Origin of the sequence: Bradyrhizobium sp. SZCCHNS1022, from assembly GCF_032484835.1 — a bacterium.
Classification (GTDB): domain Bacteria; phylum Pseudomonadota; class Alphaproteobacteria; order Rhizobiales; family Xanthobacteraceae; genus Bradyrhizobium.
The window spans coordinates 57035-169084 of record NZ_JAUETT010000002.1 but is presented as its reverse complement, the minus strand read 5'-3'; the positions used below and the strand labels follow the sequence as shown (position 1 = coordinate 169084).

The window sequence follows — 112050 nt, the reverse complement described above, 5'->3', positions numbered from 1 at the left end:
ATGCGTCCGAGCTTTGCCAGTTGATCACCCTCTTCTGAACAGAGGGCGCGGGGAAGGCCGGATGTCGGTTGACACCCGCGGCCCGCCTGCAACAAAGAAAGCAGGCGGCAGTCACCACAGGTTCAACCGGATCATCCGGCCTTCCCTGCGCGGCGGGTTACGGCTTATACGAGCTCTCCCCGGTGTCCGGGCTTGTTAGCCACCGTCGCCGCTCGGATCATCACCCGAGCAACTTAGCGCCAGCGTCGGGGCGCCAGGACCACTCGATTTCGCCGTCCTGCCGATGTTGTTCGTCCGCCGCTGATAGCGCGCTGCAACGCCGACAGGCCACCGCATCCCGCACCCAACGTTCGTGACGATCGCGAAGCGTCCCTCTTATCGAGGCGGGACGCGAGAAGGATTGCACAATTTCTGGAAAAGCGAAACATGAATTTTCATCGCGATGGACGTGGCATCACCGATCGCATTGAAGCAGTTGGCGAAATAAGCCGTTACGCGCAGGCGATCTTGCGCCATCTGAGGCGCCATTGTGAACGCGGATGCGTGGCGATCGAACGCAAGGGCTGGGTGTCGGGCAAATCACGTCGGCGCCGCCGATCGCGCAGTGGCGCGCGGAACCCGCACCGTGCTTCCGGGTTTTCATCGATAGATCGTATTGCGTCATCGTCATCGACGGGCCGAGACAACCTTCGTTGCCGTCTCTCCCGTGTTTTGGCCGCGCCGGCGGAATCCGTTGCGGCTCATGCAGCATTTTTGGACGTCGTATCATGCAGGATTTTTCCGACGCAGCTTTTTCGCCGGAGGTGGTCGCGCTGATGACGCAGGCGCTGGACGCCGCGATCGCGGCCTTGCCGGAGCCAGTCAGTTCGACCCATGTCACGCTGCTCGCGGAAGCGGTGCTGCGCGCCGCCAAGGCCGGCGAGCGCAGCGTGACCGCAATGCAGCGTCTGGCGCTGCTCGAGCTGCAGATCATGCCGCGGGTATAGGCCGACTCTCGGCGGGCGTCTCGCCGAGAGATCCGCTTGTCCGATTCTGCATGTCTCAGGCTGCGGCCGATTGCAGCTCCGGCCAGGGTTCGGCCCAGGCCGGCAGGCGCATCAGCCCGTCGAGCCAGCTGACAATGTTGGGAAACGCCTCGAGCGGCATCTCCGCCTCGCGCCAATCGGTCGCCATCGATGCCAAGGCGAAATCGGCAATGGTGAGCCGATCGCAGGCGACATAAGAGCGCGACTTCAAGTGACCGTCGAGCACGGCTGCAAACGTCTTCAGGTTGGCCACCTTGTCGATCAGCGCCGCGCGGTCGGGCGTGCCGAGGCCGAACGTCCGCTTGACGATGTGCTCAAAGTAGAATGGCCCCACCGCGGGCGCCCAGTGACAATCGTTCCAGGAGAGCCAGCGCAGCACCTCGACCTGCTGCTGCGGATTGCGGGCCGGCCACATGTCGCAGCTTTCCCTGATGCAGAGATGGGCCATGATCGCGTTGGACTCCCATAGCACGAGATCGCCGTCGACCAGCACCGGGGCCTTCATGTTGGGATTGAGCGCAGCAAACTCCGGCGTCTTCAGCCCGCCCCTGATGTCGATGAACTCCGCCTGCACGCCGAGATGCTTGACCAGCGCCAGCACGCGGCGCGGCGCCTGAGCCTTGATCCAGTAGATTTTCATGCCGGTTCTCCATCCGTGATGTCTCCAAGACGAACGGGGGCGGACCGGATCGACAGCCTTCCGGGAAAAATTTTCCGGCGGCCCCATGAGCTGCGCTTCCGCAACGGAACGACGCGAACCGCCCACTCAGCTGGAGCTCGCCTGCGCGGACATCTCCTGCAGAAGATGCAGTGCCTCCTCGGCGCTGGCCTCCGGCACGAACAGATGGTCGTGATGGAAGGCCGAGACGGCGTTGGCGCTGATGCCGGCCTGCGCCAGGCGGGTGGTGACGGCAGCGAGGAATCCCACAGCATCGAGCGCGGAATGCACGTCGAGCGTGATCAGGCGCGAGGCGAACTGCGCGGGCAGCCCTACCCGTTCAGCCTCCTCCCGCAGGACGACCAGGGTGAGACCTTCCCGTTCACGGAACCAGAGCCGTGGTGCCAACGCGCTCGGAATGTCAGCATCGCTCGGAAGCGCGCAGAACACGAAAACGCCGTCCTGCAGCTGCGGCGACATGGTCCGTAGCAGCCTGTCCAGATCACGCTCGCCCGACATTCCATCCTCTTCGCCGGCTTCCGCCTCAGGACCGAGACAGGCGCTCCCGCCCGTGCGGCAAGGTGAAATCCTGCAGCGGCCCGGCCGGCACGATGCCGGTCGGATTGATGCTGCGGTGGCTCTCGTAATAATGCCGCTTGATATGCTCGAAGTTCACGGTGTCAGCGATGCCGGGCCATTGGTAGAGATCGCGCGTGTAGGCCGAAAGATGCGGATAATCGGCGATGCGGCGGAGGTTGCATTTGAAGTGGCCGACATAGACTGCGTCGAAGCGGATCAGGGTCGTGAACAGCCTGATGTCCGCCTCCGTCAATCGGTCGCCGAGCAGGAAGCGCCGGGTCGAGAGCCTGTCCTCCAGCCAGTCGAGCGTGGCGAACAAGGGAGCGATCGCTTCGTCGTAAGCGCCTTGCGTGGTCGCGAAGCCGCATTTGTAGACGCCGTTATTGAGCGTGTCGTAGATTCGCGCGTTGATCGCATCGATCTCGCCGCGCAGGGCCTGCGGGTAGTAGTCGCCCGGCGTGGCCCCGAGGCCGTCGAACGCCGAGTTCAGCATCCGGATGATCTCGGCGGATTCGTTGTTGACGATGGTGCGCCTCTGCTTGTCCCAGAGCACGGGCACCGTGACCCGGCCCGAATAATGCGGATCGGCCGCGGTGTAGACCTGATGCAGGAACTGCGCGTGGTTGATGCTGTCCTGCACGACGCCGGGGCCGTCGGCAAAGGTCCAGCCCTGCTCCGCCATCAGCCAGTTGACCACCGAGACCGAGATCAGCTCGTTGAGCCCCTTCAAGGCGCGCATGATCAGGGTGCGGTGCGCCCACGGACACGCCAGGCTGACATAGAGGTGATAGCGTCCGGCTTCCGCCTTGAAACCGCCTGCGCCGGTTGGGCCGGCGCTGCCGTCCGCGGTGATGAAGTTGCGGAAGATCGAGTCCTTGCGCACGAAACGGCCGCCGGTCGCCCCGGTGTCGTACCAGACATCGTGCCATTGGCCGTCGACGAGCAATCCCATATTCATTCTCCACTGAGCCGCGGCTCACGCTTGGTTACGCCTGGGCGAGCCGCGCCCTGGCCCGCGTCACGGCGTTGATGAAGCCCTCGCGCGCGTCGGAATGGCCCTGCCCACGCGGCTCCAGCACATGGCGCAACAGGAACAGGCCGGTCAGACGGAAACCGTCGCGCAGGTCCTGATCGGTCCAGTCATGCGTCTCCTCGTGCTCGCGCAGGAATGGCGGCAATGGCAGCAGCCGGTCGCGCCAGGGCTCGCCCGCCGCGCGCGACACCGCCCCACCCGACTTCGGCGAGACGTAGATCAGTTCCGTGGTCTCGCCCGTGGCGGCGCAGGTCTCGAGATCGAGACCGAAGCCAAGCTCGGCCAGGATCGCAAGCTCGAACCGGACGATATGGGCCGCAGCGCCGCCGGCATCCTCGAAATCATCCAGGGTGTGCTCGAGCCTGAGATAAATGTCCTGGTGCGGATCGCGCTCGGGCAACAGCCGCGCCAGCGCGGCCAGATGGGTGACGCCGTAGGCACCGTGCGAGGCCGACATCAGGCCGGCGGCGCGCAAGATCAGCCCGTCGATCGCGTACATGCCGAGATGCTCATCGAGCCGGGCCCGCCAGACCGCGCGCACGCTGTTGCCGGGCTGCAGCACGGGGCGCATGCGAGCGCCGCTCGCGCCGCGCACCAGCCCGAGATGGCGGCCGTGCTCGCGCGTCAACAGCTCGACCACGGCGGCGGATTCGCCGTGCCGACGCACGCCCAGCACGATGCCATCATCGGTCCATTCCATCGGGCTCGTCGTCTCCACACACCTTGCGCGTCGCAACTACGAGGATCCACGTACAATCGGCGAGCTTCGTAGGGTGGGCAAAGGCGCGCTCACGACGGCTCCTCCGCCTTGGTCTACGCCGACGCGCCGTGCCCACCGTGAGGGTAGCATGGCGGAAGATGGTGGGCACGCTTCGCTTTGCCCACCCTACCCTCAATCACTCCAGCGCCGTCTCACGCATTGAACCAGCCGCGGGCATCGCCGGTGAAGGAGTAATAGAGCCCGACCGTGGTCAGCGCGCAGGAGATGATCTCGAGGCCGGCATCCAGCGTCATGCCCTTCTCGCCGATGAAGATCACCAGCGAATAGGCCGACAGCAGCAGCGCCGCCAGCAGCACCCAGCGCGGCCAGTTCTTACGCTGCTGCGCCGCCAGATAAACAAAATAGACCATGAGCAGGATGACGGCGCCGTTGAAGATGCTCTGCGCCATGATCATGCCATCGGTGATCTCGGTCGTCGGTGTCCGGTCCTGCACCGCCACCGACAACGCATCCAGCATCAGCGAGATGTACAACAGGATCTCAAACCAGAGCACGTTCCGGGGCAGGTTCATCGTCATTCCTTGGGGAAGTCGAGCCCCATCTCGCGGTAGCGGTCGGGATCGTCGCCCCAATTCTCGCGCACCTTGACGAACAGGAACAGATGCACCGGCACGCCGGTGATGTCGGCGATCTCCTCGCGCGCCTTCGCCCCGATCGACTTGATGGTGGCGCCGCCCTTGCCCAGCACGATCTTGCGCTGACTTTCCCGCTCCACGAAGATCGTCTGCTCGATCCGGATCGAGCCGTCCTTGCGCTCGGTCCAGCTATCGGTCTCGACGGTCGACTGATAGGGCAGCTCCTGATGCAGATGGCTGTAGATCTTCTCGCGCGTGATCTCGGCGGCGAGGTGGCGCATCGGCGCGTCCGACATCTGGTCTTCGGGATAGTGGAATGGCCCGGGCGGCACCATTGCGGCGAGCGTCTGCCGGAGGTCGTCGACGCCATCGCCGGACAGCGCCGAGATCATGAAGGTGCGCGCGAAAGCCAGCCGCTCGTTGGCCGCGGCCGCGAGCGCCAGCAGCTTCTCCCGCGGCACCAGATCGACCTTGTTGAGGACCAGGATCTTCTGATGCGCGACGCCTTCGGCCTTGGCCAGGATCGCCTCGGCCTCGTCGTCGAGGCCCTTCTTGGCGTCGAGCAGCACACAGACGAGATCGGCGTCATGGGCGCCGCTCCAGGCGGTCGTCACCATCGCGCGGTCGAGGCGCCGCTTGGGCGCGAAGATGCCGGGCGTATCGACCAGGATGATCTGCGAACGGCCTTCGATGACGATGCCGCGGATCAGCGCCCGCGTGGTCTGCACCTTGCGCGAGACGATCGTGACCTTGGAGCCGACCAGCGCATTGACCAGGGTCGACTTGCCGACATTGGGAGCGCCGATCAGCGCGACGAAGCCGCAGCGGGTGTCGGCCGGCGGGGCGCCTTCCACCTTCGGATCATCCATCATTGCTGCCGCCGCTGACGCCTTCGCGCGCAATCATCACGGACGCCGCAACCTTCTCGGCGGCGCGCTTCGAGCCGCCGACGCCCTCGGCCGACTCCAGGCCCGGCAGGTCGACGGCGACGCGGAACTGCGGATCGTGATGCGGGCCGGTGCGCTCGACCTCGCGATAGACCGGTGTCGGCAGCCCCTTGCCCTGCGCCCATTCCTGCAGGACGGTCTTGGGATCGCGCAAAGGCCGCCGCGGCTTGTGCATCCGCTCGGTCCAGTTGCGCTCGACGAAAGCCGACGCTGCCGCATAGCCGCCGTCGAGGAAGATCGCGCCGATCACGGCTTCGCAGACGTCGCCCAGCACGGATTTGCGCAAGCGCGCACTGGCGCCGGCGCCGACCGCGCCGAGCTTGATGTCATCGAGCAGGCCGAGCGACTTCGCGACGTCGGCGCAGCTCTCCTTGCGCACGAGATCGGCGAGCCGCTTCGACAGCTCGCCCTCGTCCGCGTTCGGAAAGGCGCGATACAGCATGTCCGACACGATCAGGCCGAGCACGTGATCGCCGAGGAATTCGAGCCGTTGATAGCTGTCGCCGCGCTTCTTGGAGGATTTCAGTGCGGAGACGTGGGTAAAGGCGGTCGCCAGCAGCGAGGCATCCTTGAACTGATGACCGATGCGCGCCTCGATCGCGGCGGCGGCCGCTTTCTCGGTCGCCTTTGCGCCCTTGGTGCCGGCGCGGCTGCGCTTTGCCTTCGGCGCCTCGCGCGCCGTCATGCCCGCAGGACCGGGATCGGACTCGAGGCTTGGCGCTGCGGCCGCTTGTGTTGTCTGGATGTCGGCTTTGTCGTCAATCATCGTACGATTTTGAACAGGCGATTCCAACGCACCGCCAGCGGCCAGCGCCAAAACGCCCAGGCATGTTCGCCTTCAGCAACGGAGAAAAAGATCATCTGGGCGCGACCGACGATGTTCTCGTACGGCACGTAGCCCACCGCCGAGAGCACGCGGCTGTCGGTCGAATTGTCGCGGTTGTCGCCCATCATGAAGAAATGGCCGGGCGGCACGGTATAGACCGCAGTATTGTCGTAAAAACCATTGTCGACGCAATCCAGCGTTTCGTAGCTGACGCCGTTCGGCAAAGTCTCCTTCCAGCGCTTGACCCGCGCCGTCGCGTCGGAGCCGCAGGGATCCTCGCCGATGAAGTCGCTGAGCCGCTCGCGCTGCACCGGCCTGTCGTTGATGTAGAGCAGCCCGTCGCGCATCTGGATGTGGTCGCCGGGCAGCCCGATCACGCGTTTGATGTAGTCGGTGGTGTCGTCCTTCGGCAGCCGAAACACGACAATGTCACCGCGACTGGGCTCGGAGCCGAAGATGCGGCCCGAGAACAGCGGCGGCGACAGCGGAATCGAATAGTGGCTGTAGCCATAGGAATATTTCGAGACGAACAGGTAGTCGCCCACCAGCAACGTCGCCTTCATCGATCCCGAGGGGATGTTGAACGGCTGAAACAGGAAGGTTCTGATGACCAGCGCGATCAGCAGCGCATGAACAACGACGCGAACGGTTTCGCCGAGGCCGCTCTCAGTCTTGGTGCCGGATGTCACGCTCATCGCTCTTTCATTGTCCCTCTGACGAATCGCTTCGTGATTCGCCCGCGCCGCGGCAGAACACCCCGCCGCGAACAGCTGATCGGTTCGCGGCTTTGAGGATTCTGTCCTGATTCTGGTGATTAAGGCCAATTCCGGCCGGAACCTGAATTCGCCCTTGGCTAAGCCTCAAACCTACCCGCTCGATCTGCGCTGGTTTTAGACGTTTGTTCTCGCGCGCGCAATCAATCGCCCGATCAAAACCAACTAAGCCACTGGTAGATATGACATTTTAGTTTTTTGATGAATTTTACCGGAGATTGAGCCGAGCGTGTCAGGATGTGTCGGGACGGTCGGCCGAAATTATGACGAAGGCCTGGGCGAGCGGCCAATCATCGGTGATGGACAGGTCGATTCGCGCCTCATAGCCCTGCGGCGTCAGCGCCTCCAGCCGGGCCAGCGCCCCGCCGGTCAGCTGCATCGTCGGCCGGCCGCCGGGCAGATTGACCACCCCCATATCGCGCCACCAGACCCCACGCCGGATTCCGGTGCCGAGCGCTTTGGAACAAGCCTCCTTGGCCGCGAAGCGCTTGGCGTAGGTTGCAACCACCATTTTTTCGTTCTTGGCGCGCCGCTCGGCCTTGGCGCGCTCGGCTTCGGTGAAGACGCGGTCCAGGAACCGCTCACCATGGCGCTCGATGACCTTGGCGACACGCCTGATATCGATCAGGTCGGAACCGATGCCGATGATCATTGGCTTGCCCCGTTACAGGCCGCGGCCGCGGTCCATGGCCGCCCGCATCGCCCTGACGGTGTCGCCGAGGCCGACGAACAGCGCTTCGCCGATCATGAAGTAGCCGATATTCAGCTCGACGATCTCCGGCAGCGAGGCGATCTTTTCCGCCGTATCGTAATCCAGGCCATGGCCGCCATGGACTTCGAGCCCGGCCGAATAGGCCAAGGCGGCGCCCTTCACGATTCGCTGCCATTCGGCCTCGGCCTTCTCCCGGTTGCCTTCCGCCACCGCATCGCACCAGGTCCCGGTATGGATCTCGATCACCGGTGCGCGCAGTTTCGCCGCCGTCTCGATCTGCTTGGGATCGGCGGCAATGAACAGCGAGACCCGGATGCCGGCGTCGTTCAGGCGGGCGATGGCCGGCGCCAGGGCGTCGTGCTGGCCAACCACGTCGAGGCCCCCCTCAGTGGTCAGCTCCTGGCGCCGCTCCGGCACCAGGCAGCAGGCATGCGGCCGGGTGGCAAGCGCGATTCGCAGCATCTCGTCCGTCGCAGCCATCTCGAAATTGAGCGGCTTGTCGATCTCGGCTTTCAGCCGCGCCATGTCCTCGTCGCGGATGTGCCGGCGATCCTCCCGCAGATGCGCGGTGATGCCGTCCGCACCTGCCTCGATCGCCAGTTTGGCGGCACGCACCGGGTCCGGATTGCTGCCGCCCCTGGCGTTGCGCAAGGTGGCGACGTGGTCGACATTGACGCCGAGACGCAGCTTCGGGGCTTTGGACATGGCGGACTCGCAAGACTTCGAAAGACAACGGCCGAGGCAGCTCTAACCCATCGCGGCGCAGAACGCTGCGCCAAAACCCACAGATCAGCCATTCACCCGGTCGACCCTGGCCACGATGGTCTTGGCGCGCAACTGGTTGATGATGGCGGACAGATGCTTGAGGTCGTAGACCTCGAGATCGATCGTGAGCTCGGTGAAGTCGGGCGAGCGACGGCTCATGCTGATGTTGTCGATGTTGCCGTCGTGCTCGGCGATCACGGTCGCGACCTGGGCGAGGCTGCCGGGTTCGTTGACATTCTCGACCCGGATCCGCGCCGGGAAGCGCCGCGGCGAGGTTTCATCCACGTCCCAGCGCACATCCAGCCAACGCTCCGGCTCTTCCTCGAAATCCTTCAGCGCGGGCGACTGGATCGGGTAGATGGTGATGCCCTCGCCCGGGGTCACGATGCCGACGATTCGGTCGCCGGGCACCGCGCCGCCATTGGGCGCGAACTTGACCGGCAGGCCGGAATTGATGCCGCGAATCGGAATTGCCGAAGGCGCGCGCGCCGGCTCGGCCGCCGGCTTGCCAGTTGGGCCTTTCTTGGCGCCGTAGCGCACCACGCGCTCTTCCTTGTAGTCCGGATACATCGCGCGGGCGACATCGGAGGCCTTGATCTCGCCGCGTCCGACCGCCGCCATCACCTCCTCGATCGAGGCGCGCGCCAGCCGCGGCAGCGCGCCCTTGAGCTTGTCGTCGGCATATTCGAGCTTGGCTCGCTCGAACAGGCGGTCGACGATGCGCCGGCCGAGCCCGGCATATTGGTCGCGCATCGCGGTCCGGGTGGCGCGGCGAATCGCTGCACGGGCCTTGCCGGTGATCGCGAGCGATTCCCAGGCCGACGGCGGCGCCGATTGCGCCTCCGAGGTCAGCACCTCGACCTCGTCGCCGTTCTGCAACTCGGACGAGAGCGGCGCGAACTTGCCGTTGATCTTGCAGCCGACCGCGCTGTTGCCGACATCGGTATGCACGGCATAAGCGAAATCGATCACGTTGGCGTGGCGCGGCAGCGCGATCAGCTTGCCCTTCGGGGTGAAGCAGAACACCTGGTCGTGAAACAGCTCGAGCTTGGTGTGCTCGAGGAACTCCTCCGGATTGGCGCTCTCCGACAAGATACCGATGGTATGGCGCAGCCATGCAAATGCGTTTGATTCGCGCTTCAGGAGTTCGGTCGGCGAACCGATGCCGTCTTTGTAGAAGGCATGTGCGGCGATGCCCAGTTCGGCGATCTGGTCCATCTCCTCGGTGCGAATCTGCAGCTCGACGCGCTGCTTGCCGGGACCGATCACCGTGGTGTGGATGGAGCGGTAATCGTTCTGCTTCGGAGTCGAAATGTAGTCCTTGAAGCGCCCCGGCACGACCGGCCAGGTCGTATGCACGATACCCAGCGCACGATAGCAGGATGCGAGATCGGGCATGACGACGCGGAAGCCGAAAATGTCGGACAGCTGCTCGAAGCCGACCGACTTGCGCTCCATCTTGGTCCAGATCGAGAATGGCTTCTTGCGGCGGCCGATGACCCGCGCCGTCAGCCCGTTCTCGCGGAATTTCTTGGCAAGCTGAGCCTCGATCTCGCCGATCAGGTTGCGGTTGCGGTCGGCCAGCGCGTCCAGCCGTTGCATCACGACATTGTAGGCATCGGGATCGAGGGTGCGGAAGGACAGGTTCTCCAGCTCCTCGCGCATCTCCTGCATACCCATGCGGCCGGCGAGCGGCGCGTAGATGTCGAGCGTTTCCTCGGCGATTCGCCGCCGCGAGGCCTCCGGCACGAATTCCAGGGTGCGCATGTTATGCAACCTGTCAGCGAGTTTTACCAGAAGCACACGCACGTCGTCGGCGATCGCCAGGAGCAGCTTGCGCAGGTTCTCCGCCTGCTTGGCCTCCCGCGAGACCAATTCCAGGCGCTTGAGCTTGGTGAGCCCCTCCACCAGCGCGCCGATCTTGGGGCCGAACAAATGATCGATCTCGGCGCGGGTCGCCTCGGTATCCTCGATGGTGTCGTGCAGCAGCGCAGCGACGATCGTCGCATCGTCGAGCTTGAGGTCGGTCAGGATCGCCGCCACTTCGAGCGGATGGGTGAAATACGGATCGCCGGAGGCGCGGGTCTGCGAGCCGTGCGCCTTCATCGCGTAGACATAGGCGCGGTTCAGCAGATCTTCGTCGGTATCGGGATTATACGACCTGACACGCTCGACAAGGTCATATTGCCGCATCATCCGGGAGCGCGGCTTGTGCGATTTCGGTGCGGCGGCCACGGTCGCCAGCGTGGCCGAATCGGCCGCCGCCTGCATCTGTGGTGGACTCGGGCGCGAAGCCGCCATGGGAGAAACCTTCGACCACGTCGTGGATTGGGAGCTGGGCGGGCGAGCCATCTCGGCGCCCTCGCCACAACATATGGTAACCACGAAAGCACGATCAAATGCAAAGGCCGCAAATGTTAAGGCCCGGACATGGTCCGGGCCTTAACATTCCGAAAAGGTGGTTTACGCATCTGCAGCGTCGCGTGATCTCCGCCCGCGATCGCCTGCCGCGCGGATTTTATTCGTCCTCTTCGGGCTGCTGCTCCGGCGGAGCCAGCCCCTCGAGACCCTTGAGAAGCTCTTCCTCGGTCATCCGCTCGACCGCCACCTCGGTGTCGTCGGCATCGACGCTGGCGCCCGCCGAACCGATCAGCGGCACGGTGTCCGGCTCCGGCTCGTCGACCTCGACGAACTTCTGCAGCGAGTGGACCAGCTCTTCTTTCAAATCCTCGGGGGAAATCGTCGTATCCGCAATCTCCCGGAGTGCGACAACAGGATTCTTGTCATTATCCCGGTCAATCGTAAGTTGTGACCCCGACGAAATCATACGGGCGCGATGCGCCGCGAGCAGGACGAGGTCGAACCGATTGTCCACCTTGTCGATGCAATCTTCCACAGTGACGCGCGCCATCGATTGTCGCTCCGGTCTTTTGTGTGCTTAATGGGCTGATTATCTAGGGCTAGTTATAGAGACTGACCGGTTTCCGCAAGGCCGATCTGGCGTCCAGTCTCCGTATCGAGCTAAAAGTACCGGATTCCGGACCCCTGCCGGGCCTCCGGATCGCTGGAATGCAGCTTTTGGCCAACAAAACGCTTCATTGCCTCGTCAGAAGTGCGGCTTTGTTGCCCTGACTACTCCTATTGCGGGAGCGTCACTACCGGACGGGTCCGCTCGAGCATCGGCAATGCCTTGGAGTAGTGCCTTGGATATGGAATGCGCGGCCTTTCGAGAGCGGCGCCAAGAACAGAAATCTAACTGAACGCGAGAAACTGAATGTCATCTTCGACCAACAAGATTGCGCTCTTCATTGACGGCGCCAACCTTTATGCAACCGCCAAGACGCTCGGTTTCGATATCGACTATAAACGCCTGCTCAAGGAGTTTCAGAGCCGCGGCACGCTGCTGCGCGCCTTCTACTATACCGCCATCATCGAAGATCAGGAGTACTCGTCGATTCGCCCGCTGATCGATTGGCTCGACTACAACGGCTACACCGTCGTCACCAAGGCGACGAAGGAGTTCATCGACGCAAGCGGCCGGCGCAAGGTGAAGGGCAACATGGATATCGAGCTTGCCGTCGATGCCATGGAACTCGCCGAGCACATCGACCAGATGGTGCTGTTTTCCGGCGACGGTGACTTCCGCTCGCTGGTCGAAGCGATGCAGCGCCGCGGCGTTCGGGTCACCGTGATCTCGACCATCTCCAGCCAGCCGCCGATGATCGCCGACGAACTACGCCGTCAGGCCGACGTCTTCACCGATCTCGTCGAATTGCAATCCAAGCTCGGCCGCGACCCCTCCGAGCGCCCCGCTCCGCGCGAGCCTCGCCACCATGCCCCGCAATTCCTGCAGCGGACGAGCCCCGTGGCGCCGCGTAACACGAGCGATGACGATTTCGAGGATTAAGGGCGCGCCCGCAAGCCGCGCCGAGGCCGCACCAGGCGCCCTCCCCCCGAGCAATCCCGACCACGACTGCCCACTCTGCCCGCGCCTTGCGGAATTCCGCAACGCCCAGCGCGCACGAGAGCCGTCCTGGTTCAACGCGCCGGTGCCGTCGTTCGGCGATGCCGACGCGCGGCTCCTGATCGTCGGTCTCGCGCCGGGATTGCTAGGGGCCAACCGCACCGGCCGCCCCTTCACCGGGGATTATGCCGGCGATCTGCTGTACGGCACCCTGCTGCAGTACGGTTTCGCCCGGGGCCACTATCAGGCGCGGCCCGATGACGGATTGACGTTGATCGACTGCCGAATCAGCAATGCCGTGCGCTGCGTGCCGCCGCAGAACAAGCCGCTGCCGGCCGAAATCAATCAGTGCCGGACCTTTCTCAACGCGACGATTGCGACGATGCCGCGCCTGCGCGGTATCGTCGCGCTTGGTCGCATCGCGCATGATACGCTGTTAAAGGCACTCGGCATGCGAGCCGCGGCGGCCCCGTTCGCGCACGGCGCGGTGCATCAGGCCGGTTCCCTCAAGCTCTACGACAGCTATCACTGCTCGCGTTACAACACGAACACCGGCGTGCTCACGACCGAGATGTTTCACGCCGTGTTCGCACGGGTGCGGGCCGATCTGGGCTGATGCACACTGCAGGCGCGCAGGGGGCGCGACGCTGGAGTAAGAATTCCGAACCGGTAGGTTAGACCGGGTTGCCCTTGAGCCAGTCCAGCACATCGGCCGCATTCCGGTCCGGCGGAAAGACCGGATAGAACACGTGGGTGATGCGCGCATCATCCACGATCAAGGCCAGCCGCTTGATCATGGTGAGCCCCGCGATCTCCATCGTCGGCAAGTGCAGCGCCTCGGTCAATTCGAGCTTCTCGTCCGACAGCACCGGAAACGGCAGGTGCAGGCGCGAAGCCATCTCGGTTTGGTAGGCGTTGCTTTGGGTCGAAAGGCCAAATACGGAAGCGGCACCCGCGGCCTTGAGCTCGCCGAACAGATCGCGGAACGCGCAGGCGTGCGGCGTGCAGCCGCGCGCCCCCGGGATCATGTCCCAATCCTCGACCAGCGACACCTTGCCGGGCTCACCGGTGCGCGGATAGGCGAAGATGACGACGCGCCCCGGCAGTTCCGACAGCGTGACCAGGGTGTCGTCGGTCGCGCGCAGGCTGACCGGGGGAATCTGCATTCCCTCAAGGTGGTCAGCGGCCCCATCATCGGTCGGCGCCGGAATCTTGCTCCAGTCGACTTCGAGCAGGTTCTTCTGATTCATAGGACTCCGTCCTGCCGATCGCTTACCCGCGGGCACGCAAGAGACGGCCCTTCTCGCGGCCCCAATCGCGCTTCTTCTCGCTCTCGCGCTTGTCATGCAGCTTCTTGCCCTTGGCCACCGCCAGCAAGAGCTTGGCGCGCCCGCGCTCGTTGAAATAGAGCTTCAGCGGGATCAGCGTCATGCCCTCGCGGTCGACCGCGCCCAGCAGCTTGTTGATCTGCTTGCGATGCAGCAGGAGCTTGCGCGGCCGCTTCGGCTCGTGATTGAAGCGGTTGGCCTGCAGATATTCGGGAATATTGGCATTGATCAGCCAGATCTCGCCGTCACGGCTATCGGCATAGGACTCCGCAATGGTCGACTTCCCGCTGCGGATCGACTTCACCTCGGTGCCGGTCAGCGCAAGCCCCGCTTCGACGGTGTCCTCGATCGCATAATTGAACCGCGCCTTGCGGTTCTCGGCGACGACCTTGATGGCGCGTTCGTTCTTCTCTGCCACGTCAGGCCTTCTTCAGGAGGTCGCGAATTTCGGTCAGCAGCTCGACCTCGCGCGACTGTTTCGGCGCAGCTGCCGGCTGGGTCTCCTGCAGCCGCTTCAACTGATTTATGAAGCGGATCACGATGAACAGCACGAAGGCGATGATGATGAAGTTCAAAGTAAGGGTGATAAAATTGCCGTAAGCCAGCACCGCGCCTTGCTTCTTCGCATCGGCAAGATTGGTGGCGCTGACCGATTTGGAGAGCGGGATGAAGTAGTTCGAGAAGTCGAGACCGCCGGTGACGGCACCGATGATCGGCATGATGACGTCGCCCACCAGCGAACTGACGATGCCCCCGAAGGCCGCGCCGATGATGACGCCGACCGCGAGGTCGACGACATTGCCCTTCATCGCGAAGTCACGGAACTCCTTCAACATGCCGATTCCCCTCGATTTGGCGCCACGCGACGCCACCAACGACCGAGCTCAGTTGATCAGGCCCGCATGCACCATCGCCTCGCGCACCGCGCGGCGGGTCGGCTCGGAGACCGGCACCATGGGGAGCCGCAACTTCTCCTCGATCTTGCCGAGCAGCGACAGCGCATATTTGATCGGCGCCGGGTTGGACTCAATGAAAAGGTTGGTGTGCAACGGCATCAGCTTATCATGGATCTTCAGGGCGGTCGCGATGTCGCCCTTCTGCCAGGCGGCATGGAAGTCCGAGCAAAGGCGGGGGGCCACGTTGGAGGTCACCGAGATGCACCCGTGCCCGCCATGCGCCATATAGCCGAGCACGGTGGCGTCCTCGCCGGAAAGCTGGTTGAACTCCTCGCCCATCGCCGCGCGCTGCTGCGACACCCGCACCATGCTTGCCGTGGCGTCCTTCACGCCGGCGATATTCTTCAGATCAAACAGCCGCTTCATGGTGTCGACCGACATGTCGATGACCGAACGCGGCGGGATGTTGTAGATGATGATCGGAATGCCGATCGCATCGTTGATCGCCTTGAAGTGCTGATAGAGGCCTTCCTGGGTCGGCTTGTTGTAGTAGGGCGTCACCACCAGCACGGCGTCGGCGCCCGCCGTTTCCGCATGCTGGGCGAGCTCGATTGCCTCCTTGGTCGAGTTGGACCCCGCGCCGGCGATGACCGGCACCCGTCCCTTCGCCTCGGCGATGCACCATTCCACCACCTGCTTGTGCTCGTCATGGCTGAGCGTCGGGCTCTCCCCGGTGGTGCCGACCGGCACCAGGCCATGGGTGCCCTCGTCGATCTGCCAGCTCACGAGCTTGCGAAACGCGGCTTCATCGAGGGAACCGTTCTTGAACGGCGTCACCAGCGCGGTGAAAGAGCCCCGGAAATTCGTCTTGGCCGCCATAACACTCCCTCCCCAACGCTGGTTGTGGTCTTCCCACGGAAAAGGCACTCATACCGGGTCCGAGAACGCCGCGGAAGGGCCGCCACCCGCTGAGATGCCTTCTCAACAGGCACCCGCCTTTTCCCGGTCGTGATTTTGCCGTGCTCCTGGCGCAGAGTGCAATTGTGAGCGGTACATTTAGTGTTTGTTCACCTTTTCGATAGACCAAGACCAGTACCGTCGATTTGAAGGTGGTCGCGCGAGGCACAGCCCGCCCCCAGAAATGTCAGGTCGAGACGGTAGGAGTGGGGTCGAAGTCATCCGCCGCAAAGGAACGCCGTGCCCTATTTTGCCCGTGCAGCCGCATTGCGATCGACCGCCCTGGCGACCAGCCTGACGCTTCTGTTCGGCTTGGTTGCCTTCGACGGCGCGTCCGGGGCGAGCGACAAGGCCGCCCTATCCAAAGTTCCCCTGCCAAAGGCACGGCCGATCGCGCCGAGTGCAGCCCCCAAGGCCGCCGCGGCCGGTACTGGAACCAAGGGCAAGACGGAGGCAAAGGCCGAGCCCAAAACGACCACGATCACGAACCACAAGGCGGGAAAGGACGCGCTTTCAGCGTCCGCAAGCATCCCCCCGGCGCCGCGCCAGCACGCCGCCCTGCCCCCGCCGCGCAAGCCGATAACACCCGCTGCCGTGGCCGCGACGTCGTCGACCTCGCAGTCGGACCGGGACGCGCTCGAGAACGTGATCGAGCTGGTCCGCAAGCACAAGCCGGACGATGCGACCCAGCTCGAAGCGGCGATCTCCGATCCGGTCGCGCGCAAGCTCGCCGAATGGATCGTCCTGCGCAGCGACAACAACAACGCCAGCGCCGAGCGCTACCGCGCCTTCATTACGGCCAATCCGAGCTGGCCGTCGCAGACGTTCCTGCGAAGGCGGCTCGAAGCCGCACTGTGGGACGACAAGCGCGAGGACGCCGTCGTCTGGTCCTGGTTCGAGAACGAATCGCCGTTGTCCGCCAAGGGCCGGTTTACGCTGGCGCGTGTGCTGCTCAACCGCGGCGACCGAGCCAATGCGGAGCGGCTGGTGCGCGAGGCCTGGCGCAACGACGCGATGTCGGAGGAAACCGAGAACAACGTGCTCGATCAGTTCGGCGCGCTGTTGTCCGGCGGCGACCACAAGGCGCGGATGGACACGCTGCTCTATGGCAGCGAGCACGAAGCGGCGCTGCGGGCGGCGAAACGGCTCGGCACGGGCTACGTGGCCCTGGCCAAAGCGCGAATCGCAACCTACCGCAAGGCGCCGAACAGTCGCGCTCTGCTCGAGGCGGTGCCGCACGAGCTGCACGGCGATACCGGCTACCTCTTCAGCAAGATCCAGCTCCTGCGCCGCGAAGAGAAATTCGAAGACGCCGCCCAGCTGATGCTGAGCGCACCGAAGGATCCGGGCCGCCTCTATAATCTGGACGAGTGGTGGATCGAACGGCGCCTTCTGGCGCGCAAGATGATCGACGCCGGCGGGTATCGCACCGCCTATCTGATCGCACGCGATGCGGCGCTGCCCACCCGCGACATCTACAAGACCGAGCAGGAGTTCACGGCGGGCTGGATCGCGCTGCGCTTCCTCAACGATCCCGCGACCGCTGCACAGCATTTTGCCCGCATCGGCATCGGCAGCGTCAACCCGACCACGCTCGCCCGTGCCGGCTATTGGCAGGGCCGCGCCGCCGAGGCGATGGGGCGCATGCAGGAGGCGCGCGCGGCTTATGCCGCGGCGGCGGAGCAATCGACCAGCTATTACGGCCAACTCGCGCGGGCCAAACTCGGATTGCCGCAGCTTGCGCTTAATCCTACCCCCAGCGGCCGGGGCCGCGGTATCGAGCGGCTCGAAATCGTGCGCGCCGTGCAGCTGCTCTACGACCTCGACGAGGGCGAGTTCGCCATCCCGATCTTTGCCGATCTGGGCGACAATGGTGATCCCGATGCGCTGGTGGGGCTTGGCGAGATCGCAGCACGGCAAAGCGATGCCCGCGCCATGCTCCTGGTCGGCAAGGCCGCGCTCAATCGCGGGCTGCCGTTCGATCATTACGCCTATCCGGTCAATGGCGTCCCTGCGTTTCGCTCGATCGGCCCCGAAGTTGAGCAGAGCGTGATCTTCTCGATCGCGCGCCAGGAGAGCGCATTCAATCCAGCCGTGGTGTCGCCGGCCCAGGCCTACGGGCTGATGCAGGTGACGCCGGAGGCCGGACGCTATGTCTGCAAGCGCGCCGGCGTCGGCTTCGACCTCACGCGGATGAAGACCGACCCGGTCTACAACGCGCAGCTTGGCGCAGCTGAGCTGGGCGGCCTGCTGGAGGATTATCGCGGCTCCTACATCATGACCTTTGCCGCCTACAATGCCGGTCGCGGCAGCGTGAAGAAGTGGGTCGAACGCTACGGCGATCCACGCGATCCCAAGGTCGACGCGATCGACTGGGTCGAACTGATTCCGTTCTCGGAAACCCGCAACTACGTGCAGCGGGTGATGGAGAACCTGCAGGTCTACCGCGCCCGTTTCGGCGGCGGCTCAAGGCTGCAGATCGAGGCCGACCTGCATCGCGGCGCGATCGTGGAATAAAATAAGCGAATAGCGAATAGCGAATAGCGAATAGCGAATAGCGAATAGCGAATAGCGAATAGCGAATAGGATGACGGAAGATGGGGTTCTTCCGTCAAGCCTATTCGCCACTCCCTACTGGCTACTCGCCTCTAGAAGTTGCGCTGAGCGCGCATCAGGAGCGAGACCGAGTCCTGGTCCTTCAGCTGGTAAACGGCGGCCGGTTTGGCAATCGCGCCAACAGCGGGAGCCGTCGCATTTCCCGTGAACTTCTGATCCAAGCGGGTCCAAGCCACGTCGGCCGAGAAGGTCAGGTTCTTCACCGGCGTCCAGCGGGTGATCACACCCAGCGTGGAGATGTTGAAGTCCGGATTGCAGTTCGCCGGTGTGATGCCCAGCGCGACGATGCCGGCCCCGTTGCAGATCAGTCCCTTGGCGGTGGCGTTATACTTGACGGCACTCCAGGATCCGTAGACCGCCGTATTCCAATAGGGATCCCAGTTGTGGGTGAAGGCGCCGCGGAAGCCATAAGTCGTCGTCAGCTGCTGCTGGGTGCCGACGCCGAACACGGAATCGGACACGCCGGCGAAGCCGAGACTCTGGAAGGCGCCGGCGACGTTGCTGCCGCCGTACATTGCGTAGTTGATCGGCGCCAGGCTCTGGAAATTGTAGCGGCTCGCACCGTTGGTGTAGACGCCTTGAATGTTCAGGGTATCGCCAGGGCCTGTCGGGATGTTCTTGATCGACAGGGCCAATTGACCGGCAAAGCCCCATTTGTCGGCCGGATGGCCCGTGGTCTGATTCGCACCGTAGTAGGCGGCATGATTGTCGTGCGCCGCAACGGACGCCTGGAACAGACCCCAGGCCTGGTCGACGCGGACCGCACCGACGATGTCGGGTGCGACGTTGCCGCCGAAATCGCTGGCACCGTATGCACCGGTCAGGACACCAGCAGCCGTCTGCAGCGAGGTATTCCATATGTTGGACTGCGAATACGCCGTCGCATCCTGGGCCGAGATCGAAGCCGTGATACCCTGCCCGAAGTCCGCCGTATAGGAGAACTGGTTGACGCCGGTGACGGTGCCGCTGCCTCCGGTCAGACCATCGAAGTTGTTGCCGGGATAATTGGTCCAGGGCGCGTCGAACTGCGACACGGCCTTACCCATCGTGAATCCGGCGAACTGAATGAACGCGTAGAAGACTCCGAGCGTGCCGCCTGCGATAGCGCCCGCATTGGCATTGTTCGGCGCAGTGGCGCCAGTAGCGCCGAGCTGCGAATAGACCGTGGCTCCGGGGGTGGTGCCGCTACCGGTGTAGCTGTCCGTCGTCCATTGAAACACGGCATCGAAATAGGTTCGCACCACACCGTATTCGGTGGCGGTGCGGGTGTCGATGTTCAGGTCGGCACGCGAACGAGTCGTATAGTAGTTGCTCAGCCGGTTATTTGCGCCGCCGGGACCGTTGGTCGCGTTCTGAAAGACGGCGTTAGTGCCGAATGCAGCTTCGGCGCGCAGATAGCCGCCGAGCTTGACGCAGGTGTCGGTGCCGGGGATGTAGTAGAAGCCAGCGCCGTACAAAGAGCAGACCTTCACATACTCCACCGGTTTTGCCTTGATCGGCAGATCGGCCGCCTGTGCTCCCCCCACCGCGAGCAACACCGCCGTCGAGCCAAGAATAAGGCTCTTCCCCATATTCATTCCAACCTCCAAACTGCTCTCTTGCTCAGGACCCTTGATCACGATCCGAAGTTTCTCTGCCCACAGTGCCAACCCGATCACCCGGAGACACGGTGACCGCCATTAGAGGTGCAGTCGCAACAATGATGGGGCGCCTTTCGTGTTTTATCGGACCATTATCGTGACGAGCCCCAACGGCGCTCGGGTTGCGCTTCGGACACGCACACGGTCTCGTCCGGCGTGAGACTTCAATAATCCTCGGATTTGTCGCCGTTGATCCCGATCGCCCGCTTTGCGCCAAATAGGTGTGGCCGCGACGAAACAGCGCGTCTCATCCCGCGACGAGCGTGATCGGCCCTTTAAGGCTGCTCGCGGCACGAGGCTCTCGTTGCCGGACATAGTTCAAAGCTGCTGCGACAAGGAGTTGGCGAGCAGAACGCCCCGGCTCGCCGCGGGCGTGACAAAGGTTTGGCCCGCCCCGCCACATGCTGGGCTTGGCTGCCACGAGGTCAACGCGAAAGCAAAATCAGATCAGCACGGACCGTCCACGAGCTCTCCGCAATGTTGGACGATTTGGCAGCGACGCTCTCCAGTGAGATTTCGAGTTCGCTGACCGGAAGAGACAGCGCGCAATCGGAGAGAACAGTGGCCGTCGCTGCGATACCCTCGAAGCGATCAACGCAAACAAAAGCCTCCGGCAGTTTCCTGCCGGAGGCTTCTTGGATCGTTGTCAGGCGACCGGGATTACCAGTTGCGCTGAGCGCGGAGCAGCAAGGAGACCGAGTTCTGGTCCTTCATCTCGTAGAGGGCAGTCGGCTTGGCAGCGGGCGTCACGCCCGGATTTGCGACAAGACCGGCATACTTCTGGTCGAGGTTGGTCCAGGCCAAGTCGGCCGAGAAGGTCAGGTTCTTAACCGGGGTCCAGCGCGTGATCAGACCCAGCGTCGAGATGTTGAAGTCCGGGTTGCAGGTGAAGCTGGCAGTCGCGACCGCCAACATTCCCGGGCTGCCGCAGATCAGACCCTTGGCGGTGGAGCTGTACCGCACAGCAGCCCACGAACCGTAGATCGCCGTGTTCCAGTACGGACTCCAGTTGTGGGTGTAACCACCGCGGAAGCCGTAGGTCGTCGTCAGCTCCATGCCGGTGCCGAGACCGAAGACCGCATCAGAGACGCCCGCGAAAGCGAGGCTCTGATAGGCCAGCGGGTTTCCGGTGCTACCATACATCTGATAGGTGGTCGGAACGAGGCTCTGCGCGTTGTAGCGGCTCGCGCCGTTGGTGTAGACGCCCTGGATGTTGATGGTGTCACCAGGCCCGGTCGGGATGTTCTTGATCGACAGAGCCAGTTGGCCGGCCCAGCCCCACTTGTCGCTCGGATGACCCGTGAGTTCAGTGGCGCCGTAGTAAGCGGCGTGGTTGTCATGCGCAGCCAAGTTCGCCTGGAACAGGCCCCAGGCCTGGTCGACGCGGACCTGACCGACGATGTCCGGGGAACGCGTGCCACCGAACGCGCTGCCACCGTACGCACCGCCGACGACACCGCCAGCCGTCGCGAGAGAGGTGTTCCAGAGATTGGTCTGGTAGTAGCCAGTCTGGTCTTCTGCCGAGATCGAGGCCGTGATGCCCTGACCGAAGTCGGCGGTGTAGGCGAACTGGTTGACACCGGTGACGGTGCCGCCGCCGCCCCACAGACCGTCGATGTTGTTGCCCGGATAGTTGTTCCAAGGCGTGTCGAACTGCGACACGGCCTTACCCATGGTGAAGCCGGCGAACTGGATGAAGGCGTAGTACACGCCAAGCGAACCGCCGGCAATGTTGCCGCCGCCCGCGTTACCCGGTGCGGAAGAGGTCGTACCGGCAATGACGTCGTAACCGGTCGCACCACCCGCCGTGCCGGTAAAGTTGCCGGTCGTCCAGGAGAAGGTCGCATCGAAATAGGTACGGACCACGCCATATTCGGTCGCGGTGCGGGTGTCGATGTTCAGATCTTCACGCGAGCGGGTGTAGTAATAGTTGCTGAGGCGGTTTTTCGCACCAGAAGGAAGCGTGACCGCGTTGTTGTAGATACCGTTCGAAGCAATGCCCGTCTCGACGCGCAGATAGCCGCCGAGCTTGATGCAGGTGTCGGTGCCGGGGATGTAGTAGAAACCCGCACCATACAGGGAGCAAACCTTCACATACTCGACCGCTTTGGCCTTGATCGGAAGGTCGGCCGCCTGAGCCCCACCCATGGCGACCAGGGCCGCCGCTGAGCCGAGGATAAGGCTCTTAACCGTCTTCATGCTAAACCTCCAAGTTGCTCTCTGAGAAAGAACCGGACCAAGATCCCCCAGGACGCTCCGGCCTTTCCCATCCCGAAAAACCGCTCCAGCCGCCTCGCGCCATCGGACACACCCGCATCACGCGAGGGACTTCAGCGAAACATCTGTCGCGGGACGATCGAGTATCCCCCACCGTCGTCAGGAACTATGCCTTCGCTCATTCCGTAATCAAAATAGTTTATGAGATCAGCTAATTGAATGAGCGGATGATGTGTCCTGGCCGCAACACTTGTGGGGCCATGGTGCAGTGCATGGCAGGCCAGCGCGCATCTCCTAGATAAGTGATTTTGTTATGGATTTGTTTAAACTAGGGTCGTGAGGGAAAATTGGATGATTGCGAGCTATGGCGCCCATCAGGAAACCCAAAGGCGAGACGCCAACTACGGCTCTCCTGTCATCTCTCGTAACAGCCGACAAGAATCAGGATGCGGTTCGCCGATTCACCTGGGAGATCGCTTCCATCAGCGTGCATCTGGAGGAGCTTCGCTACTTCTGGGCCAAGGCGCTTGGCGTCAGCGGGCCGCAATGGATGATTCTGATGGCGATCGCTGACCTGGATCAGGGCGACGGTATTCCGGTCAACGGCGTTGCAAAAATGCTGCACGTCGATCCCTCCTTCGTCACCACCCAGTCGAAGCTTCTGGAGAAGAAAGGCTTCATGCGCAGGAAATCGGCGCAGGAAGATGCACGCGTGGTGAGGATGTCGCTCACCGAAAAGACCTACGGGCAACTCGCCGCCCTGGCCGCCCAGCAGGACGAGATCCACAGCTTCATTTTCGAGCAATTCGAAAAGCGCGACCTGGCGGCCTTCACCGACAAGCTCGCTGCTCTCAAGGAGCGAATCGAAAAAGCCTGCATGAAGCTGGCGCTAGGTCTCTAACCGGACCAGCTGACCAGTTCCGCGCAATCAGCTTTGCAGGCGCTTGCAGTCGCGAAGGCGTGCTGCAATCCAGTCGAACGCGAACTCATTGGCCACCGCCGCAAACTCGGCGCTGCCGGACTCGCCGGAGAAGATCTTGAGCGTGACGTCCGGGTGCTCGCGTTTCATCTGCGCGACCAAATCGGTGGCATGATCGGGGCGCAGCCAGCCTCGTTTTGGCAGCGCAATCAGGACAGGACACATAATGTGGCGCGTCACCCTGCTCGCCCCCATACTCAGCGCAATTGCGCTTCCGCCCGGCATACACCGCCGCGTGACAAACGCCCGCTCATGCATGTCCCATAGCCCGGCGTCGCAGACAGCCGCCGCGTAGCGCTGATCCAGCGCGATCCCGCGCGCGACGAAGGAGGATCCCCAATCGTCGGCCAGGATGGCGATCCGCGCGTCGTCAACATCGTCGCGGGAGGTGACATAATCCATCACGCTGCCGACCGCGGATTCGAGATCGCGGCTGCCCACCAGCTCCTCGAACCGACCACCTGGGTCGGCGCCGAGCAGATCGACGACCAGAAGGGAGAGGCCACGATCGATGGCGTAGCCGGCATGCTTCAACAGCGCCGGCTCCTTGCGGCGCCCCGGTTCAACGAAACAGACGACCGTTGCCGCCTTTCCGGATTCCCCTCTCGCCGGAAGAAAATAGCCCTGGAGCGGATAATCCACGCGCCAGGGAATCGTGACGACCGCGCCCTTTGGGTCGCTAGCGCGCAGAAAAGCCTCAGCACAGGCCCGCAAGCGCGCGAGCACCACCTGGTGCCGATCGCTCGAGCCGTCGAAGGGAAAGGCCGCAGCTTCGTAGTAGTTGATTGCGCGGAGCCAGCCGCTACGGGCCGCTTCCCCGCAGCACTCGGCAGAGGTCTCCGCAACCAAACGCGCCTGATCGCCGATCCGCATCCATTCGCGGTACCAGGAATCGTCGTCAGCGATATCGATGCGGCCCGCCGTCGCCATGCATTCGGCGATATCATCGCCACCACCGGGCAGGCTCCCCAAGAGCCGCGCGAACTCGTCGGAAAGATACTCCCTCCCCGGCCAGAGGCTCCACGCACGCCTCAAGATGTTTTCCGTCCTCATCGAAGACCACTTTCCCGCTAGGCGGTTCCCCACGTCATGTTGAGATATTTTGACGCAGAGTGACCGACGGGAGAATTTCCCGTCAAGATAACGGACCGCCCTTTGTTGGTACGATATCAGACAGAAGGCCGCAGAAATCGACGGCTCGAACTGGGCGCTCTCAGCGCGACCGAGCGCTCATATGCAAATGAAATCAAAAACAAGCGCAGGGAACAAACGCTCTCAAGAATGTCAACGAGCTCTCTTGAGAGCAACGCACAATACTGGACGAAGAAACCTCCAGCGGGGCATCGCCGGAGGTTTCGGAGGTCTAACATTAGAGAGGTTATGTCTCTCCAGTTGCCGCTCTTCGGTGAGCCACGATACCACAGCAAATTAGCTTATCAACTCATATGTCTTCAATATCTTTTTTGAAGACGCTGGCACTTTTTTTCGCTTTCTCTCCCACCCGCGACCATCAGGGGGCTGTGGCAGAGAGCCAAGTCACGGCGACAGGCTACGCCCTCACCGTCACTTGGATCAGCTTCACTTCGCGCAGTTTAATCTGGTTCAATCTTGGTGAGACCGCGACTCACTTAGAGCGAGTGCTCGTGCCGGGGCATGTCGGTAAAGAGCCGAAAGCGGTCCCGGACAAAGCGATGACAGTCGCAGCCACATCGCCTCAATCTATCCAGATCCAGGATTCGCAGCGCGCCACGCGTCCGCGCCACAATCCCCTGGGCTTCAAGTTCCGCAAGAGCAACGGAGACGCCCGGCCGCCGGACTCCCAAGGCATCCGCGAGCAAACCGTGGGTCACCGGCAGCACGTCTGTCTCGACCAAATCATGCGCAAGCAGCAGCCATCGCGCGAGCCGCTCGGACAGTTCGTGCTTGGCGTTGCACATCGCGATCTGCGCCTTCAGCGCCATCAGCACCTGCACATATCTCAGCAGATGCTCCTTGATGGACGGTCGCTCCGCCATCACCGCACGGAGAGTCTCGGCCTCGATTCCGAGCGCCAGCCCCGGCACCAGCACGACCGTGCGCTGGATCGCAATCATTGTCCCGAGCACGACCGAGACGCCGATGAAGCCGCAACGTCCGATGCTGGCGACTTCGACCGCGCCATCCTTTGGGCTGCGGATCACCCGCGAGATCAGACCGCTCTCGACGAAATAGACCGCATTCGGACAGCGGAAGGCGTCATACACGACATCGTTGCGCCGCAACGGCACGGCGTAGAGATGAGGACGGAGCAGCGCGAAATCCGGTTCCGGAAGAGTGGCCAGAATCCAGTTCCGAACCTTGTGCGCTGACTGCGATGGCGAAACGGGTGATGTCGCCGGAACCAATTCGAACATCGTCCTCCCAAATCCGCCTGTCTGCAAACACACGCGGCCGCGTTTTTAGACTTCCATCCTGCAAGGCCTTGCGCGCCAGGTAAAGAACAAAAAGCCTGAAACGCCAGTGGTATTGCTTGTCTTCGCCGGCGGACTATTGGTTCGTCGCGCAATGACGCAACAACCAATACAATACAATAAGTTACATTAACCACCTCAACGAGCACGACAGAGTTCAACGGTCGCACATCAGAAAAAAGCCCCCGGCAGTCGCCTGCCGGGGGCTCTTGATCACGTATTTAAAGGATCAGATCAGAAGTTGCGCTGAGCGCGCAGCAGCAGGCTGATCGAGTTCTGGTCCTTCATCTCGTAGAGGCCAGCCGGCTTGGCAACGCCGGTGGCGGTGGCCGCATTGGTGGCCAGACCGGAGTACTTCTGGTCGATGTTGGTCCAGACCAAGTCACCCGAGAAGGTCAGGTTCTTGACCGGGGTCCAGCGGGTGATGATACCCAGCGACGAGATGTTGAAGTCCGGGTTGCAGGCGAAGCCGGGACCGGCGATCGCCAGCATGCCGGGGCTGCTGCAGATCAGACCCTTGGCAGTGGAGCTGTAGCTCACAGCGGCCCACGAACCGTAGATCGCCGTGTTCCAGTACGGGTTCCAGTTGTGGGTGTAGGCGCCACGGAAGCCGTAGGTGGTGGTCAGCTCCTGGCCAGTGCCGACACCGAACACGGAGTCAGCCAGGCCAGCAATACCGAGGCTCTGATAGGCGAGCGCATTGCCGCTGCTGCCGTAAACGGCCATGGCGGTCGGCACGAGGCTCTGAGCGTTGTAACGGCTCGCGCCGTTGGTGTAGACGCCCTGGACGTTGATGGTGTCGCCAGGTCCGGTCGGGATGTTCTTGATCGACAGAGAGAGCTGACCAGCCCAGCCCCACTTGTCGCTGGGATGACCAGTGACCTCGCTCGCGCCGTAATAGCCCGTGTGGTTGTCATGCGCTGCGAACGACGCTTGGAACAGGCCCCAGGCCTGGTCGACACGAACCGAACCGATGATGTCGGGCGAGCGGGTGCCGCCGTACGAATTGCCACCGTACGAACCGCCCAGCACGCCACCGGCCGTCGCGAGAGACGTGTTCCAGAGGTTGGTCTGATAGTAGCCGGTCGGATCCTCCGCCGAGATCGAGGCGGTGATGCCCTGACCGAAGTCAGCGGTGTAGGCGAACTGGTTCACACCGGTGACCGTGCCGCTGCCGCCCCACAGGCCATCGAAGTTATTGCCGGGATAGTTGGTCCAGGGCGCGTCGAACTGCGACACCGCCTTACCCATCGTGAACCCAGCGAACTGGATGAAGGCGTAGTACACGCCAAGCGAACCGCCAGCAACGGTACCGCCGCTCGCGTTACCCGGGGCCGAAGAGGTCGTGCCGGAGATGACGTCGTAACCGGTCGCACCACCGCCCGTGCCGGTGAAGTTACCGGTGGTCCAGGTGAAGGTCGCATCGAAATAGGTACGAACCACGCCATATTCGGTTGCGGTGCGGGTGTCGATGTTCAGGTCTTCACGGGAGCGGGTGTAGTAGTAGTTGCTCAGGCGGTTGTTGGCGCCAGGAGCGCCGGAGAGCGCGCTGTTGTACTCGCCGCCGCTGCGCATGGACACTTCGGCGCGCAGATAGCCGCCGAGCTTGATGCAGGTGTCGGTGCCGGGGATGTAGTAGAAGCCGGCGCCGTAGAGGGAGCAAACCTTCACATACTCGACCGCCTTGGCCTTGATCGGAAGGTCAGCTGCCTGAGCCCCAGCAACGGCAAGCAGAGTCGCCGCCGAGCCCAGGGCAAGGCTCTTGATCACGTTCATAATGTTAAACCTCCAAGTTGCTCAGTCAGGGAAGGTTCCGCCTCCGCTGGGTGTGAGACACCCTTGGATTTCGTACCCCGATCCCCTTCGACCCGTCGCTCAGCCGCATCGCGCACTCGGACACCCGCGTGAACGCGAGGAACTTGAGCGAACGACCTAAACGGGACGACGCAGGGATGCCCCCCTCCGTCGCATCGCCAGAATTACCGAACCCCATTGCACACGCAACAAAGGAACCGCCACAGTGAAGGCAATGCGGCTCGTTTTTGAAATGGTGTTGCACAAATAGCACTCGGCCGTTTCCGCGAGGGCTCCTGACAAGATTTTGTTTTCCTTAGTTTTTCTTTCACTTCGGCAGAGCGACCGAAGTCCTTGTGGCCCGACCGTGCTCTTTGGGTCGATCCGCCACCGCGCGCGTCTCGCCGCTCTCACGTTCCTTTTTTGGCGAGAATCGTCCGCCGCCCGCCACACCTTGGTTGGATTCGAAACCTCGCAGCCAGCGCGCCCGTGCCGCAGCGCAGCAAGACGAGGACCGACGCAAGCTGCGATCAGCGAAGCGCGATCGCACACACCAATTCAGATTTTAGCTAGTCGAGCATCGTCACCGCGCCGACGCGGTCGCGTTTGGCGCTAAGGACTTCTGCTACACTCGTTTTTCCGAATCCTGCCCCGAGCGACAATGGTACGTCGCGGCGGAAGCGATGCAGCTGGGCCGACACCGCCCCTCGTCAACGTCGGAATGGGCGGCGCCTTTCGATCAAGAACGGTCTCGGAGAAAGGCGATCGCGTCGGACAACAACCTGTCGCGCCCGCGCTCCGGCCGGTCGAGATGGACGTAATGGGTCGCTCCCTGCAGCGTTTCCGCCTTCACCGACCGGGCTTGGGTTAGATCGCGCCGGAGATTGTCGAGGTCCTCCGGCCGGCTCCAGAAATCATGGTCGGACCGCAGGACCAGCACCCGCGCGGTGATCGCGGAAGCGCTCCACAGCTTTCGTCCGGACGCGAGTTCGAAGGAATCTGCAATCGCCCCCATTGGCGCGCGGAACGATGGCGGCTCGCGTTGCGCGCTCGTGGGATCGGAGGCGAGCGCAGCAGCCTGATAGGCCCGCAGGACCGCCGGGTCGCGCCACGCCGGCTTGTCGGCAAGCGGAATCGAGGCGTCCCATGACGGTGTGAGAGAGGCCGCCGTGCTGAATCCGAAGGCCCCGACCTTGGTCCCATCAAGGCGCGACGGGTCGGCGGAATCGGTGAGCGGACCGCCCGGCCCCAGCGTCGGGTGGCCGACATGCCCGCCATACAGGCTGTTGAGGATGACGAGGTGACTTACGGCGTCCGGATGAAGGCTTGCGAACATTCCCGCCCAATGGCCGCCCGTCGCCCATCCGAGCAGGGCGACTTGATGCGCGCCGGTTCGCCTTTGAACATCTTGCACGACCGCCGCGATGTCGCGCACGACCTCGCCGGAACGGACGAGAGGCGGCCGGCCGGCCGGATCACCCTCCTGCCCCGTCCGCGTCGAGCCGCCGTAACCACGCACGTCCATAATGAAGACATCCAGCCCTGCGGCGGCAAAATCGGCGGCGAGCGATCCATGCGGCGCGTCCAGATCGAACGAGGCGATGCCGGGCACGCGCGCACCGTGGACGAGGATCAGAGGCGGCCCCGCCGGCGCCGCGTCGGACGATGCGACCTCGCGCACCGCGAGAGTTATCCCGGCATCGCTAGCGACCTTGAAATCGTTTCTTCTCACTTCAATGCCTCCAGCCTCGATTGGACCGGCCGTGCCCAGCGCGCAACAGACGACAGCCAGAAAGCAGATCCGACGCATGCCGCACCTCATCAAACCAATTCCCGACCTAACTGGTCTTCCAAATTGATCCGATCTACATCCTGGATCATATTGTTTGATATGGCAGACATATCGAACGTCGAATTCCGCCACCTTCGCCATTTCATTGCGGTCGCTGAAGAGCTGCATTTCCGGCGTGCCGCGACCCGCCTCGGCATGACCCAGCCGCCCCTGTCGCAATCGATCGCCGGGCTGGAAGCTGCGCTCGGCGTCGAGCTCTTCGATCGCTCGCGCCGCCAGATCAGCCTCACCGAGGCAGGGCACGCATTCCTTGGCGAAGCTCGCCTCATCCTCGATGCGATCGGGCGGGCAGCCGCGAAGGCGCGCGCCGCAGCCGACGGACATTCCGGGATCCTGCGCCTCACCCATGTCGGCACCGCGAGCTATGCCTTGCTGCCGCGCCTGATCGCTTCCTATCGCGCGCTTTTTCCGCGGGTCGCGATCGACATCGCCGAACGCACGACCGCGTCACAGATCGAAGCGCTGTCGCGCGGGGAAGCGGACATCGGCCTGGTGCGGATGCCGGTGCCGGAAGCGCCCGGCCTGCGTTTCGAAATCATCGACAGCGAGCCGTTCCTGGTCGCCCTGCCCGAGCGTCATCCACTCTCGCCGCGCGACGTCATCGGCCTCGGCGAACTGGCAAGCGAACCCTTCGTCATGTTTCCTGCGCGCGAGGCGCCGGCCTTCTACGCCCGGATCATCTCCGCCTGCGAGGAGGAAGGATTCGTGATGAATGTCGCGCAGGAGGCGACCGAGATGCATACGCTCGTCAGCATGGTCGCAGCCCGGCTCGGCATCGCGTTGGTGCCCGCCTCGCTTCGCCATCTGCATCAGCCCGGCGTGGTCTACCGCCGCTGCGATCCCGCCCCCGCCTCACTGCGCGCCGACATGGCCCTGGCCTGGAGGCGCGCAGATCCGTCGTCGGTCGTCACGGCTTTTCTCGAGGTCGCCCGGACGGCGCGTGGCGCTCAAGGCCATCCATGACTAAAGGCCGGAATCGGTCGCCTTCGACCATCCAAAGCGCCAGTGGCAGGGTGATGCAATACCGCGCGATTCAACCGGAACTCGACCTACAGCGGGGGTCAAGAGGACCTTGGTCGGACGGGGAGCTGGCGGAGACGGAGGGATTCGAACCCTCGATAGGGCTTTACAACCCTATAACGGTTTAGCAAACCGCCGCCTTCAGCCACTCGGCCACGTCTCCGGCTGCGGTCGGTATGCCCGACCCCGCGCCGCGCCGCAAGCGGCAGATTGTGGACGAAATCGATTTCCTCGATCTCCCAATCGGTCCGAGCGCGCCGGAGCATGGCCGTCAGGGCGGCGAGCCGCACAACCCGCCGCATGGCAGGTGCAACCAAGAACCGAGGGTCGGAAATCCTCCGGGACGCAGCGCCGCACCGAAACGGAGCCCGATATTCCGTCTACATGCCGACCGTTCGGCGATGACCTTCAAGATAGATGCGCTCCGATGGGCTCGGCCGATCCATGCCCCACATGGCGCGGTGCCAGAATGGATAGAGCGGCCAGGGCCGGCCAGCCGCCTCGATATGCGCCGCCTGGTCCGGCGAAAGCTTAAGGTCGAAGGATGCGAGATTGTCGGCGAGTTGCTCGGCGGTGCGCGCCCCCAGCACGATCGAGTTGACGCCGGAACGGCCGCGCAGCCAGGCCAGCGTCACCTGCGGAATCGAGCGCCCGGTTTCGGCCGCCACCTGCTCGACCACTTTAAGCACACGGGCGAAACGATCCCAGTCGGAGACGAACGGCTCCTTCCAACCCTCTGCCCCCTGGCGCGTGCCTTGCGGCGCCGAGCCGTCCGCCTTCACCTTGCCGCCGAACAGCCCCTGGCCGAGCGGGCTCCAGATCATCGCGCCAATGCCGAGATCTTCACCCGCCGGGATCAATTCATATTCGGCCTCGCGCGCCTCCGGGGTGTAGTAGATCTGATGCGCGACCGGCGGCACGAAGCCCGGCTCTTTCGCGATCATGGCCGTCTTGGCCAGCGCCCAGCCGCTGTAGTTGGAGACACCCCAATAGCGGATCTTGCCAGCCTTCACGAAGCTCGACATCGTCTCGACCGTCTCCTCGATCGGGGTGACGCCGTCCCACTGATGGATGAAATAAAGGTCGAGCCAGTCGGTCTTGAGCCGCGACAGTGATCCATCGAGCTGGCGCGTGAGATGAACGCGTGAGGCGCCGCCGCCATTGGGCCCCTCCTCGACTTCGGAACGGCCCTTGCTGAACAGCAGCACCTTGTCGCGCCGGCCGGTCAAGGCCTCGCCAAGCACCCTTTCGGCATCGCCCTTCGAATAGAGATTGGCGGTATCGAACGCATTGATGCCGGCGTCGAGCGCCATGTCCAACAGGCGCCTCGCGTTCGCAACGTCGACATTGCGCAAGGCTTCGAAGCCATGGGTGCCTGCAAAGGTCAGCGTGCCCAAGATGTAGCGCGAGACCTTCATGCCGGAACGACCGAGGGGAACATAATCCATAGCGAGACCTTCCGCTGCTCGTGTTGACCGGGACATCCAATGCACGAGCGAATGCTGAGTTCGTTGAATTGTCACTCAACGAAAACTTGAGCGCAGGTCAGCCGGCTCAGGTTCCGTGCCTGTCACAGCGGGTCGCTTCCCCATCGCCCGGCGCATGACGTCCCAGACGCGCGGATCGCCGCATTGCGCGACGTTGAAGCGCAGGAAGGCAGCGGCGGTCTGCGACACGCTGAAGACATTGCCGGGCGCAAGCAGCACGTCCTCCGTGAGCGCGGCCTTTGCCAGGGCGGCGGAGTCATATCCATCGGGCAAACGGCACCAGAGGTGGAAACCGCCGCGCGGCGTGAGCCAGGGCTCGATGCCGAACGCGTGCAGCAGGCGCGTGGTCTCACGCTGCGCGCGCGCAAGCTTCCGCCGCAGCTCCTCCATGTGCTTGCGGTAGCCTCCGCCGGCCAGCACATCGGCGACGACGGCCGTTGCGACCGGGCTCGGACCGCCGAAGCTGGTCGCAAGCTGAAGATCGATGAGCCCTTCGATCCAATCGGCCCGCGCGGCGATATAGCCGCACCGCAGCGAGGCAGAGAGCGTCTTGGAGAAGCTGCCGATCCGGATCACCCGGTTCAGCCCATCGAGCGCCGCAAGGCGCGGCGAAGACTCCGGCTCGAAATCCGCGAAGATATCGTCCTCGACGATGGTGAGATCGTGCGCGGCCGCCGCGATCAGAAGCCGATGAGCGGTCGGCAACGATAGCGTTGCGCCGGTCGGGTTATGCAGCGCGGAATTGGTGACGTAGAGCCGTGGCCGCTCTGCGGTGAGGATCGCTTCGAAACGCGCGAGGTCGGGCCCCGATGCCGTGTAGGGCACGCCGACGATCGTCACTTGATGCGCGCGCAACAGCGCCCTGAAATTGAAATAGCAGGGGTCGTCGACCAACACCGTATCGCCCGGACGAAGCAGGAAGCGGCAGATCAGATCGATCGCCTGCGTGCCCGAGCCGGTCAGCAGCAACTGGTTGGCCGAAACGTCGAGCCCCTCTTCAGCGAAGCGGGCCAGCAGCAAGCGGCGGAGCGGAAGCGAGCCACGCGTGCCGCCGTAGTCGAGGAGCAGCGCATCCTCGGCACGCGCGAGGGTGCGAAGGCCTCGGCGCAAGAGCGCACCCGGCATCCACTCTGGCGGCAGCCAGCCGCAGCCGGGCTTGAGAACCGCAGGCTCCGCCTCGAGCGACTGACGCGAGACCCAGAACGGATCGACGGCGCGATCGCGACGCCACTCTGTTTCGGCAAGCTGCAGCGGCAGCGTAGCCGCCGTCGCTGACACGTAGAAGCCGGAGCCGCGGCGGGCGCGGATCAATCCTTCCGCGGCCAGGCGCTCGTAAGCCTCCACTACGGTCGAGGGCGAGACGCCCATGGTCGCGGCGAAGCGGCGGACCGACGGCAGCCGATCGCCGGCCGCCAATGTGCGGCCAGCCACACGCGAGCGGATCACCTCCATCACTTCGAGGGTGCGCGCTCCGCCCCGCCCTCGCCTGTCCATGCTGCTCATCGAAAGTGTATTGGCTTCCATATCAATACAGTTCTGCCAGATTGTACTGAATTGTGGCTGGTCCCGCCACTCATCAGACTCCACGATCGCCTCGGAACGCGCGAGGCGACGACATGACGAGCACGACGGACGGATGGAGGAGCGGTCTCCTTGGAGTGATCATTTTCAGCGGCTCGCTGCCGGCCACTCGCGTGGCCGTCGCCGGCTTTTCTCCGCTGTTCCTGACATCCGCGCGAGCGGTGATCGCGGCGCTGCTGGGCGCGGCGATGCTACACTTGCTGCGCCAGCAGACTCCGGCGAAGCGGGACATCGGCTCGCTCGTGATCGTCGCGCTCGGTGTCGTGATCGGCTTCCCGCTCCTGACCGCGCTGGCGCTTCAACACATCACCTCGGCCCATTCGATCGTCTTCATCGGCCTGTTGCCGCTGGCGACGGCGATCTTCGGCGTCCTGCGCGGCGGTGAGCGGCCGAAAATGCTGTTCTGGCCGTTCTCCATGCTCGGCAGCGCCGTCGTCGTGGGCTTCGCGCTGATCGGCGACGACACGGTCTCCATCACGGGCGACCTCTTGATGGTGGCGGCGGTCGTGCTCTGCGGATTGGGCTACGCCGAAGGCGCCACGCTCGCCCGCCGGCTCGGCGGCTGGCAGGTGATGTGCTGGGCCTTGCTGCTCGCACTGCCGATCATGCTGGTCCTCGCGGCCACGGCGCGGCCTGCCTCATGGCAGGCGATCGGCGGCGGCGCCTGGACCGGGCTCGCCTATGTTTCAGTCTTCTCTTCGCTGATCGGCTTCATGTTCTGGTATCGCGGGCTTGCCGTCGGCGGCACCGCGAGCGTCGGTCAGCTGCAACTGCTGCAGCCCTTCCTCAGCCTCGCGCTCGCAGGTCTCGTGCTCGGCGAGCCGGTGGCCTGGACCATGATCCTGACGACGGGTCTCGTGGTTCTCTGCGTCGCCCTCGCCCGGCGTTACGCGTAGCCGGCCAAATATCCGCGACGAATGGCTCGGCGCGATATCAATCGAACAGGCTGCGGCTCACATTGACGATGAAGGCCGCGGGTACGCCGATCACCGCGCCGATGAAGCCATAGGCCAGCGCGCCCCACCAGGAGGCGATGCCACCCGGCGCCATCACCGCGCCATAGGCGGCGCCGATGGCGCAGCAGATCAGGGTGACCGTCACGAGCCGGCGATCGTTCATCGCCTCGGCCCGCAGCTTACGGCGCTCGCGCGCGTTCTGAATGTACGGACCGCCAGGCTCGGTCGAGCCGCAATGCGGACAGAACGCTGCGGAGAACGAAACCTGCTCCCCGCAATCATGGCAGCCGATCAGCTCCCGACGTTTATTCTGTCCCATCCGCTCGACGTCCGTGGCGCGCTCGCATCGAGCCACAGATAGGTCGTTTGACGGCGGCCGGCGAGAGTGCCGGCGGCGCCAAAGCCGTCAGTGCGCCGTCATCCAGGCGCGCGCTTCGCGCAGGGCCTTGGTGATCTCAGCCGCCGACATCTGCTCGGCGATCTCGCGGCGCATCTCGATCGCATCCTTGCGGCCCTTGAGCGCGGCAAGATTGAACCATTTGTGCGCGGCGACCAGGTCGACCGCCCCCAGCCGGCCGCTCGCATACAGCAAGCCCAGCTCGTACAGCACATCGCCGCTCGCCGCCTGCTCCACGGCCGTCACGTCATCGAGATTGAGTTGTCCTTGAAACATTGTCGCTCTCCATCCTTGGAGGCGTTGCGTCACCGCGCGCGGCCCCCGTCCACTGTTCGTCGTCCCCATGCCGTTTGCCGGCTTATGGAGGCAGGATGACCGATCAAGTTTGAAAGGCAGTTTAAGCATCGTGCTGAACGGAAACTGAACCGTCTTCGCCCGCAGGCGACCGCAGCAGATCAAAGATCTCTGATTCTATTCAGCTTTTCAGAGCCGATCAGGATTGCTTCACCGTGCCGATTGGCGAACCCCTAACCATCGCGGCAAGAGCGCGGCGTGCTCCGCCGATCGCATGAGGCGACCGCGCAGGTCGGGTCGAAGAGAAAAAAGTGAATGGGGGGACAGTCGGGCGACGCCGCAAACGCGTCTTCAAAAAAACAACGAGGGCGTCGGCGAACACGTCAGGACCGGATCTCACCTTGGCAACGAGGCCATCCATGAGATTGCAGACCGAACAACGGATCTGCACCGAACGAAGAAAACTCGTTTCTTCTACCGGACCGGCTTGCCGAAGCGCATAACGCTTCCGAAAGTTCGATCCGGCCGTCGACCTGATGTCTCGCCGACACCCTCTTCGCCAGTTGGGACACCTTGGCCTGAACCACTCATAACGAGCAAACAGGCCGGACGTTCCAACGACGTGCCGGCATCAAGCTGCCGGCTCATCTCGCGAGGCGCGAGAGTTACTTCTTCTTGGCGACCTTCTTGGTCTTCTTCGCAGTCTTCTTGGCCGCGGTCTTCGCGGTCTTCTTCACTGCCTTCTTCGCCTTCTTCGCTTTCTTCGCCATGTTGCCCTCCGATGAGTTTGGCTTAGTCGCTGCGTGCATTCGGGAATCGAGATGCACTCCTTCTCGAATACACCAACGGACGAAAAAAAACAGCTTCCGGCTTAAGGAAGTGTTGACACGCGAACGCGCACGCGCGCGACGCAGTTCGCCGGATGCGCCGACGCGCAACACCGTCGATGATGCGGGCTGCGCATGAATGCCGAACGATCGAACTAATAAAGTGCGCAGGAAAGGCCTTCGCTGCAGGCATTTCCTGCACGCGATCAAAATGCCGAGGCAGCGCGCGCAACACGACGGCGATCGACGGACTCAGACGAACGGAGCGTCGGACGGCCCCCGAGTCGGGATTTTTGGCGGTGAAAAAAAATTTCGTTGATAGCGTCCGCGCGGACGATCCGGGCTTGATCGGAGCGTTGTCAAAGGCGGCTTTTTTGAGAATCGCGCGAAAACGATTCGCGCCGGAGCGGTGCCAAGACCGCGGCGCGCACCGTGCGCACCGCGGGAACGAAGACGGCGTGATCTCGTTTCAGATGCCGAGCTTGCTCTTCAGCAGGTCGTTCACCGCCTGCGGATTGGCCTTGCCGCCGGACGATTTCATCACCTGACCGACGAACCAGCCGACCATCTGCGGCTTCGCCTTGGCTTGCGCGACCTTGTCGGGATTGGCCGCGACGATCTCATCGACCACCTTCTCGATGGCGCCGAGGTCCGTCACCTGCTTCATGCCGCGCTGTTCGACGAGCGCGCGCGGATCGCCGCCTTCGGTCCAGACGATCTCGAACAGGTCCTTGGCGATCTTGCCGGAGATCGTGCCCTCTCCGATCAGGTCGATGATCGCCGCCAGCTGCTCGGCCGACACCGGCGAGGACGCGATGTCGCGGCCTTCCTTGTTGAGACGGCCGAACAGCTCGTTGATCACCCAGTTGGCGGCGAGCTTGCCGTCGCGGGCGCGGTCGGCAAGCTTCGCCAGCACCGCTTCATAGAAGGCGGCACTCTCCCGCTCGGCCACCAGGACGCTTGCGTCATAGGGCGAAAGGCCGAGATCGGCGATGAAGCGCGCCTTCTTCTGGTCCGGTAGTTCCGGCAGGTGCGCTTTCAACTCATCGACAAAGGTCTGGGTGAACTCGAGCGGCAGCAGGTCCGGATCCGGGAAATACCGGTAGTCATGGGCCTCCTCCTTGGAGCGCATCGAGCGGGTCTCGCCCTTGTTGGGGTCGAACAGCCGCGTCTCCTGGTCGATCGTGCCACCATCCTCGATGATCTCGATCTGGCGCCGCGCCTCGTACTCGATCGCCTGGCCGATGAAATTGATCGAGTTCATGTTCTTGATCTCGCAGCGGGTGCCGAGCGGCCCGCCCGGCTTGCGCACGGAAACGTTCACATCGGCGCGCAGGCTGCCCTTCTCCATGTCGCCGTCGCAGGTGCCGAGATAGCGCAGGATCGAGCGCAGCTTGGTCACATAGGCCTTGGCCTGCTCGGAATCGCGGATGTCCGGCTTGGAGACGATCTCCATCAGCGCGACGCCGCAGCGGTTGAGATCGACAAAGGACATCGACGGCGACTGGTCGTGGAGCAACTTGCCGGCGTCCTGCTCCAGATGCAGCCGCTCGATGCCGATCGTCGCAGTCTTGCCGCCGTCGAGCTCGACCGTGATCTCACCCTCGCCGACCACCGGCGACTTGTACTGGCTGATCTGGTAGCCCTGCGGCAGGTCGGGATAGAAATAGTTCTTGCGGTCGAACACCGAGCGCAGGTTGATCTTCGCGTTCAGCCCGAGCCCGGTGCGGACGGCCTGGCGCACGCATTCCTCGTTGATCACAGGCAGCATGCCCGGCATCGCCGCGTCGACCAGCGAGACGTGGCTGTTGGGATCGCCACCGAACGCGGTCGAGGCGCCCGAGAACAGTTTCGACTTCGAGGTGACCTGGGCATGGATCTCCATGCCGATCACGACCTCCCAGTCACCGGTTGCGCCCTTGATCAGCTTGCCGCTGGTTGCCGTCATGGCTCTAAACTCCCAAGCAGTGCGGATGCGATCCGCTCCCATTCCATATCCAGCGCGTCCTTTGCGACCGGCTGGCTGGCCTGCCGGTACCAGTAGGATGCGTTGCCGAGATCGCCTTCGACCCGGTGCAGATGCGCATGCACCCAGGCCGCCTCGCGCGCATCATCGTCCTGGACGATCTTGTGCGCCCGGTCCCAATCGCCCTTCGCCATCCACCACAGGCCGGCGAGCGGAGGCGAGAGCGTCGGCGCGGGTGCATCGCCCGCCAAACTTGCCTTGAATTCGGTGAGGCTCACCACCACCGGACCGGCGTGAAGCGTCCCGCCGCCTGCTCGATCACCTCGCCGAGCGAGAACAGCGTTTCCTCGTCGAACGGGCGGCCGATCAACTGCAGGCCGAGCGGCAAGCCTTGCGCATCCTTGCCCGCGGGCACCGCGATGCCGGGCAGGCCCGCCATGTTCACGGTCACCGTGAAAATGTCGTTGAGATACATCTCGACCGGATCGGCGCCGCCCTTCTCGCCGATGCCGAAGGCGGCCGACGGCGTCGCAGGCGTGAGGATCGCGTTGACGCCCTTGGCGAAGCAGTCCTCGAAATCCTTCTTGATCAGCGTGCGGACCTTCTGCGCCCGCAGATAATAGGCGTCGTAATAGCCCGCCGACAGCACATAGGTGCCGATCATGACGCGGCGGCGCACTTCGTCGCCGAAGCCCTCGGCGCGGGTATTCTCGTACATCTCGCCGATCGAGCGCCCGGGCACGCGCGGGCCGTAGCGCACGCCGTCGTAGCGCGCGAGGTTCGACGACGCCTCCGCCGGCGCCACGATGTAATAGGCCGGCAGAGCGTATTTGGTGTGCGGCAGCGACACCTCCACGAGCTCGGCGCCGGCGGCCTTCAGCCAGGCCGCGCCCTCGCTCCACAGCTTCTCGATCTCCGCCGGCATGCCGTCGAGGCGATACTCCTTGGGGATGCCGATCTTCATTCCCTTCACGGACTTGCCGATCGCCGCCTCGTAGTCCGGCACGGCACGATCGACCGAGGTCGTATCCTTCGGATCGTGCCCGGCCATCGAACGCAACAGGATCGCGGCATCGCGGGTCGAGCGTGCGATCGGCCCCGCCTGATCGAGCGAGGAGGCAAAGGCCACGATGCCCCAGCGCGAGCAGCGGCCGTAAGTCGGCTTGATGCCCACGGTTGCGGTGAAGGCAGCGGGCTGGCGGATCGAGCCGCCGGTATCGGTCGCGGTCGCGCCCATGCAGAGCAGAGCCGCCACCGCCGAGGCCGAGCCGCCGGACGAGCCGCCCGGCACCAGCGTCGTGTTGGAGCCCTCACGGCGCCACGGGTTGCCGACTGGACCGAAGCAGGAGGTCTCGTTCGACGAGCCCATCGCGAACTCGTCATTGTTGAGTTTGCCGAGCAGCACCGCGCCATCGCGCCAAAGCTGGGAGGTGATGGTCGACTCGTAGGTCGGCACGAAATTGCCGAGGATCTTCGAGCAGGCCGTGGTGCGGACGCCCCGGGTCGCGAACAGATCCTTGATGCCGAGCGGGATGCCGGCGAGCGGGCCGCCCTCGCCCTTGGCGATCTTGGCGTCGGCCTCTTGTGCCATGCTGCGCGCCTGGTCCGGCGTTTCCAGCACGAAGGCGTTGAGCGCGCGCGCCTCTTCCATCGCCTTCAGATGGGCGTCGGTGAGTTCGAGCGAGGTGAAAGTCTTGGCCGCAAGACCCTTTCGGGCCTCGGCGAGCGTCAGCGAAGTCAAATCGGTCATTTATTGATCGGGCTGCAGAAGAATGGAGAAAGCGTCTTGTCGTCGGCCGGGTCGTCGGCGAAGAAGTTATTCTTCTTGGCCCGCGCCTTGTCGGCCGCCTGGAGTTCGTCGAGCACCGCATCGACCGCCTTGTCCGGGTCAACATTCTTGCCCTGGCGCTCCATCGCGTCGAGATAATTCATGTAGGCCTGATAGGCCTTTTCGTCGTCGCAGAGCAGGCACATGGCTGGACTCGTCGGTTCCTTACGGCGTTGCGGCTATTCCACCACCTTCGGCACCAGGAAGAAATGGTTTTCGGTCGCCGGCGCATTCTTGACGATGTCGTCGGCGATCTCGCCGTCGGTGACCACGTCCTGCCGCTTCTTCATCTCCATCGGAGTCACCGAGGTCATCGGCTCGACGCCTTCGATGTTGACCTCCGAGAGCTGCTCGACGAACGCCAGCATGGCGTTCAACTCGCCCTGCAGGTGCGGAACCTCTGCCTCGGAGACAGCGATCCGCGCCAGATGGGCGATACGGCGGACGGTGGCGGCATCGACGGACATTATATAAAGCCTCAGGCGGGAATTAGGAACCCGCCGTATAGCAGAGGCCGCTTTCGCGCCGCAACCGCGCCGGCCGGTGCGGCAGGCGAGATCGCGCGCGAGTCGCCCTGGCGTCAGCCCGCGATCCGGCGCATCCGCGCCTGCGCGTCGGCGGCCAATTTGCGCGTCAATTGAGCCGCTGGCAGCTCGCTACCGAGCGGCAGCGCCTGCCCTGCCCAAAGATTGGTGAAATCGACCCGGCCGAGCTTCTCGGCCGCGGCCTTCAGCGGCGCCAATGCAGTCGCTGCATGGGGAAAGGCCGGCGCATCCGGCGAGATCGGTCCCACCTCGCGCATGACGCGATTGGCCACGCCTCGTGCGAGACGGCCGGTCATCACATTGGTGATCACGGTCGTTTCATCGCTCGCCTGAGCCAAGGCCGCACGCGCCAGCACGCTGACTTTGGATTCGGGGCAACGCAGGAAAGCACTGCCGATCTGGACGCCGGCTGCCCCAAGCGCCAAGGCCGCCGCGATGCCGCGTCCATCGGCAACGCCACCCGCCGCGATCACCGGCACCTTCACCGCATCGACCACCTGCGGGACCAGCGCAAATGTGCCGACCTGTTCGGCTAACTTCTCGGTCAGGAACATGCCGCGATGGCCGCCGGCCTCCGCACCCTGCGCGATGATCACGTCGGCGCCGTTCTGCTCCAGCCATACAGCCTCACGCACCACCGTCGCCGAAGCCAGCACCAATGCACCGGCCGCTTTGACGCGCTTGAGCAGCGCGCGCTCGGGCAGACCGAAGTGAAAGCTGACGACTTCCGGCTTCAGCTCCTCCACCACGGCGCACATCGCCGCATCGAAGGGCGCCCTGTTGGCAGCGTTGACAGGCGCAGCCGGATCCACGCCCAACTCATGGTAATATGGCGCGAGCCGCTGCTTCCACCCGCCTTCGCGCGCCGGATCCGCTGCCACCGCCTGGTGGCAGAAGAAGTTCATGTTGATTGGGGCAGAAACGCGCTGGCGGATGATGTTGATCTGCTCGCGCGCTTTCTCGGCCGAGAGCATCGCGCAAGGCAGAGACCCAAGTCCTCCACCCTCGGCGACCGCGATCACCAGCTCGGCATCCATGACGCCGGCCATCGGCGCCAGCACGATCGGATGTTCGATCTTGAGAGGGTCGAGGAGACGGCGGTCGGGCCACATGGTCTGATCCTGCTGCTGAGGTCGCGGCTGGCGGGCACGGCGTGAGACGCCGAAGCACCGAGCCTGCGCTGGACGCCAAGTGTAGGCGGGTTTAGCCTTCTCAATAAATGAATTGTTGAGAACGCTGCCATCACGAAAAGAAAACGAGCGCCATGGAACTGAACGATCTCCTCACTTTCGCGACCGTGGCCCGCACCGGCAGCATCACACGAGCCGCAGAGGCGCTCAACACCGTGCAATCGAACGTAACCCAGCGCGTGAAGGCACTGGAGGCCGAGATCGGCACCGTGCTGTTCGAACGTCACAGCCGCGGCATGACGCTGACCCCAGCCGGACGGCGGCTGCTCCCCTACGCGCAACAGATGGCCGCGCTCGCGCGCGAAGCGCTGCTCGCAGCACGGGACGACGGCACGCCCAAAGGCCCGCTGGCGATCGGCTCGATCGAGACCACCACGGCGGTCCGCCTGCCGACGCTGCTCGCCGCCTTCCATCGCACTTATCCCGAAGTGGCTCTCAGCCTGCGGACGGCCACGACTGCGGACCTCGTCACGGCGGTGATCGAGGGGGCGCTCGACGGCGCCTTTGTCGTGGCTCCGATCGATCATCCCGAGCTCGCCAGCATGACCGCGTTCAGCGAGGAGCTGGTGATGGTGGCACCAAGGCAGTTCGACAGCCTCGCAAGCTTGCGCGCCGGCACACCGGCCTCAGGTCCGACCGCGCTGGTGTTCCGCACCGGCTGCACCTACCGGCAACGGCTGGAGCAGATCTTCAACGATTTCGGTTGGCCAACGGCCGCCCGCTTCGAGCTTGGCACGCTCGACGGCATGATCGGCTGCGTCGCCGCCGGCATGGGCGTGACCCTGCTGCCGCGCGCCGTGGTCGAGCACAGCGAGCTCATCAAAGATATCAGCCTGCACACGTTGAAGCCCGCCTATGCGCGGGTCGAGACATTGTTCATCCGCCGGCGCGCCGCCCATCCGTCGAGTGCGCTTGCGGCCTTCATGGCCGGCCTGGCCAACAGGGATCACGAGATTGCGGCGTGACGCATGCGGCAACGACTTCACATGGAGAATGAGGCTGGCATTCCGCAACGTGAAATGCCGCCGACAGTTTTGTGACGCGCCGATGCGTGTGTCGTGCGGCGTTCCAGCGCAGTGCAACGCACACGCTAAAAACATTTTGGCTCGCGCTCCGACACTACGTTAGGATGCAGCGCTGGCCAGCGCGAACCACAAGCATATGTCCACATCGGGAGGATTAGCGATGCGCAACACGTTGGTGTTGTGCTGTTCGATCGCCTTGTTGGCTGCGGTCGGAACGGCAAACGCGCAAGAGAAAGCACAAGACTGGACCAAGTCGAAATGGGGCGCCGACGACGAAATCGGCGCCGCGAACAACATGACGCCGGACCTCGTCGTCAAGGCGGCCTCGCTGGTGAAAACCGGCAAGACCTACCCACTCGGCATGATCGTCGACACCAAGACGCCGGCCTATCCGCCGCGCAGCTTCAAGATCACGATCGTGCAGCCGGGACAGGCCGGCAGCCCCGGGCTCGGACCGAACAAGGCGACCTATAACGACGACATCATCGACACCTGGGTCGGCATCGGCAGCCAGATCGACGGGCTCGGCCATCTCGGCGTCGAGCACGTCTACTACAATGGCAACAAGCTTGCCGATTTTGCCGACCCGACCGGGCTGAAGAAGCTCGGTGTGGAGAAGATACCGCCGATCGTCACCCGCGGCGTGCTGCTCGACATGGCGGCCTACTACAACACCGACGTCGTCAAGGAAGGCACCGCCTTCAACAGCAAGGAGATCGAGGAGGTCGCGAAGAAGCAAGGCGTCGAGATCCGCCAGGGCGATGTGGTGATCTTCCATACCGGCTGGCTCGGCCTGGTCGGCAAGGACGACAAGCGCTACAGCGCCGGCGAGCCCGGGCTTGGCGTCGACGGCGCCAGATACCTGACCTCCAAGGGCGTGGTGGCGATCGGCGCCGACACCTGGGCGCTGGAAGTGCTGCCGTTCGAATCCCCGAACATCTTCGAGGTACACCAGATCCTGCTCGCCATGAACGGGACCTACATCCTGGAGAACATGGATACCGCCGCGCTTGCCAGGGACAAGGGCTACGAGTTCCTGTTCGTACTGGGCCAGCCGCGCTGGCGCGGCGGCGTGCAGGCCATGATCAACCCAATCGCGATCCGCTGATCCTCTCAATCCCACTTTGCTTGGCGGGCATGGCACATCGCCGTGCCCGCTAGGTCGCGATCGTAAACGTCCAGTCGATCCCGATCGCGGCCAGGAATGCCGGATCGTGGCTGACGACGACGAGTGCGCCGTCAAAGTCGCGCAGCGCCCGCTCGAGAATTTCGATGGACTCAATGTCGAGATGATTGGTCGGCTCGTCCAGCAGGAGCAGCCATGGCGGCCGTTCGCCTGCGAGCACGCAGGCCAATCCCGCCCGCAACCGCTCGCCACCGGACAAGGTGCCGACCGCCTGCAGCGCATCGGCGTTGCGAAAGGCGAACCGCGCGCACGCGGCGTGAGCAGCCTGCGCGTCGAGGGCCGGATTGAGCCGGCGGACGTTGGCGAGAATACTCTGCTGCCCGTCAAGCAGCGCCACGTGCTGATCCAACATCGCTCCTCGTCCCTCGACATGGCGTACCGTCCCGGCTGCGGGGACGATCCGACCCATCGCCAATTTCAGGAATGTGGTCTTCCCGGCACCGTTGGGTCCACTGACCGCGATCCGGTCGGGGCCGGTGATGCTCAACGTCCACGGACCAAAGGTCCGATCGCCGATCGCTACGGTGACTGCCTCCATCGCCAGAACCTCGGTTGATCTGCCAAGACCGGTTGGCGGCATGTCGATGGTCAGTGGCGTCAAGATTTCGATCTTCGCCTGCGCCTGCTCCGCTTTCTCGGCAGCATCCGAGACGATCCGCTCGGCAAGACGCTGCGCACGGCCACCGCTGTTCTCGGCGTGCTCCGCGCGGGCGCCGAGCGCAATGCGCGGCGCCGATCCCCGCGCGGCGGCCGCGCGTCCGGTCCTATCCCGCCTGTCCTTGGCTTCGCGCTGGCGTTGAATTTCCTCCCTGGCATGACGCAGTTGCGTGTCGGCCCGTTCACGTTCGGCGGTGGCACGCGCTCGGGCCGCAGCCCGCGCTTCTGCGAACATCGACCAGCCGCCACCGACGATCCGTACGCCGATCGGCGTCAGCTCGACGATGCGGTCCATCATTTCCAGCAATTCGCGATCGTGGCTTGCGACCAGCACGCCGCCTCGCCAGCTCCGGATCAGCGACTGGATCGCCGCGCGCCCGGCCGCATCGAGATTATTGGTGGGCTCGTCGAGCAGCAGCAGATCCGGCGCCTCCAGCAGCAAGCGAGCGATGCCGATCCGCGTCCGCTCGCCGCCACTCAACGTTCCCATCGCGCGATCGAGAGCGATCGCGGCCAGGCCGACATCGCGCAGCGCGGCCTCGATCCTGGTCGAGAGCATCCAATCCGCCGCATCCAAATCGGCGTCTTGTGCTTGTCCGGCCAGGACGCGCTCGACCACCTTAAGGCTGTCGGCGACGCCGAGCGCCTCGGCAATGGTCCAGCGCTCCTCCCAGCCTTGCGCGAGCGAGCCGATGGTTCCGAAACGGGCGATGTGCCCCGCCGACGGCTCTGCCGATCCGGCGATGATCCGCAGCAGGGTCGACTTGCCGGAGCCGTTGCGGCCGACCAAACCGACGCGTTCGGCGCCGATCGAAAGCGTGAGATGATCGAAGAGAGCTTGCCGGTCAGGGCTGGCGGCGGCGACCGCCTCGAGCGTGAGGAAGGTTGGCATGGATGACCGTGGGTTCGGAACAAACAAGGCGGCTTGCGATGTTGATCCGGATATCCACGGCACCACTCCTCTTCAGGGTTCGACATATAATGTAAGCCGATCCGGATACTGGAGCAACCGGGCGGCGTACAAGCTGGCTCGCCACGCGCCTGCGTGCTAAGCGCATCGTCATGCCCGCTCCCATTCTCCCCCTCGTCGAAGCCGCCGCGCTCTGGCCCGAACGCGGCGCGCTGATCGGTCTCGATCTCGGCACCAAGACCATCGGCGTCGCCGTTTCCGATCCGGATCGCAAGCTCGCCACCGGCGTCGAGACCATTCAGCGCAAGGCCTTCAAGGCCGATGCGGCGCGGCTGCTCGCCCTGGCATCCGAGCGCAAGGTGGTCGGTTTCGTGCTGGGCCTGCCCATCAACATGGATGGCAGCGAGGGCCCGCGCGCGCAATCGACCCGGGCCTTCGCCCGCAACCTCGCTGGCCTCACCGACCTGGCTATCGGGCTCTGGGACGAACGGCTATCGACCGCGGCGGTCGAGCGCGAACTGATCGGCATGGACGTCAGCCGAGCCAAGCGTGCCGAGGTGATCGACACCCATGCGGCGATCTTCATCCTGCAGGGCGCGCTCGACCGCCTCGCAAAGTTGCGGAACTCCGGGCTGTAGGACCGCGGCTCAGCTATGGCCGCTCGCAAGCCACATGGTCTGCACCACGGCGGCGAAGTTGTTGAGCCCATGCAGCCCGATCGTCAGCAAGGTCGAATGGCTCAGGTAGCGCAGATAGCCGAACCACAGGCCGAGGCAGAACACCTCGAAGAAGAAGTACCAATCATACTGCAGATGCAGTGCCGTCCACACCAGCGATGACAGGATGATCGCGCCTGGCACGCGCAGCGCAGAATCCGTCCAGCCGCGATACAGGAATCCGCGCGCGAACAATTCCTCCGAGATCGGCGCGGCGATACAGAAGGCGATCACCAGCAGCCAGACGGTGCCGTCGCCCTGCGCCGTCTTCAGGACGTCCAGCATGAAGCCCGGCGAGACCTCGTGACCCGTGGCGCGCGACATCAGGTCCCAGCCCATCACGATGGCGATCATGCCGGCGATGCCGAGCGCGAGATATTTCCACGAGGTCCGGCGCAGCCCAAGGTAATCGGCGAACCGCGTTCGGGTGTGGCGAACCGCGAGATAAACCGCGAGCAGCACCGCCGGCACGCCCATGATCACCGACAGCGAGATGGTGAGCCCGCGGCTCACGACATGGATCAGCGCACTGCTGTCGACCGGGCCATCCTGCACCAGCAGGAAATAGCCGACGACAGCGACCTGCCCGGCAAACAGCGCGACGAAGATCGCGACGCCCCACAATGCCGTGAGCCAGAAGCCAAGCGTCCGCGGCTGCCGTTCGGCCTGGGCGACGATGGCAGGCTCATTCGAGGGCGTGAGTGAATCCATAACAGCACTTTCGGGCGTGTTCATCACGGCAGCGCACGCTCCAGCAGCGCGCGGATATCGGCGGGATCGAGATCGATGGCGCCGTACATGCTGGGATGGGTGGCGGCAAGGCGGGTTGCGGCGAACAGCTCGGCGTGCCGCGGATTGATGGGGTTCAGCGCGGCGGCGGCCGCCAGCAGAGCGAGCTTCTCCACCGCAAGCCGCGCCACGCGCTCGCTATCGGGCCGCCGGAAAGACTGCGCGATGAAAGCGACGGCCTCCGCAGCGCCGGGAAGGCCATGGGTCTCGCCGGCCAGCGATGTGAGGATCGCAGCGGCAGCCTCAGCCTCGCGCGACAGCGCGCGCAGGACATCGAGGCACATCACATTGCCCGAGCCTTCCCAGATCGCATTGACCGGCGACTCCCGGAAATGACGAGCAAGAATTCCGTCTTCGACATAGCCGTTGCCGCCGAGGCATTCCATCGCTTCGTAGAGAAAGGGAGGCGCGCTCTTGCAGACCCAGTATTTGATCGCCGGCGTCAGCAGCCGCATGTAGGCCGCCTCGGTCGCGTCCGCCGGCGTGCGGTCGAACGCGCGGCACAACCGCATCACCAACGCAACGCTCGCCTCGACATGCAGCGCCATATCCGCCAGCACCGACTGCATCAGCGGCTGATCGGCAAGATGCTTCTGGAATACGCTGCGATGTCGCGCGTGATGCAGCGCATGTGCCAGCCCCGAGCGCATCAAGCCGGCTGAGGAGATCGCACAATCCTGCCGCGTCAGCTGCACCATCTGGATGATGGTCCTGATCCCCTTGCCCGCCTCACCGACCGGCTGCGCATAAGCACCGACGAACTCGACCTCGGAGGAGGCATTGGAGCGGTTGCCGAGCTTGTCCTTCAACCGCTGGAATTGGATCGCGTTCACCGATCCGTCGGGCGCAAAGCGCGGCATGAAGAAGCAGGTCAGCCCCTCCTCCGCCTGAGCGAGCACCAGGAAGGCATCGCACATCGGCGCCGACATGAACCATTTATGCCCGGTGATGCGATAGCCGTCGCCCGCACGTTCGGCCCGCGTCATGTTCGAGCGCACGTCGGTGCCGCCCTGCTTCTCGGTCATGCCCATGCCGAGCGTCATGCCGCGCTTGCCCCACCACGGCGCAAAGCTTGGATCGTAGCTGCGGGTCGCAATCACCGGCATCGCTTTGGCCAGAAGGTCCGGTTGCGAGCCTAGCGCCGCGACCGCGGCGCGGGTCATCGTGATCGGGCAGAGATGGCCGCTCTCGACCTGCGAGGCGATGTAGAACTTGGCCGCGCGGATGACCTCGGACGCGCCGCCCGCCGGCCGGCCCTGTTCCGTCCAGGTCGAATTGTGCAACCCCGCATGCGCCGAATGCGCCATCACCTCGTGATAGGCCGGATGAAACTCGACCACGTCGCGGCGAAAGCCCTTGGAGTCATAGGTGCGCAGCTTCGGCGTATTCTCATTGGCGAGCCGGCCGCGCTCAGCCATCGCAGCCGAACCCCAGTGACGGCCGAAATCCGACAGCTCCTGCTCGGCGCTGATACCGCCATTGGCCCTGACCGCCGCGACGAGCGGCTGGTCGGCAGTATACAAATTCACGTCCTCGAACGGCGGCGACTGGTTGAAGACCTCATGGGTCGCGAAGGGAGACTGGGTCATGGCCGTGTCCTCGATCGGATCAATTGCGGCGTGGCAGACACTCGCAAATGCCTACCAGACCGGACGCGAATGTTGGCGCCGGAACACCGGCATAGTTCACAAAGCCTTGCCGCGCCATCGCGGCCCTCGAGCGTGGTTCGCCGGCGCGGCTTGCGACAGCGTGATACCTTTTGCCGCGGCATGGGCATGCTCGCCCCGGGTCGACCGTCGCCTTTCCGAGCGACTGGGCGTGAGCATGAAGCCGCGCTCGGACCCGCCATCAGGAAGCAACAAGCGAGCCGTCGGGGCCGCGCACGAACCGAACCGGGGATAACTCGGAACCGCGGCTTTCGCCCTTGCCCCATGTGGAAACCGCGCCTATAGCTCTGGCTTTAATGACAGCCTCATCGAAATCCACATTCGTCCTCGGACACCGGCATCTGCTGGGCATCGAGGGCCTTTCCGCTACCGACATCACCGGTCTCCTCGATCTCTCCGAGGAATATGTCGAACTGAACCGCCAGGTCGACAAGAAGCGCACGGTGCTGCGCGGCCGCACCCAGGTCAACCTGTTCTTCGAGGCCTCGACAAGGACCCAGTCCTCGTTCGAGATCGCGGGCAAGCGGCTCGGCGCCGACGTGATGAACATGTCGGTGTCGTCCTCGTCGATGCGCAAGGGCGAGACCTTGATGGACACAGCGGTCACCTTGAACGCGATGCATCCGGATATTCTGGTGGTGCGCCACCACGCCTCCGGCGCGGTGGAACTGCTCGCGCGCAAGGTCGACGGCTCCGTGATCAATGCCGGCGACGGCGCGCATGAGCATCCGACGCAGGCGCTGCTCGACGCGCTCACGATCCGCCGCAACAAGGGCCGGATCGAAGGTCTCGTGGTCGCGATCTGCGGCGACGTGCTGCATTCGCGCGTGGCGAGATCCAACATCCTCTTGCTCAACACGATGGGGGCGCGCGTCCGCGTCGTCGCCCCCTCCACGCTGCTGCCATCCGGCATCGAGCGGATGGGGGTGGAGGTCGCGCGGGACATGCGCGAGGGCCTGAACGGCGCCGATATCGTCATGATGCTGCGGCTGCAGCGTGAGCGGATGAACGGCTCCTTCGTGCCGTCATCATCGGAATATTTCCAGTATTTCGGGCTGGATCAGCGCAAGCTCGCTTACGCCAAGCCCGACGCGCTGGTGATGCATCCCGGTCCCATGAACCGCGGCGTCGAGATCGACTCGATCGTCGCCGACGGCGCGCAATCCCTGATCCGGGAACAAGTGGAAATGGGCGTGGCAGTGCGCATGGCGGTGCTGGAAGCACTCGCCCGCAACCTGCCCAACGCGTAACAGCTCAATCGGACGAAATGCCATGCTGACCGACCGTCGCCCGATCCTGCTCGCCAACGCTCGCGTGATCGATCCATCCCGCGACTTCGATGGTCTTGGCGACGTGCTGATCGCCGACGGCGTGATCCGCGATCTCAAGCGCGGCATCGGCGCGGCCGGCGTTCCCGAAGGGACCGATGTCATCAACTGCTCCGGCAAGATCGTCGCGCCCGGCCTGATCGACATGTGCGCCTTTGTCGGCGAGCCCGGCTATGTGCATCGGGAGACCTTTGCCAGCGCGAGCCAGGCCGCAGCGACCGGCGGCATCACCACGATCATCTGCCAGCCCGGCACCGAACCCGTGATCGACAATTCGGCGACGGTCGACTTCGTGCTGCGCCGCGCCCGCGACACCGCGATCGTCAACATCCAACCGATGGCGGCGCTGACCAAAGGCCTGCACGGCGAGGAGATGACCGAGATCGGCCTGTTGAAGGCGGCCGGCGCAGTCGCCTTCTCCAACGGCGAGACGAGCGTCACCAATGCGCTGGTGATGCGGCGTGCGCTGACCTACGCACGTGATTTCGACGCGCTGATCGTGCACCACACCGAGGATCCGAATCTCGTCGGCGAAGGCGTGATGAACGAAGGCGAATTCGCTTCGCGGCTCGGGCTGTCGGGCATTCCGGCAGCCGCCGAAGCGGTGATCCTGGAGCGCGACGTGCGCCTGGTCGCACTGACGCGCGGCCGCTATCACGCGGCCTCGCTCAGTTCGAGCGACTCGCTCGACGTCCTCAAACGCGCCCGCGATGCCGGGCTTGCCGTCAGCGCCTCGGTCTCGATCAACCACGTCACATTGAACGAGAACGACATCGGCCCCTACCGCACGTTCTTCAAGCTGTCGCCGCCATTGCGCTCCGAAACCGACCGGCGGGCGCTGGTCGAGGCGCTGGCCTCCGGCCTCATCGATGTCATCATGTCGGACCACAATCCGCAGGATGTCGAGGTGAAGCGGCTGCCGTTCGCGGAAGCGGCGAGCGGCGCGATCGGGCTGGAAACCATGCTGCCGGCGGCCTTGCGCCTCGTGCACAATGGCGAACTGACCTGGACCGCGCTGATCCGCGCGATGTCGACCCGGCCGGCGGAACTGTTGGGCCTGCCCGGCGGAACATTGCGGGCGGGGGCGCCTGCCGATATCGTCGTGATCGATCCGGACGTGCCGTGGGTGCTCGATCCCGCCGATCTGAAATCCTCGTGCAAGAATACCCCCTTCGACGAGGCGCGGTTCACGGGACGCGCGGTGCGCACGATCGTCGGCGGCCGCACCGTGTACGAGCATGTCTGACACGAGAGCCTGCACAGGAGCGTTGAACAAGGGAGTGCTGTGTCATGGGAGCTGAGGCGTTTCTCCCCGTTGCCCTGGTCATCGGCTACCTCCTGGGCTCGATCCCGTTCGGGCTGATCCTGACGAGGCTTGCCGGCACGCAAGACCTGCGCAGCATCGGCTCCGGCAATATCGGGGCAACCAACGTGCTGCGCACCGGGCGCAAGGGGCTCGCCGCGGCCACATTGCTCGGCGATGCCCTGAAGGGCACGGCTGCGGTGGTGATCTCGGGCTATCTGGGCGGCCCCAATGCGGCGATGCTCGCCGGTCTCGGCGCCTTCCTCGGCCACCTCTTCCCGGTCTGGCTGAAGTTTCGCGGCGGCAAGGGCGTCGCGGTCTATATCGGCATCCTGCTCGGCCTGTTCTGGCCCGGCGCAATTTTCTTTTGCCTGGTCTGGCTCGCGACCGCCTTCGCGTTTCGCTACTCGTCGCTCGCGGCGTTTGTTGCAAGCCTGCTCACGCCGATCATGCTGTGGGCATTTGGCCACACCGCACTCGCAGCGTTGTTTGCACTTCTGACGCTGCTGTTGATCTATATGCATCGCGAGAACATCAGGCGTCTGCAGGCCGGCACCGAAAGCAAGATCGGCGCAAAGAAATCGTGACCCGCATTGTTACGGGCGACGTACATTTGACCCCGTAAATCACAGCGGCAGCGCAGCAACACCCATAGCAGATCCGGACTCAAATCCGCGCGGGACTCTGGCGGGAATCATCATTGCCTGTCATGATTCACGCATGTGGTTTCGCAAGCCCAATTCCAGCGGTTCATCGGCCACACCCGATCACCGCACAGAGCAGGAGCCGGTGCCGCAGCAGGCGGTGCCCGTGCGCTCCAGCGCCAGCGCGCTTCTCTCGGCCGCCCAGATCTGGTCGACCGGGGACGCCACGAGCCCTGCCGCGCAAGTGACGGAGCCGGCTGCGGCCACCAACGTGCCACCATCATCCCAACCGTCGCAGCCGGAGACCGTGGTCGCCGAAATGATCCTGGCGACGGGTGCGAAGCCTGCGCTCGCGGCTGAACCGAAATCGGCCGCAACGGACGCCAAACCCGCGGCGACGCCGGAAAAATCGCTCGCCGAGACGATCGCAACCCCGGCCCTCTCGCCGGCACCGCGGATCTGGCCGCCGCGCAAGCTCTCGCTGGCGCTGCAGGGCGGCGGCAGCTTGTCGGCATTTGCCTGGGGCGTGCTGGAGCGCCTGTTGGAGGAGCCTGCCTGCGATTTCGACACGATCAGCGGCGCCAGCGCCGGCGCGATCAATGCCGCCCTGCTCGCCAGCGGCCTGGCTGAAGGCGGCCGCGAGAGGGCGCGAGAACTGCTCGCGGCCTTCTGGAATGGCATGGCCAGCGAAGCCTCGTTCCGCTCGGTGATGCTGCTCGGCGGCTTCTCGCCGGCCGGCAGCTCGGTCGCATTCGGCCAGCATCTGCGCGCGGGACGGTTCAATCCGCTCGACATCGAGCCGCTGCACGATCTGCTTGCGGGCATCATCAATTTCGGCGCGCTGCAGAGCGCTGCCGCGCCGCGGCTCATAATTGCGGCGACGCGGGTCCGCGACGGCGGCCAGCAACTGTTCCGCAATGCCGAGATCACGCCGGACGTGCTGCTGGCTTCGACCTGCCCGCCCCAACTTCACTGCGCGATCGACATCGATGGCGACGCCTATTGGGACGGCGGCTACGGGGCCAATCCTCCGGTTGTGAGCGTCGCGCACGAATCCAGCGCCGCCGATCTGCTCGTGGTCCAGGTGACCCCGACGCGCAACAACTATATCCCCGTGACATCAGCCGCGATCGACCGGCGGCTCGACCAGATCACGGCCAATGCCGTGCTCAATGCGGAGCTTGCGGCGCTGGAATGGGCCCGCCATGACGGCCTGCATCCGCCGCGGATTCATCGCTTGGCCGCGGAGGACGAGATCGACGGCCTCGCCCAGCACAGCGCCACCGACCTCGGACACAGCTTCATCGCAATGCTGCATCAGCGCGGTCGCGATGCTTGCGAGCGCTGGCTGCAGCGGGCGCCGGCCGGCACAACGCTCGTTGCGCAAGAGACGCGCCCGGCCTTCCCGTCCGAGGACGCTATCGAGGACGTGCTGGCCTAATTCGCGTGTTGGGATTCGCCTCAAAGGCCGCGCGGCACCCAGCTACCCTCTTCCCCACGCGCTGCGGTTGTTCCATGCTGCACCGAACCGGAGAGCAGGCGTGGACGCAGTCAGCACGACAACCGAACTCAGCGAAGCCGAGCGGCTCGACCGTCTCCGGTTGATCCGCTCCGATAATGTCGGCCCGCGCACCTTCCGCTCGCTGCTGCTCCATTTCGGCAGCGCGCGGGCGGCGCTGCAGCGGCTTCCGGAGCTGGCGCGGCGGGGAGGAGCCGCAGCCTCGGCGCGCATCTGCAATGCGGACGAAGCGCGCGCCGAGCTTCTCGCCTGCCGCAAGCTCGGCATCAGCCTGCGCGCGCCTGAAGAAGCCGGTTACCCGCCACGGCTCGCGATGCTGGACGATGCGCCGCCCCTGCTCGGGATTCACGGCGACAGCGAGGCGTTGATGCGGCCGATCATCGCCATTGTCGGGTCTCGCAACGCTTCGGCCGCCGGGTTGAAATTTGCTGGCCAACTCGCCCGCGAGCTCGGCGAGGCCGGCTTCGTTGTGATCTCCGGCCTTGCCCGCGGCATCGATCAGGCCGCGCATCGCGCCAGCCTGGCGAGCGGCACGGTTGCCGTGCTCGCCGGTGGTCATGACCGGATCTATCCGCCGGAACACGAAGGCCTGCTCACGGCCATCGTCACGGAGCACGGCGCGGCGATCTCGGAAATGCCGCTGGGCCATGAACCTCGCGCCCGCGATTTTCCCCGCCGCAACCGATTGATCTCAGGCAGCGCGCTCGGTGTCGTCGTGGTCGAGGCGGCACACCGCTCCGGCTCGCTCATCACCGCACGCATGGCCGGCGAACAGGGCCGCGAAGTGTTCGCGGTGCCGGGCTCGCCGCTCGACCCGCGCGCGGCCGGCACCAACGATCTGATCAAGCAGGGCGCGACGCTGGTCACCGAGGTCGCCGACATCATCCGCGCGGTCGAACCGATCATGGAGCGGCCGCTGCAGCTTCCCTTGTACGAAGATGATGAGGAGCCATTCGCGCCCGATCCGGAGAGCCACGATCGCGATCAGATCCTCGCTCTGCTCGGGCCCACCCCTGTCTCGATCGACGACCTGATCCGGATCAGCGGCCTCGCGCCCGCCGTGCTGCGCACGGTGCTCCTCGAGCTCGAACTTGCCGGCAGGCTCGAGCGCCACGGCGGCAGCCTGGTGTCGCTCAGCTGAGCCGAACCGAAGCGATCAGTCGCTCCCGCTGCGCAGATCAAATCGCATACGCGCGTCTTCGATCTGGTCGCGGTGCGCAATCGCCCATTCGCCAAGCGCCTTGACCGGCTGCGACAGGCCCCTGCCGAGATCGGTGAGTTCGTAATCGACGCGCGGTGGAATGGTGGGAAACACCGTTCGCGTCACCAGGCCGTCGCGCTCCAAGCCGCGCAGGGTCAAGGTCAGCATTCGCTGCGAAATGCCGCCGACCAGCCGCTTGAGTTCGTTGAAGCGCTTCGGGCCGTCGCCCAGCATCATGATGACGAACACGCTCCATTTGTCCCCGACCCGCGCGAGAATCGAGGCAGCGCCGCGGCAATCATTATGCTCGGGCTGTGGCCGTTGGGCGGCAACTTCCATGTTCTCTGGTTTCACGGATGTGCTCAGGTTTGAAAATTGTGCGTTCTTGTGCGCTGCGCCAGCAGTCACTCATATAGCGTCGGTTACAAACTTAAACCGACACAAGGTGACTGTCATGCCCAAACTCCTCCACTTGGATTCAAGCGTCCTCGGCCCCCACTCCGTCAGCCGGCAGGTCTCTGCAGCCGTCGTCGAACGGCTGCGGCAAACGGCTCCCGGCCTTGAAATCACCTATCGCGACCTCTCGGCTGTGCCCCTGCCCCACCTGTCCGGCGCGCATTTGGCCGCGGCTCAGGGCATTTCGCCGAGCGATCCCGCCATCCAGCAGGACCTTGCGACGGCACAGGCCGTGCTCGAGGAGTTCCTGGCAGCCGATATCGTCGTGATCGGCGCCCCCATGTACAATTTTTCCATCCCGAGCCAGCTCAAGGCCTGGATCGATCGGATCGCGGTCCCGGGCAAGACGTTCAAATACGGCCCGCAGGGCCCGGAAGGGCTCTCCGGAGGCAAGCGCGTGATCGTCGCGATCTCACGCGGCGGCTATTACGGCGCGGACACCCCGATGGCGGCCTTCGAACATCTGGAGACTTATCTGCGCGGGGTCTTCAGCTTCCTCGGCGTGACGGACATCGAATTCATTGCGGCCGAGGGCATCCAGGTCAGCCCCGAGCACCGCGAGCAGGCGGTCAAGAGCGCGCTCGAGGCTGCCAGCAGCTTGCGGGCGGCTTGACAATATCCGGCTGCCGCTTGCCTCGCCGGAGGCGGCAGCCGTTCCGCGACAGTCGATCCGGTCAATCCCAGACCAAGGGCGCGCCGAGCAGCAAAGCGCCCAGCGAGACCAGAAGGCCGAGCGCGCAGAACAACAGAATCGAGAGAAAACTGTCCCAGTCAGATCGTGCGGCTGCCGCCTTGTTTGCAGTCGCCTTGTTGGATGGAGCAGCCGAAACGGGCACTGATGCAGAGACGCGCGCAAGCTTTGTCATCGCAACTCTCCGAATATGAATATGTCAAATGAACTCCGCTCCCCCTTGTCCCCCTTGCTTGTCCTCCCTTGTCCCCCTTGGGGGTCTGCCCGGCCGCGACAAAGGTTCAAGTGAGAAGCAAATTCAGCGGAAAGCTCAGAGTGCCCGCGGACACGCGCACTCTGAGCTGAAGTTCCCTGCGCCCTTCTGCTTAGCTAGCCTCGATAGATCGGCGCGCCGGCCGGCGATGCGCTTGCGCCGCCATCTACAAACAGCTCCTGGCCGTCGGCGATACGACCCTGCGGCCGCGGCATCCAGGCTCGCGCCATCCGAGTTGAAGGCATACCGCGTTCAGGGGAGGCACAGCTCAGGATAAGGTGCGGCGATCGCGACGCCGCCAATGTTCCTCCGCCTCCAAGCGGGCCATGCGCAATATATAATCAAGCATGTCGAGGTCGTGGCGACGTGCCAGCCGCGCCAAGCTCTCCGTCGTTTCCGCAATGAACGCGATCGCCTCGTCCACTCCGATCTCTTCCACGCCTTCATGGGAAGAGCGCCGTCCTGCGCCGGTGGATGACATGTTTCGCTTTCGCGCTGATTTAATCAAATTGATCAAATTACGTGCATCGTTGTAAAAGTACTCCTGGTGCGAGCGTAACTCCAGGGCACCTCTCTGCAACCCTGCTTATACGTCGGTAGCCTTCTCGCCCCGGCTTTCAACACGCTTCGATTTGACAGGAACCGTCTCACCACCCATGTTCGGGTCAACGAGGCCTTTGGCGAATCCGCGAAACTGGCTTCAATCTTTCCCGTAAGCTACTGGAACTGCATGAATATCGTCATCGTGGAGTCGCCGGCGAAAGCCAAGACGATCAATAAATATCTGGGCTCCTCCTATGAGGTTTTGGCCTCTTTCGGCCATGTCCGCGACCTCCCGGCAAAAAATGGATCCGTCGATCCCGACCACAATTTTCGGATGATCTGGGAGGTCGATCCCAAGGCCGCCAGTCGACTGAACGAGATTGCCAAGTCGCTGAAGGGAGCGGAGCGGCTGATTCTCGCCACCGACCCTGATCGCGAGGGCGAGGCGATCTCCTGGCACGTGCTGGAGGTCCTGAAGGAAAAGCGCGCGCTGAAGGATCAGAAGATCGAGCGCGTGGTGTTCAACGCCATCACCAAGCAGGCCGTCTCCGAAGCCATGAAGCATCCGCGCCAGATCGACGGCGCGCTGGTCGACGCCTATATGGCGCGCCGTGCGCTGGATTATCTGGTCGGCTTCACCCTTTCGCCGGTGCTGTGGCGCAAGCTCCCCGGCGCGCGCTCCGCTGGGCGCGTGCAGTCGGTGGCGTTGCGGCTGGTCTGCGACCGCGAGATGGAGATCGAGAAGTTCGTTCCGCGCGAATACTGGTCATTGATCGCGACGCTGGCGACGCCCCGCGGCGAAACCTTCGAGGCGCGTCTGGTCGGGGCCGACGGCAAGAAAATCCAGCGCCTCGATATCGGCACCGGTGCCGAAGCCGAAGACTTCAAGCAGGCGCTGAACGCGGCGACCTTCACCGTCACGTCCGTCGACGCCAAGCCCGCACGGCGCAATCCGCAAGCGCCCTTCACGACTTCGACGTTGCAGCAGGAGGCGAGCCGCAAGCTCGGCTTTGCGCCGGCGCACACCATGCGCATCGCGCAGCGGCTCTATGAGGGCATCGATATCGGCGGCGAGACCACCGGCCTCATTACTTATATGCGAACCGACGGCGTGCAGATCGCACCCGAGGCGATCACGCAGGCGCGCAAGGTGATCGGCGAGATCTACGGCAACGCCTATGTGCCGGACAGCCCGCGCCAGTACCAGACCAAGGCCAAGAACGCGCAGGAAGCGCACGAAGCCATCCGCCCGACGGATCTGTCGCGCCGCCCGGCCGACCTGCGCCGGCGGCTCGACGACGATCAGGCCAAGCTCTATGAGCTGATCTGGACCCGCACCATCGCCAGCCAGATGGAATCGGCGGAGCTCGAGCGCACCACGGTCGACATATCAGCCAAGGCAGGTTCGCGCGCGCTGGAGCTGCGCGCCACCGGCCAGGTGATCAAGTTCGACGGCTTCCTGGCACTGTACCAGGAAGGCCGCGACGACGAGGAGGACGAGGACAGCCGCCGTCTGCCGCAGATGAGCCAGGGCGAGCCGTTGAAGCGGCAGGACCTCTCCGTCACCCAGCATTTCACCGAACCGCCGCCGCGCTTCTCGGAAGCTTCGCTGGTCAAGCGGATGGAGGAGCTCGGCATCGGCCGGCCCTCGACCTATGCCTCGATCCTGCAGGTCCTGAAGGACCGCGGCTATGTGAAGCTGGAGAAGAAGCGTCTGCACGGCGAGGACAAGGGCCGCGTCGTGGTCGCGTTCCTGGAGAACTTCTTCCGCCGCTACGTCGAATACGACTTCACGGCCGATCTCGAGGAGCAGCTCGACCGCATCTCCAACAACGAGATCTCCTGGCAGCAGGTGCTGAAGGATTTCTGGCGCGACTTCATCGGCGCCGTCGACGACATCAAGGATCTGCGCGTCGCGCAGGTCCTGGACTCGCTCGATGAGATGCTGGGTCCGCACATCTATCCGCCGCGCGCCGATGGCGGCGATATCAGGCAATGCCCGACCTGCGGCACCGGACGGCTGAACCTGAAGGCCGGAAAGTTCGGCGCCTTTGTCGGCTGCTCGAACTATCCGGAGTGCCGCTATACACGGCCGCTCGCCGCCGACAGCGAGGCTGCGGCCGATCGCGTGCTCGGGCAGGACCCGGAGTCCGGTCTGGACGTCACGATCAAGGCCGGCCGCTTCGGCCCCTATATCCAGCTCGGCGACCAGAAGGATTATGCGGAAGGCGAGAAGCCCAAGCGCGCGGGCATTCCCAAGGGCACGCAGCCGTCCGACGTCGACCTCGAGCTCGCGCTGAAGCTGCTGTCGCTGCCACGCGAAATCGGCCGGCATCCGGAGACGGGCCTGCCGATCACCGCAGGCATCGGCCGCTTCGGCCCGTTCGTGAAGCACGACAAGACCTATGCGAGCCTGGAAGCGGGCGACGAGGTGTTCGACATCGGCCTCAACCGCGCCGTCACGCTGATCGCCGAGAAGGTCGCCAAGGGTCCAAGCAAGCGCTTCGGCGCCGATCCCGGCAAGGCGCTCGGCGACCATCCCTCGCTCGGCGCTGTTGCCGTGAAGAGCGGGCGTTATGGCGCCTATGTCACGGCCGGCGGCGTCAACGCGACGATCCCCGGCGACAAGGACAAGGATACGATCACGCTGCCCGAGGCCATTGCGTTGCTCGATGAACGGGCCGCGAAGGGTGGCGGCAAGGCTGCGAAAAAGGCCAAGACGCCAGGGAAGACCGCAGCCAAGGCCGCCAAATCCAAGGCCGCCGAGGCCGAAGGAGAGGATGGCGACACGCCAAAGCCTGCGAAGAAGCCAGCCAAGAAAGCAGCGGTGAAGAAGGCCGCAGCCAAATCGAACTCAGAGTCCACCAGCAAGGCGCGCGCGCCGGTCGGCAAGGCCGTCAAGACCTCGGCCAAACCGTCCTCCGGCGCGAAGGCGCCTGCGAAGAAAAGCGCCGGCAAGGCCCGCGGATGAGAAAATGAGCCAAAAGCGCGACATCGGCTTCCCTTCGCGGGAGGCCATCGTCGCCTTCATCCGCGCCAATCCGGGCAAGGTTGGCACCAAGGAAATCGCGCGCGAATTCGGCCTGAAGAATGCCGATCGCGCCGAGCTGAAACGAATTTTGCGCGATCTCGTCGATCAGGGCGCCGTCAAGAAGAGCGGCCGACGAGCGATCACGGAGGCCGCGTCCCTGCCGGCGACGCTCATTGCCGACATCACCGGTCGTGACAGCGACGGCGAACTGATCGCCACCCCGGCCGAATGGGACGAGGCCGAACAATCCGAACCACCGCGCATCCGCATTCACACGCCGCGCCATGCCCGCCCCGGCGCCACCGCCGGGGTCGGCGACCGCGCGTTGTTACGGATCGACTCCAGCGAAACCGCCGAAGGCGTGTCCTATCGGGGCCGCGTCATCAAGGTGCTGGATCATGCCAAGCATCGTGTGCTCGGCATCTTCCGCGCATCGCCCGGCGGCGGCGGCCGGCTGATCCCGGTCGACAAGAAGCAGGCCGGACGCGAGCTCAGCATCGCCCCCGCGGACAGCCGCGAGGCCAAGGACGGCGATCTCGTCAGCGTCGACCTTTTGCGCGGACGCGGTTTCGGTCTGCCCGCCGGCCGCGTCAAGGAGCGCTACGGCTCGATCGCGACGGAAAAGGCGATCAGCCTGATCGCGATCCACGCGCATGAAATCCCGCTCGATTTCTCACCCGCTGCAGTGCAGGAGGCCGAGGACGCCCAGCCTGCAAGCTTGAAGGGACGCGAAGACTGGCGCGAGCTGCCGCTGGTCACCATCGATCCGCCCGACGCCAAGGACCACGACGACGCGGTCCACGCCGAGCCTGATCCCGATCCGAACAACAAGGGCGGCTACATCGTCCATGTCGCCATCGCCGATGTCGCCTATTATGTACGGCCAGGTTCGGCGCTCGACCGCGACGCGCTTCGGCGCGGCAACTCGGTCTATTTCCCCGATCGCGTCGTGCCGATGCTGCCGGAGCGCATCTCCAACAATCTCTGCTCGCTGGTGCCGGGCGAGCCGCGCGGCGCGCTCGCGGTGCGCATTGTGCTCGGCGCCGACGGCCGCAAGCGTTCGCATACTTTCCATCGCGTGTTGATGCGCTCGGCGGCCAAGCTCGCCTATGCACAGGCGCAAGCGGCGATCGACGGCAGGCCGGACGACGTCGCCGGCCCCCTGCTCGAGCCGATCTTGAAGCCCCTTTACGCCGCCTATGAGGTTGCCAAGCGCGGCCGCGACGCCCGCGATCCGCTCGATCTCGATCTTCCCGAACGCAAGATCCTGTTGAAGCCCGATGGCACGGTCGACCGCGTCGTCGTGCCGGAGCGGCTCAATGCGCATCGGCTGATCGAGGAATTCATGATCCTCGCCAACGTCGCAGCGGCGGAAATGCTGGAGAAGAAATCGCTGCCGCTGATCTACCGCGTGCATGACGAGCCCGCGGTCGAGAAGGTCCACGCTCTGCAGGAATTCCTGAAGACGCTCGATGTCCCCTTCGCCAAGTCCGGCGCGCTGCGTCCGTCATTGTTCAACCACGTGCTGACCCTGGTGGCGGGGCAGGACTACGAGCAGCTGGTCAATGAGGTGGTGCTGCGCTCGCAGGCGCAGGCGGAATATTCCGCCGAGAATTACGGGCATTTCGGCCTCAACCTGCGCCGCTATGCGCATTTCACCTCGCCGATCCGCCGCTATGCCGACCTTGTCGTCCATCGTGGATTGATCCGGGCGCTGGGCCTCGGCGATGGCGCCCTGCCCGACAGCGAGACGGGAGATCATCTCGCGGAAGTCGCCGCGCAGATTTCGGTGACCGAGCGCCGTGCCATGAAGGCCGAGCGCGAGACCGCCGACCGTCTCATTGCGCATCACCTCGCCGATCGCGTCGGCGCCACCTTCCAGGGCCGTATCTCCGGCGTCACCCGCGCCGGCCTGTTCGTCAAGCTCAACGACACCGGAGCCGACGGGCTGGTGCCGATCCGCACCCTCGGCACGGAATATTTCGATTACGACGAAACGCGGCACGCGCTGATCGGCCAGCGCAGCGGCGCCATGCACCGGCTGGGTGACGTCGTCGACGTGCGTCTGGTAGAAGCTCAGCCCGTGGCCGGCGCCCTGCGGTTCGAACTATTGACCGAGGCCGACGTGCTGGTCCCGCGCCATCGGCGGCGTGAAGGTCCCAAGGCGCGCGAGAGCGTCAGAGGCAGGCTGAAATCGGAAGCCAAAAAGGGCAAAGAGGCGACATCGAAGCGCGCGAAGGCTGGGACACGGACCAAACGTCAGAAAAACGCGAAGCCGAAGACTAAACGCAAGTCCGGCACATCGAAGAAAGGCAAATCATGGACGCCATGAGCACGACCCCGAAGAGCGTGCGCCCGACGACCTGGACGCGCGACACCGGTCTGGTCGAGACGCGCGACGTCTGGAGCGCGATGAAGCGCGGCTGTCGCGGCCGTTGCCCGCGCTGCGGCGAAGGCAAGCTGTTTCGCGCCTTTCTCAAGGTCGCCGACAGCTGTGACAATTGCGGCCAGGATTTCTCCGGCCATCGCGCCGACGACCTGCCGGCCTATCTCGTGATCGTCATCGTCGGTCACATCGTGGTGCCGCTCGCGCTCTATATCGAAACCAATTATTCGCCCCCGGTCCCGCTGCAGCTGGCGATCTATCTGCCGCTGACGCTGTTCGCCTCGCTGGCGCTGCTGCAACCCGTCAAGGGCACCGTCGTCGGCCTGCAATGGGCCTTGCGCATGCACGGCTTCGACGACAATCCCGCGGAAGGCATCCCGCCGGTGTGAACGGCCAACAAACGAATGGAAATGGGGAGGACATGAGCGAGACGGCACAGACCACGGGAGCGCCGGCGGGCAAGCCCGCCGAGAAGGAGGCCGATCATCATCCCTACACCAAGCCGAGGGACGCGGCGACGCTGATCCTGATCGACCGCAGCGGACATGCGCCGAAGGTGCTGGTGGGCAAACGCCACGACAAGGTGGTGTTCATGCCCGGCAAGTTCGTCTTCCCCGGTGGACGCGTCGACAAGACGGACCATCGCGTGCCCGTGGCGGCTCCTATTCCGCCGGAGCTACAAGCCAATCTGTTCAAGGGACGGCCGCAGACGAGCGTATCGCGCGCGAAGTCGCTCGCCGTCGCCGCCATCCGCGAGGCCTGCGAAGAGACGGGCCTATGCCTGGGGCGGCGGATCGACGGCGCGCTGCCGACACTCGATGGGCCCTGGGCCCCATTTGCTCAAGCGGGCCTGCTGCCCGATCCGTCCAGCCTGTTCCTGATCGCGCGCGCAATCACTCCGCCCGGCCGCATCAAGCGTTTCGATACCCGCTTCTTCACGGCGGACGCCTCCTCGATCACCCATCGCGTCGAGGGTGTGGTGCATCCGGATGCCGAGCTCGTCGAGCTCGTGTGGGTCGAGCTCGGCTCGAAACCCCTCGCCGATCTGCACCCGATGACGAAGAATGTGCTCAACGAACTGGAGCGGCGCCTTGCCACCGGTCCGCTGCGCCACGATGCGCCGGTGCCATTCTTCCACTTCTACAGCGGCAAGATGCACAGGGACGTGCTGGGCGCGTAGACGTCAGTCTCCATCGACGCCGGGGTCCGCCTCGGCGAGCAAGTCGCGAAGGACATGATCGCAGTGCGGATCGGCCAAGACTTCCGCGGGCGGTGGTGGCTATGGGCTGGGCTCGGACTTGCCTGCCTCCCGAGGAACAGGTCAAGGCCGAGGTCGCGCGCAGGGGCGTCTTCGCGCGTGCTGGAGGATTGGTGCCCACCAATTTCCGGCTATCACTTGCATTGACCGAGCCGCAGGCAGCAGGCGCAGGCATTCGCTTACTTGTCGAAGCGCTCCGATATCGGCAACTCTCAGGGCTCCGCGCCGAGAAAGGCGCGGGTCGCCTGTAGGATTTCGTCCGACAGCTCTTCTGAATCGGAGATGCGCGCGAGCAACATCGCCCCAATCATCGCTGCCCAACTGCCGATGGCCGCGACACGCTTCTGGTGCGGATCGTCACCAGGCGCCGAGGCTATGAATTGTTCGATCTGCCGTCGCATCTCCTCGGTCAGGACGCGGCGTGTGGGCGCCGGCGCCCGCGACATCTCGGGCCCGAGCGCCGCGAAGACGCATCCCGCCCCCGCCGCATCCCGATGTTCTGGCCGCAGATACGCGCGGGCGAAGCCACGGACATCCGTCGGCAGCAAGGGTTGACGATTGCTGGACTCGAAAATGTCCGCCAGGGCCTCGGTCACGAGCTCCTGTTTACTCGCGAAGTGCCTTGGAAAGCCGCCGTGCGTCAGTCCCGCTGCGTCCATGATCTCCGCGACGGTAACACCGTCAACTCCCTTTTCCCGGAACAACTTAGCGGCCGAGTTCACGATCGCCCGCCTGCTCTCCGCCTTCTGCTCCCGGCTTCTCGCCAAAATAAATCTCCCCCAGTTCAAAAAAATGTAGATGACAACCATCATCTTTGCAATTAGATGATGATCGTCATCTACATTTGGGGACAGATGGCCCCTCCCATGGAGAAGAAGACATGTCCACTGCACTCATTACTGGCGCCTCCAGCGGCATCGGCGCCGTCTATGCGCGGCGCCTTGCCGCGCGCGGCCATGACCTCGTCCTCGTCGCTCGCGCGACGGAGCGAATGGCGGCCCTTGCGGCGGAACTGCACAAGGCGCACGGGATTGCCGTCGAAGTCCTGACAGCGGATTTGACAGATGCCGCACAGCTGCAAATGGTGGCGAACCGGCTGCGTTCGGGCAGCCCAGTCGAGATTCTGGTCAACAACGCTGGCGCGGCGCTGCTCGGCCCGTTCGAAGCGGCGGATCCCGCCGCTATGGAGCAACTGCTCAAGCTCAATGTGACTGCGCCGACCCTGCTGGCTTCGGCGGCGATCGGGGGCATGGTGAAACGCGGAAGCGGCGCCATCATCAATCTCGGTTCGGTGGTGTCGTTCATGCCCGCGTTTTTCCCGGGGATTTATTCGGCAACCAAGTCTTACGTGCTCACCTTTTCGCAGGGGCTGGCGGCCGAGGTCGGGCCTAAGGGCGTCTACGTCCAGGCCGTGGTACCGGCGGCAACCAGGACCGAAATCTGGGAACGGGCGGGTGCCGATCTCTCGAAAATTCCCAATCTCATGGGCGTCGAGGACCTGGTCGACGCGGCGCTGGTCGGCTTCGATCGGCGCGAAGCCGTGACGATACCGCCCCTTTCGGACCTTGGCCTCTGGGAGGCGTTCGAGGGCGCACGCGCGGTTCTGCCCTCAGGTTTGGGTGCGCAGCCCGCCGAGCGCTACCGCGCGTGCGCCAGCGCCTAGTCCCAACGCTCCGATCGGTCGGCGATACCGGCCGATCGGTACTCCAGCCTCATCTCGAAACGCGTAACCATCCCGTCGATCCAGCCAGCAGCCTCGATGCTGCCTTAGCAGGAATTACGGACATGAACTCTCAATCTCGTCGCACGATGATCACTGCCGGAGCGCTGGGCGCTGCGGCACTTGCGTTGCCGCTGAAGGCGCAGGCCGCCGCCAGTTCGGTGACCGCCCCCACCCAGTTCGTCGACGTTGGCGGACGCCGCCTCGCCTATCGATCCGTCGGTACGGGCAAGCCGCTGGTCCTGTGCAACCGCTTTCGCGGCGTCCTCGATCTTTGGGATCCCGCCTTCATCGACGGATTGGCCGCACAGGGCTTTCAGGTCGTAACCTTCGACTATTCAGGTCTTGGCCAGTCGACTGGCGAAAAATCCTACAATCCGATGTCGCTCGCCAAGGATGGCAAGGATCTCATCGAGGCACTCGGCCTCAAGGACGTCGCGATCGGTGGATGGTCGATCGGAGGGATCGCCGCGCAGATCTTGCTGGCAATGACCGGTCCGATGGCAAGTCATGTGGTTCTGTTGGCCACGACGCCTCCGGGCCCGCTGGTCAAGACGGGCGAGCAACTCTTCTATGATACCGCGGCAATCCCCGGCATCGCATTGGAGCAGTTCACGACTGTGTTCTTCGAACCTGCGGACGCAGGCAGCCGGGCGGCTTCAAAGCGCTCGTTCGATCGCATTATGGCGCGAAAGCAGGACCGCAGCCCCGACGTTCCGGCCGACTGGGCCATGGCGCAGATCGGCAACACGCCGCGCAATCCTGTGTTTCCGTCAGACCAGATTTTGCAGCTCTTGAAGACGACGTCGGTTCCAATCCTGCACCTGGGAGCCGACCACGACATCGTGTTCCCGATCGAGAACTGGTACGCGTTGAATCGACAACTGCCGACCCTTCATCTGATCACCTATGCGCGAGCCGGACACGGGCCGCATCATCAATATCCAGACGAGGCTTCCGCCCAAATCGGCGCTTTCGTCAAGGCCACCAGCAAGGGCTGAACTTTTTCGAGATCGCGGAGCGAGGGCAGTCGCACGAAGGGCGATAACCGCCAACTGCTCCCTCTCTTCCGCAGCATGAGTTTGCGTGCAAAGGACGATGTCCACGTCTCTTCTTCGCGATTGTCGATCAGTCTCAAATGACGTATCCGTGGCGGATTGGACGACGACCGCTTCGGCAAATACGCCATTCCGAGTATTCGGCGTCAGTCGTTCTTCCACTTCCGACGGCGGCAAGATGCAAGGACGTGCTGGCATAATCAGCCGTCGACATCGTCCGCATCAGGCTCGGTATCGACAAAGTCCTTAACCGGGATTTTGAGCGCGCCGGCGAACTGCCGCGCCAAGGCGTTTGCGTCCTCGCAACGGCTGAAACCGCGCACATTGAGCGGCTCAGCGCCTTTGCCGCCGCACAAATTGACTTCGTACACCGCGTGCGTTGGCGTCGCCATCATCGGTAATGCTGATCAGCTTGTAGTTCGAGAGCCGTCGGACACTCCGAAGCTGGAATGGCCCGAAACTCCTCGAGATGACGATTTCGCCAGCGCTCGGACTCACCGTGGCGCCCCGCGAAACGTCGCAATAAGGAGACCCGGAATGATGACCGCGAGGCCAAGTCCGGCAAAAATGGCGATTGCTGCCCAATCTCCCCCGGGATAGCTGGGGCTTGCCAGCACCTCGCCAAGACCAACCGCCACATTCCAAAGCAGGTAGCAGCCGGCCGCAATCAGCGGCAAAGCGATCGCCCGCCCAAGCAAAGGCATCGGTAGTTCGAGGCGAATGATGTCAGCTTCCGCTGCAGCTGCCATGAGGTACTCTCAGTGACTGGGCAGTTTGTCGGCGACTCCGCTGGACGGTTCGATGCATCGGACATGTTCGACCAGGGGAACGATATTCCCCATACGGAATGCAAATGGCAACATTCCTCCCCGAGACGGCCGATGACTCACGAACCAAACGTTCCCATGTCTTTGCAAATAACATCCAGGAAAGTGCAGCCTATGGCCCCACGTCAACTCAAGCTCGGCGCCTTCATGCGCCCGGTCTCGATTCACACCGCCGCCTGGCGTTATCCTGGAGCGTGGCCTGACGCCAATTTCAACTTCTCCCATCTGAAGCAGCTGATCCGCAAGCTCGAGGCCGGCAAGTTCGACGCCTTCTTCATGGCCGACCATCTGGCCGTACTGAACATGCCGATCAATGCGCTGAAGCGCAGCCACACAGTGACCTCGTTCGAGCCGTTCACGCTGCTCTCGGCGCTGTCGGCCGTCACCGAGAATATCGGCCTGATCGCGACCGGCTCGACCACCTTCGACGAACCCTATCACGTCGCGCGCCGCTTTGCCTCGCTCGACCATATCTCCGGCGGCCGCGCCGGCTGGAACATCGTCACGACGTCCAATCCGGACGCCGCGCTGAACTTCGGCCTCGACGATCACATGGAGCATGCCGAGCGCTACAAGCGGGCGCGGGAGTTCTACGACGTCGTCACCGGCCTGTGGGATTCCTTTGCCGATGACGCCTTCGTGCGCGACGTCGACCAAGGCCTGTATTTCGATCCCGCCAAGATGCATGTGCTCGATCACAAGGGCAAATATCTGAAGGTCCGCGGGCCGCTGAACATCGCGCGCCCCGTGCAGGGCTGGCCGGTGATCGTGCAGGCCGGCGCCTCCGAGGACGGCAAGCAGCTCGCGGCCGAAACCGCCGAAGCGGTCTTCACCGGCGGCGGCAACCTCGCCGACGGAAAGACGCTCTATGCCGACATCAAGGGACGGATGGAGAAGGTCGGCCGCGATCCGGAGCATCTGAAGATCCTGCCCGGCGCCTTCGTCGTGGTCGGCGACAGTGTCGATGAGGCCAAGGAGAAACGCGCGAAGCTGGACAGTCTGGTGCATTACGACAGCGCCATTGCTTCGCTGTCGGTGATCCTCGGCACCGATGCATCCGGCTTCGATCGTGACGGGCCGCTGCCGCCGATCCCGGAGACCAATGCATCCAAGAGCGGGCGCCAGCGCATGGTCGATCTCGCCGCCCGCGAGAACCTCACGGTGCGCCAGCTGGCCCAGCGGGTCGGCGGCTACGGCGGATTGTCGTTCGTCGGCACGGCCAAAACCATCGCCGACCAGATGGAGGAATGGCTGACCAGCCGCGGCAGCGACGGATTCAACATCATGTTCCCATATTTGCCCCAGGGGCTCTACGACTTCGTCGATAAGGTGATTCCCGAACTCCAGCGGCGCGGGATCTTCCGTAAAGAGTATGAGGGGCCGACGCTGCGGGAAAATATCGGCCTGCCCCGGCCGAAAAACCGCTTCTTCGAGGGCTAAAGGCCGGAGAATCCGGCCCGGAAACCTTGACTTTGGAGGCTGGCTGGGTAGGTTGCCCGCCAACTGCGCCCCCTCTTTGGCCGGCGCCCACTCCCACCGATTCCGTCCACAAAGGTTCAAGTCATGGCCAAAGCGGTCACCATCAAGGTCAAGCTCGTGTCGTCGGCCGACACCGGCTTCTATTACGTCGCCAAGAAGAATTCGCGCACCATGACCGAGAAGATGGTCAAGAAGAAGTATGACCCGGTTGCGCGCAAGCACGTCGAATTCCGCGAAGCCAAGATCAAGTAAGATCGCGGGTATCTGCCGACTTTGACGGGGCCTTCAAGGCCCCGTTTTTATTTGGGTTTTGACCTTTGGTCGCTTGGGCTCGACGGATCACGATCAGAGACGCCCGAACGGCACCGCATCCACAGCGTCGGCCCTTCCCCGCTCACCATCTAGCCTACCCCGCCACCAGATAATAATACCGGAGCCTCTCTCCGCTTAGGGAAACGTCAACCAAACATTTGCAATTCACGCTTAGCACCATAGGGGCCCTGATAGGGGCGGCCTGCTGTTTTGCTTTGACCGATGGATTCGCCGATGAACGACACAAATGCCATTTTGTCCCGCCTCGATTTCATCGGTATCGATAACGCCACCCGCGAAGCTCTACGCGAGCTGCGCCCGCTGATCGGCCGCGTCCTGCCCGGCATCCTCGACCAGTTCTACGCCCACGTCACCAAGTACCCCCAGCTCGCCAAGCTGTTTCCCAACCCGGCCGTCATTCGCCACGCCAAGCAGGCTCAGATCGATCACTGGAGCTCGCTCGCGGCCGCCAAATTCGACGACGCCTATGTGCAGTCGGTGACGCGGATCGGCATGACGCACAACCGTCTCGGCATCGAACCGCGCTGGTATATTGCCGGCTATTCGATGATCGTAACCGGTCTGCAGAAAGCCATCGAAACCGAAATGGCAAACGGCTGGTTCGCCGGTCAAGGTGCGCGGGAGAAGAAGGCGGTGCTGCAGGCGGCGATCACGCGCGCGGCCATGCTCGACATGGATCTTGCGATCTCCGTGTATCTCGACGCCGCCAAGCAGGAACAGCACCTTGCGGTCCGCAAATTGGCGGACGAGTTCGAAGCCACCGTCGGACAGATCATCAACAAGGTCTCCACGGCCTCGCATGAACTCGAGGCGTCCGCCACCACGCTGAGCAAGACCGCGGAGAACACCCAGGTGCTGTCGTCGAGTGCGGCTTCCGCCTCGACCGAAGTCTCGACCAAGGTGCAGTCGGTCGCCTCCGCCACGGAAGAGATGGCCTCCTCCGTCAACGAGATCGGCCGGCAAGTCACCGAGTCGACCGGCATCGCGGAGGAAGCGGTGCGACAGATCGAGCAGACGGATGCCGGCATCAGCGAGCTTTCCCGCACGGCCGAGCGGATCGGCGACGTGCTCAAGCTGATCACTTCGATTGCGGCCCAAACCAATCTTCTCGCGCTCAACGCGACCATTGAAGCCGCCCGCGCCGGCGACGCCGGCCGCGGCTTTGCCGTCGTCGCGTCCGAGGTCAAGGCGCTGGCCTCGCAGACCGCCAAGGCGACCGAGGAGATCGGCCAGCAGATCGAGGGCATCCAGAGCGCCACGCAGACTTCGGTCGCCTCCATCAAGCGGATCGGCGGCACGATCAAGCAGATCTCGGAGATCGCCGCCGGCATCGCCGCGGCCGTGGAGCAGCAGGGCGCGTCCACCGGACAGATCTCCCGCAACGTGCAGGACGTCGCCAGCGGCACCAGCCGCGTCGCCAGCAACATCGGCGACGCCAGTCAGGGTGCCAGCGCGACCGGCAAGGCATCCGCGCAGGTATTGGCCGCAGCGCACTCGCTCTCTAAGGACAGCAGCCTGCTCAAGGACGAACTCGAGAAGTTTCTCAAGGGCGTGCGCGCGGCGTAATAGCCCTTCATCCGGACACATCGACAGCCGGCCGGGAATTGGTCCCGCGCCGGCCGTTTTGTATCGACGGCCCAGGGCCAGAGCCGCATCGCAGCCGCCACGGCCGCTGCGGCGAGTTTGACGCGCGAACCAGCCCGTGGGGCGGATTCCACAACGATTGTAGAAGAGCGGCGGATCACGCTTCGCTGATCCGCCCTGACTGACTGAAGTCGAGCGCCATATGTGCTTCGTCGTAATATTTTTCGCCAAGCTTTGAGGCTTTCGGCTCCATACCGAATTCCACGAAACCTACACTCTCATAGAGCCTCCGGGCAGGTCGATTATCCCTGACGACGGTCAATTGGATCAGTTCAACTTTCTCGCGCGCGACATCCAGCACGGCGCTCACCAACAAGCGTCCGACGCCGATGTTCCTTGAGCTCGGTCGAACATACATCCCCCAAAGCCTGCCCTTATGGGCGTGCTTCTGCCCCTGCTGAACAGCGAAACCGGCCGTTCCGACAAGTTCGTCATCTCGAAACGCACCCATGACGTGTGAGTTTTCAAGTCGGCTCGCAAACCACGGCACGTCGAGCTTATCTTCAAGCGCAAGGGTGCTCCCCAACGCTTCCGGGTTCACCGTCAGTGCCTCCAAGCGAATGGCTCTGAACGAATTCGCGTCGTCTGGCCTTAGGCGTCGGATCATGACATCGGCGCTCATGGACACGCTCTCTCTACGTGACATCTCATTTTCTTGAAGCGCGTTGCGGGCCCAAATCGCTCGCAACGCACATGTCCGCATATGACGGCGCCAAGTCAAACGCGCGGCGACTTGCCATCAGCTACATCACACCTCGGGACAGCAACAGATACGTCGTGCTGTCCTTGAGCCTCTCAATCGCTTGGTGAGCGGCGATGGAGTCGATGTCACCTTGTGTCAGGCCGATATCCATCAACTGTCTCTCACTCAGCTCAAGCAAGCTCGCTCTCCCCCTCCGGCGCCGGCGACCTTCCTGAAACGCGCGCCAGTATCGCTCGAGCAAGCTGAACAGACTCCGCGTCGATGCGGCCGGTGGTCCGGCAGCGTCCTTTTCCGACAAGGCGTCTCTCAGCGCGGCAATGGACGCATCGGAGCGCGCCGCTGCCAAAGCGTGGCCTGCGGCGTTTCTCGTCAGCGCGATGGGATCGAGGCCGAGCCCTGCGGCATTGGGCTCGATCTCGGACCTGCTGTTCGTCTGTTGGGGTGGCATCGGATGCTCCTGCTGTTGTGCCGGCAGAGAGCGTGGCCAAACAAAAGGCCCCGTCCGATGCCGGCGGGGCCTGGTGAAAAGATCGCGTCGTCGAATTCCTAGCGCACGACTCCTTCCACGGCCCAGCGAGAGCGGGTCATGTGTTTACGGGTACGATTGCGCACGACGTTGATCATGCTACATGCATACCACGGAGGTCGTGCAAGATCAAGGCACGTACCGCGTTGCTCGCCAGGAGCTCTCCCGAGCCGACGTGAAGTCGTCTTCAGACGTTCCGTCTCGAAGAGGGAATGAACTTCAAAGCTCGATCGCAAAATGCGTTGCGAGGACGAGATTTATGTCGGGATGTTTCTTACAACAAACTCGCTGTCATTCCGCGCGCGACAAAGTCGTGAGCGCCCCGGAATGACAGGTGGAGAGAGATGCGCGCACGCATCGCCGTCGGCGCTCGCGGCAACCGGGCCGCAGCACCGCCCTGCCCCTCAGCGGCTTCGTCCGGCCACCTGCGGCAGATAGCTCGCCTGGTTCGGCGGCGCGATGGTGACGACGCGATTGCGGCCGTCGTGCTTGGCCCGATAGAGCGCCGTATCCGCACGCTTGAGCACGTCGCTGATCGGCTCGCCCTTGTGCTCGAGCGTGGACAGTCCGATCGAGACCGTCACGTCGATGCGCTTCACGCCCTTATGGACTGCAAACGGCTCATTGGCGATCGACCGGCGCAGCCGCTCCGCGACCATGCCCGCGACATGCAGATCGGTCTCCGGCATCACGATCACGAACTCCTCGCCGCCATAGCGGCAGGCCAGATCGATGCCGCGGATCGAGCGGCGTACGCGCATGGCGAATTCGCGCAGCACGTCATCACCGGCATCGTGACCGTAAGTGTCGTTGATGGCCTTGAAGAAGTCGATGTCCAGCATCATCAGCCCCAGGGGCTTGCCGCGGCTTGCCGCCTGCTCCGCGAGCGTGGCGAGATGCGTTTCCATGTAGCGACGGTTGTGCAGCGAGGTGAGCCCATCCGTGATCGCCATCTCGATCGAGTTCTGCACATTGTCGCGCAGATGATCGGTGTAGCGGCGCCTGCGGATCTGGGTGCGTGCCCGTGCCATCAGCTCGTTCTTGTCGACCGGACGCAACAGATAATCGTTCACGCCGATCTCGAGCCCGCGCAACAGGCGCGTGTTGTTCTCCGCTTCCGTCAGGGCCAGGATCGGAACATGGCGGGTCCGCTCCAGCGAGCGGATCTGGCTGCACAGCCTCAGACCATCGAAGTTGTCGAGATCGAGCGAGACGATGACGAGATCATAGTTGCCGTCGGCGGCGTTGAACACCGCCTCCGCCGGATTGGGCTCCACGTCGACCGTGTGCTCGGTCGCAAGCAGCGGGGCCAAGCGCTCATAGGACGACGGCCGGTCATCGACCAGGAGCACCCGCCCGCCGCGTCCGGTATCGGCGACCGCATTGCGCTCCGGCGCCTGCACGCCGATCTCGAGCGAGGTGAGCGCGCGCATGCGCAACTCATCGGTCATCATCTTCAGCCGCGTCAGCGACCTGACACGCGCGATCAAGACGACGTCCGAGACCGGCTTGGTGAGGAAGTCGTCGGCGCCGGCCTCTAGTCCGCGGACACGATCCGCGGGACTGTCGAGCGCGGTGATCATGACCACCGGGATGTAATGCGTCACCGGGTTCGTCTTGAGCCTGCGACAGACCTCGAAACCGTCCATGTCCGGCATCATTACGTCGAGCAGGATGATGTCGCACTCGGCGCGTTGACAGATCTGCAGCGCCTCGGCGCCATTGGCCGCGGTCAGCACGTCGAAATATTCGGCAGACAGCCGTGCTTCCAATAGCTTCACGTTGGCCGGGACGTCGTCGACCACAAGAATACGCGCGGACATCGAAGACTCCCTACCCGATAAATCGTCGCACAGTTTCAATGAATTTTCCGACCGAGATCGGTTTTGAAAGATAGGCCTCGCATCCGCCCTCGCGGATGCGCTCTTCGTCGCCCTTCATCGCAAATGCCGTGACGGCGACCACCGGGATCGAACGCAGCTCCGGATCATCCTTGATCCAGCGCGTCACTTCGAGGCCGGAGACCTGAGGCAGCTGAATATCCATCAGGATCAGATCGGGGCGCGTCTTGCGGACGATGTCGAGCGCCTCCACACCGGAGCTGGTGCCGGCGGTCTGATAGCCATGCGCTTCCAGAAGATCGCGGAAGAGCTTCATATTGAGCTCGTTGTCCTCCACGATCAGGACGGTCTTTCCCATCCGTCCCTCCCATTCATTGACACCGGCCTGCCCTCCGGCGGACGCCCCTGCCCGCCGTGTCATCTAATTCAAACTCGCCCTAGATTCGCGTAAAGCCGTTAAAGTTGATCATCCATCTTCGGGAAGATGGTTTCCACTTGCTTGAACAGATTCCGAAGACTCGGGCATGATGATCGCAAAGTAGAGACGAGAAGTTAACGGAAAGGCAAATCGGCCGTTGAAAAAGCCTGTTCAGAATCCCCGCGAAGTGGCTGAAATCGTTGCGGTTCAGGCCCTTTCCTTCCTGGCGGGGGAACCCGAGCGCCTGGGCCGGTTCCTGGCCGACACCGGCATCGGCCCGGAGACGCTGCGCTCGGCGGCGACCGACCCGAATTTCCTCGTCAATGTGCTCGATTTCGTTTTGCGGGACGACGAGAGCGTTAAGGCTTTCGCGGCCGCCTCCAAGCTTCATCCGACCAACATCATGGCGGCGCGGGAGGTATTGGGGGACCGCAAATGGGAGCGCGACGTGCCGTGAGCGCCCCCCCGCCGGATGCAGGACCGCGCGCGGCAACCGGGCCGGCCTGCTTCTGTCGGGACTGTCTGAGCGATCTCGACGCACAGGCCAGGCGCTGTACCGCGTGCGGCTCACCGCGCCTGGTCCGGCATCGCGCGCTGCCCGCGCTCACGCTCGCCCATATCGATTGCGACGCGTTCTACGCGACGGTCGAGAAGCGCGACAATCCTGAGGTCGCCGATCGGCCCGTCATCATCGGCGGCGGCAAGCGCGGCGTGGTTTCGGCGGCGTGCTACATCGCGCGGACCTACGGAGTCCGCTCGGCGATGCCGATGTTCAAGGCACTCGAGCTCTGCCCGTCTGCGGTGGTGATCCGCCCCGACATGGCAAAATACGTCCGCGTCGGCCGCGAGGTGCGACAGGCGATGCAGGCCCTGACGCCGCTGGTCGAGCCATTGTCGATCGACGAGGCATTCCTGGATTTGTCCGGGACCGAACGCGTCCACGGCATGATCCCGGCCAAGGTGCTGGCGCGCTTTGCCCAGGAGGTGGAGACGAACATCGGCATCACGGTCTCGGTCGGGCTGTCCTGCAACAAGTTCCTGGCCAAGATCGCGTCCGATCTCGACAAGCCGCGCGGCTTCGCCACGTTGGATCAGGAACAAGCCTGCGACATGCTCAAGGACAAGCCGGTCGGCTTCATCTTCGGCGTCGGCCCCGCCACCCAGGAGCGGCTGGCGAGCCGTGGCTTTCGCACCATCGCCGACCTGCAGCGGGCCGATGAGATCGAGCTGATGAAGCAGTTTCCGAGCGACGGCCGCAGGCTCTGGCGCCTGGCGCGCGGCATCGACGACCGCAAGGTCGTTGCCGATCGCGGCGCCAAAAGCATTTCCAGCGAGACCACGTTCGAGGATGATATCCGCGATTACGCCACCCTGGAAAAGCTGCTGTGGCGGCTTTCAGAGAAAGTCTCGCACCGGCTGAAGGCGAGCGATCTGTCCGGCTGCACCATCACCTTGAAACTGAAGACGGCGGATTTCCGCCAGCGCACCCGTTCGCAATCCGTGGGCGCACCGACCCAGCTGGCCGGCAAGATCTTTGCGGTCTGCCGCGACATGCTGGCGCGCGAGACCGACGGCACCGCCTTCCGTCTGATGGGCGCCGGCGTCAGCGCGTTGCGACCGGGGTCGGAAGCCGCTGATGCCGACATGCTCGACCGCCGCTCGGCGCAGGCCGAGCGCGCGATGGACGCCTTGCGCAAGAAATTCGGCCAGAGCGCCGTGATCCGCGGCATCGCCTACGACGGCCCGGAAAAGACCGGCTGAGGCGGGATCGTAACCGAAGCGCGCAGGCCCGCCAAAGACGTCACATCGAAGCCGGAAAGGCCAAGAGACCGACGACTCGACGACGTCAGTTGCTGCAGGGCTTGGCGTCCTTGTTGTCCTTGATGTCGAACTTGCTCACCGCGCCGGCAATGACGAAATCATTGTAGTCGAGCACCAGCGAACGCGACACGCCATTCTCGTACAGCTCGAACGACATTGAATAGATCGGCGTCTGTTCGCCTTCCGTCTTCTTCGCCTCGTTGTCGTAATAGCTCACGGTAACCGGCCAGCGGGTCAGCCCCTTCATCTGCTCGCTCGCAGTCGCTGGATCAGGCGCGGAAACCGCCTTGTCGGCGGGAATCGGCTGCCCGATCACGGACAACGTATTGTAGACCTTCTCGCCATTGTCCGAGCCGTCGTAGACGGTGAGTTCAAGCAACGATTTACCCTCGCGAGCCGCGGCAATGATGCGCTGGATCTGCTCGGTCGGAAACACCGTCTTGCCGTCGAGCGTGAAGGTCTTAGGCTCCGGCTGCTTCAATTTGACCGTGATATGATCACCGGTGCGCTCGGCAATGCCATCGACCGGATTGGAGTCGGTGTCGTTGGTCCGCGAGTCGATCTTGAACCGGTAGCTCTTGCCGGCGCCGTCCTCCCACGCCGTCGAGCGCAAATCGCTCAACGTCACCTTGCCTTCACCGACGTCGAGTTCGGAGACCTGGCGGAATTCGGAGGTGTAACCCTCGCAGGCATTGCCCGAGAAATTGTAAAGGATCCGGCCGCGCGCGCTGTTGATCGGGCTCGATCCGCGCGACTTCACCAGGCTCAGATCGTAGAGCGCCTGATGCGGCAGGAACGGCGCTCCGGCCGCGGCCTGCGCCGAGCCGAAGGACATTGCGGCAATAGCCAGCGCACCGATCGCCGGTCGAAACGAATGAGCCATGTGAGTCTTTCCAAGGCCGATAAAAGAACCGTCACATTAGAGATCGTGGCATTGCGTCGCAACTGGGGCTGCCTCACGTAAACGTGCGAATGATCCAGTCGCACGCGGACCGCGACTGGAGGCGCTGCTGCAGATTTCGGCAGCTGGTTATGGCTCTGCGGCCGACTTGCAAGTGACGGTGCGATACGCCAAAGAAAGCCGCCGGTCCGACCGTCGGATCGGCCATTCATGACCAGACGGGGATATCCATGGCGGGTACGGTTGAACAGAATTTGGCGGCTCAGGGCATCACCTTGCCTCAGCCCGCGGCGCCGGTGGCGAATTACGTCCCCTTCGTCCGATCAGGCAATCTGCTGTTTGTCTCGGGCCAGGTCTGCTTCGGCGCAGACGGCAATCTGATCGCCAAGGGCAAGCTCGGCGCTGGCGTCTCGGTGGAAGACGGCGCGGCGGCCGCCCGCGGCTGCGCCATCAACCTGCTGGCCCAGGTGAAGGCTGCGGTCGGCGACCTCGAGAAGGTCGTGCGCGTGGTTCGGCTCGGCGGCTTCGTCAACTCGGCGCCGGATTTCCTGGACGGCCCGAAAGTGCTGAACGGCGCCTCGGACCTGATGGTCGCCGTGTTCGGCGACAAGGGCCGCCATGCCCGCACCACCGTCGGCGTCGCCGCGCTGCCGGCCGATGCGGCGGTGGAAGTCGAAGGCGTGTTCGAAATCGCCTGAAGCTTGGCAGAGCGGACGGGGCCAACATGCGTGCACCTGACTGGCTGACCGCCCGCCCCGTCGCCCATCGCGGGCTGCATGACATCGCCCGCGGCGTGGTCGAGAACATGCCGGCCGCGGCGCGCGCCGCAGTGGCCGGCAATTTCGCCATCGAATGCGACATCCAGTTGTCGGCCGATGGCGAGGCCATGGTGCATCATGACCATGAGCTCGGCCGGCTCACCGAGGGCTCCGGCTATCTGATCGAGAAGACCGCAGCCGAGCTGCAAGCGCTCCCCTTCAAGAACACCGGTGAGCGCATGATGACGCTCGCCGATCTCTGCAACCTCGTCGCCGGCCGCGTGCCGCTGGTCATCGAGGTGAAAAGCTTTTTCAACGGCGATCGCCGCCTGGTGAAACGGATGGCCGAGGTGCTGGCCACCTATTCGGGTCCCGTGGTGGGGATGTCCTTCGACCCGGACCAGGTGATGGCGCTGCGCGAGATCATGCCGAAGCTGCCGCGCGGCATCGTCGCCCAGCGGAACTATGAGGACGGTTACTGGAACAAGCTGACGCGTGAGCAGCGCGACAGCATGCTGCATCTGAAGCACGGGTTCCGCACTCAGCCGCATTTCGTCGCCTATTGGGTCAATCAGCTGCCGGCGCCCGCGCCCTGGATCGCGCGCAATGTGTTCGGCTGCCCGCTGCTGGCCTGGACGGTGCGTACCCCGGAGCAGCGCCAGGCCGCCGCCCGCTACGCAGATCAGATGATTTTCGAAGGCTTTGTGCCGGAGGCTTGAGAGCGACCTTGCAGTTGCTGCTGCGATGCACGATCTTAAAGCGAGGGGCCTGACGGGAAGCGCTCGTCCCTCCACCTCTTCCAAGGGCTTCCAAGGGTTCGATGGCATCATCTGAGATCACGCTCGAAGCTCTGCCCGGGATTGGCGAGATTCCGGCCGCCGACTGGGACGCCTGCGCCAATCCGCGAGGTCCGGCAAAGCTGCCGAGTTCGTGCGACGATCTCAGCCAGTCCTATAACCCTTTCGTCTCGCACGCATTTTTGTCTGCTGCCGAAGCCTCCGGCTGCGCCACGATCCGCACCGGCTGGGCGCCGCGCCATCTCGTGGCCAAGGTCAACGAGCGGATCGTCGGCATCGTGCCCTGCTATCTGAAATCGCACTCGCAAGGCGAATATGTCTTCGACCGCGGCTGGGCGGATGCCTATGAGCGCGCCGGCGGCCGCTATTACCCGAAGCTGCAGGTCTCGGTTCCGTTCACCCCGGCCACAGGTCCCCGCCTCATGATCCGTGCCGGCGAAGACCGGGCCCAAATCGGCAATGCGCTCGCGCAGGGGCTGATTGCGCTATGCGGGATCAGCGAGGCCTCTTCCGTCCATGTCACCTTTGCCCGCGAGCATGAATGGGAGCTGCTGGCACGGCAGGGTTTCCTGCAGCGCACGGACCAGCAGTTTCACTGGCACAACGAGGGCTTCGCAACCTTCGACGATTTCCTGGCGACGCTGAATTCCCGCCACCGCAAGGCGATCAAGCGCGAGCGGCGCGACGCACTGGCGAATGGAATCACGATCCACCGGCTGACCGGCAAGGACATCACGGAAGAGGCCTGGGACGCCTTCTTCGACTTCTATATGGACACCGGCTCGCGCAAATGGGGCCGCCCCTATCTCAACCGGAAATTCTTTTCGCTGATCGGCGCGAGCATGGCCGACGACGTGCTGCTGGTGATGGCCAGACGCGAGGGCCGCTGGATCGCAGGCGCGATCAACTTCATCGGCTCCGACACGCTGTTCGGGCGCAATTGGGGCGCGATCGAGCACCACCCGTTCCTGCATTTCGAGGTCTGCTACTATCAGGCGATCGAGTTTGCGATTGAGCGCCGGCTCAGGGTCGTGGAAGCCGGCGCGCAGGGCGAGCACAAGATCGCCCGCGGCTACCTGCCGCAGACCACCTATTCCGCCCACTTCATCGCCGATCGCGGCCTGCGCCGCGCCATCGACGATTATCTGAAGCGCGAGCGCGCCTATGTCGACGAGGTCGGCCGCGAGCTCACCGAGGCCGGGCCGTTCCGCAAAGCGATGGACGAGCCGTCCTGACCGGCCCTTGACCTTTGGCGGACGGCGAGGAAAGTAGCGCCGTCCGAGGAGCCCCGAGGTGCAGCAATGACCGCCTATGATCCCAACAATCCGTTCGCAAAAATCCTGCGCGGCGAATTCCCCAGCTACAAGGTCTATGAGAACGACCATGTGCTGGCCTTCCTCGACATCATGCCGCGCGTGCCCGGCCACACGCTGGTGATCCCGAAGGCCCCTGCCCGCAACATCCTCGACATCACCGAAGAGGATTATCTCCATGTGGCGCGCGCGACCCGCAAGATCGCTCGCGCCGCCAAGTCGGCATTCAATGCCGACGGCATCACCATCCAGCAGTTCAACGAGCACGCCGGCGGCCAGGTGGTGTTCCACCTGCATGTGCATGTGATGCCCCGCCATACCGGCGATTCCCTGCTGCCGCCCGCGAGCCGCAAGGAAGACCCCAAGGTGCTGGAAGAGCACGCGGCGAAGTTGGCAGCGGCCCTGAAGGGCTGATTACTGCTGCTTCCGTCATTGCGAGCGAAACGACGCAATCCTGAGCCAAACGAAGATTCTGGATTGCTTCGGCGCATGCGCGCCTCGCAATGACGGTGTCGCGCTTGCTACTTGCCGCCGACACCCACCACCTGCTGCTGCGAGAGCGGCGAGAACACGCAGCGGTCCGGCTTGATGTCGAGCAGCGGCGTCTCGTCGAGGCAATCGAGCCCACGCACCAGCACCGTATTGCCTTCGAGGGCGACGAACTTCACCGTTGAGGTCCCGATCGGGTTGGGCCGCACTGGCGACCGCAGCGAGAAGGTGCCGCGGGTCTTCTCGTCGTGATGTTTCGGGCTCTGCAGCACGAGATCGCGGCGCGAGCGGTGCAGCCAATAGATCACCTCCAGATGGGTGTAGAAGTCGACGCCCTTCAGCGCCGGCACCCACGGCTCGAAGATTTCGAGCCGGCACACCGGCCCCTCATGGCTGCCCTGCCGTGGCGTCTCCAGCCTGGAGGTCCAGGGCGTGCGGATCCGTCCGATGAAATAGAGCTGGGCATCGTGCGGCGGCGGCGCCTCGACGGTGACTTCCCCCGGGCGAAGATCGGTCTCTGTGGTCATCAGCAAGGTCCAATTGTCTGGCGCGGAGTCTACCCAATTGCCCGGACACCGCAATTGCGCTCGCGCAATCTCACCGCCCCCATCGGCCGCCGAGGCTGGTCGTCACACGCCTCTGTTGCGCAGCACGAAGCAGGCGCCACGGGCGCGGCGGATGCGGTTGCAGAGGTCGTCGGCCTCAGCGCGCGTGTCGGCGCCGATCCGCACCTGGTAGAACGGATGGGAGCCGCGCGAGCGCATCACCGACGACAATAGACTTGGATCGCGGTCGCCGATGATCGCGCTGAGTCCCCGGATGGCGCGGGCATACATCGCCAACGCCTTGTTGCGGTCGAAGCCGGCGGCGAGCTGCACGCCCCAGAGCTTGGCCGCGGCCAGCGCGACGTGCTGTTCGAGCTGGGTGACGAACGGATTCGGCGCGCGCTTGAGCAGCGCCATCAGCTGATGACAGGAGGTGGGTGGCGAGTTCGGTGGCGGCTTGCCGCCCTTGCCCGCCGTGGCCCAATCGTCGATCGTCGTCCCGGTAATGGCCGAGACGTAATTGCGCGTCTCATAGGGCATCTGGCCCTTGCCGGCGAGCCAGTCCTGCACCCGGCGCGGGCCGGCATTATACGCCGCTGCGGCCAGCCCGAGATTGCCGAACTGGTCACGCAGCTCGGCCAGGAATTGAGCCGATTTCGGCAGCGCCTGCACTGGATCGAACGGATCGAGCAGCCGCCGCTCGTCCGCTGTCCCCGGCATGAACTGCGCGATGCCCTGCGCGCGCTGGCCATTGCGGGTGACCGGCCCCTCCGCGTCCGCCTGGAAGCGGCTCTCCTGCCAGATCACGCGGGCGAAGAATTCGAGCGGCAGGTTGTTCGCCCGGGCCGCGGATTCGATCATCAGGCAGATGGCTTCGCGGGTGTCGCTTTCTCTCGGATCCTCCCGCTTGGGCTCCGTGGCTTGCGCGGCGGCCCCGGCAGGGGCCGGAGGCGCGGCCTTCTCCTCCGCCTTCTCCTGGGGCGCATCCGGCTTCGCGTCATCCTTGGCCGGCTGAGCGGAGCTTGGCGACGAAGCCTGTGGCGCGGGCGGCGGCTCGGCGACCGGCGGCTTGGCCGTCTCTTCGGCCAATGCAGCAGCTGGCGCTGCGAACGCCAGGCAGAGGCCCATACAGAAGAGGCGGATTGCGGCAAGCATCTGCAAAGGTTGCATGATCCAGTCGGAACCGGTCGGCGTTCCCTCCCCTCAAAGCGTGAGGCCGCTGCATGTTCCTCGACGCGGCAGCTTGACACACCGCGTCCAACGTCAGCAATTTCACGCAACGACTATTTTACCGAGGAACGTCAGGCATGACAGACGCCGATGATCGGTTCGGCTTCGCGCCGGACGACGATGTGCCGCTGCCCTATATGGCGCGTACGCGCGACTACTATCTCGCAATCGGCTATGACACGCCCTATCGGTGGGCGCACTACACATCCGCGCCATTCCAGCCCTTGAAGAAGCCGCTCCGCCAATCGCGCGTCACCATCGTCACGACGGCGGCGCCTTACGATCCCGCCAAGGGCAATCAAGGCCCCGGTGCGCCATACAATGGCGGCGCCAAGTTCTACTCGGTCTATGATGGCGATACGTCGAAGACGCATGATCTGCGCATTTCCCACATCGCTTATGACCGCGTGCACACCTCGGCCGAGGACTCCGGCACCTGGTTTCCGCTGCCACAGCTGATGCGGCTCGCCCGCGAGGGCCGCATCGGCGAAGTCGCGCCGCGCTTCTTCGGCGCACCGACCAACCGCAGCCATCGCGCCACCATCGAGACCGATGCGCCGGAGATCCTGGCGCGCTGTCGTGCCGACGACGTCGATGCCGTCGTGCTGGTGCCGAACTGCCCGGTGTGTCACCAGACCGTCAGCCTGGTGGCGCGGCATCTGGAAGCGAACGGCATCGCCACCGTCATCATGGGCTGCGCCAAGGACATCGTCGAGCACGTCGCGGTGCCGCGCTTTCTGTTCTCGGATTTTCCGCTCGGCAATTCCGCCGGCAAGCCGCACGATGCCGCCTCGCAAGCCCTGACGCTCGAGCTGGCCTTGCAGCTCTTGGAAAGCGCACCTGGCCCGCAAACCACCATGCAGTCGCCGCTGCGCTGGAGCGAGGATGCCGGCTGGAAGCGGGACTACAGCAATCCCGCGCTGCTGAGCCCGGAGGAATTGGCGCGGCGGCGCGCCGAATTCGACGCGCAAAAGGCCGTGGCCAAGGGATTGCGCGAGGGCAACAGCTAACAGAATTCCCAGAGAACTCCCTTTCCGATAGGGCTTTGTCCTTGCCCCGCCTCCCCGGTTGCGCTTGATTGCCGCAGGGTGCTGGGGGAACAGTTTTAATGCGTGTTTTGGGGTGCTTGGCGCTGTGCGCCATGGTGGGCGGCTGCGCGTCGGTGACGCGAGGGACAACGGAAACGATCAGCGTCGCATCGACGCCATCGGGCGCGGAGGCGACGGTCTCGGGTCTCGAAGCACCGATGACGTGCATGACGCCTTGTGCGTTCGTGGCCAAGCGCAATGCCGACGTCACGGTCACCATCGCGAAGGAAGGCTACGAGACCCAGATCGTGCCGCTGACGAAGGACATTCCGGCCGCGGGCGCGGCCGGCTTCGCGGGCAACGTCCTTGCCGGCGGGCTGATCGGCATGGGCGTCGATGCCGCGACCGGCGCAGCCACCGACCACAAGCCCAATCCCGTGATCGTCACGCTGCAGCCGCATAGTGCCCCGGCACCGGCGCGGCCCGCACGGCCTCGCAAGCTTGCTCCGTCGCACAAGCCGGAAGCCGGCACCTAAGCGTCCTCGTCCGACGCGGACTTCAGAAAGCTGGACACCAGGGCGGCAACGCCACGGTCCCTCGCCGCGATACTGCACGCCGAACCAAGCCGTCACGACGCGGAGACGCTCGGCTTGTGGCGGGCGACGTACGGATGGACAAGGCGGCGTGCAGTCGCCATCGACGCAGCGATCGCGAGAGCGCGCAACGGTGAGTTGCGCAGTGATCGCGGACTCCGTGACACCATCCTTCAGGCGGCTTCGACGGGTCGCCCCGCCGAAACCTCGCCGGCCTGAGCAGTCGGCGATATGCCGTCCACCGGCAGCGCGAACTGCTCGACCCGGTTGAACGGCTTCTTGTTGAGCAGCAGCCGCGTCACGTCCGGCCGCGAATAGTGCCCGGCGGGATCGGCGGCATTCTTGGCGATGCCAATCATGCCGAGATCGATCTCGGCAATCAGCAAACCTTCCTGATCCGGCGGTAGCTTCTGAGCCAGCGAGCTGCCGTCCGGACCGAAGATCGCGGCGTGACCGCCGCCGACATGCAGCAGCGCATGCTTGTCGGGGCGGTCGCAGAGCTCGTCGATCATCGACTGCGACACCGTCGCACAGGGCGCCAGTACGAAACACGATCCTTCCACCGCATAGACGCGCGAGGCCGCATTATTGACCTCGGCGCCGAGCGCCGGCGCGAACGGGTCGTAGAGCGAGAAGCTCGGCCAGGCCGCGACGTGCACCTGCTCGTTCTGGGCGTACATCGCATATTTCGAGAGCGGCTGCAGGTGCTCCCAGCAGCACAGCGCGCCGAGCCGGCCGATGTCGGGTCGCTCGTGTACGGCGAGATCGCTGCCGTCGCCCTCGCCATACACGGTGCGCTCGGCATGGGTCGGCCGCAACTTGCGGCGTTTGGCAATCGTCTCGCCGTCCGGACCGATCAGCCATTGCGCGATGTAGAGGCTGCCGCCGTCGCGCTCGGATAAGCCGAGCACGGCCGTGAGCTTCGCCTTGCGCACGGCCGCACGCAGCGCCTCGGCCTCCGGGCTGTCATAGGACAGCGAATTGTCGAAATAGCGCTGCGTGAAGCCGCGGCCGATGCACCAGGCCGGCGCGTCCATCCAGATGTGCCAAGGGTAGCCGGGGATGAACACCTCCGGGAAGGCGACCAGCTTGGCGCCCTTGTCGGCCGCCTCCTCGATCAGCGCGATGGTCTTCCTGATCGAGGCTTCGAGGTCCAACCAGGCGGGTGCGGCCTGCACCACCGCCACCTTGTATTTCGGATGTACGATTCCCATCGCTGTTGCTCCCTGTTGCAAATCGCGGCGCGCCCCGCCGCCTCGACGCTCGCGTGCACTATTGACCCCAGGCGGTATTCGCGCTCGTCTTGCAGGGAACGAAAATTCGACTGCGGGGCGGCCAATCGCCCAGCCGGCCCGGAATTTGCTGCCTTGAGGCTATCCAATCGACAGAGGTGCAGAAGGAGACGGACCGATGCCGATCCTGTTCACCACCGACGGAAGCCCGGGCCATCGCAGGCTGGCGCTCTGGCAGGACATCGTCTGCGACGTCTATGTCGGCCTCGACTGCACGTCCGATCTCGGCAGCGCCTTTCGTGGCTCGGTGACGCACACCGCGTTCGGACAGGCCGTCTGCTCCGAGGTGTGCTCGGACCGTCAACGCGTATACCGGACGTCGCAGCGGATCTCCCGCGCTGACGCGGACTTCGTCCTGGTTGCGCTGGGACGTGAGGGGATCGGCGGCGTGGTCCAGGATGGCCGCGACACGGTGATCCGGCCCGGCGAGTTCGCGATCTACGACACGACGCGCCCGTATGAGCTGCAGTTCGATGCCGCGTTCAGGCAGACCGTGTTCAAGCTCCCCCGCCAGATATTGCAGCGCAGGATTGGCGCGATCGAAGCGGTGACGGCGATTACCTTCGGCGCCGACAGCCCGCTGCAGCCGCTCGCCTATGACTTCATCATCAAGCTATGCGAGCGCGCCGATCACATCGGGGCCGAGCATGCCGAGCGCCTGTCGGAGCAGGCCGCCGACCTGCTGGCCATGACCTTGGCCGAGCGGCTCCGCACGCAGCCCCTGCCCAGCTCCAGCCATCGCGCGGCCCTGCTCTATCGCATCAGGGCGCATATCAGCGCACGGCTGTCCGATCCCGATTTGTCACTGCCAAAGGTCGCGCGCGAGCTGGGCCTGTCCGCGCGCTATGTCAACGATCTGTTCTCCGACGAGGAGACCTCGTTCCGGCGCTACGTGCTCGCCGAGCGTCTCAGGCGATGCCAGCGCGACCTCGGCTCGCCGACGCATACACATCGTCAGATCAGCGAGATCGCTTTCAGCTGGGGCTTTAACGACCTCTCGCATTTCGGTCGCGCGTTCCGCGAACAGTTCGGCCTGTCACCGCGCGAGTGGCGGCGCAGCGCCAAAACACGCTAAGCTCCCAGCAACGCGCCGGGCCTCTTCCGCAGGTCCGGCGCAGCAGGACCGTGCTATGCGCCGCTTTGCACCCAAAGCCCTGTTTGCGCTGCTGATGCTGAACAAGGGCGACAACACGCGCTTCGATTGGGGGCGCGTGATTGCCGTCGTCTCGACCCTGGTCACGATTGGCTTGGTCGCGCTTTACGTCTATGAAAAGCTGACCGGACGCTGGTAGGCCGTGCCCGAAGCTCCGCCGTCGGCCCCCGCCATCTCGCGCGACGGAATGCTCGCATGAAAAAGCTCATCCTGTTCGCCGTGCTGCTCTGGGTTGTCGGCAGTCCCAGCCATGCATTGGACAGCGAGCAGGCGCGAGGAAAAGCGCTCTTGCAAACGCTTTGCAGTCGATGCCATGCGGTAGGTCAGACTGGAGCCAGCCCGCACCCGGATGCCCCGCCCTTCCGCACTTTTGGCGACCCCAAACTCTACGACGAAGATTTTGCCCAGCGTCTGCAGAGCGGTCTGTCGACGATCCACCCGGACATGCCGACCTTCCAATTCGACCGCGCCGACGCCGAGGCCGTGCTCAATTACCTCAAGGCGATCCAGGTCCATCCGAAGCAGAAATGACCGGCGCCCGAGGGGGCTGCGCAAGGAACGGGGTTCCGCCGGAACGGTTGTCGCAGGCCGTCCCCCACACGGACCGCAACCGCGGTCGACCCCGGAGCCCGCCGAGTGATGCCGGACTCGCCTGTCGTCCACGCCGATGGCCTTCCTCTGCCGCAGCGAAACTGGGCGATCGTCACGATCGCGCTCGGCATCATCATGGCCGTCGTCGACGGCGCGATTGCCAATGTCGCGCTGCCGACCATCGCGCGCGACCTCAACGCCAGCCCGGCCTTCTCGATCTGGATCGTCAACGGATACCAGCTCGCAGTTACCATCTCGCTGTTGCCGCTGGCTTCGCTCGGCGAGATCATCGGCTACCGTCGCGTCTATCTCGCCGGCCTCGTGCTGTTCACCATCGCCTCCGCAGCCTGCGCGCTGTCGCACACCCTGTTGTTGCTGACGCTCTCCCGCATCCTGCAGGGCTTCGGTGCCGCCGGTATCCTCAGCGTGAACTCAGCGCTGGTGCGCTTCATCTATCCGCATGCGCTGCTCGGCCGGGGCATCGGCGTCAACGCGATGGTCGTCGCGGTCTCGGCGGCCGTCGGCCCGACCATCGCGGCCGGCATCCTCTCGGTCGGGACCTGGCCCTATCTGTTCGCGATCAACGTGCCGCTCGGCTTCCTGACGTTCGCGCTGGGCATACGCTGTCTGCCGCATACGCTGCGCTCGCCGCACATGTTCGACTGGCAGAGCGCAGCCTTGAGCGCGCTCACCTTCGGCTTCGGCATCGCCGCGATCGACAGCCTCGGACATGGCGAGGCGCTCTTGACCTGCGCCATCGAATTCGCCGTCGCCGGCATCTCCGGCGTGGCGCTGTTCTACCGCGAGACCCACATGGCCTCGCCGCTATTGCCGCTCGACCTGCTGCGCATTCCGATCTTCGGGCTCTCGATCGCCACGTCGATCGCCTCCTTCTGCGGTCAGATGCTCGCCTTCGTGGCGATCCCCTTCTATCTGGAAAGTCATTTCGGCTATTCGGCCGTGCAGATGGGACTGTTGATCACGCCCTGGCCGATTGCTGTTGGGATCGCCGCGCCAATCTCGGGCCGGCTGATCGACCGTGTTCCGGCGGGCCTGCTCGGCGGTGTCGGCCTGACCTTGTTCGCCTGCGGCCTTGGCGCGCTGGCGCTGTTGCCGCCCCAACCCTCGGCCTTGGACGTGGTCTGGCGGATGGCGCTGGCCGGGCTTGGCTTCGGCCTGTTCCAGACCCCGAACAATCGCACCATGATCGCGGCAGCCCCGCGCGAGCGCGCCGGCGGCGCCAGCGGCATGCTGGGCACCGCTCGGCTGTTGGGCCAGACCATGGGCGCGGCGTTGGTTGCGATGTTCCTGGCGATCAGTCCGACCGAGGGGACGCGGTTTTCACTGTCGACCGGCGTGGGGTTCGCGCTGCTTGGTGCGGCGCTCAGTATGCTCCGCCTGTCGCCGGCCGGAGCCAGAGGCGCCGAGCATGTCCGGGTCCGGGACGGACAGCGGCTGAAGGGCGAGTGAACCGGCGGAGCGGCCGCGATGGCCACTCCGCGGAAGGGCAAAAGAAAAGGCCGGCGCGAGAGCCGGCCCTTTCAGTTGAATGATCTTCCAGCTCGCGCCGATCAGGCCTTCACCAGCGGTCCCTTCGAGGCCGGCCCCTTGGAGCCGCCGGATCCGCCCGATTTCGGCTTGCGCTTGCGGGCCGCCGGCACTTCCGACTTGGGCGTGACCGGGCCTTCGACGAACTCGAAGCCGATCTTCTCGGCCTCCGGATCGGCCTCGTCCTTGACCAGGACGACGCGGACATGGCCGCCGCCCTTCAGCTTGCCGAACAGCACCTCGTCCGCCAGCGGCTTCTTGATGTGCTCCTGGATCACGCGGCCCATCGGGCGCGCGCCCATCTGCTCGTCATAGCCGTGCTGGATCAGCCAGGCCTTGGCCGGCTCCGACAGCTCGATGGTGACGTCACGGTCGGCGAGCTGAGCTTCGAGCTGCAGCACGAACTTCTCGACCACCATGCCGATCACGTCCACCGACAGATGCGCGAACGACACGATCGCATCGAGCCGGTTGCGGAATTCCGGCGCGAACTGGCGGTTGATCGCCTCGTGATCGTCGCCTTCCCGCTTCGAGCGATGGAAGCCGAACGCCTGCCTGGCGAGGTCAGCGGCGCCCGCATTCGTGGTCATGATCAGGATCACGTTGCGGAAATTGACCTGCTTGCCGTTGTGATCGGTGAGCCGGCCGTGATCCATGATCTGCAGCAGCACATTGTACAGGTCCGGATGCGCCTTCTCGATCTCGTCCAGCAGCACCACGCAATGCGGATGCTGGTCGACGCCGTCGGTCAGGAGACCGCCCTGGTCGAAGCCGACATAGCCCGGAGGCGCGCCGATCAGGCGCGATACGGTGTGCCGCTCCATGTATTCGGACATGTCGAAGCGCAACAGCTCCACGCCGAGTGTAGCCGCGAGCTGCTTGGCCACTTCGGTCTTGCCGACGCCGGTGGGCCCTGAGAACAGGTAGCAGCCGATCGGCTTCTCCGGCTCGCGCAAGCCGGCGCGCGCCAGCTTGATCGAGGCCGACAGCGAGTCGATCGCCTTGTCCTGACCGAACACCACCCGCTTCAAGGTCTGCTCAAGATGCTTGAGCACCTCGGCATCGTCCTTCGAGACGCTCTTCGGGGGAATCCGCGCCATCGTGGCGATCGTGGTCTCGATCTCCTTGATGCCGATCGTCTTCTTGCGCTTGCTCTCGGACACCAGCATCTGCGCCGCGCCGGATTCGTCGATCACGTCGATCGCTTTGTCCGGCAACTTGCGATCGTGGATGTAGCGCGAGGAGAGCTGCACCGCGGCCTCGATCGCCTCGTTGGTATATTTCAGGCGATGATAATCCTCGAAATACGGCTTCAATCCCTTCAGGATCGCGATCGCATCCTCGACCGACGGCTCATTGACGTCGATCTTCTGGAACCGGCGCACCAGCGCGCGGTCCTTCTCGAAGTGCTGGCGGTACTCCTTGTAGGTGGTGGAGCCCATGCAGCGGATCGTTCCGGACGCCAGCGCCGGCTTCAACAGGTTGGACGCATCCATCGCGCCGCCGGAGGTGGCGCCCGCACCGATCACGGTATGGATCTCGTCGATGAACAGGATTGCGTTGGGGTGCGCCTCGAGTTCCTTCAGCACCTGCTTCAGGCGCTCTTCGAAATCGCCGCGATAGCGCGTGCCGGCGAGCAGCGTGCCCATGTCCAGCGAGAACACGGTGGCAGCGGCCAGAACTTCTGGAACCTCACTATCGACGATACGCTTGGCGAGGCCTTCCGCGATCGCGGTCTTGCCGACGCCCGCTTCACCCACGAACAGCGGGTTGTTCTTCTGGCGGCGGCACAGCACCTGGATGGCGCGGTTGATCTCCGAGTTGCGGCCGATGACGGGATCGATCTTGCCGTCGCGCGCCTTCTTGTTGAGGTTGACGCAATAGGTTTCCAGCGCCTCGCCCTTCTTCTTGGAGTCCTCGGTGCCCTTGGTCTCGGTCTCCTCGTCGACGCCTCGCACGGGGCGCGCCTCGGAGACGCCCGGCCGCTTGGCGATGCCGTGGCTGATGTAGTTGACGGCGTCGTAGCGCGTCATGTCCTGCTCCTGCAGGAAGTACGCGGCGTGGCTTTCGCGCTCGGCGAAGATCGCGATCAGCACATTGGCGCCGGTCACCTCCTCGCGTCCGGAGGACTGGACGTGAATCACCGCGCGCTGGATCACGCGCTGGAACCCCGCGGTCGGCTTGGCATCGTCGCTGCCGTCCGTGACCAGATTTTCGAATTCGGTTTCGAGATAGTTGACGAGGCTGCCGCGCAGCTTGTCGAGATCGACGCTGCATGCGCGCATCACGGCCGCTGCATCGGAGTCGTCGATCAAGGACAGCAGGAGATGTTCCAGTGTCGCGTATTGATGATGACGCTCGTTGGCAATCGCCAGCGCACGATGCAGGGATTGTTCAAGGCTTTGAGAAAAAGTCGGCATGCGCGTCCTCTATGGCCCCCTGGCATCATGATCGCCGCCGCCCGGTCAGGCAACAACAACCTTTGTCAAATATAGTTATAATCGAGTGCGACAAAAGACCGGCAGAGCCGCCCGATTACGCGTTCACCGGATCGTCAATGCAAAACCCGTTCCGACCGTGGCGGACCGGCGCTGACGCCGAGTTGGATGGATTTTGCGGTCCGGGGAGTCTGCTCTTGCGCCTATTCCACAGAACGATCGGTTGCGAAACGATCGCGTGAGGGCATGTCGCGCGAAGATGGCGGGCTGCAGATCAAAGGCTACGAAATCGAAAGAGGCCGGCTTGCGAACCCGTCGACTCCAGCCACCACGTCCGCCAAGACGCGTCGGTCAAGACAGCAGTCGGCAAGACCGGCCCGGCCCTATCTTCCCTGCCTATTTCTTCTCCATCACACATTGCAGCGGGTGCTGGTGCTTGCGGGCGAAATCCATCACCTGAGTCACCTTGGTTTCGGCGATCTCGTACGTGAACACCCCGCATTCCCCGATGCCGTGGTGGTGGACGTGAAGCATGATCTTGGTCGCGGCCTCGATGTCCTTGTTGAAGAATTTTTCCAAGACGTGAACGACGAACTCCATCGGCGTGTAATCGTCGTTCAGGATCAGGACGCGATAGAGGTTCGGACGCTTGGTCTTCGGCTTGACCTTGGTGATGACGGACGTGACGGGGCCGCCGCCGGTTCCGCCGGGCCGATTCTCGTTGCTGCTCATATTGGGCAGTGGCAGAGGCGCTGACAGGTCAAATCTGGACGTTAGCTGCGACATGGTACACGCGTTAGATATTACGGCAGAATCCCTCAACGGGTTTTCTGCCTTGTCCCCGCCGGAGCCACTCTGGCTGCCCGGACCAGCGTCCCAGATCGCCTTTCCCAGCCGACCGGTCCGGCTGGACCGACACCGGCAATATGGGTCAGCTGCCGGCTCGCCGCAAGCACGCATCGCGGTCAACCACGCTCGCCGCAAGGACCGACTCTCCACCCAGGCGACGGTGGAAGAGGTTAATCAATTCGTCCGGATTTTACAAAGCGGATTCAGTGGACATCAACGAGGAACCGGTCCCCGCAGGCAATGACGGGCTGTGAAGTCTTTGCCTCAGTTTTTATGATCCGCGTGACCGGCATTCAACGGCGCGCTTCTCGCAAGCGTCGGTAGCTTCCTCCTGCTCGTGACCGACACGACCGGTCGTAGGCCGCGATGATCACGATGGACATCGCCGCCAACAGCGCTTGCCGCGATCCATGAGCCCGTCATCATCGTCGCGCCCGTTGCCGTTGATTGTCCTGCCCCTTGAAAATGGAGGATCGTTGGCCGGACGAAGGCGATGGTTCCGCGCAGGCGTCGGCAATCGAAGCAAAACTGATGTCGAACATCAGCCAAAAAAGAAGCCCGGCGATCGCCGGGCTTTTGTCGTCCCACAGCGGGCGAACGCCGATTTAGTGGGTCGCGGCCGGCTGGGTGAACTTGGCAGCGAAACCTTCCAGCGGCTTGAATGCCTGCTTGGCCAGATCCGAATAGAGGCTCGCGATCTTCTGCGAGTCGGCGACGAAGGTCTCGTAGGCTGACTTGGCGTATTCGTTCTGAACTTCCAACACCTTGTCGAGCGACTTTACACCCGACAGCTTCTCGACGAAGGACTTGGTGTCTTCGAACGATTTCTTGGTGTAGTCGCCGTAGGCGGTGGCGATCGCATGCAGGCCGTTCTGTACGGACGTCGCGGAGCTCACGACGGTTTCGAATTGCTCCTTGCCGTAGTTCTGAAAGTCCTCAACCTTAAACATGGCATCCCTTTCCCTGACGAAGCGCAACTCAGAAGGCCTTCGCTCTTCTGAGGCGTAGGCCATATATACTGCACCGCACAATGAAAGCAAGAATCTTGTGCAATGCACAACAGGTGGGATTAGAGGGATATCCCGGAGATCTCCGCAAGAGTTCTTTAATCTTTTGGCAACCCGCCCGCCCTAACCTCTCCTATGGTCCTGCCGCAAAAAAAGCCGGCGGATCCAGCAAAAGCTGTTCGGAAACAGCGTCTTAACAAAACCTCAGTTCCGGTCTTTCGATCTGTGGTCACCGTTATCGGCCAATCGGCAGCCCGGCAGGCTCAAGGTCACGGGAGCGTTCGGCACAATTTTGCCTCACGAGCCGGTGATCAAGTCAGAAATTGGACGGGGATTTCATGCTTCGCAAAAACTTGGCTTCCTCGCGCCTGGTGCGGGTTGGCATCTACGGGATGCTCACGCTCGCGACCGCGGCGGTGTTCACGGTCGACAGCGCCGAAGCGCGTCGACATCATCGGCACCATCACGCATCGCGCCACTCGCCGCGTAATGACGAGGGCAGCTACAGTCCCGCCTTCGCCTCGATCATCGTCGACGGCAATTCCGGAGCGACGTTGACGGCGACCAACCCCGATGCGCTGCGGCATCCGGCCTCGCTGACCAAGATCATGACGCTCTATCTGCTGTTCGAGCGGCTGGAGTCCGGCAAGATGAAGCTCGACACCGAGATGTCGGTCTCCGAGCACGCCTCCGAACAATCGCCGACCAAGCTCGGCCTGCGCCCGGGCCAGTCGATCCGCGTCGAGGATGCCATCAAGGGCCTGGTGACGCGTTCGGCCAACGACGCCGCAGTGGTGATTGCCGAGGCCATCGGCGGCGACGAAGACAATTTCGCCAAGATGATGACCCGCAAGGCGCGTGCGCTCGGCATGAGCCGCACCACTTACGTGAACGCCTCGGGCCTGCCGGACGATGACCAGATCACCACGGCGCGCGATCAATCGATCCTCGGCCGCGCGATCCAGGATCGCTTCCCGCGCTACTATCGTTACTTCTCGACCGAGGTCTTCAACTATCGCGGTCAGTCGATCCGCAATCACAATCACCTGCTCGGCAGCGTCGATGGCGTCGACGGCATCAAGACCGGCTACACGCGCGCGTCGGGCTTCAATCTCGTCACCTCGCTTCATCGCGGCAACCGCTTCCTGGTCGGCGTCGTGCTGGGCGGCCGCAGCGGCGGCTCCCGCGACGCCATCATGCGCAACCTGCTGGCGGAGAATCTCGATAAGGCCGCGTCCAGGCGCACGGTCGCGGCGATCACGGAACGCAGCGGCTCCGATTCATCCCCCGAGACGGCCGACCAAGGCGCGACACAGGTCGCCTCGGCCGCTCCCGACGCCCCGGCACCGAGCCGCGCCGCGAGGGTTTTCTCGGCGCTGTCGGAGGCGACCGCCGCCTTGCCGCCGACGCAGCCGAAGGACAACAAGAAGTTCGAGGCGAAGAGCGAACCGGCTCCGATGACCTCGGGCGTGATCGAGAGCCAGCCGATGTCGATCATGCCCGGCTCCACCGAGCCGATGAAGCCGGTCAGAGTGAAGACCGTTCAGGTCAAGGCCGGTCCGGTCAAGCTCGCCTCCGCCTCCCCGCAGCCGGTAGCCCCGGTCGAAGCCGCCCGGAATGACGGCTATCGGCCCGAGCCGCAGCGGGCCGAGTTGCCGCCGCAGCCGCCCGGCCACGGCACGGGCAACGGCATCCTCGGCGTCCTGCCCGCCTCGAGCCTGCCGCCGGCCTCCTCGCAGGCCATGGCTTATGCCGCGCCGGCGCCGCAACCTCCGGCCCCGCTGCAGCAGCAGGCCTCCGCCGCTCCGGCCTCGGAAGCTGCCACGAAAGTCACCGTCACTCACAGCGGATGGATCGTTCAGGTCGGCGCCCTGGAAAGCGAAGCGGAAGCCCAGAAGCGAATCGAAACCGCGCGGAGCCAGGCCCAAGGCCTGCTCAGCAAGGCGGATCCGTTCACTGAAACCGTGTCGAAGGGCGACAAGACGCTGATCCGCGCCCGCTTCGCCGGTCTGGATCGTGATCAAGCCGAAGCCGTCTGCAAGAAGCTGAAGCGCGCCGACATCTCCTGCATGACCGTGCACAACTAAGAACGGCAAATCCTGCAACCATGAGGCCCGTGCGCCACGCGCACGGGCCTTTTTTGTTTGTCTCGCCTTGACCGCGGCCGCCAACAGCCGCCGCGCAAACCTCTCGTCAAGAATTTAGGGCTAGAACTTCTTCACCATGAACGATCGATCGCGCCGGTCAACGGCGGGCGACTGCCGGCGTCGGCAGAGCAAGCGATGGAAGCGGTTTCGGTCTTGTGGCGTGAGTGGCGTTGCCGGAGTCAGCCGTGATGCGTGCGAAGCAGAGTATCCTTGGCCTCGTTTACCCGGGCGGCGAGATACGTAGACCCCCCCTGATCGGGATGCAGTTTCTTCATGAGCGCACGGTGGGCGCGCCCGATCTCGTCCCGCCCCGCCCCCGGCTGCAGGCCAAGGATCTGATAGGCCTCCTCCGCCGTCATTTTGCCGTTCGCCGCCGCGCGGCGCTGCCCCCCTGCCGCGTCTCGATCCGCGTGCTGACGCCAAGCGGGAAACCGGCGGTCCAGATAGCTTTCAAGTAACGCGACGCTATCGACGTCGAGCGTCGGGATCATCGCCGCCAGCTGCGGCAGATCGAAATCGTCGAGCGAACGGCCGGTATGCGGACCGGCGACGAACCGACCCGCCAGCCGTCCGCTGTCGTGATCGAGCATCATCTCGATGAATTGCGAGCGCACCTGCGAGCTGTTGCCCGCAGAGCGTTTCGACCCCAGTCCGAAGATATTTCCGAAATTGCCGATGCCGGACGGCGCCCAGCCCAACAGACCGGCCCCAAACAGCCCGATCGGGATGGCCACGACGAATTCGCCGCGAATTCCGGTAAAGGCCGCCACGGCCAGACACAGGATGCCGCCCACGATCTTGATCGCGCGCGCGAGCACGGCAGGGTTCGCGGCGCGAAACATCTGCAGCAGCAAATAAAGGGTGATGACGGCGACGGCGCCTGCAACGAGAGTCATGGGCCGAATATAGTCGCGTGCTCCGGAAAAAGCAGGACGGAGATTACGCCTCGCCCGACGCCGGCCGTGCCGCTACTTCATCTGCCCAAGCAGCCGCGCCGCGCCCGCTTCGCGTGCGGACAGCTGCAGCAGCGCCTCCCGGCCGCCGGCGGCATAAGCGGCTGCTGCGCGCAGCAGCTCGCGCAACTGAGCGACAGCACCTGGATCGAAGCGGCACCAGGCGCCGCCGCTGAGCCGCGCGATCTCACGGAAGGCCTGTTCGGCTGTGGGATCATGTCCCTCCTGGAACATGAAGATCGGCACCTTGAGGATGCCGAGTTCGCCGGCCTTGTTACAGAGCTCGTCGACGCTTTCTTCCATCGCGTCCCCGACGAAAACCAGAGCCCGCACACCGGACGCGGTGGCGTCGCGGCGGGCTTCACTCAACACCTTGCCGATCTGGGTGTTGCCGCCGCGGCAGTCGATCTTGCCCATCAAGCGCGCGAGCTGGGCGCTGTCGGAAATCCAGCGCGTGGCCCGGCACTCGTCGAAGCCGCGATAATAGATCAGGCGAATATCGAGGCTGCCGAGCGAAGCCGCCTCGCGAAACATGTCGGCTTGCAACGCGCAGGCCATGTCCCAGGTCGGCTGTCGGCTCATGGTGGCGTCGAGCGCGAAGACCAGCCGGCCTCGGGTGCCCGCCGCTGGCGCCATGGAGCGGGCCTTGGCGACGAAGTCGGCAATGGCGGAAGCGCTCGAGCGCGCCTCCTCCGGCACGCTGCCGTGTCGCGTCTCGGCGCTGGTCGAGGTCGCCTCGTCGGGGCGTATCTTGGTGGGGTCGGTCGTCATCCTCGCTCACGAAGCTGCCCCTGGGATGTGGGCAGCCGCGGCAGGACCTGCAATGCGCTCCCGGGCTCGGAAGGCGGCCCGGCGGCAGGCGCGCTCCCTTGTTAGTGGGTCAGCGGCTTGGCGGGCTTTGCCACCGGTGCATAGGGCGCGACCGGGCCGGGATCGGTCAGCGGTGACTTGGTCTTGACCGGCGATACGTCGCTTGCGCTGTCGCTATCCGCCAGGAACTTGTCGAGCATGGCCTGAATCGACACCTTGGCCTCTTCCGGGCCGGTGTCGCGCATGTCGTTATGCTGGAAGTCGGTCTTCACGACCGTGATGCCTTCCTTCTCGCAGACATCGTCGCTCGGAAGCACACCCGGATCGGTCTTGAACTGCGGATCGTTGGAGCGGAAGGACAGGATCTTGAACCTGCCCTGGGTGATGAAGGGCACGCGCAGATTATCGAGCGTCACCACCTTGCGAACTTCATCGGGATACTGCTTGGCGAAATACATCGAGATGTCGCCACCCATCGAATGGCCGACGATGGTCAGATGGCCATAATCGGCGTTGGGCTCGACCTGGCGCATCTCCTCCACGGCGAATTTGATGTTGGCGACGCCACGCTGAATCTGTGGCAGCCGGCCGACATAGATCTCGCCGACCTTGGTCACCATCGGCGGGTCGGTCGGCAGGTCGTGCTGGATGCTGACCACCATGTAGCCGCGCGCGGCGAACACGTTGGCCAGGAAGGAATACTCGGTGAACTTGACGGTATTTCCGTGATTGAGGATCGCGACCGGCAGCTTGATCATCCCGGCGTCGGCCTGCATCTCCTTGTCGCGCCGGACGGCCACATCCACCTCGACCAGGCGATTGTCGCGGGATGCGTCATGGAAACGAAGCGTCTCGTGCCGGATCGCCCATTTGCTCATGGTCACGTAGCCGGCCGCGGCCAGAACACTGACAGACAACAGAACGCTGATTCCACGTTTCATGTTCGTCCTCGGGCTCCTCAGCCCTTAGCGGTTGCAACCGAACTCTGACTGCCCCTTGTGTTTAATATATGTAACGGCCCTGTGACCGGAAGACTAAATGTTGTGTATCGGCCGCCTCATCGTTGTGCGTTGCAGCTAACTGCTGTGCAGCATAACCTGGGGCACGCGCCCGCTCTCTTTGGGCGCTGGATGGCAATGGAAGAATTCAATCCGATGCCTAATTGTCCGTAAAGCGGATCGCGCAATTCGGGTTCCCGGGTCGCGCGGCGACAAATCCGTAGATTTGCGGGACCCCTCGCCGGATCCGGACATTTTTGGCAAGGCGAACTTCAGGCGAGTCGAACCTTAAGCAAGTCGAACCTTAGGCAAGCTGAACCTTAGGCAAGCCGAAGCGATTGCCCCCGACGTCTCAGGCACTGATGATGTCGTGGACATCCAGCGGCTTATCGACCTGGGCAAACCATTCCGCCCGGTTCGCGGCGCGGCGCCGTCCGCGCTCGTCCAGCGGCAGCTTGAGCTGCCGCAACAGGGTCATGACCTCTTCCCGGGCCGTCACGTGGCCGAGATTGGGACGGGTCCCGAGCGTCGCCTCGTCGATATCGTCGAGCGCGGTCAGGCCGCGCGGAAAGAATTCCCGATAGACCACCCGCTCGGCAAAGCCGTCGATCGAACGGAAGCCGAGCCGCGACGACAGCTCCCTCAGCCCTTCCGCCACCAACTGCTTGTTGCGCGACCCGAGCATCGAGAGCCGATTGCGCACCACGATCCAGTCGGTGCTCGCACCGTCGACCTGCCGCCGTTTGCGCCTGACGTCGCGGACCATCTCCGCATAATGGCTCTCGCCGGTCACCGCATAGGTGGCAGGATCGACCGTGCCGAGCACGTCGAAATCCAGGAAGCTGTCATTGATCGGCGTCACCAGCGTATCGGCCATCGAATGCGCGAGCCGCATCAGGTAGCTGTCCGTCCCCGGCGTATCGATCACGATGAAGTCGAAGGCATGTTCGACCGCGGCGACGGCCTCGATGAACTGCTGGAATTCGGCGTTCTCGTTTTCGGCGATCTGCATCGTCTGGCCGAGCTTGATGCAGTAGTGCGTCGGCAATTCGAGCGGCAGACCGGTGCGGCGCGCCCAGGCGCTGCGGTTGTTGATGTAGCGGGTGAAGCTCTGCTGCCGGCAATCGAGATCGATGGTGGCGACGCGCTGGCCGGCCTTCATCAAGGCCACGGCGATGTGCAGAGCGGTCGTGGACTTGCCGGAACCGCCCTTCTCGTTACCGAGCACGATCACATGGGCCGAACCCGATTGCCCCTGGCTCGTCTGCACCAGCATGTCAACGACCCCTCGCGATCATCTTCGAGTCACGCTCGTCTGCGGTCAAGTTAAATGCGCGCGTATTGTAAGCCCGCATCGCAATGCGCGACGCGCCGGCGTCTGACTCACGACCGAGCGGCCTGCGACGCGGATGCGTGCGGCAGCAGCAGCAGACGTGCTAAGTACGCTTGGTGGTCTCGCATCGTCCTTGATAAGGTCGGCCGTCAACCGGTCAAGAACTAACACACGACCTCATCATTTCAGTCTGCAGATCGAGCAAAAATGTCACGAAGTCCCCTGATCGTCCGCAACCTGTCCGCACTGCGTCGTGCGCTCGATGGCTTGCGCGCAAGAAAGGCGTCGCTTGCATTGGTCCCCACCATGGGAGCGCTCCATGACGGGCATGTGTCCCTGGTGCGACTGGCAAAGCGGCGCGCCGACAAGGTGGCCGTCTCCATCTTCGTCAACCCCACTCAGTTCGCACCGACCGAGGATTTCGGATCCTATCCGCGCACCTGGAAGGAGGACGTAGCAAAGCTCGCCGCCGAGAAGGTGGACCTGATCTGGCATCCCGACGCGAAGGCGATGTATCCGGATGGCTTTGCAACCCGCATTGTCCCGGAGGGGGCAGCTCTGGCCGGCCTCGAAGATCGTTACCGCCCGCAGTTCTTCGGCGGGGTCGCAACCGTGGTCGCCAAGCTCTTCACCCAATGCCGGCCCGACATCGCTGTGTTCGGCGAGAAGGATTATCAGCAGCTGCGCGTGGTGACGCAACTCGCACGCGATCTCGATCTCGGCGTCAGGGTGATCGGTTCACGCACCGTGCGCGAGCGCGACGGCCTCGCGATGTCGTCCCGCAACGTCTACCTGTCCGCGGAGGAACGCCGCGCCGCCCCGACGCTCTATAAGGCCATGAAGGAGGTTGCCGGCAGGCTGCGCGCCGGAGGCAGCATCGAAGCCGCAGTTGCGGGCGGGACCGAATTGATCACGAGCGCCGGTTTCGTGCTCGATTACCTCGAGGTTCGCCACGCGGAGACGCTCGCCCCGCTCGCCTCGGCCAAGGACGGACCTTGGCGTATCCTGGTGGCAGCCAAACTCGGGAAGACCCGGCTGATCGACAACATCGGGGCGTAAGTCTACGCAGCCCGGCAGGCTGAGGTGCCACCGACGAATCAGAGCAGCCCGAGATCGCGCAATTCACGCCGCATCGGCTCGGGCATGGCGGCCACGCTGTCGGCGCTCGCCTTGCCGAGATCGGGCGGCGCATCGTCCGGCTTCAGGTAGCGCCAGCCCTGGAACGGACGCATCGGCCGCGGCGAGACGGAGATCACCTTCGGCTGCATCACCAGGCGGCAGCGTCCGATGCCGTCGCGATCGCGGAACGGCTCGACGGCGATGATCCTCTCGCGCGCGGCAATCTCGCCCCGGATCACCCAGTAGAGCGATCCGCCGGCCAGGATCTCCTCGATCCGCTTCGGCGTCATCCGGGTCACATGCACGTGGTGCTCCGGCAGCCCCTTCTTCCTGGCCGCCTGCATGCGCTCGGCGATCCATTCCTTCAGTTCGTTGACCGACTCGCAGCCGACGGCCAGCTTGATCAAATGGAGGGACATGGCCTTACAGAGGGGTTAGCGCTTACTCGTTGCTCGGCGCCGGTTCGGCTGCCTCGGGTGCGGCCTGTGGCGTCGATGCAGGCGGCTTTGGTTTCGGCGCCGCAGGCTTCTTGGCCGGCGCCTGGGCGTGGCTCGCCGCGACCGCAGGCGACGGCGCCCGCGGCGCGGGAGCGGCCGAAGCCGCGCCCCCGGTTGCGGCCGAGCGCGAGGTCGATGCGGTCGGCTCCGGAACCATGATGCTGACCGGCGGCGTCGAGGACGCGCTCGGAAACTCCGCATTGGTGGGCTTGCCCGTCGGCATGGACGGCGCCAGTCCGGCAAAGCTGCCGGTCGCCGCTTGCGATTGCGCGCCGGGGGCCGCTTGAGGGACATTCCACTGCGACGCATAGCGCGTCACCAACCCCTCATAGGTTCGCCCCTCCATATTGCTGACGAGCTGCTGACGGTCGGTCACGGAGCGGAACGCGTAGCAGTCGGAGGGGGTGCAGCGGTCACGCGTGAGCAGCACATAGGCCATCAATCCGTAGCGGTCGCGCTCGATCGCCCGACGCAGCGCGAGCAGTTCGGGGGTCATGATCTTGTTGGCGGCAGTCACGTCGCCGGTTGCGGTCAAGCGGGAGATCATGGCGCCCGCATAGCTCACCGCGGCCGCGGTGGCGTCGGCCGCCCCGAACAGATTCTTCTCGCAGTTCGACAGCACGAGATCGCCCGCGAGATCGTCGACGCAGGCGAGCGCGGGAAGCATGGTGCCCGCCGGCATGGCCACGTTCTCGCTGGCTTCGCTATGGCCGCCCTCATCCAGGCTTCGCATCGTGGACGCAACCGCGATCCCGACGGCCAACAGGGTGATGACCGTGAGCGCTCCATTGGCAACCGACTTCTCGGCGCGCAACAGCGTGACCAGGACGACCAGGCCGAAAAAGGCCGCGGCCGCCAAGGTGAGCCACATCGGGAAGGCCGGAGAGCTCCAGAATTGGTCGGGCAAGGTCAAGTTCATGCGCAACGGTCCCTTTGGCGAGCCGGCGATCGATTGCGATAGTCGCGCCCGGAGCGCGGGGCCGCGATAGGCGATCAGCAATGGCCAAATGCAACACAGACCTCAGGCGGCCCAGCCACCCGACCATAGGCCGATTCCGACCGCTGTGCGCGCGGAGAGTGGTTCAAGGCGACCCGCTATCCCCACCCCATCCGCAAGCGGATGGAACGTCCCGTCGTTACCCCCTCTGCCCCTCCTCTGCGCGGCGTCCAGCGAGCACAGCAGCGCAGCGGCGGTTGTTCCCCTCCTTGTTCCATCGGGCCGCAGCCACGCGGCAACGGGGTCAAATAAATCGCACTGGCCGAAGCTGCTCGCCGCCTCAGTCCAGAGTGCGCGCTAAGACTGCGCCAGCTGGCTTTCCTTGGCAACGCGCTCGAACGCCTCCGTCGAGCTCTTGATGCGGTATTGGTAGTCGTCGCCCTCGGTCGGGAGCTGGCGGATGATCTCATAGGTACCATTGGCGGCCGGGCGCGAGACGCTGCTTGCGGTAAAGGTGACGGTCGCCCCGACGGGGAATTTGTGTTTCAACGCCTTCTCCTGCTTGAACGCCGGGCCGCCAACGGTCCCCCGCGGCGGAGCCATCCGGCTCTCTTATATTAATGGCGTCTATAGCACGCAGGCCCGCTCCCTGGCCAGCGAAGCGCGCATGGCGAATACGTCAATTTTGCAAACCTTTTCAGCATGATGCCCGCCGGGAGCGGCAGCGCGCCCCGCATTCCGGCGATCCGGCCGATCAGGCGGTATGGGGAAGCCTCCCGTCCGGACTCGCGTGGTCGACGGCCAGCGGCAATTGCTCGGCAAGCACCTTGGAGAGCTGGTCGACGGGAATGTTGTAGCGGGCCGCGAGCTGCTTCACCACGTCGCTGCCGAGCACCTGCTGCAGCTGCTCGGCCGAGATTGGCAGGTTCTGGCCGTTGCCGAGCCAGGATTTGACCTGGGCGCCGTAACCGGCCTGCTCCAGCTTGGCGACGATCGCGCTCAAACCGCCCTGCCCGCCTTGGCCGAAGACCTCGTTCAGGACGACGGGAAGCACGGCGGCCTCCAATTGCCCCAGAGCGCCCCGAAAGGCCGGCGAGTTCTTGAGTTCGTCGAGGAATCCCATCGCTACCGCTCCGTCCGCTACATCCACTTCAGCAAGCATACCAGGACGCACAGGGCAGGCCCAAGCTCCCCGCGGTCATCTTGCTGTGCGCTCAGATCTGCTCGATCCGGTCGATGACCAGCGTTTCCGCAAGCCCGTCCCGGGTCCATTCCGCGCAGGCGGGCATCGCCTGCATGGTATCCATATACGCCTGCGCCTGCGGCGTGACGTCGATGGCAAAGGTGCGGAAGCGGTGGACGACCGGGGCGAACATGGCGTCAGCCGCGCTGAATGCGCCGAACAGGAACGGTCCGCGCGTCCCATAGCGAAGGCGGCACTCCTGCCAGATCTGCTCGATGCGCGCGATATTGGCCCTCACCTCCTCCGACAAGGCGATTGCCCGCACCGGCCGGTGCAAGTTCATCGGACACGCGCTCCTCAGCGGCACGAAACCGGAATGCATCTCGGCCGAAATCGCGCGCGCATAGGCGCGCTCGGCGAGGTCCTTCGGCCACAGCTCGGCGTCGGGAAAACGCTCCGCGAGATATTCGATGATCGCAAGCGAATCCCACACGGTGATGTCGCCGTCGATCAGGATCGGCACTTTTCCCGCCGGCGAGAAGCTCAACAGCCGATCCTTGTCAGCCTTGTCGTCGGTATAGAGCGGCACGAAGATTTCTTCGAAGGCGATGTTGCAGCCGCGCATCGCCAGCCACGGCCGCATCGACCAGGATGAATAATTCTTGTTGCCGATTACGAGCTTCAACGTCATGTCCGAACCTGTCTCCATTGCGACGTCGTCTTGCGATGCCGAGCCGCGCGGCGTCTGCCTTGGTCCCGCGCAGCCAAGCCACGGCTGAAGCAAGCTTCGGATTCAGGACACTCGCGGTTGGCAAGGAATACAGGATGAGCACGTATACCGTCGATATCGCTGCGGTCTCTTTTTTCGTGTTGGAATGGGTGGTCTATGCCATCACCCTGGAGCACACGGCCTATGGGCGGAACAGCCTCTCGGCCCGGATGAATGCGTACCGCGAGGTCTGGATCCGGCGCCTGCTCGAGCGCGACGCGCGCATGGTCGACATGCAGATCATGTCGTCCCTGCAGAACGGCACCGCCTTCTTCGCCTCCTCGAGCCTGATCGCGATCGGCGGCGGGCTTGCGCTGTTGCGCTCGACCAGCGATGCGCTCGCCGTGTTCAAGACCTTCCCGGTCGACCTCAGCCCGCACCCGGCCCTGTGGGAGGTGAAGTGCGTCGGACTGGTCCTGATCTTCATCTATACCTTCTTCAAGTTCGCCTGGGCCTATCGGCTGTTCAACTATGTCGCGATCCTGATCGGCGGCATGCCGCTGGCGCCGCAGCGCGGCACGCCGGAGGCCGAAGCCCATGTGATCCGAACCACGCGCCTGTTCGAGGCCGGCGGCCGCCATTTCAATCGCGGCCAGCGCGCCTTCTTTTTCGCGCTCGGCTATCTCGGGTGGTTCGTGAGCCCCTGGGCGCTATTCGTCACGACGGCGGCCGTCGTCATCGTGACCTGGCGCCGGCAATTCGCCTCCAGCGCCTGGGAGGCCATGGGCCATTGAGTGGGAGCAGCGTCCCTCAGTCCACGAAATCCTGGGGCGTGAACGACAGTTCGAGGACCTTCCATTCGCGATAGCGGTCCGGCGGCAACATCCCGTAAGGCTGGCAGGCCGTGAGCGCCTGCACGGCGCTCTGCTTCAGATCCAACGCCTTGACCGAGGCGGTGCCCGCGATCAGCACGGGCTCCGCCGCGAGCCGACCGTCCGGCATCATGGCCACGCGAAGCTTGACCATGATGTTGTCGGAACGGGACACGGAAGCCGGCAATTTCGAACAGCTTTTCAGATGCTGCCGGAACGGCGCCACGAGATTGGCAGAGAGATTGGTGTTCGCCGAAGGTCCGGCATCCTTGCCGTCCTCCGAACCGTCCCCTGACGCGGATAAAGGCGGCAAGGGCGGCGGTAGCCCCAGCATCACGCCATATTTGACCGTCAGGTCCGGTTGCGCGGGGACGTAGCTCGGTGCTGCCGGTGACGGGGCCGGAGCTTGCGGCTGCGCGGACGGCTTCGTTTCTGGCTGCGGCTCGGGCGGCTGTGGCACTTTGGCTTCGCGCGTTGGCGCCGGGGTCGGCTGTTGTGCGGGTGCCGGAGCGGGTGCGGCCGCCGCGGGCGCCGGCGAGACGTCCGGCTTGGGCAAGGCGAGGTCAGGCGTCGGTGAAGGGCTCGGCGCGGGTTCAGGCGCCTTCGCAGGCTCATCCGGATCGACGATGTCGACCGCCACGACCTCCGGTGCAGGAGGCTCGAAGCGCCGCACGCCGGTCGACAGGAAAATCAGGGCCGCGATGACGATATGCGCAAGCACCGACGCCGCGATGCCCCAACGGATAAACTGCCACCGTTCCATGCTGCTTCTTCGCGCGTCCGCGCGGTCATCGCCGAGGCCCTGGCGCCGCCACGCGGCGCGCTGGCCATCGCGTGTGCCATCTCAGCCCGAGCATAGCAAGCCGCGGTCGGGCCTCAATCCCATTTCGGCGCGAAGGCGAAGTTGGTGAGCCGTCCTTCAGGACTAGCGAGCGCGAAGATCTCGTCCATCTCTGCATCCGACAAGGCGAAATCGAAGATGGCGATGTTCTCCGACAGCCGCTCGATGCGCGAGGTGCGGGGAATCGGGACCACATTCTGCTGCACCAGCCAGCGCAGGCAGACCTGCGCCGGCGTCTTGCCGTGCGCGCGTCCGATTCGGATCAGCGTCGCATCGGACTTGATCTTGCCCCTGGCCACCGGACTGTAGGCGACCACGGCGAGGCCGTGGCGGGCGCAGGCCTCGCGCACCTTGGTCTGGTCCAGATAGGGATGATATTCGACCTGGTTGCACACCAGGGGTTCGGAACTGGCCGCGACCGCCTCCTCGACCAGGGCCACCGTGAAATTCGACACGCCGATGTGGCGGGTCAGCCCGAGCGCCTTTGCATGCGCCAGCGCGCCCAGGGTCTCCGCCAGCGGTACCTGCGGATTCGGCCAGTGCAGCAGCAACAGGTCGACCTCGGAGACGCGCAGCCGCGCCAGGCTCTCCTTCGCCGAGCGTTCGAGGTCATGGGGCGCGAAGTGGGTGGTCCAGACCTTTGTGGTCAGGAAGACGGCATCGCGGCGGATGCCCGAGGCACGCAGCCCCTCCCCGACCTCGCGCTCGTTCTCATAGACCTGGGCGGTATCGATATGGCGATAGCCGAGCTTCAAGGCCTGCTCGACGATGCGGGCGCAGCTCCGCCCGCGCAATTCCCAGGTTCCCAGTCCGATCGCCGGGATGCTGGCGCCGTTGGCCTCGATCGCTTGCATGGCCGCGCCCTCCGATGGGAGGCATTATGTCCGCATCTGCAGATGGTGCCATGCGAGACTAGGTTTGAGCTTAAGTCTTGGCTAAGGCAGCGAACACCGTATCCGGCGCGTGCGCGATCACTGTCAGAAGTGCGCGGGCCGGCCCCCGCGGCATGCGCTTGCCCTGCTCCCAGTTCCGGATCGTCTCGACGGGGACCCCGAGCTTGGCGGCGAATTCCTGCTGAGTGAGATGGGCGCGGCGCCTGAGGTCGCGAACCTCGGCAGGCGCGGTGGGTGCCGCAGCCGGCGCCAGTGGAAATTCCTGGCCGTCGCGCAGCTCCACGATCCGTCCATCTGCCTTCAAGCGCAAACGTTGCATGATCCGACTCCGTCTCGGTGCGCCACTCTCGCGCAGCCGCGTTAAGGTCGGATTAACGATAAAAGCCCTTCAAATCTCTCAGCTATTCGATCCGGTCACTTAAGCCCGAACCACAATGTCGCAATGCCGAGAAAGGCGAAGAAGCCGACCACGTCGGTCACGGTGGTGACGAAAGTACCGGACGCGACGGCCGGATCCGCCTTCACCCGATCGAGCACCATCGGGATCAGGATGCCGCCGAGCGCGCCGGCCACCAGGTTCGAGATGATCGCGAGCCCGATCACGATGCCAAGCCCGGGGATCTTGAACCAGGCGACCGCAGCGACGCCTGTGATCAGGGCGAAGGCAACGCCGTTGACGAGGCCGACCAGTCCCTCGCGCAAGACGACGCGAAAGGCGTTGTTGGAGCCGAGCTCGCGCGTGGCCAAGGCGCGCACTGCAACCGTCATAGTTTGCGTCGCGGCATTGCCGCCCTGGCTCGCGACGATCGGCGCAAGCACCGCAAGCGCGACCATCTTCTCGAGCTGGCCCTCGAACAGTCCGAGCACCGAGGATGCCAGGAATGCGGTGGCAAGATTGATCAGGAGCCAGTTGAAGCGGCCCTTGGCGATGGTCCAGACGCTGTCAGAGAGCTCCTCATCGCTGGAGACGCCGCCCAGCGCCTTGAAGTCCTCGTCCGCCTCCTCCTCGATCACGTCGACGACGTCGTCGATGGTGATGACGCCGACCAGCCGGTTGTCGGCATCGACCACCGGCGCCGCGACCAGATTGTATTTGCCGAACAGGCGCGCCACTTCGGCGAGATCATCGGTGACCGAGACCCGGCGGCGGTCTTCATCGATCAGCTCAGCGAGCGGCACCGGGCGCCGCGCCCGCAACAGCGCATCCAGCGCGACCGCCCCCTGCAGATGTTGCACGCCGTCGACCGCATAGATCTCGTAGAACCGGTCCGGCAGGTTCGGCGTCTCGCGCATGTAGTCGATCGCCTGGCCCACGGTCGAATCCAGCGGCACGGCGATGAATTTACTCTGCATGCGCCGGCCGGCCGAGCCCTCCGGATAGTCCAGGCTGCGCTCGAGCACGTCGCGCTCGGACGGAGGCAGCCGGTCGAGGATTTCCTCCTGATCCTTCTCGTCGAGCCCCTCGAGCAGTTCGACGGCATCGTCGGATTCCAGCTCGCGGACGCCTTCTGCGACGGTCTCCGGCTGCAGTTCCTCGAGGATTTCCTCGCGGACGGCATCGTCGACCTCGTTCAGTGCGGAAAAATCGAAATCGGTGCCGGTCAGCTCGACCAGCCGAACCCGATCCTCCGGCGCCAGCGCCGCGATGAGGTCGCCGAGATCCGCTTCATGCAGTTCCGCAATCTCCGCACGCAGGAACGCCTCGTCCTCCGACGCAATGGCTGCGGTGATGGATTCGATGAACTCGGGCCGGATCTCGCCGTTGTCCATCCGCATGGGAGCGCGGTCGAGAACCGCTGCATCATGGGCCACGTCCAATTGTTCATCCATGGCGGGCCTCGCGGGTTTGACAGATCACGCAAACTGGTCTGAAACGTGCTTTGACGCATTACCTAATGGGCCACACGCGACGCAATCAGAAACATGCTGCCGAGGCGCCAGATGAAGAGCCAGATCGGAATTTGGGTGAACGCAGCGGCCATTCTGCTTGGGCTCGGACTTTGGCTTGGGCTGCCCCACAGCGTGGCCGCAGCGGCAACGGCGTCCGCGACCGGCGCGTCGGCCCAATGTCCGCGCGCGGGCACGCTCGGCACGTCACGTGTGCTCACCGTCGATCCCAAGATTTACCCGCGCGTCGGCTTGAAGAGCTTCCCGCAGACATTGCCGCTCCATGATCACGAGGTCGTGCTCACCTTTGACGACGGCCCCTCGCCGCCGAGGACCAACAAGGTACTGGCCGAGTTGGCCAAGGAGTGCGTGCGCGCGACCTTCTTCCTGGTCGGCGAGCCGGCTTCGGGACGAGCCTCGGTGGTGCAAAAGATCGCCGCCGAAGGGCACACGATCGGGCATCACACCTACACCCACGCCAATCTTGCGCACCTGACACCGGCACAGGCCATCCAGGAGATCGACCGCGGCATTGCCGCCGATGAGAAGGCGCTGCACGGGGTGTCGACAACCACGCCATCGACGCCCTTTTTCCGTTTTCCCTATTTCGAATCGACCCCGGCGACGCTGCAGCTGCTGCAGTCTCGCGGCATCGCCGTGTTCGGCGCGGATCTGTGGGCCGGGGACTGGAACCCGATATCGCCCGAGCAGGAACTCAAGATTCTGACCAGCCGGCTCGAACAGGATCGCAAGGGCATCATCCTGTTGCACGACCCGCAGCCGCGCACGGATGCGATGCTGCCCGCCTTCCTCCGCTATCTCAAGCAGCACGGCTACAAGGTGGTCCACATCGTGCCGCCAGCGACGAAGCAATCGGACGAGGCTGCGCAGCCGGATATCCACGCCGCTCGCGATTAATGCGTCGTTCATGCGGCGATGGCTAGTCTTTCGCGCGCGCTGCGCCACCTGTAAAGCTGCGCCGCCTGCAAATGCGCCACAACGGAAATGCAAATGCGCCCGTGGCGCCGATCGCAGGTCGCAGCTATGGCTGATCCCTGCTAGAATTTGCGCCGCTTGAGGTTGCGGCGCTGGAATGAGGATGCAAGCTGCGTGATGAGTGACAATCGTTCGGTTTGCCTCGGCAAGCGGCGTTGGAGCGCCGTCCTGGTGTGTGCGCTGCTCGGCACCAGCGCGGCAGCGGCCGCGGAGTGCCCGGGTCATCCGGATGCGCTCGGCACATCGCGCGTGCTGGTCGTCGATCCGCTTGCGCATCCGCGCATCGGCGCCATGCAGTATCGCGAGACGTTGCCGCTGCACGATCACGAGGTGGTGCTGACGTTCGACGACGGTCCGCTGCCGAAATACAGCAACCAGGTGCTGCAGGTTCTCGCCGATCAATGCGTGAAGGCGACTTTCTTCACGATCGGCCGCCAGGCCAAGGCCAGCCCGGAGGGCGTGCGCAAGCTCGCCGCCGCGGGCCACACCATCGGCACGCACAGCCAGAACCATCCGCTCTCGTTCAACAAGATGACGGTCGAGCAGTCGAAGCCCGAGGTCGATCAGGGCATCGCCTCGGTGTCGGCCGCGCTGACCGATCCCTCGGCCCTGACGCCGTTCTTCCGCGTGCCCGGCCTCTCGCGTGGCGAGGGCGTAGAGACGTATGCCGCTTCGCTCGGGCTGCAGGTCTGGAGCGCCGATTTTGTCGCCGACGACTGGCGCAATATCTCCGCCAATCGCGTCTATGAGCTCGCGATGAAGCGGCTGGAAGCGCGCGGCAAGGGCATCTTGCTGCTGCACGACATTCACGCCCGCACGGTCGCCGCGTTGCCGAAGATCCTGAACGAATTGAAGGCGCGCGGCTATCGCATCGTCCAGGTCGTGCCGGCGACGCCCGACCGGCCGGCAACGCCGACCGAGCCGCAGGAATGGCTGGTGCACCCGCACGCCGGCGAGGTTCCGGTGGCGCAATGGCCGGCGCTCCCGAGCTTCAACTTCGCCGGCTCGGTCACCCACTCGCGCGCGACGGCTGCGGATCTCGACTTGCTGTCTGCCGGACCATCCGACGATTCGTCGCTCCGGCGCGAGGCGTCCTGGCCGCAAGCGGACAACCCGTCCTCACCGGGCAAGCTCGCGACCGTGCTGCCGGTGCCCGCCGCGAACCTGTTCGCGATACCCGCGCCGATGCCGGTCGCGCCGCCTCGACGCCATCTCGCCAGCATGGCGCTTGTGCCGCCGAATCCAGCAGCCAAATCCGCAGCAAAGACCCCGGCAAAAACTTCAGCCAAGTCTGCAGCGAAGGCTTCAACAAAGTCCGCAGGCAAGCCGGCTTCGCGCGCGGTTCGTTTGGCGAGCTTGCGGAAGCGCTGACCACTACGACTTGCGCGATTGCCGCCGGCAATAACGGCCGATCAATCCGTCACGATCTTGGCAACGCACAGGATGACGACAGCGGCGAGGAAGAACAGGTCGATATAGGATTTGATCTCGCCATCGCGGCGCAAGACGCTCACGTCGGCGACCACCTGCTTGCGCGCGCCCGAGCCGCTCGGCCCCTCCCCGATCATGCCGATCAGCCGGCGCATCTCGACTTCCAACCGTTCGACCCGCGTGTAGAAATGAAACGAGCGCAGCACGATCACGCTGCGCATGCCCGCATAGAGCAGGATCAACATCGCGAGCACGGCACGGTCGTGGTACTTCTCGATGAAGTTCAGGCTCAGATAGACCATCGCCAGGAACGCGAAGTTGGAGATGGCGCGATAAATGATGGCGAGCAATCGCATCGTTCTCGTCCTGGCGCTGGTGCTTGAAGTGGCGAAGCTGCCTCGTTCTATACACGATCAGGTGAACAAATCTGCGGTAAACTCGTTCGGATCGAAGACAAACGCGCGCGGCCTGCGCTCGCGGCTTGCAAAACGACAAAGCCGCAGCCTTCAGGACTGCGGCTTTGGTGCATTGAGCACGTCAGGATCGCGCGACGCGTAGCTTCGTTGGCAGGCTTACGCCGCGAAACGCTCGGGCGCGCAGGCTGCCACATCGACGCCCGGCGACTCACCGCTCATCATCTCGGCGAGGATGCGCCCGGTCGCCGGGCCCAAGGTGAAGCCCTGGTGACCGTGGCCGAAATGCAGCCACAGGCCCTTGTGCCGGGCGGCCGGCCCGACCACCGGCAACATGTCCGGCATGCACGGCCTTGTGCCGAGCCACGGCTCCGGTTCGACCGGCTTGCCGAGATCCATCAGTTGCCGCGCAGCGCGCTCCGCCTTGGCCAGCTGCACCGGCGTCGGCTTGGCGTCCGGGCCCGACAGCTCGGCACCGGTGGTGATGCGCACACCCTTGACCATCGGGTTCATCAGATAGCCGAAGGCCGCATCGCGCAGCGGCAGATCGAGCGGCGCGCCGCCGGCGTAGTGCCGGTGATAGCCGCGCTTGCGCACCATCGGAATGTCGTAGCCGAAGCGCTTCAGGAATTCGGGCGACCATGGCCCGAGCGCCACCACCGCAGCTTCGGCATCGATCTGCCCCTCGCTGGTCCGCACCGACCAGCCGCTACCGGTCTGTGCCAGGCTCGTCGCATCGCCGTGAATGAATTTGCCGCCGCGGCGGATGAACAGATCGGCATAGGATGCGACCAGCCCGCCCGGATCTGACACGGTCCACGGCTCCAGCCACTGCAGCCCGCCAAGCCCGCTGTCGGTGAGCCCCGGCTCGGCCTGCGCGAGCTCGCGCGCGCTGAGCACCCTGAACTTGACGCCGAAGGCGTCGTGCACCGCTTCGGCCTCTTTGACCTCCTTGTCGAACTGCGCCTGCTGGCGATGGATCACCCGGAAGCCGTCCCGACGCACCAGATTGCCGGCACCCGCTGCCGCAATCAGCGGCTCATGCTCGGGCGCGGCGCGCCCGATCAGCCGCGCGTAGGTCTGCGCGATCTGCTCGTGCCGCTTCGGAAACGAGTTCCACCAATACTGCAGCAACGGACGCATATGATACGGCAGCGCCAGCAGCTCGTAATGCACGTCATTGGTGCTACCGGTCGCAATGTCGAACAGGCCGCTGATGTCGTGCGGCATCGCGTAGGGGCGCACGGCCTCGCTCTGGATGATGCCGGCATTGCCATAGCTGGTCTCGCGGCCGGGCTCCTTGCGGTCGACGAGCGCGACCGACCAGCCGCGGCTTTGCAGATGCAAAGCCGTTCCGACACCCACCATGCCGCCGCCGAGAACGATCGCGTTTTTCATGGTCGAAACTCCCGCTTATTTCCGTTCGGCCGCGATGATCGTGATCTCGATCTTGGCATCCAGCATCAGCTTGGCTTCCACCGTGGTGCGCACCGGCAGCGGATCCTGGAAATGCTTGCGATAGGCCGCATTGAACGCCGCAAAATCCGAGCGGTCGGCCAGGTAGACGGTGCAGGACACCACGTCCTGCAGCGACAGCCCCTCGTCCGCGAGCGTCTCGCCGATCAGTTGCAGCGTGAGGTCGGTCTGCGCGGTGATCCCTTCGGGAATCGTGCCGTCGTCCGCGCGCGGCACTTCGCCTGACAGGAACACGAGGCCCGCGGCGCGGCGCACCAGCGAGAACGGATATGAGGGCGGAACGGACATCTTTGTCTCCTATGTGTCTTTCGTCAGTCTTGCGGATGCCGCGAGCGCACGCGTCATCCATGTGGCGACGGCACCGCGCGCCGTCAGTCCCAGATCGGTCCCGGGATCAATCCCAGGACTTGAAGCCCGGCGCTGACGACAGCGGCGGTGCGGCGGCGAGCTTCGCGAGGTCCGGCTTCGGCCGGCCCAGTTCGGGATCTTCAGCGAAGGCTGCTTCGAGCGCTGCGGCCACGCTGAGCACGCGCGCATCGCCGCCGCGGGGGCCGACGATCTGCAGACCGAACGGCAGGCCGGCTTCGTCCACGCCGAGCGGCAGGCACAGCGCGGGATGGCCGGTCAGCGTC

Annotated in this window: 111 protein-coding genes, 1 tRNA gene and 1 pseudogene (1 of these 113 running past the window's edge); 43 read left to right on the top strand and 70 right to left on the bottom strand. The window is 64.3% G+C overall.

Annotation, left to right across the window (positions count from 1 at the left end; translation table 11 throughout):
* Window positions 1–767: 767 nt before the first annotated feature.
* Entirely contained in the window at window positions 768–986 is a 219-nt protein-coding gene (locus tag QX071_RS14280) for a hypothetical protein (protein ID WP_315703354.1), read from the top strand.
* 55 nt (window positions 987–1041) lie between these two features.
* On the opposite strand, the gene QX071_RS14275 is transcribed toward QX071_RS14280, so the two are convergent.
* From QX071_RS14275 to rpoZ, 12 genes are all read right to left on the bottom strand, one after another.
* Window positions 1042–1665, bottom strand: coding sequence for a glutathione S-transferase family protein (locus QX071_RS14275; RefSeq protein WP_315703353.1), 624 nt, complete (start codon window positions 1663–1665; stop codon window positions 1042–1044).
* A 126-nt stretch (window positions 1666–1791) separates the two neighbouring features.
* The gene (locus QX071_RS14270) at window positions 1792–2202 is read right to left on the bottom strand and encodes an ACT domain-containing protein (protein WP_315703352.1); all 411 of its coding nucleotides are present in this window, start codon (window positions 2200–2202) and stop codon (window positions 1792–1794) included.
* Between the two features lie 25 nt (window positions 2203–2227).
* Window positions 2228–3214, bottom strand: coding sequence for a glutathione S-transferase family protein (locus QX071_RS14265; protein ID WP_315729003.1), 987 nt, complete (start codon window positions 3212–3214; stop codon window positions 2228–2230).
* Between the two features lie 34 nt (window positions 3215–3248).
* A complete protein-coding gene (gene recO / locus QX071_RS14260; protein ID WP_315703350.1) occupies window positions 3249–3995 on the bottom strand; it encodes a DNA repair protein RecO in 747 nt (248 codons plus the stop codon).
* A 212-nt stretch (window positions 3996–4207) separates the two neighbouring features.
* Window positions 4208–4588: a hypothetical protein gene (locus QX071_RS14255; protein WP_315703349.1), complete on the bottom strand. Its 381-nt coding sequence runs from the start codon at window positions 4586–4588 to the stop codon at window positions 4208–4210.
* Window positions 4589–4590: 2 nt separating this feature from the next.
* Window positions 4591–5523: a GTPase Era gene (gene era / locus QX071_RS14250; protein ID WP_315729002.1), complete on the bottom strand. Its 933-nt coding sequence runs from the start codon at window positions 5521–5523 to the stop codon at window positions 4591–4593.
* Window positions 5513–6364 (bottom strand): ribonuclease III, encoded by an 852-nt coding sequence (rnc, locus tag QX071_RS14245; protein ID WP_315703347.1) that lies wholly within the window; start codon window positions 6362–6364, stop codon window positions 5513–5515. Before rnc ends, era begins: the two co-directional genes overlap by 11 nt.
* Window positions 6361–7119, bottom strand: a complete 759-nt coding sequence (lepB, locus tag QX071_RS14240) for a signal peptidase I (RefSeq protein ID WP_315703346.1) — start codon at window positions 7117–7119, stop codon at window positions 6361–6363. The genes rnc and lepB overlap by 4 nt, the downstream gene beginning before the upstream one ends.
* Window positions 7120–7429: 310 nt before the next feature.
* Entirely contained in the window at window positions 7430–7849 is a 420-nt protein-coding gene (gene acpS, locus QX071_RS14235; RefSeq protein WP_315729001.1) for a holo-ACP synthase, read from the bottom strand.
* A gap of 12 nt (window positions 7850–7861) precedes the next feature.
* Complete coding sequence (locus tag QX071_RS14230; protein ID WP_315703344.1) at window positions 7862–8614, bottom strand: pyridoxine 5'-phosphate synthase; 753 nt, start codon at window positions 8612–8614, stop codon at window positions 7862–7864.
* An 84-nt stretch (window positions 8615–8698) separates the two neighbouring features.
* Window positions 8699–10975 (bottom strand): bifunctional (p)ppGpp synthetase/guanosine-3',5'-bis(diphosphate) 3'-pyrophosphohydrolase, encoded by a 2277-nt coding sequence (locus QX071_RS14225; RefSeq protein ID WP_315703343.1) that lies wholly within the window; start codon window positions 10973–10975, stop codon window positions 8699–8701.
* Window positions 10976–11192: 217 nt separating this feature from the next.
* Window positions 11193–11585, bottom strand: a complete 393-nt coding sequence (gene rpoZ, locus QX071_RS14220) for a DNA-directed RNA polymerase subunit omega (RefSeq protein WP_315703342.1) — start codon at window positions 11583–11585, stop codon at window positions 11193–11195.
* 363 nt (window positions 11586–11948) lie between these two features.
* Between rpoZ and QX071_RS14215 the strand changes: the two genes are divergently transcribed.
* Together QX071_RS14215 and QX071_RS14210 are read left to right on the top strand one after the other, a co-directional pair.
* On the top strand, window positions 11949–12581 hold the full coding sequence (locus QX071_RS14215) for an NYN domain-containing protein (protein ID WP_315703341.1): 633 nt from the start codon (window positions 11949–11951) through the stop codon (window positions 12579–12581).
* Complete coding sequence (locus QX071_RS14210; RefSeq protein ID WP_315729064.1) at window positions 12562–13254, top strand: uracil-DNA glycosylase; 693 nt, start codon at window positions 12562–12564, stop codon at window positions 13252–13254. Before QX071_RS14215 ends, QX071_RS14210 begins: the two co-directional genes overlap by 20 nt.
* 58 nt (window positions 13255–13312) lie before the next feature.
* Here QX071_RS14210 and QX071_RS14205 read toward each other — a convergent pair whose 3' ends face one another.
* The 4 genes from QX071_RS14205 to dapA are packed head-to-tail and all read right to left on the bottom strand — an operon-like array spanning window position 13313 to window position 15741.
* A complete protein-coding gene (locus QX071_RS14205; protein WP_315703339.1) occupies window positions 13313–13888 on the bottom strand; it encodes a peroxiredoxin in 576 nt (191 codons plus the stop codon).
* Window positions 13889–13910: 22 nt separating this feature from the next.
* Entirely contained in the window at window positions 13911–14384 is a 474-nt protein-coding gene (gene smpB / locus QX071_RS14200) for an SsrA-binding protein SmpB (protein ID WP_315703338.1), read from the bottom strand.
* 1 nt (window position 14385) lies between these two features.
* A complete protein-coding gene (gene mscL, locus QX071_RS14195; RefSeq protein ID WP_315703337.1) occupies window positions 14386–14802 on the bottom strand; it encodes a large conductance mechanosensitive channel protein MscL in 417 nt (138 codons plus the stop codon).
* Between the two features lie 48 nt (window positions 14803–14850).
* Window positions 14851–15741: a 4-hydroxy-tetrahydrodipicolinate synthase gene (dapA, locus tag QX071_RS14190; RefSeq protein ID WP_315703336.1), complete on the bottom strand. Its 891-nt coding sequence runs from the start codon at window positions 15739–15741 to the stop codon at window positions 14851–14853.
* A gap of 318 nt (window positions 15742–16059) precedes the next feature.
* Between dapA and QX071_RS14185 the strand changes: the two genes are divergently transcribed.
* Window positions 16060–18336 carry a lytic transglycosylase domain-containing protein gene (locus QX071_RS14185; protein ID WP_315703335.1) on the top strand — a complete coding sequence of 759 codons (2277 nt, stop codon included), beginning with the start codon at window positions 16060–16062 and terminating at the stop codon, window positions 18334–18336.
* 131 nt (window positions 18337–18467) lie between these two features.
* On the opposite strand, the gene QX071_RS14180 is transcribed toward QX071_RS14185, so the two are convergent.
* Together QX071_RS14180 and QX071_RS14175 are read right to left on the bottom strand one after the other, a co-directional pair.
* Window positions 18468–20012, bottom strand: a complete 1545-nt coding sequence (locus tag QX071_RS14180) for a porin (RefSeq protein WP_315703334.1) — start codon at window positions 20010–20012, stop codon at window positions 18468–18470.
* Between the two features lie 723 nt (window positions 20013–20735).
* Entirely contained in the window at window positions 20736–22274 is a 1539-nt protein-coding gene (locus QX071_RS14175; protein WP_315703333.1) for a porin, read from the bottom strand.
* Between the two features lie 382 nt (window positions 22275–22656).
* Here QX071_RS14175 and QX071_RS14170 point away from each other — a divergent pair, with 382 nt between their 5' ends.
* On the top strand, window positions 22657–23193 hold the full coding sequence (locus QX071_RS14170) for a MarR family winged helix-turn-helix transcriptional regulator (RefSeq protein ID WP_315729507.1): 537 nt from the start codon (window positions 22657–22659) through the stop codon (window positions 23191–23193).
* 27 nt (window positions 23194–23220) lie between these two features.
* Here the strand turns inward: QX071_RS14170 and QX071_RS14165 are convergent, their stop codons facing one another.
* The 4 genes from QX071_RS14165 to QX071_RS14150 form a co-directional block, all read right to left on the bottom strand.
* Entirely contained in the window at window positions 23221–24324 is a 1104-nt protein-coding gene (locus QX071_RS14165) for a hypothetical protein (protein WP_315703332.1), read from the bottom strand.
* A 575-nt stretch (window positions 24325–24899) separates the two neighbouring features.
* Complete coding sequence (locus QX071_RS14160; protein ID WP_315703331.1) at window positions 24900–25664, bottom strand: Crp/Fnr family transcriptional regulator; 765 nt, start codon at window positions 25662–25664, stop codon at window positions 24900–24902.
* 291 nt (window positions 25665–25955) lie between these two features.
* Window positions 25956–27497, bottom strand: a complete 1542-nt coding sequence (locus tag QX071_RS14155; protein ID WP_315703330.1) for a porin — start codon at window positions 27495–27497, stop codon at window positions 25956–25958.
* Window positions 27498–28254: 757 nt separating this feature from the next.
* Entirely contained in the window at window positions 28255–29247 is a 993-nt protein-coding gene (locus QX071_RS14150; protein WP_315731203.1) for an alpha/beta fold hydrolase, read from the bottom strand.
* A gap of 159 nt (window positions 29248–29406) precedes the next feature.
* Here QX071_RS14150 and QX071_RS14145 point away from each other — a divergent pair, with 159 nt between their 5' ends.
* Complete coding sequence (locus QX071_RS14145) at window positions 29407–30330, top strand: LysR family transcriptional regulator (RefSeq protein ID WP_315703328.1); 924 nt, start codon at window positions 29407–29409, stop codon at window positions 30328–30330.
* A 126-nt stretch (window positions 30331–30456) separates the two neighbouring features.
* Here the strand turns inward: QX071_RS14145 and QX071_RS14140 are convergent.
* The 3 genes from QX071_RS14140 to QX071_RS14130 all read right to left on the bottom strand — a co-directional run bounded on the left by QX071_RS14140 (window position 30457) and on the right by QX071_RS14130 (window position 33368).
* Window positions 30457–30550, bottom strand: a tRNA-Ser gene (locus QX071_RS14140).
* Window positions 30551–30767: 217 nt separating this feature from the next.
* A complete protein-coding gene (locus tag QX071_RS14135) occupies window positions 30768–31835 on the bottom strand; it encodes an aldo/keto reductase (RefSeq protein WP_315703327.1) in 1068 nt (355 codons plus the stop codon).
* Between the two features lie 75 nt (window positions 31836–31910).
* A complete protein-coding gene (locus QX071_RS14130) occupies window positions 31911–33368 on the bottom strand; it encodes a PLP-dependent aminotransferase family protein (protein ID WP_315729063.1) in 1458 nt (485 codons plus the stop codon).
* Between the two features lie 122 nt (window positions 33369–33490).
* On the opposite strand from QX071_RS14130, the gene QX071_RS14125 reads away from it, so the two are divergent.
* On the top strand, window positions 33491–34351 hold the full coding sequence (locus QX071_RS14125) for a DMT family transporter (protein WP_315728999.1): 861 nt from the start codon (window positions 33491–33493) through the stop codon (window positions 34349–34351).
* Window positions 34352–34388: 37 nt separating this feature from the next.
* On the opposite strand, the gene QX071_RS14120 is transcribed toward QX071_RS14125, so the two are convergent.
* The 8 genes from QX071_RS14120 to QX071_RS14085 all read right to left on the bottom strand — a co-directional run bounded on the left by QX071_RS14120 (window position 34389) and on the right by QX071_RS14085 (window position 41380).
* Entirely contained in the window at window positions 34389–34730 is a 342-nt protein-coding gene (locus QX071_RS14120; RefSeq protein WP_315728998.1) for a hypothetical protein, read from the bottom strand.
* Between the two features lie 87 nt (window positions 34731–34817).
* The gene (locus QX071_RS14115) at window positions 34818–35084 is read right to left on the bottom strand and encodes a hypothetical protein (RefSeq protein ID WP_315728997.1); all 267 of its coding nucleotides are present in this window, start codon (window positions 35082–35084) and stop codon (window positions 34818–34820) included.
* A gap of 1314 nt (window positions 35085–36398) precedes the next feature.
* Window positions 36399–37877, bottom strand: a complete 1479-nt coding sequence (gene gatB, locus QX071_RS14110; RefSeq protein WP_315703323.1) for an Asp-tRNA(Asn)/Glu-tRNA(Gln) amidotransferase subunit GatB — start codon at window positions 37875–37877, stop codon at window positions 36399–36401.
* On the bottom strand, window positions 37874–38173 hold the full coding sequence (locus QX071_RS14105) for a hypothetical protein (RefSeq protein WP_409977509.1): 300 nt from the start codon (window positions 38171–38173) through the stop codon (window positions 37874–37876). Before QX071_RS14105 ends, gatB begins: the two co-directional genes overlap by 4 nt.
* The gene (gene gatA, locus QX071_RS14100) at window positions 38170–39645 is read right to left on the bottom strand and encodes an Asp-tRNA(Asn)/Glu-tRNA(Gln) amidotransferase subunit GatA (RefSeq protein ID WP_315703321.1); all 1476 of its coding nucleotides are present in this window, start codon (window positions 39643–39645) and stop codon (window positions 38170–38172) included. The genes QX071_RS14105 and gatA overlap by 4 nt, the downstream gene beginning before the upstream one ends.
* On the bottom strand, window positions 39642–39869 hold the full coding sequence (locus tag QX071_RS14095; protein WP_315703320.1) for a hypothetical protein: 228 nt from the start codon (window positions 39867–39869) through the stop codon (window positions 39642–39644). The genes gatA and QX071_RS14095 overlap by 4 nt, the downstream gene beginning before the upstream one ends.
* Window positions 39870–39902: 33 nt before the next feature.
* Window positions 39903–40190: an Asp-tRNA(Asn)/Glu-tRNA(Gln) amidotransferase subunit GatC gene (gene gatC / locus QX071_RS14090; RefSeq protein WP_315703319.1), complete on the bottom strand. Its 288-nt coding sequence runs from the start codon at window positions 40188–40190 to the stop codon at window positions 39903–39905.
* Window positions 40191–40303: 113 nt separating this feature from the next.
* On the bottom strand, window positions 40304–41380 hold the full coding sequence (locus QX071_RS14085; protein WP_315703318.1) for a nitronate monooxygenase: 1077 nt from the start codon (window positions 41378–41380) through the stop codon (window positions 40304–40306).
* 152 nt (window positions 41381–41532) lie between these two features.
* On the opposite strand from QX071_RS14085, the gene QX071_RS14080 reads away from it, so the two are divergent.
* Together QX071_RS14080 and QX071_RS14075 are read left to right on the top strand one after the other, a co-directional pair.
* Window positions 41533–42423 (top strand): LysR family transcriptional regulator, encoded by an 891-nt coding sequence (locus QX071_RS14080; RefSeq protein WP_315703317.1) that lies wholly within the window; start codon window positions 41533–41535, stop codon window positions 42421–42423.
* 220 nt (window positions 42424–42643) lie between these two features.
* Window positions 42644–43591, top strand: coding sequence for a cyclase family protein (locus QX071_RS14075; protein WP_315703316.1), 948 nt, complete (start codon window positions 42644–42646; stop codon window positions 43589–43591).
* A 49-nt stretch (window positions 43592–43640) separates the two neighbouring features.
* On the opposite strand, the gene QX071_RS14070 is transcribed toward QX071_RS14075, so the two are convergent.
* Entirely contained in the window at window positions 43641–45218 is a 1578-nt protein-coding gene (locus tag QX071_RS14070; RefSeq protein WP_315703315.1) for an ATP-binding cassette domain-containing protein, read from the bottom strand.
* Between the two features lie 170 nt (window positions 45219–45388).
* On the opposite strand from QX071_RS14070, the gene ruvX reads away from it, so the two are divergent.
* Window positions 45389–45874 carry a Holliday junction resolvase RuvX gene (ruvX, locus tag QX071_RS14065; RefSeq protein WP_315703314.1) on the top strand — a complete coding sequence of 162 codons (486 nt, stop codon included), beginning with the start codon at window positions 45389–45391 and terminating at the stop codon, window positions 45872–45874.
* A gap of 9 nt (window positions 45875–45883) precedes the next feature.
* On the opposite strand, the gene QX071_RS14060 is transcribed toward ruvX, so the two are convergent.
* Window positions 45884–46663 carry a type II CAAX endopeptidase family protein gene (locus QX071_RS14060; RefSeq protein ID WP_315703313.1) on the bottom strand — a complete coding sequence of 260 codons (780 nt, stop codon included), beginning with the start codon at window positions 46661–46663 and terminating at the stop codon, window positions 45884–45886.
* Window positions 46664–46686: 23 nt separating this feature from the next.
* A complete protein-coding gene (locus QX071_RS14055) occupies window positions 46687–48330 on the bottom strand; it encodes an acyl-CoA dehydrogenase family protein (RefSeq protein WP_315703312.1) in 1644 nt (547 codons plus the stop codon).
* 374 nt (window positions 48331–48704) lie between these two features.
* Between QX071_RS14055 and QX071_RS14050 the strand changes: the two genes are divergently transcribed.
* From QX071_RS14050 to dprA, 5 genes are all read left to right on the top strand, one after another.
* Entirely contained in the window at window positions 48705–49658 is a 954-nt protein-coding gene (locus QX071_RS14050) for an aspartate carbamoyltransferase catalytic subunit (RefSeq protein WP_315703311.1), read from the top strand.
* Window positions 49659–49680: 22 nt separating this feature from the next.
* Window positions 49681–50982: a dihydroorotase gene (locus tag QX071_RS14045; protein ID WP_315703310.1), complete on the top strand. Its 1302-nt coding sequence runs from the start codon at window positions 49681–49683 to the stop codon at window positions 50980–50982.
* 44 nt (window positions 50983–51026) lie between these two features.
* Complete coding sequence (plsY, locus tag QX071_RS14040) at window positions 51027–51626, top strand: glycerol-3-phosphate 1-O-acyltransferase PlsY (RefSeq protein WP_315703309.1); 600 nt, start codon at window positions 51027–51029, stop codon at window positions 51624–51626.
* Window positions 51627–51759: 133 nt separating this feature from the next.
* The gene (locus QX071_RS14035; protein WP_315703308.1) at window positions 51760–53124 is read left to right on the top strand and encodes a patatin-like phospholipase family protein; all 1365 of its coding nucleotides are present in this window, start codon (window positions 51760–51762) and stop codon (window positions 53122–53124) included.
* Between the two features lie 100 nt (window positions 53125–53224).
* Complete coding sequence (gene dprA / locus QX071_RS14030; protein WP_315703307.1) at window positions 53225–54343, top strand: DNA-processing protein DprA; 1119 nt, start codon at window positions 53225–53227, stop codon at window positions 54341–54343.
* Window positions 54344–54358: 15 nt separating this feature from the next.
* Here the strand turns inward: dprA and QX071_RS14025 are convergent, their stop codons facing one another.
* A complete protein-coding gene (locus QX071_RS14025; protein ID WP_315704253.1) occupies window positions 54359–54769 on the bottom strand; it encodes a helix-turn-helix domain-containing protein in 411 nt (136 codons plus the stop codon).
* A gap of 88 nt (window positions 54770–54857) precedes the next feature.
* Between QX071_RS14025 and QX071_RS14020 the strand changes: the two genes are divergently transcribed.
* Window positions 54858–55472 carry an FMN-dependent NADH-azoreductase gene (locus tag QX071_RS14020; RefSeq protein WP_315703306.1) on the top strand — a complete coding sequence of 205 codons (615 nt, stop codon included), beginning with the start codon at window positions 54858–54860 and terminating at the stop codon, window positions 55470–55472.
* Between the two features lie 61 nt (window positions 55473–55533).
* Here QX071_RS14020 and QX071_RS14015 read toward each other — a convergent pair whose 3' ends face one another.
* Together QX071_RS14015 and QX071_RS14010 are read right to left on the bottom strand one after the other, a co-directional pair.
* Window positions 55534–55725, bottom strand: a complete 192-nt coding sequence (locus QX071_RS14015) for a hypothetical protein (protein ID WP_315703305.1) — start codon at window positions 55723–55725, stop codon at window positions 55534–55536.
* A 346-nt stretch (window positions 55726–56071) separates the two neighbouring features.
* Window positions 56072–56284 carry a hypothetical protein gene (locus QX071_RS14010; RefSeq protein WP_315703304.1) on the bottom strand — a complete coding sequence of 71 codons (213 nt, stop codon included), beginning with the start codon at window positions 56282–56284 and terminating at the stop codon, window positions 56072–56074.
* Window positions 56285–56533: 249 nt separating this feature from the next.
* Between QX071_RS14010 and topA the strand changes: the two genes are divergently transcribed.
* The 5 genes and pseudogenes from topA to QX071_RS13985 all read left to right on the top strand — a co-directional run.
* Window positions 56534–59317, top strand: coding sequence for a type I DNA topoisomerase (gene topA, locus QX071_RS14005; protein WP_315703303.1), 2784 nt, complete (start codon window positions 56534–56536; stop codon window positions 59315–59317).
* 4 nt (window positions 59318–59321) lie between these two features.
* A complete protein-coding gene (gene rnr / locus QX071_RS14000) occupies window positions 59322–61709 on the top strand; it encodes a ribonuclease R (protein WP_315703302.1) in 2388 nt (795 codons plus the stop codon).
* Window positions 61697–62152 carry a DUF983 domain-containing protein gene (locus QX071_RS13995; protein ID WP_315703301.1) on the top strand — a complete coding sequence of 152 codons (456 nt, stop codon included), beginning with the start codon at window positions 61697–61699 and terminating at the stop codon, window positions 62150–62152. Before rnr ends, QX071_RS13995 begins: the two co-directional genes overlap by 13 nt.
* Before the next feature lie 32 nt (window positions 62153–62184).
* Window positions 62185–62943: an NUDIX domain-containing protein gene (locus tag QX071_RS13990; RefSeq protein WP_315703300.1), complete on the top strand. Its 759-nt coding sequence runs from the start codon at window positions 62185–62187 to the stop codon at window positions 62941–62943.
* Between the two features lie 15 nt (window positions 62944–62958).
* Window positions 62959–63272, top strand: a pseudogene (locus tag QX071_RS13985) (hypothetical protein); the annotation flags it as partial.
* Here the strand turns inward: QX071_RS13985 and QX071_RS13980 are convergent.
* A complete protein-coding gene (locus tag QX071_RS13980) occupies window positions 63234–63833 on the bottom strand; it encodes a TetR/AcrR family transcriptional regulator (RefSeq protein WP_315703299.1) in 600 nt (199 codons plus the stop codon). The pseudogene QX071_RS13985 and the gene QX071_RS13980 overlap by 39 nt on opposite strands.
* 68 nt (window positions 63834–63901) lie before the next feature.
* Between QX071_RS13980 and QX071_RS13975 the strand changes: the two genes are divergently transcribed.
* Entirely contained in the window at window positions 63902–64684 is a 783-nt protein-coding gene (locus tag QX071_RS13975) for an SDR family oxidoreductase (RefSeq protein WP_315703298.1), read from the top strand.
* A gap of 122 nt (window positions 64685–64806) precedes the next feature.
* On the top strand, window positions 64807–65742 hold the full coding sequence (locus QX071_RS13970) for an alpha/beta hydrolase (protein ID WP_315703297.1): 936 nt from the start codon (window positions 64807–64809) through the stop codon (window positions 65740–65742).
* Between the two features lie 257 nt (window positions 65743–65999).
* Here the strand turns inward: QX071_RS13970 and QX071_RS13965 are convergent, their stop codons facing one another.
* Together QX071_RS13965 and QX071_RS13960 are read right to left on the bottom strand one after the other, a co-directional pair.
* Window positions 66000–66194 carry a hypothetical protein gene (locus tag QX071_RS13965; RefSeq protein ID WP_315703296.1) on the bottom strand — a complete coding sequence of 65 codons (195 nt, stop codon included), beginning with the start codon at window positions 66192–66194 and terminating at the stop codon, window positions 66000–66002.
* 99 nt (window positions 66195–66293) lie between these two features.
* On the bottom strand, window positions 66294–66548 hold the full coding sequence (locus tag QX071_RS13960; protein ID WP_315703295.1) for a hypothetical protein: 255 nt from the start codon (window positions 66546–66548) through the stop codon (window positions 66294–66296).
* A 192-nt stretch (window positions 66549–66740) separates the two neighbouring features.
* Here QX071_RS13960 and QX071_RS13955 point away from each other — a divergent pair, with 192 nt between their 5' ends.
* The 3 genes from QX071_RS13955 (at window position 66741) to QX071_RS13945 (ending at window position 70004) form a co-directional block, all read left to right on the top strand.
* The gene (locus tag QX071_RS13955; RefSeq protein ID WP_315703294.1) at window positions 66741–68066 is read left to right on the top strand and encodes an LLM class flavin-dependent oxidoreductase; all 1326 of its coding nucleotides are present in this window, start codon (window positions 66741–66743) and stop codon (window positions 68064–68066) included.
* Window positions 68067–68189: 123 nt separating this feature from the next.
* Window positions 68190–68357 carry a 50S ribosomal protein L33 gene (gene rpmG, locus QX071_RS13950; protein WP_008960778.1) on the top strand — a complete coding sequence of 56 codons (168 nt, stop codon included), beginning with the start codon at window positions 68190–68192 and terminating at the stop codon, window positions 68355–68357.
* Between the two features lie 294 nt (window positions 68358–68651).
* A complete protein-coding gene (locus QX071_RS13945) occupies window positions 68652–70004 on the top strand; it encodes a globin-coupled sensor protein (RefSeq protein ID WP_315703293.1) in 1353 nt (450 codons plus the stop codon).
* Window positions 70005–70179: 175 nt separating this feature from the next.
* On the opposite strand, the gene QX071_RS13940 is transcribed toward QX071_RS13945, so the two are convergent.
* The 4 genes from QX071_RS13940 to QX071_RS13925 form a co-directional block, all read right to left on the bottom strand.
* Window positions 70180–70704, bottom strand: coding sequence for a GNAT family N-acetyltransferase (locus QX071_RS13940; protein WP_315703292.1), 525 nt, complete (start codon window positions 70702–70704; stop codon window positions 70180–70182).
* Window positions 70705–70825: 121 nt separating this feature from the next.
* Complete coding sequence (locus QX071_RS13935) at window positions 70826–71233, bottom strand: DUF1127 domain-containing protein (RefSeq protein ID WP_315703291.1); 408 nt, start codon at window positions 71231–71233, stop codon at window positions 70826–70828.
* Window positions 71234–71715: 482 nt separating this feature from the next.
* Entirely contained in the window at window positions 71716–73134 is a 1419-nt protein-coding gene (locus QX071_RS13930; RefSeq protein WP_315703290.1) for a PleD family two-component system response regulator, read from the bottom strand.
* Between the two features lie 10 nt (window positions 73135–73144).
* The gene (locus QX071_RS13925; protein ID WP_315703289.1) at window positions 73145–73510 is read right to left on the bottom strand and encodes a response regulator; all 366 of its coding nucleotides are present in this window, start codon (window positions 73508–73510) and stop codon (window positions 73145–73147) included.
* A gap of 217 nt (window positions 73511–73727) precedes the next feature.
* Between QX071_RS13925 and QX071_RS13920 the strand changes: the two genes are divergently transcribed.
* Both QX071_RS13920 and QX071_RS13915 read left to right on the top strand, forming a co-directional pair.
* Complete coding sequence (locus QX071_RS13920) at window positions 73728–74027, top strand: DUF3572 domain-containing protein (protein ID WP_315703288.1); 300 nt, start codon at window positions 73728–73730, stop codon at window positions 74025–74027.
* On the top strand, window positions 74006–75331 hold the full coding sequence (locus QX071_RS13915; RefSeq protein ID WP_315703287.1) for a DNA polymerase IV: 1326 nt from the start codon (window positions 74006–74008) through the stop codon (window positions 75329–75331). Before QX071_RS13920 ends, QX071_RS13915 begins: the two co-directional genes overlap by 22 nt.
* A gap of 85 nt (window positions 75332–75416) precedes the next feature.
* Here QX071_RS13915 and QX071_RS13910 read toward each other — a convergent pair whose 3' ends face one another.
* On the bottom strand, window positions 75417–76274 hold the full coding sequence (locus QX071_RS13910) for a cell envelope integrity EipB family protein (protein WP_315703286.1): 858 nt from the start codon (window positions 76272–76274) through the stop codon (window positions 75417–75419).
* Between the two features lie 248 nt (window positions 76275–76522).
* Here QX071_RS13910 and QX071_RS13905 point away from each other — a divergent pair, with 248 nt between their 5' ends.
* The 4 genes from QX071_RS13905 (at window position 76523) to QX071_RS13890 (ending at window position 79574) form a co-directional block, all read left to right on the top strand.
* Window positions 76523–76990 (top strand): RidA family protein, encoded by a 468-nt coding sequence (locus tag QX071_RS13905; RefSeq protein WP_315703285.1) that lies wholly within the window; start codon window positions 76523–76525, stop codon window positions 76988–76990.
* A 26-nt stretch (window positions 76991–77016) separates the two neighbouring features.
* Entirely contained in the window at window positions 77017–77769 is a 753-nt protein-coding gene (locus tag QX071_RS13900; RefSeq protein WP_315703284.1) for a glycerophosphodiester phosphodiesterase, read from the top strand.
* 101 nt (window positions 77770–77870) lie between these two features.
* Window positions 77871–79082 (top strand): GNAT family N-acetyltransferase, encoded by a 1212-nt coding sequence (locus QX071_RS13895; protein WP_315703283.1) that lies wholly within the window; start codon window positions 77871–77873, stop codon window positions 79080–79082.
* A 66-nt stretch (window positions 79083–79148) separates the two neighbouring features.
* Window positions 79149–79574 (top strand): HIT family protein, encoded by a 426-nt coding sequence (locus tag QX071_RS13890; protein ID WP_315703282.1) that lies wholly within the window; start codon window positions 79149–79151, stop codon window positions 79572–79574.
* 107 nt (window positions 79575–79681) lie between these two features.
* Here the strand turns inward: QX071_RS13890 and tsaA are convergent, their stop codons facing one another.
* Complete coding sequence (tsaA, locus tag QX071_RS13885) at window positions 79682–80176, bottom strand: tRNA (N6-threonylcarbamoyladenosine(37)-N6)-methyltransferase TrmO (RefSeq protein WP_315703281.1); 495 nt, start codon at window positions 80174–80176, stop codon at window positions 79682–79684.
* A gap of 102 nt (window positions 80177–80278) precedes the next feature.
* Window positions 80279–81349 carry a transglycosylase SLT domain-containing protein gene (locus QX071_RS13880; protein WP_409977515.1) on the bottom strand — a complete coding sequence of 357 codons (1071 nt, stop codon included), beginning with the start codon at window positions 81347–81349 and terminating at the stop codon, window positions 80279–80281.
* Window positions 81350–81501: 152 nt separating this feature from the next.
* Here QX071_RS13880 and QX071_RS13875 point away from each other — a divergent pair, with 152 nt between their 5' ends.
* Window positions 81502–82434, top strand: coding sequence for a glycine/sarcosine/betaine reductase selenoprotein B family protein (locus tag QX071_RS13875; protein ID WP_315703279.1), 933 nt, complete (start codon window positions 81502–81504; stop codon window positions 82432–82434).
* Window positions 82435–82532: 98 nt separating this feature from the next.
* The gene (locus QX071_RS13870) at window positions 82533–82988 is read left to right on the top strand and encodes a PEGA domain-containing protein (RefSeq protein ID WP_315703278.1); all 456 of its coding nucleotides are present in this window, start codon (window positions 82533–82535) and stop codon (window positions 82986–82988) included.
* 230 nt (window positions 82989–83218) lie between these two features.
* Here QX071_RS13870 and QX071_RS13865 read toward each other — a convergent pair whose 3' ends face one another.
* The gene (locus tag QX071_RS13865; protein ID WP_315703277.1) at window positions 83219–84259 is read right to left on the bottom strand and encodes a carbon-nitrogen hydrolase family protein; all 1041 of its coding nucleotides are present in this window, start codon (window positions 84257–84259) and stop codon (window positions 83219–83221) included.
* A 196-nt stretch (window positions 84260–84455) separates the two neighbouring features.
* Between QX071_RS13865 and QX071_RS13860 the strand changes: the two genes are divergently transcribed.
* The 4 genes from QX071_RS13860 (at window position 84456) to QX071_RS13845 (ending at window position 87551) form a co-directional block, all read left to right on the top strand.
* On the top strand, window positions 84456–85412 hold the full coding sequence (locus QX071_RS13860; protein WP_315703276.1) for a helix-turn-helix domain-containing protein: 957 nt from the start codon (window positions 84456–84458) through the stop codon (window positions 85410–85412).
* 55 nt (window positions 85413–85467) lie between these two features.
* Window positions 85468–85629, top strand: coding sequence for a hypothetical protein (locus QX071_RS13855; RefSeq protein WP_315703275.1), 162 nt, complete (start codon window positions 85468–85470; stop codon window positions 85627–85629).
* A gap of 56 nt (window positions 85630–85685) precedes the next feature.
* Entirely contained in the window at window positions 85686–86021 is a 336-nt protein-coding gene (locus QX071_RS13850; protein ID WP_315703274.1) for a cytochrome c, read from the top strand.
* Between the two features lie 108 nt (window positions 86022–86129).
* A complete protein-coding gene (locus QX071_RS13845) occupies window positions 86130–87551 on the top strand; it encodes an MFS transporter (protein WP_315703273.1) in 1422 nt (473 codons plus the stop codon).
* 101 nt (window positions 87552–87652) lie between these two features.
* On the opposite strand, the gene clpA is transcribed toward QX071_RS13845, so the two are convergent.
* From clpA to QX071_RS13830, 3 genes are all read right to left on the bottom strand, one after another.
* Window positions 87653–90049 (bottom strand): ATP-dependent Clp protease ATP-binding subunit ClpA, encoded by a 2397-nt coding sequence (clpA, locus tag QX071_RS13840; RefSeq protein WP_315703272.1) that lies wholly within the window; start codon window positions 90047–90049, stop codon window positions 87653–87655.
* 414 nt (window positions 90050–90463) lie between these two features.
* Window positions 90464–90799 (bottom strand): ATP-dependent Clp protease adapter ClpS, encoded by a 336-nt coding sequence (gene clpS / locus QX071_RS13835; RefSeq protein WP_315703271.1) that lies wholly within the window; start codon window positions 90797–90799, stop codon window positions 90464–90466.
* A 722-nt stretch (window positions 90800–91521) separates the two neighbouring features.
* Complete coding sequence (locus tag QX071_RS13830) at window positions 91522–91866, bottom strand: phasin family protein (protein ID WP_315703270.1); 345 nt, start codon at window positions 91864–91866, stop codon at window positions 91522–91524.
* Between the two features lie 395 nt (window positions 91867–92261).
* Between QX071_RS13830 and QX071_RS13825 the strand changes: the two genes are divergently transcribed.
* On the top strand, window positions 92262–94010 hold the full coding sequence (locus QX071_RS13825) for a D-alanyl-D-alanine carboxypeptidase (protein ID WP_315703269.1): 1749 nt from the start codon (window positions 92262–92264) through the stop codon (window positions 94008–94010).
* A 239-nt stretch (window positions 94011–94249) separates the two neighbouring features.
* On the opposite strand, the gene QX071_RS13820 is transcribed toward QX071_RS13825, so the two are convergent.
* From QX071_RS13820 to QX071_RS13805, 4 genes are all read right to left on the bottom strand, one after another.
* The gene (locus QX071_RS13820; RefSeq protein ID WP_315703268.1) at window positions 94250–94966 is read right to left on the bottom strand and encodes a DnaJ domain-containing protein; all 717 of its coding nucleotides are present in this window, start codon (window positions 94964–94966) and stop codon (window positions 94250–94252) included.
* Between the two features lie 72 nt (window positions 94967–95038).
* Window positions 95039–95794: a VWA domain-containing protein gene (locus QX071_RS13815; RefSeq protein WP_315703267.1), complete on the bottom strand. Its 756-nt coding sequence runs from the start codon at window positions 95792–95794 to the stop codon at window positions 95039–95041.
* A 101-nt stretch (window positions 95795–95895) separates the two neighbouring features.
* Entirely contained in the window at window positions 95896–96774 is an 879-nt protein-coding gene (locus QX071_RS13810; RefSeq protein ID WP_315703266.1) for an alpha/beta fold hydrolase, read from the bottom strand.
* A gap of 409 nt (window positions 96775–97183) precedes the next feature.
* Window positions 97184–98107, bottom strand: a complete 924-nt coding sequence (locus QX071_RS13805; protein WP_315703265.1) for a division plane positioning ATPase MipZ — start codon at window positions 98105–98107, stop codon at window positions 97184–97186.
* A 264-nt stretch (window positions 98108–98371) separates the two neighbouring features.
* Between QX071_RS13805 and panC the strand changes: the two genes are divergently transcribed.
* Complete coding sequence (gene panC / locus QX071_RS13800) at window positions 98372–99223, top strand: pantoate--beta-alanine ligase (RefSeq protein WP_315703264.1); 852 nt, start codon at window positions 98372–98374, stop codon at window positions 99221–99223.
* Window positions 99224–99261: 38 nt separating this feature from the next.
* Here the strand turns inward: panC and QX071_RS13795 are convergent, their stop codons facing one another.
* The 5 genes from QX071_RS13795 to QX071_RS13775 form a co-directional block, all read right to left on the bottom strand.
* Entirely contained in the window at window positions 99262–99702 is a 441-nt protein-coding gene (locus tag QX071_RS13795; RefSeq protein ID WP_315703263.1) for a DUF1489 domain-containing protein, read from the bottom strand.
* Window positions 99703–99724: 22 nt separating this feature from the next.
* Window positions 99725–100699: a hypothetical protein gene (locus QX071_RS13790; protein ID WP_315703262.1), complete on the bottom strand. Its 975-nt coding sequence runs from the start codon at window positions 100697–100699 to the stop codon at window positions 99725–99727.
* A 375-nt stretch (window positions 100700–101074) separates the two neighbouring features.
* Window positions 101075–101266, bottom strand: coding sequence for a hypothetical protein (locus QX071_RS13785; protein WP_315704252.1), 192 nt, complete (start codon window positions 101264–101266; stop codon window positions 101075–101077).
* A 205-nt stretch (window positions 101267–101471) separates the two neighbouring features.
* On the bottom strand, window positions 101472–101840 hold the full coding sequence (locus QX071_RS13780; protein ID WP_315703261.1) for a YidB family protein: 369 nt from the start codon (window positions 101838–101840) through the stop codon (window positions 101472–101474).
* 91 nt (window positions 101841–101931) lie between these two features.
* On the bottom strand, window positions 101932–102591 hold the full coding sequence (locus tag QX071_RS13775) for a glutathione S-transferase family protein (RefSeq protein WP_315703260.1): 660 nt from the start codon (window positions 102589–102591) through the stop codon (window positions 101932–101934).
* A gap of 134 nt (window positions 102592–102725) precedes the next feature.
* On the opposite strand from QX071_RS13775, the gene QX071_RS13770 reads away from it, so the two are divergent.
* Window positions 102726–103403, top strand: a complete 678-nt coding sequence (locus tag QX071_RS13770; protein ID WP_315703259.1) for a DUF599 domain-containing protein — start codon at window positions 102726–102728, stop codon at window positions 103401–103403.
* 16 nt (window positions 103404–103419) lie between these two features.
* Here QX071_RS13770 and QX071_RS13765 read toward each other — a convergent pair whose 3' ends face one another.
* From QX071_RS13765 to mgtE, 4 genes are all read right to left on the bottom strand, one after another.
* Window positions 103420–104244: a hypothetical protein gene (locus QX071_RS13765; RefSeq protein WP_315703258.1), complete on the bottom strand. Its 825-nt coding sequence runs from the start codon at window positions 104242–104244 to the stop codon at window positions 103420–103422.
* Between the two features lie 113 nt (window positions 104245–104357).
* On the bottom strand, window positions 104358–105176 hold the full coding sequence (locus QX071_RS13760) for an aldo/keto reductase (protein ID WP_315703257.1): 819 nt from the start codon (window positions 105174–105176) through the stop codon (window positions 104358–104360).
* 70 nt (window positions 105177–105246) lie between these two features.
* Window positions 105247–105534 (bottom strand): helix-turn-helix domain-containing protein, encoded by a 288-nt coding sequence (locus QX071_RS13755; protein ID WP_315703256.1) that lies wholly within the window; start codon window positions 105532–105534, stop codon window positions 105247–105249.
* Between the two features lie 95 nt (window positions 105535–105629).
* Window positions 105630–107045 (bottom strand): magnesium transporter, encoded by a 1416-nt coding sequence (gene mgtE / locus QX071_RS13750; RefSeq protein ID WP_315703255.1) that lies wholly within the window; start codon window positions 107043–107045, stop codon window positions 105630–105632.
* 111 nt (window positions 107046–107156) lie between these two features.
* Here mgtE and QX071_RS13745 point away from each other — a divergent pair, with 111 nt between their 5' ends.
* Together QX071_RS13745 and QX071_RS13740 are read left to right on the top strand one after the other, a co-directional pair.
* Window positions 107157–108020 carry a polysaccharide deacetylase family protein gene (locus QX071_RS13745; protein WP_315703254.1) on the top strand — a complete coding sequence of 288 codons (864 nt, stop codon included), beginning with the start codon at window positions 107157–107159 and terminating at the stop codon, window positions 108018–108020.
* A gap of 195 nt (window positions 108021–108215) precedes the next feature.
* A complete protein-coding gene (locus QX071_RS13740; protein WP_315703253.1) occupies window positions 108216–109469 on the top strand; it encodes a polysaccharide deacetylase family protein in 1254 nt (417 codons plus the stop codon).
* Between the two features lie 41 nt (window positions 109470–109510).
* Here the strand turns inward: QX071_RS13740 and QX071_RS13735 are convergent, their stop codons facing one another.
* The 4 genes from QX071_RS13735 to QX071_RS13720 all read right to left on the bottom strand — a co-directional run.
* Entirely contained in the window at window positions 109511–109885 is a 375-nt protein-coding gene (locus QX071_RS13735; protein WP_315703252.1) for a hypothetical protein, read from the bottom strand.
* A 216-nt stretch (window positions 109886–110101) separates the two neighbouring features.
* Window positions 110102–111340 (bottom strand): FAD-dependent oxidoreductase, encoded by a 1239-nt coding sequence (locus QX071_RS13730; protein ID WP_315703251.1) that lies wholly within the window; start codon window positions 111338–111340, stop codon window positions 110102–110104.
* A gap of 15 nt (window positions 111341–111355) precedes the next feature.
* Entirely contained in the window at window positions 111356–111706 is a 351-nt protein-coding gene (locus tag QX071_RS13725; RefSeq protein WP_315703250.1) for a RidA family protein, read from the bottom strand.
* A gap of 106 nt (window positions 111707–111812) precedes the next feature.
* Window positions 111813–112050, bottom strand: partial view of an amidase gene (locus tag QX071_RS13720; RefSeq protein WP_315703249.1) — the 3' end only. Its footprint extends 1259 nt past the window's final position; only the last 238 of its 1497 coding nucleotides appear in the window; its start codon lies off the right edge, out of view — the gene reads right to left on this strand; it ends in the stop codon at window positions 111813–111815.

Bases quoted from the DNA above. Each gene is read 5' to 3' on its own strand.
- QX071_RS14280 (WP_315703354.1), top strand. From the start codon at position 768: ATGCAGGATTTTTCCGACGCAGCTTTTTCGCCGGAGGTGGTCGCGCTG.
- QX071_RS14275 (WP_315703353.1), bottom strand. From the start codon at position 1,665: ATGAAAATCTACTGGATCAAGGCTCAGGCGCCGCGCCGCGTGCTGGCG.
- QX071_RS14270 (WP_315703352.1), bottom strand. From the start codon at position 2,202: ATGTCGGGCGAGCGTGATCTGGACAGGCTGCTACGGACCATGTCGCCG.
- QX071_RS14265 (WP_315729003.1), bottom strand. From the start codon at position 3,214: ATGGGATTGCTCGTCGACGGCCAATGGCACGATGTCTGGTACGACACC.
- recO (WP_315703350.1), bottom strand. From the start codon at position 3,995: ATGGAATGGACCGATGATGGCATCGTGCTGGGCGTGCGTCGGCACGGC.
- QX071_RS14255 (WP_315703349.1), bottom strand. From the start codon at position 4,588: ATGAACCTGCCCCGGAACGTGCTCTGGTTTGAGATCCTGTTGTACATC.
- era (WP_315729002.1), bottom strand. From the start codon at position 5,523: ATGATGGATGATCCGAAGGTGGAAGGCGCCCCGCCGGCCGACACCCGC.
- rnc (WP_315703347.1), bottom strand. From the start codon at position 6,364: ATGATTGACGACAAAGCCGACATCCAGACAACACAAGCGGCCGCAGCG.
- lepB (WP_315703346.1), bottom strand. From the start codon at position 7,119: ATGAGCGTGACATCCGGCACCAAGACTGAGAGCGGCCTCGGCGAAACC.
- acpS (WP_315729001.1), bottom strand. From the start codon at position 7,849: ATGATCATCGGCATCGGTTCCGACCTGATCGATATCAGGCGTGTCGCC.
- QX071_RS14230 (WP_315703344.1), bottom strand. From the start codon at position 8,614: ATGTCCAAAGCCCCGAAGCTGCGTCTCGGCGTCAATGTCGACCACGTC.
- QX071_RS14225 (WP_315703343.1), bottom strand. From the start codon at position 10,975: ATGGCGGCTTCGCGCCCGAGTCCACCACAGATGCAGGCGGCGGCCGAT.
- rpoZ (WP_315703342.1), bottom strand. From the start codon at position 11,585: ATGGCGCGCGTCACTGTGGAAGATTGCATCGACAAGGTGGACAATCGG.
- QX071_RS14215 (WP_315703341.1), top strand. From the start codon at position 11,949: ATGTCATCTTCGACCAACAAGATTGCGCTCTTCATTGACGGCGCCAAC.
- QX071_RS14210 (WP_315729064.1), top strand. From the start codon at position 12,562: ATGACGATTTCGAGGATTAAGGGCGCGCCCGCAAGCCGCGCCGAGGCC.
- QX071_RS14205 (WP_315703339.1), bottom strand. From the start codon at position 13,888: ATGAATCAGAAGAACCTGCTCGAAGTCGACTGGAGCAAGATTCCGGCG.
- mscL (WP_315703337.1), bottom strand. From the start codon at position 14,802: ATGTTGAAGGAGTTCCGTGACTTCGCGATGAAGGGCAATGTCGTCGAC.
- dapA (WP_315703336.1), bottom strand. From the start codon at position 15,741: ATGGCGGCCAAGACGAATTTCCGGGGCTCTTTCACCGCGCTGGTGACG.
- QX071_RS14180 (WP_315703334.1), bottom strand. From the start codon at position 20,012: ATGAATATGGGGAAGAGCCTTATTCTTGGCTCGACGGCGGTGTTGCTC.
- QX071_RS14175 (WP_315703333.1), bottom strand. From the start codon at position 22,274: ATGAAGACGGTTAAGAGCCTTATCCTCGGCTCAGCGGCGGCCCTGGTC.
- QX071_RS14170 (WP_315729507.1), top strand. From the start codon at position 22,657: ATGGCGCCCATCAGGAAACCCAAAGGCGAGACGCCAACTACGGCTCTC.
- QX071_RS14165 (WP_315703332.1), bottom strand. From the start codon at position 24,324: ATGAGGACGGAAAACATCTTGAGGCGTGCGTGGAGCCTCTGGCCGGGG.
- QX071_RS14160 (WP_315703331.1), bottom strand. From the start codon at position 25,664: ATGTTCGAATTGGTTCCGGCGACATCACCCGTTTCGCCATCGCAGTCA.
- QX071_RS14155 (WP_315703330.1), bottom strand. From the start codon at position 27,497: ATGAACGTGATCAAGAGCCTTGCCCTGGGCTCGGCGGCGACTCTGCTT.
- QX071_RS14145 (WP_315703328.1), top strand. From the start codon at position 29,407: ATGGCAGACATATCGAACGTCGAATTCCGCCACCTTCGCCATTTCATT.
- QX071_RS14135 (WP_315703327.1), bottom strand. From the start codon at position 31,835: ATGGATTATGTTCCCCTCGGTCGTTCCGGCATGAAGGTCTCGCGCTAC.
- QX071_RS14130 (WP_315729063.1), bottom strand. From the start codon at position 33,368: ATGGACAGGCGAGGGCGGGGCGGAGCGCGCACCCTCGAAGTGATGGAG.
- QX071_RS14125 (WP_315728999.1), top strand. From the start codon at position 33,491: ATGACGAGCACGACGGACGGATGGAGGAGCGGTCTCCTTGGAGTGATC.
- QX071_RS14120 (WP_315728998.1), bottom strand. From the start codon at position 34,730: ATGGGACAGAATAAACGTCGGGAGCTGATCGGCTGCCATGATTGCGGG.
- QX071_RS14115 (WP_315728997.1), bottom strand. From the start codon at position 35,084: ATGTTTCAAGGACAACTCAATCTCGATGACGTGACGGCCGTGGAGCAG.
- gatB (WP_315703323.1), bottom strand. From the start codon at position 37,877: ATGACGGCAACCAGCGGCAAGCTGATCAAGGGCGCAACCGGTGACTGG.
- gatA (WP_315703321.1), bottom strand. From the start codon at position 39,645: ATGACCGATTTGACTTCGCTGACGCTCGCCGAGGCCCGAAAGGGTCTT.
- QX071_RS14095 (WP_315703320.1), bottom strand. From the start codon at position 39,869: ATGTGCCTGCTCTGCGACGACGAAAAGGCCTATCAGGCCTACATGAAT.
- gatC (WP_315703319.1), bottom strand. From the start codon at position 40,190: ATGTCCGTCGATGCCGCCACCGTCCGCCGTATCGCCCATCTGGCGCGG.
- QX071_RS14085 (WP_315703318.1), bottom strand. From the start codon at position 41,380: ATGTGGCCCGACCGCCGTCTCCTCGACCCTCTCAAGATCGAACATCCG.
- QX071_RS14080 (WP_315703317.1), top strand. From the start codon at position 41,533: ATGGAACTGAACGATCTCCTCACTTTCGCGACCGTGGCCCGCACCGGC.
- QX071_RS14075 (WP_315703316.1), top strand. From the start codon at position 42,644: ATGCGCAACACGTTGGTGTTGTGCTGTTCGATCGCCTTGTTGGCTGCG.
- QX071_RS14070 (WP_315703315.1), bottom strand. From the start codon at position 45,218: ATGCCAACCTTCCTCACGCTCGAGGCGGTCGCCGCCGCCAGCCCTGAC.
- ruvX (WP_315703314.1), top strand. From the start codon at position 45,389: ATGCCCGCTCCCATTCTCCCCCTCGTCGAAGCCGCCGCGCTCTGGCCC.
- QX071_RS14060 (WP_315703313.1), bottom strand. From the start codon at position 46,663: ATGGATTCACTCACGCCCTCGAATGAGCCTGCCATCGTCGCCCAGGCC.
- QX071_RS14055 (WP_315703312.1), bottom strand. From the start codon at position 48,330: ATGACCCAGTCTCCCTTCGCGACCCATGAGGTCTTCAACCAGTCGCCG.
- QX071_RS14050 (WP_315703311.1), top strand. From the start codon at position 48,705: ATGACAGCCTCATCGAAATCCACATTCGTCCTCGGACACCGGCATCTG.
- QX071_RS14045 (WP_315703310.1), top strand. From the start codon at position 49,681: ATGCTGACCGACCGTCGCCCGATCCTGCTCGCCAACGCTCGCGTGATC.
- plsY (WP_315703309.1), top strand. From the start codon at position 51,027: ATGGGAGCTGAGGCGTTTCTCCCCGTTGCCCTGGTCATCGGCTACCTC.
- QX071_RS14035 (WP_315703308.1), top strand. From the start codon at position 51,760: ATGTGGTTTCGCAAGCCCAATTCCAGCGGTTCATCGGCCACACCCGAT.
- QX071_RS14020 (WP_315703306.1), top strand. From the start codon at position 54,858: ATGCCCAAACTCCTCCACTTGGATTCAAGCGTCCTCGGCCCCCACTCC.
- QX071_RS14015 (WP_315703305.1), bottom strand. From the start codon at position 55,725: ATGACAAAGCTTGCGCGCGTCTCTGCATCAGTGCCCGTTTCGGCTGCT.
- QX071_RS14010 (WP_315703304.1), bottom strand. From the start codon at position 56,284: ATGTCATCCACCGGCGCAGGACGGCGCTCTTCCCATGAAGGCGTGGAA.
- topA (WP_315703303.1), top strand. From the start codon at position 56,534: ATGAATATCGTCATCGTGGAGTCGCCGGCGAAAGCCAAGACGATCAAT.
- rnr (WP_315703302.1), top strand. From the start codon at position 59,322: ATGAGCCAAAAGCGCGACATCGGCTTCCCTTCGCGGGAGGCCATCGTC.
- QX071_RS13995 (WP_315703301.1), top strand. From the start codon at position 61,697: ATGGACGCCATGAGCACGACCCCGAAGAGCGTGCGCCCGACGACCTGG.
- QX071_RS13990 (WP_315703300.1), top strand. From the start codon at position 62,185: ATGAGCGAGACGGCACAGACCACGGGAGCGCCGGCGGGCAAGCCCGCC.
- QX071_RS13980 (WP_315703299.1), bottom strand. From the start codon at position 63,833: ATGATGGTTGTCATCTACATTTTTTTGAACTGGGGGAGATTTATTTTG.
- QX071_RS13975 (WP_315703298.1), top strand. From the start codon at position 63,902: ATGTCCACTGCACTCATTACTGGCGCCTCCAGCGGCATCGGCGCCGTC.
- QX071_RS13970 (WP_315703297.1), top strand. From the start codon at position 64,807: ATGAACTCTCAATCTCGTCGCACGATGATCACTGCCGGAGCGCTGGGC.
- QX071_RS13965 (WP_315703296.1), bottom strand. From the start codon at position 66,194: ATGATGGCGACGCCAACGCACGCGGTGTACGAAGTCAATTTGTGCGGC.
- QX071_RS13960 (WP_315703295.1), bottom strand. From the start codon at position 66,548: ATGGCAGCTGCAGCGGAAGCTGACATCATTCGCCTCGAACTACCGATG.
- QX071_RS13955 (WP_315703294.1), top strand. From the start codon at position 66,741: ATGGCCCCACGTCAACTCAAGCTCGGCGCCTTCATGCGCCCGGTCTCG.
- rpmG (WP_008960778.1), top strand. From the start codon at position 68,190: ATGGCCAAAGCGGTCACCATCAAGGTCAAGCTCGTGTCGTCGGCCGAC.
- QX071_RS13945 (WP_315703293.1), top strand. From the start codon at position 68,652: ATGAACGACACAAATGCCATTTTGTCCCGCCTCGATTTCATCGGTATC.
- QX071_RS13940 (WP_315703292.1), bottom strand. From the start codon at position 70,704: ATGAGCGCCGATGTCATGATCCGACGCCTAAGGCCAGACGACGCGAAT.
- QX071_RS13935 (WP_315703291.1), bottom strand. From the start codon at position 71,233: ATGCCACCCCAACAGACGAACAGCAGGTCCGAGATCGAGCCCAATGCC.
- QX071_RS13930 (WP_315703290.1), bottom strand. From the start codon at position 73,134: ATGTCCGCGCGTATTCTTGTGGTCGACGACGTCCCGGCCAACGTGAAG.
- QX071_RS13925 (WP_315703289.1), bottom strand. From the start codon at position 73,510: ATGGGAAAGACCGTCCTGATCGTGGAGGACAACGAGCTCAATATGAAG.
- QX071_RS13915 (WP_315703287.1), top strand. From the start codon at position 74,006: ATGGGAGCGCGACGTGCCGTGAGCGCCCCCCCGCCGGATGCAGGACCG.
- QX071_RS13910 (WP_315703286.1), bottom strand. From the start codon at position 76,274: ATGGCTCATTCGTTTCGACCGGCGATCGGTGCGCTGGCTATTGCCGCA.
- QX071_RS13905 (WP_315703285.1), top strand. From the start codon at position 76,523: ATGGCGGGTACGGTTGAACAGAATTTGGCGGCTCAGGGCATCACCTTG.
- QX071_RS13900 (WP_315703284.1), top strand. From the start codon at position 77,017: ATGCGTGCACCTGACTGGCTGACCGCCCGCCCCGTCGCCCATCGCGGG.
- QX071_RS13895 (WP_315703283.1), top strand. From the start codon at position 77,871: ATGGCATCATCTGAGATCACGCTCGAAGCTCTGCCCGGGATTGGCGAG.
- QX071_RS13890 (WP_315703282.1), top strand. From the start codon at position 79,149: ATGACCGCCTATGATCCCAACAATCCGTTCGCAAAAATCCTGCGCGGC.
- tsaA (WP_315703281.1), bottom strand. From the start codon at position 80,176: ATGACCACAGAGACCGATCTTCGCCCGGGGGAAGTCACCGTCGAGGCG.
- QX071_RS13880 (WP_409977515.1), bottom strand. From the start codon at position 81,349: ATGCTTGCCGCAATCCGCCTCTTCTGTATGGGCCTCTGCCTGGCGTTC.
- QX071_RS13875 (WP_315703279.1), top strand. From the start codon at position 81,502: ATGACAGACGCCGATGATCGGTTCGGCTTCGCGCCGGACGACGATGTG.
- QX071_RS13870 (WP_315703278.1), top strand. From the start codon at position 82,533: ATGCGTGTTTTGGGGTGCTTGGCGCTGTGCGCCATGGTGGGCGGCTGC.
- QX071_RS13865 (WP_315703277.1), bottom strand. From the start codon at position 84,259: ATGGGAATCGTACATCCGAAATACAAGGTGGCGGTGGTGCAGGCCGCA.
- QX071_RS13860 (WP_315703276.1), top strand. From the start codon at position 84,456: ATGCCGATCCTGTTCACCACCGACGGAAGCCCGGGCCATCGCAGGCTG.
- QX071_RS13855 (WP_315703275.1), top strand. From the start codon at position 85,468: ATGCGCCGCTTTGCACCCAAAGCCCTGTTTGCGCTGCTGATGCTGAAC.
- QX071_RS13850 (WP_315703274.1), top strand. From the start codon at position 85,686: ATGAAAAAGCTCATCCTGTTCGCCGTGCTGCTCTGGGTTGTCGGCAGT.
- QX071_RS13845 (WP_315703273.1), top strand. From the start codon at position 86,130: ATGCCGGACTCGCCTGTCGTCCACGCCGATGGCCTTCCTCTGCCGCAG.
- clpA (WP_315703272.1), bottom strand. From the start codon at position 90,049: ATGCCGACTTTTTCTCAAAGCCTTGAACAATCCCTGCATCGTGCGCTG.
- clpS (WP_315703271.1), bottom strand. From the start codon at position 90,799: ATGAGCAGCAACGAGAATCGGCCCGGCGGAACCGGCGGCGGCCCCGTC.
- QX071_RS13830 (WP_315703270.1), bottom strand. From the start codon at position 91,866: ATGTTTAAGGTTGAGGACTTTCAGAACTACGGCAAGGAGCAATTCGAA.
- QX071_RS13825 (WP_315703269.1), top strand. From the start codon at position 92,262: ATGCTTCGCAAAAACTTGGCTTCCTCGCGCCTGGTGCGGGTTGGCATC.
- QX071_RS13820 (WP_315703268.1), bottom strand. From the start codon at position 94,966: ATGACTCTCGTTGCAGGCGCCGTCGCCGTCATCACCCTTTATTTGCTG.
- QX071_RS13815 (WP_315703267.1), bottom strand. From the start codon at position 95,794: ATGACGACCGACCCCACCAAGATACGCCCCGACGAGGCGACCTCGACC.
- QX071_RS13810 (WP_315703266.1), bottom strand. From the start codon at position 96,774: ATGAAACGTGGAATCAGCGTTCTGTTGTCTGTCAGTGTTCTGGCCGCG.
- QX071_RS13805 (WP_315703265.1), bottom strand. From the start codon at position 98,107: ATGCTGGTGCAGACGAGCCAGGGGCAATCGGGTTCGGCCCATGTGATC.
- panC (WP_315703264.1), top strand. From the start codon at position 98,372: ATGTCACGAAGTCCCCTGATCGTCCGCAACCTGTCCGCACTGCGTCGT.
- QX071_RS13795 (WP_315703263.1), bottom strand. From the start codon at position 99,702: ATGTCCCTCCATTTGATCAAGCTGGCCGTCGGCTGCGAGTCGGTCAAC.
- QX071_RS13790 (WP_315703262.1), bottom strand. From the start codon at position 100,699: ATGAACTTGACCTTGCCCGACCAATTCTGGAGCTCTCCGGCCTTCCCG.
- QX071_RS13780 (WP_315703261.1), bottom strand. From the start codon at position 101,840: ATGGGATTCCTCGACGAACTCAAGAACTCGCCGGCCTTTCGGGGCGCT.
- QX071_RS13775 (WP_315703260.1), bottom strand. From the start codon at position 102,591: ATGACGTTGAAGCTCGTAATCGGCAACAAGAATTATTCATCCTGGTCG.
- QX071_RS13770 (WP_315703259.1), top strand. From the start codon at position 102,726: ATGAGCACGTATACCGTCGATATCGCTGCGGTCTCTTTTTTCGTGTTG.
- QX071_RS13765 (WP_315703258.1), bottom strand. From the start codon at position 104,244: ATGGAACGGTGGCAGTTTATCCGTTGGGGCATCGCGGCGTCGGTGCTT.
- QX071_RS13760 (WP_315703257.1), bottom strand. From the start codon at position 105,176: ATGCAAGCGATCGAGGCCAACGGCGCCAGCATCCCGGCGATCGGACTG.
- QX071_RS13755 (WP_315703256.1), bottom strand. From the start codon at position 105,534: ATGCAACGTTTGCGCTTGAAGGCAGATGGACGGATCGTGGAGCTGCGC.
- mgtE (WP_315703255.1), bottom strand. From the start codon at position 107,045: ATGGATGAACAATTGGACGTGGCCCATGATGCAGCGGTTCTCGACCGC.
- QX071_RS13745 (WP_315703254.1), top strand. From the start codon at position 107,157: ATGAAGAGCCAGATCGGAATTTGGGTGAACGCAGCGGCCATTCTGCTT.
- QX071_RS13740 (WP_315703253.1), top strand. From the start codon at position 108,216: ATGAGTGACAATCGTTCGGTTTGCCTCGGCAAGCGGCGTTGGAGCGCC.
- QX071_RS13735 (WP_315703252.1), bottom strand. From the start codon at position 109,885: ATGCGATTGCTCGCCATCATTTATCGCGCCATCTCCAACTTCGCGTTC.
- QX071_RS13730 (WP_315703251.1), bottom strand. From the start codon at position 111,340: ATGAAAAACGCGATCGTTCTCGGCGGCGGCATGGTGGGTGTCGGAACG.
- QX071_RS13725 (WP_315703250.1), bottom strand. From the start codon at position 111,706: ATGTCCGTTCCGCCCTCATATCCGTTCTCGCTGGTGCGCCGCGCCGCG.